The sequence below is a fragment of the Amycolatopsis sp. NPDC028719 genome, assembly GCF_055565395.1.
Genome location: NZ_JBVHUL010000008.1, coordinates 3,872 through 115,922, shown reverse-complemented (window position 1 = coordinate 115,922; position 112,051 = coordinate 3,872). Strand labels below are relative to the sequence as shown.

Annotated in this window: 107 protein-coding genes, 1 tRNA gene and 3 pseudogenes (1 of these 111 only partly in view); 60 read left to right on the top strand and 51 right to left on the bottom strand. The window is 71.0% G+C overall.

Annotated elements, in window-relative coordinates; genetic code table 11:
* From ACZ4TR_RS33360 to ACZ4TR_RS33345, 4 genes are all read left to right on the top strand, one after another.
* Nucleotides 1-971, top strand: partial view of an SDR family NAD(P)-dependent oxidoreductase gene (locus ACZ4TR_RS33360; protein ID WP_465291642.1) — the final stretch only. The gene continues 9,337 nt to the left of window position 1, outside the view; the window shows 971 of its 10,308 coding nt (coding positions 9,338-10,308); its start codon lies beyond the left edge, outside the window; the stop codon is at nt 969-971.
* A 127-nt stretch (nt 972-1,098) separates the two neighbouring features.
* Complete coding sequence (locus ACZ4TR_RS33355; protein ID WP_465291640.1) at nt 1,099-2,025, top strand: ATP-binding cassette domain-containing protein; 927 nt, start codon at nt 1,099-1,101, stop codon at nt 2,023-2,025.
* Nucleotides 2,022-2,849 (top strand): ABC transporter permease, encoded by an 828-nt coding sequence (locus tag ACZ4TR_RS33350; RefSeq protein ID WP_465291638.1) that lies wholly within the window; start codon nt 2,022-2,024, stop codon nt 2,847-2,849. Before ACZ4TR_RS33355 ends, ACZ4TR_RS33350 begins: the two co-directional genes overlap by 4 nt.
* A 128-nt stretch (nt 2,850-2,977) precedes the next feature.
* Entirely contained in the window at nt 2,978-3,556 is a 579-nt protein-coding gene (locus ACZ4TR_RS33345) for a methyltransferase domain-containing protein (protein WP_465291636.1), read from the top strand.
* A gap of 81 nt (nt 3,557-3,637) precedes the next feature.
* On the opposite strand, the gene ACZ4TR_RS33340 is transcribed toward ACZ4TR_RS33345, so the two are convergent.
* Entirely contained in the window at nt 3,638-4,402 is a 765-nt protein-coding gene (locus ACZ4TR_RS33340) for an AfsR/SARP family transcriptional regulator (protein WP_465291634.1), read from the bottom strand.
* A 293-nt stretch (nt 4,403-4,695) separates the two neighbouring features.
* Between ACZ4TR_RS33340 and ACZ4TR_RS33335 the strand changes: the two genes are divergently transcribed.
* On the top strand, nt 4,696-5,313 hold the full coding sequence (locus tag ACZ4TR_RS33335) for a ScbR family autoregulator-binding transcription factor (protein WP_364515346.1): 618 nt from the start codon (nt 4,696-4,698) through the stop codon (nt 5,311-5,313).
* A gap of 60 nt (nt 5,314-5,373) precedes the next feature.
* Here the strand turns inward: ACZ4TR_RS33335 and ACZ4TR_RS33330 are convergent, their stop codons facing one another.
* Nucleotides 5,374-6,003, bottom strand: a complete 630-nt coding sequence (locus tag ACZ4TR_RS33330; protein WP_465291632.1) for a ScbR family autoregulator-binding transcription factor — start codon at nt 6,001-6,003, stop codon at nt 5,374-5,376.
* Between the two features lie 208 nt (nt 6,004-6,211).
* On the opposite strand from ACZ4TR_RS33330, the gene ACZ4TR_RS33325 reads away from it, so the two are divergent.
* Nucleotides 6,212-7,180, top strand: coding sequence for a ScbA/BarX family gamma-butyrolactone biosynthesis protein (locus ACZ4TR_RS33325; protein WP_465291630.1), 969 nt, complete (start codon nt 6,212-6,214; stop codon nt 7,178-7,180).
* Nucleotides 7,177-9,084: an NAD-dependent epimerase/dehydratase family protein gene (locus ACZ4TR_RS33320; protein WP_465291628.1), complete on the top strand. Its 1,908-nt coding sequence runs from the start codon at nt 7,177-7,179 to the stop codon at nt 9,082-9,084. The genes ACZ4TR_RS33325 and ACZ4TR_RS33320 overlap by 4 nt, the downstream gene beginning before the upstream one ends.
* On the opposite strand, the gene ACZ4TR_RS33315 is transcribed toward ACZ4TR_RS33320, so the two are convergent.
* Nucleotides 9,070-9,489: a M15 family metallopeptidase gene (locus tag ACZ4TR_RS33315; RefSeq protein WP_465291626.1), complete on the bottom strand. Its 420-nt coding sequence runs from the start codon at nt 9,487-9,489 to the stop codon at nt 9,070-9,072. The genes ACZ4TR_RS33320 and ACZ4TR_RS33315 overlap by 15 nt on opposite strands.
* Nucleotides 9,490-9,615: 126 nt before the next feature.
* Here ACZ4TR_RS33315 and ACZ4TR_RS33310 point away from each other — a divergent pair, with 126 nt between their 5' ends.
* Together ACZ4TR_RS33310 and ACZ4TR_RS33305 are read left to right on the top strand one after the other, a co-directional pair.
* Complete coding sequence (locus tag ACZ4TR_RS33310; protein ID WP_465291625.1) at nt 9,616-10,275, top strand: response regulator transcription factor; 660 nt, start codon at nt 9,616-9,618, stop codon at nt 10,273-10,275.
* A gap of 16 nt (nt 10,276-10,291) precedes the next feature.
* Nucleotides 10,292-11,371, top strand: coding sequence for a sensor histidine kinase (locus tag ACZ4TR_RS33305; protein ID WP_465291623.1), 1,080 nt, complete (start codon nt 10,292-10,294; stop codon nt 11,369-11,371).
* Here ACZ4TR_RS33305 and ACZ4TR_RS33300 read toward each other — a convergent pair.
* The 6 genes from ACZ4TR_RS33300 to ACZ4TR_RS33275 all read right to left on the bottom strand — a co-directional run bounded on the left by ACZ4TR_RS33300 (nt 11,348) and on the right by ACZ4TR_RS33275 (nt 16,562).
* Entirely contained in the window at nt 11,348-12,460 is a 1,113-nt protein-coding gene (locus ACZ4TR_RS33300) for a UDP-N-acetylglucosamine--N-acetylmuramyl-(pentapeptide) pyrophosphoryl-undecaprenol N-acetylglucosamine transferase (RefSeq protein WP_465291621.1), read from the bottom strand. The genes ACZ4TR_RS33305 and ACZ4TR_RS33300 overlap by 24 nt on opposite strands.
* A 3-nt stretch (nt 12,461-12,463) precedes the next feature.
* On the bottom strand, nt 12,464-12,877 hold the full coding sequence (locus ACZ4TR_RS33295) for a GNAT family N-acetyltransferase (protein ID WP_465291619.1): 414 nt from the start codon (nt 12,875-12,877) through the stop codon (nt 12,464-12,466).
* Nucleotides 12,878-12,893: 16 nt separating this feature from the next.
* The gene (vanX, locus tag ACZ4TR_RS33290) at nt 12,894-13,502 is read right to left on the bottom strand and encodes a D-Ala-D-Ala dipeptidase VanX (protein WP_465291617.1); all 609 of its coding nucleotides are present in this window, start codon (nt 13,500-13,502) and stop codon (nt 12,894-12,896) included.
* Nucleotides 13,499-14,539 carry a D-alanine--(R)-lactate ligase gene (gene vanA / locus ACZ4TR_RS33285; RefSeq protein ID WP_465291616.1) on the bottom strand — a complete coding sequence of 347 codons (1,041 nt, stop codon included), beginning with the start codon at nt 14,537-14,539 and terminating at the stop codon, nt 13,499-13,501. Before vanA ends, vanX begins: the two co-directional genes overlap by 4 nt.
* Complete coding sequence (locus ACZ4TR_RS33280) at nt 14,532-15,551, bottom strand: D-isomer specific 2-hydroxyacid dehydrogenase family protein (protein WP_364515315.1); 1,020 nt, start codon at nt 15,549-15,551, stop codon at nt 14,532-14,534. Before ACZ4TR_RS33280 ends, vanA begins: the two co-directional genes overlap by 8 nt.
* Nucleotides 15,552-15,641: 90 nt before the next feature.
* On the bottom strand, nt 15,642-16,562 hold the full coding sequence (locus ACZ4TR_RS33275) for an alpha/beta hydrolase family protein (RefSeq protein WP_465291614.1): 921 nt from the start codon (nt 16,560-16,562) through the stop codon (nt 15,642-15,644).
* 61 nt (nt 16,563-16,623) lie between these two features.
* Here ACZ4TR_RS33275 and ACZ4TR_RS33270 point away from each other — a divergent pair, with 61 nt between their 5' ends.
* Together ACZ4TR_RS33270 and ACZ4TR_RS33265 are read left to right on the top strand one after the other, a co-directional pair.
* The gene (locus ACZ4TR_RS33270) at nt 16,624-17,148 is read left to right on the top strand and encodes a helix-turn-helix domain-containing protein (RefSeq protein ID WP_465291612.1); all 525 of its coding nucleotides are present in this window, start codon (nt 16,624-16,626) and stop codon (nt 17,146-17,148) included.
* A gap of 65 nt (nt 17,149-17,213) precedes the next feature.
* The gene (locus ACZ4TR_RS33265; RefSeq protein ID WP_465292001.1) at nt 17,214-18,038 is read left to right on the top strand and encodes a DUF72 domain-containing protein; all 825 of its coding nucleotides are present in this window, start codon (nt 17,214-17,216) and stop codon (nt 18,036-18,038) included.
* A gap of 3 nt (nt 18,039-18,041) precedes the next feature.
* Here the strand turns inward: ACZ4TR_RS33265 and ACZ4TR_RS33260 are convergent, their stop codons facing one another.
* Nucleotides 18,042-19,295: an MFS transporter gene (locus ACZ4TR_RS33260; protein WP_465291610.1), complete on the bottom strand. Its 1,254-nt coding sequence runs from the start codon at nt 19,293-19,295 to the stop codon at nt 18,042-18,044.
* 53 nt (nt 19,296-19,348) lie between these two features.
* Between ACZ4TR_RS33260 and ACZ4TR_RS33255 the strand changes: the two genes are divergently transcribed.
* Nucleotides 19,349-20,107 carry an AraC family transcriptional regulator gene (locus ACZ4TR_RS33255; protein ID WP_465291608.1) on the top strand — a complete coding sequence of 253 codons (759 nt, stop codon included), beginning with the start codon at nt 19,349-19,351 and terminating at the stop codon, nt 20,105-20,107.
* Here the strand turns inward: ACZ4TR_RS33255 and ACZ4TR_RS33250 are convergent.
* Nucleotides 20,062-21,006, bottom strand: coding sequence for a pentapeptide repeat-containing protein (locus ACZ4TR_RS33250; protein WP_465291606.1), 945 nt, complete (start codon nt 21,004-21,006; stop codon nt 20,062-20,064). The two genes, ACZ4TR_RS33255 and ACZ4TR_RS33250, sit on opposite strands and share 46 nt — an antisense overlap.
* Before the next feature lie 209 nt (nt 21,007-21,215).
* Nucleotides 21,216-22,151 carry a helix-turn-helix transcriptional regulator gene (locus ACZ4TR_RS33245; protein ID WP_465291604.1) on the bottom strand — a complete coding sequence of 312 codons (936 nt, stop codon included), beginning with the start codon at nt 22,149-22,151 and terminating at the stop codon, nt 21,216-21,218.
* 147 nt (nt 22,152-22,298) lie between these two features.
* Here ACZ4TR_RS33245 and ACZ4TR_RS33240 point away from each other — a divergent pair, with 147 nt between their 5' ends.
* The gene (locus ACZ4TR_RS33240; protein ID WP_465291602.1) at nt 22,299-23,204 is read left to right on the top strand and encodes an oxidoreductase; all 906 of its coding nucleotides are present in this window, start codon (nt 22,299-22,301) and stop codon (nt 23,202-23,204) included.
* A 40-nt stretch (nt 23,205-23,244) separates the two neighbouring features.
* Here the strand turns inward: ACZ4TR_RS33240 and ACZ4TR_RS33235 are convergent, their stop codons facing one another.
* Genes ACZ4TR_RS33235 through ACZ4TR_RS33225 form a run of 3 tightly spaced genes read right to left on the bottom strand, consistent with a single transcriptional unit; the run spans nt 23,245 to nt 25,596 of the window.
* Nucleotides 23,245-24,135 carry a TIGR03619 family F420-dependent LLM class oxidoreductase gene (locus tag ACZ4TR_RS33235; protein WP_465291600.1) on the bottom strand — a complete coding sequence of 297 codons (891 nt, stop codon included), beginning with the start codon at nt 24,133-24,135 and terminating at the stop codon, nt 23,245-23,247.
* Nucleotides 24,136-24,195: 60 nt separating this feature from the next.
* Nucleotides 24,196-24,819, bottom strand: coding sequence for an NADPH-dependent F420 reductase (locus ACZ4TR_RS33230; protein ID WP_465291598.1), 624 nt, complete (start codon nt 24,817-24,819; stop codon nt 24,196-24,198).
* 42 nt (nt 24,820-24,861) lie between these two features.
* On the bottom strand, nt 24,862-25,596 hold the full coding sequence (locus ACZ4TR_RS33225) for an SDR family NAD(P)-dependent oxidoreductase (RefSeq protein ID WP_465291596.1): 735 nt from the start codon (nt 25,594-25,596) through the stop codon (nt 24,862-24,864).
* Between the two features lie 136 nt (nt 25,597-25,732).
* Here ACZ4TR_RS33225 and ACZ4TR_RS33220 point away from each other — a divergent pair, with 136 nt between their 5' ends.
* On the top strand, nt 25,733-26,335 hold the full coding sequence (locus ACZ4TR_RS33220; RefSeq protein ID WP_465291594.1) for a TetR/AcrR family transcriptional regulator: 603 nt from the start codon (nt 25,733-25,735) through the stop codon (nt 26,333-26,335).
* Between the two features lie 13 nt (nt 26,336-26,348).
* On the opposite strand, the gene ACZ4TR_RS33215 is transcribed toward ACZ4TR_RS33220, so the two are convergent.
* The 9 genes from ACZ4TR_RS33215 to ACZ4TR_RS33175 form a co-directional block, all read right to left on the bottom strand.
* The gene (locus tag ACZ4TR_RS33215) at nt 26,349-27,758 is read right to left on the bottom strand and encodes an NADH-quinone oxidoreductase subunit N (protein WP_465291999.1); all 1,410 of its coding nucleotides are present in this window, start codon (nt 27,756-27,758) and stop codon (nt 26,349-26,351) included.
* Nucleotides 27,759-27,771: 13 nt separating this feature from the next.
* Entirely contained in the window at nt 27,772-29,250 is a 1,479-nt protein-coding gene (locus ACZ4TR_RS33210; RefSeq protein ID WP_465291592.1) for a complex I subunit 4 family protein, read from the bottom strand.
* 17 nt (nt 29,251-29,267) lie between these two features.
* A complete protein-coding gene (locus ACZ4TR_RS33205) occupies nt 29,268-31,082 on the bottom strand; it encodes an NADH-quinone oxidoreductase subunit 5 family protein (protein ID WP_465291591.1) in 1,815 nt (604 codons plus the stop codon).
* A gap of 4 nt (nt 31,083-31,086) precedes the next feature.
* The gene (gene nuoK / locus ACZ4TR_RS33200; protein WP_364515274.1) at nt 31,087-31,392 is read right to left on the bottom strand and encodes an NADH-quinone oxidoreductase subunit NuoK; all 306 of its coding nucleotides are present in this window, start codon (nt 31,390-31,392) and stop codon (nt 31,087-31,089) included.
* Nucleotides 31,389-31,952: an NADH-quinone oxidoreductase subunit J gene (locus ACZ4TR_RS33195; RefSeq protein ID WP_465291590.1), complete on the bottom strand. Its 564-nt coding sequence runs from the start codon at nt 31,950-31,952 to the stop codon at nt 31,389-31,391. The genes nuoK and ACZ4TR_RS33195 overlap by 4 nt, the downstream gene beginning before the upstream one ends.
* A gap of 17 nt (nt 31,953-31,969) precedes the next feature.
* A complete protein-coding gene (locus ACZ4TR_RS33190) occupies nt 31,970-32,899 on the bottom strand; it encodes an NADH-quinone oxidoreductase subunit H (protein ID WP_465291588.1) in 930 nt (309 codons plus the stop codon).
* Nucleotides 32,892-33,935, bottom strand: coding sequence for a hypothetical protein (locus ACZ4TR_RS33185; protein WP_465291587.1), 1,044 nt, complete (start codon nt 33,933-33,935; stop codon nt 32,892-32,894). The genes ACZ4TR_RS33190 and ACZ4TR_RS33185 overlap by 8 nt, the downstream gene beginning before the upstream one ends.
* Entirely contained in the window at nt 33,926-34,267 is a 342-nt protein-coding gene (locus ACZ4TR_RS33180; protein ID WP_465291585.1) for an NADH-quinone oxidoreductase subunit A, read from the bottom strand. Before ACZ4TR_RS33180 ends, ACZ4TR_RS33185 begins: the two co-directional genes overlap by 10 nt.
* Before the next feature lie 191 nt (nt 34,268-34,458).
* Nucleotides 34,459-35,511, bottom strand: a complete 1,053-nt coding sequence (locus tag ACZ4TR_RS33175) for a C40 family peptidase (protein WP_465291583.1) — start codon at nt 35,509-35,511, stop codon at nt 34,459-34,461.
* A gap of 580 nt (nt 35,512-36,091) precedes the next feature.
* Here ACZ4TR_RS33175 and ACZ4TR_RS33170 point away from each other — a divergent pair.
* Genes ACZ4TR_RS33170 through ACZ4TR_RS33155 form a run of 4 tightly spaced genes read left to right on the top strand, consistent with a single transcriptional unit; the run spans nt 36,092 to nt 39,813 of the window.
* A complete protein-coding gene (locus ACZ4TR_RS33170; protein WP_364515256.1) occupies nt 36,092-36,373 on the top strand; it encodes a metal-sensitive transcriptional regulator in 282 nt (93 codons plus the stop codon).
* Between the two features lie 26 nt (nt 36,374-36,399).
* Nucleotides 36,400-36,606: a heavy-metal-associated domain-containing protein gene (locus ACZ4TR_RS33165; protein ID WP_465291582.1), complete on the top strand. Its 207-nt coding sequence runs from the start codon at nt 36,400-36,402 to the stop codon at nt 36,604-36,606.
* Nucleotides 36,607-36,636: 30 nt separating this feature from the next.
* Nucleotides 36,637-37,542 carry a hypothetical protein gene (locus ACZ4TR_RS33160; RefSeq protein ID WP_465291580.1) on the top strand — a complete coding sequence of 302 codons (906 nt, stop codon included), beginning with the start codon at nt 36,637-36,639 and terminating at the stop codon, nt 37,540-37,542.
* An 18-nt stretch (nt 37,543-37,560) separates the two neighbouring features.
* On the top strand, nt 37,561-39,813 hold the full coding sequence (locus tag ACZ4TR_RS33155) for a heavy metal translocating P-type ATPase (protein WP_465291578.1): 2,253 nt from the start codon (nt 37,561-37,563) through the stop codon (nt 39,811-39,813).
* Nucleotides 39,814-39,817: 4 nt separating this feature from the next.
* Here the strand turns inward: ACZ4TR_RS33155 and ACZ4TR_RS33150 are convergent, their stop codons facing one another.
* The 5 genes from ACZ4TR_RS33150 to ACZ4TR_RS33130 form a co-directional block, all read right to left on the bottom strand.
* Nucleotides 39,818-40,765: a M56 family metallopeptidase gene (locus ACZ4TR_RS33150; protein ID WP_465291576.1), complete on the bottom strand. Its 948-nt coding sequence runs from the start codon at nt 40,763-40,765 to the stop codon at nt 39,818-39,820.
* A complete protein-coding gene (locus tag ACZ4TR_RS33145) occupies nt 40,762-41,124 on the bottom strand; it encodes a BlaI/MecI/CopY family transcriptional regulator (protein WP_364515238.1) in 363 nt (120 codons plus the stop codon). The genes ACZ4TR_RS33150 and ACZ4TR_RS33145 overlap by 4 nt, the downstream gene beginning before the upstream one ends.
* A gap of 435 nt (nt 41,125-41,559) precedes the next feature.
* Nucleotides 41,560-41,910, bottom strand: a complete 351-nt coding sequence (locus tag ACZ4TR_RS33140) for a hypothetical protein (protein ID WP_364515235.1) — start codon at nt 41,908-41,910, stop codon at nt 41,560-41,562.
* 13 nt (nt 41,911-41,923) lie between these two features.
* Nucleotides 41,924-42,424 carry a TetR/AcrR family transcriptional regulator gene (locus ACZ4TR_RS33135; RefSeq protein ID WP_465291574.1) on the bottom strand — a complete coding sequence of 167 codons (501 nt, stop codon included), beginning with the start codon at nt 42,422-42,424 and terminating at the stop codon, nt 41,924-41,926.
* A gap of 67 nt (nt 42,425-42,491) precedes the next feature.
* On the bottom strand, nt 42,492-43,337 hold the full coding sequence (locus tag ACZ4TR_RS33130; RefSeq protein WP_465291572.1) for a helix-turn-helix transcriptional regulator: 846 nt from the start codon (nt 43,335-43,337) through the stop codon (nt 42,492-42,494).
* Between the two features lie 102 nt (nt 43,338-43,439).
* Here ACZ4TR_RS33130 and ACZ4TR_RS33125 point away from each other — a divergent pair, with 102 nt between their 5' ends.
* Entirely contained in the window at nt 43,440-44,396 is a 957-nt protein-coding gene (locus tag ACZ4TR_RS33125) for an SDR family NAD(P)-dependent oxidoreductase (protein WP_465291570.1), read from the top strand.
* 65 nt (nt 44,397-44,461) lie between these two features.
* On the opposite strand, the gene ACZ4TR_RS33120 is transcribed toward ACZ4TR_RS33125, so the two are convergent.
* The gene (locus ACZ4TR_RS33120) at nt 44,462-44,827 is read right to left on the bottom strand and encodes a hypothetical protein (RefSeq protein WP_465291569.1); all 366 of its coding nucleotides are present in this window, start codon (nt 44,825-44,827) and stop codon (nt 44,462-44,464) included.
* A 588-nt stretch (nt 44,828-45,415) separates the two neighbouring features.
* Between ACZ4TR_RS33120 and ACZ4TR_RS33115 the strand changes: the two genes are divergently transcribed.
* The 3 genes from ACZ4TR_RS33115 (at nt 45,416) to ACZ4TR_RS33105 (ending at nt 48,198) form a co-directional block, all read left to right on the top strand.
* The gene (locus ACZ4TR_RS33115) at nt 45,416-46,024 is read left to right on the top strand and encodes a uracil-DNA glycosylase (RefSeq protein WP_465291567.1); all 609 of its coding nucleotides are present in this window, start codon (nt 45,416-45,418) and stop codon (nt 46,022-46,024) included.
* 355 nt (nt 46,025-46,379) lie between these two features.
* Nucleotides 46,380-47,276: an SDR family oxidoreductase gene (locus ACZ4TR_RS33110; protein WP_465291566.1), complete on the top strand. Its 897-nt coding sequence runs from the start codon at nt 46,380-46,382 to the stop codon at nt 47,274-47,276.
* Between the two features lie 769 nt (nt 47,277-48,045).
* Entirely contained in the window at nt 48,046-48,198 is a 153-nt protein-coding gene (locus ACZ4TR_RS33105) for a hypothetical protein (RefSeq protein WP_465291564.1), read from the top strand.
* A gap of 315 nt (nt 48,199-48,513) precedes the next feature.
* On the opposite strand, the gene ACZ4TR_RS33100 is transcribed toward ACZ4TR_RS33105, so the two are convergent.
* The 6 genes and pseudogenes from ACZ4TR_RS33100 to ACZ4TR_RS33075 form a co-directional block, all read right to left on the bottom strand.
* Nucleotides 48,514-48,945 (bottom strand): hypothetical protein, encoded by a 432-nt coding sequence (locus tag ACZ4TR_RS33100; RefSeq protein ID WP_465291562.1) that lies wholly within the window; start codon nt 48,943-48,945, stop codon nt 48,514-48,516.
* A gap of 190 nt (nt 48,946-49,135) precedes the next feature.
* Nucleotides 49,136-50,266 (bottom strand): zinc-dependent alcohol dehydrogenase, encoded by a 1,131-nt coding sequence (locus ACZ4TR_RS33095; RefSeq protein WP_364515418.1) that lies wholly within the window; start codon nt 50,264-50,266, stop codon nt 49,136-49,138.
* Nucleotides 50,267-50,635: 369 nt separating this feature from the next.
* Nucleotides 50,636-50,992, bottom strand: a pseudogene (locus ACZ4TR_RS33090) (cytochrome ubiquinol oxidase subunit I); the annotation flags it as partial.
* A 254-nt stretch (nt 50,993-51,246) separates the two neighbouring features.
* On the bottom strand, nt 51,247-52,308 hold the full coding sequence (locus ACZ4TR_RS33085) for an alpha/beta hydrolase (RefSeq protein WP_465291560.1): 1,062 nt from the start codon (nt 52,306-52,308) through the stop codon (nt 51,247-51,249).
* A gap of 51 nt (nt 52,309-52,359) precedes the next feature.
* A complete protein-coding gene (locus tag ACZ4TR_RS33080; RefSeq protein ID WP_465291558.1) occupies nt 52,360-53,100 on the bottom strand; it encodes a PP2C family protein-serine/threonine phosphatase in 741 nt (246 codons plus the stop codon).
* 785 nt (nt 53,101-53,885) lie between these two features.
* Nucleotides 53,886-54,119, bottom strand: a complete 234-nt coding sequence (locus ACZ4TR_RS33075) for a hypothetical protein (RefSeq protein WP_465291556.1) — start codon at nt 54,117-54,119, stop codon at nt 53,886-53,888.
* Nucleotides 54,120-54,260: 141 nt separating this feature from the next.
* Here ACZ4TR_RS33075 and ACZ4TR_RS33070 point away from each other — a divergent pair.
* Nucleotides 54,261-57,232, top strand: a pseudogene (locus ACZ4TR_RS33070) (NACHT domain-containing protein).
* Between the two features lie 508 nt (nt 57,233-57,740).
* Here ACZ4TR_RS33070 and ACZ4TR_RS33065 read toward each other — a convergent pair.
* A complete protein-coding gene (locus ACZ4TR_RS33065; protein ID WP_465291555.1) occupies nt 57,741-57,962 on the bottom strand; it encodes a hypothetical protein in 222 nt (73 codons plus the stop codon).
* A gap of 125 nt (nt 57,963-58,087) precedes the next feature.
* Here ACZ4TR_RS33065 and ACZ4TR_RS33060 point away from each other — a divergent pair, with 125 nt between their 5' ends.
* From ACZ4TR_RS33060 to ACZ4TR_RS33040, 5 genes and pseudogenes are all read left to right on the top strand, one after another.
* On the top strand, nt 58,088-58,771 hold the full coding sequence (locus tag ACZ4TR_RS33060) for a class I SAM-dependent methyltransferase (RefSeq protein ID WP_465291553.1): 684 nt from the start codon (nt 58,088-58,090) through the stop codon (nt 58,769-58,771).
* 638 nt (nt 58,772-59,409) lie between these two features.
* Nucleotides 59,410-60,252 carry an AAA family ATPase gene (locus ACZ4TR_RS33055; protein WP_465291551.1) on the top strand — a complete coding sequence of 281 codons (843 nt, stop codon included), beginning with the start codon at nt 59,410-59,412 and terminating at the stop codon, nt 60,250-60,252.
* Between the two features lie 205 nt (nt 60,253-60,457).
* Nucleotides 60,458-60,886, top strand: a complete 429-nt coding sequence (locus ACZ4TR_RS33050; RefSeq protein ID WP_465291549.1) for a hypothetical protein — start codon at nt 60,458-60,460, stop codon at nt 60,884-60,886.
* Between the two features lie 238 nt (nt 60,887-61,124).
* The gene (locus tag ACZ4TR_RS33045) at nt 61,125-61,514 is read left to right on the top strand and encodes a tyrosine-type recombinase/integrase (RefSeq protein WP_465291547.1); all 390 of its coding nucleotides are present in this window, start codon (nt 61,125-61,127) and stop codon (nt 61,512-61,514) included.
* Nucleotides 61,481-62,257 (top strand): annotated as a pseudogene (locus ACZ4TR_RS33040) (tyrosine-type recombinase/integrase); the annotation flags it as partial. The gene ACZ4TR_RS33045 and the pseudogene ACZ4TR_RS33040, both read left to right, overlap by 34 nt.
* A 341-nt stretch (nt 62,258-62,598) precedes the next feature.
* Here ACZ4TR_RS33040 and ACZ4TR_RS33035 read toward each other — a convergent pair.
* Nucleotides 62,599-62,671: transfer RNA gene (locus ACZ4TR_RS33035), tRNA-Ala, on the bottom strand.
* 288 nt (nt 62,672-62,959) lie between these two features.
* Between ACZ4TR_RS33035 and ACZ4TR_RS33030 the strand changes: the two genes are divergently transcribed.
* From ACZ4TR_RS33030 to ACZ4TR_RS32985, 10 genes are all read left to right on the top strand, one after another.
* The gene (locus tag ACZ4TR_RS33030) at nt 62,960-65,146 is read left to right on the top strand and encodes an RICIN domain-containing protein (RefSeq protein ID WP_465291545.1); all 2,187 of its coding nucleotides are present in this window, start codon (nt 62,960-62,962) and stop codon (nt 65,144-65,146) included.
* 150 nt (nt 65,147-65,296) lie between these two features.
* The gene (locus ACZ4TR_RS33025; protein ID WP_465291544.1) at nt 65,297-65,866 is read left to right on the top strand and encodes an HdeD family acid-resistance protein; all 570 of its coding nucleotides are present in this window, start codon (nt 65,297-65,299) and stop codon (nt 65,864-65,866) included.
* A gap of 13 nt (nt 65,867-65,879) precedes the next feature.
* Entirely contained in the window at nt 65,880-66,806 is a 927-nt protein-coding gene (locus tag ACZ4TR_RS33020; RefSeq protein WP_465291542.1) for a ribonuclease Z, read from the top strand.
* Nucleotides 66,807-66,816: 10 nt separating this feature from the next.
* Nucleotides 66,817-68,469, top strand: a complete 1,653-nt coding sequence (locus ACZ4TR_RS33015; RefSeq protein WP_364515150.1) for an FAD-dependent oxidoreductase — start codon at nt 66,817-66,819, stop codon at nt 68,467-68,469.
* Nucleotides 68,466-69,887 carry an ATP-binding protein gene (locus tag ACZ4TR_RS33010; protein WP_465291540.1) on the top strand — a complete coding sequence of 474 codons (1,422 nt, stop codon included), beginning with the start codon at nt 68,466-68,468 and terminating at the stop codon, nt 69,885-69,887. Before ACZ4TR_RS33015 ends, ACZ4TR_RS33010 begins: the two co-directional genes overlap by 4 nt.
* Nucleotides 69,887-71,380 carry a carboxylesterase/lipase family protein gene (locus ACZ4TR_RS33005; protein ID WP_465291538.1) on the top strand — a complete coding sequence of 498 codons (1,494 nt, stop codon included), beginning with the start codon at nt 69,887-69,889 and terminating at the stop codon, nt 71,378-71,380. Before ACZ4TR_RS33010 ends, ACZ4TR_RS33005 begins: the two co-directional genes overlap by 1 nt.
* Nucleotides 71,381-71,461: 81 nt before the next feature.
* Nucleotides 71,462-72,529, top strand: coding sequence for a hypothetical protein (locus tag ACZ4TR_RS33000; RefSeq protein WP_465291537.1), 1,068 nt, complete (start codon nt 71,462-71,464; stop codon nt 72,527-72,529).
* Between the two features lies 1 nt (nt 72,530).
* Nucleotides 72,531-73,646, top strand: coding sequence for a toxic anion resistance protein (locus ACZ4TR_RS32995; RefSeq protein ID WP_465291535.1), 1,116 nt, complete (start codon nt 72,531-72,533; stop codon nt 73,644-73,646).
* Nucleotides 73,643-75,256, top strand: coding sequence for a substrate-binding domain-containing protein (locus ACZ4TR_RS32990; RefSeq protein ID WP_465291533.1), 1,614 nt, complete (start codon nt 73,643-73,645; stop codon nt 75,254-75,256). Before ACZ4TR_RS32995 ends, ACZ4TR_RS32990 begins: the two co-directional genes overlap by 4 nt.
* A complete protein-coding gene (locus ACZ4TR_RS32985; protein ID WP_465291997.1) occupies nt 75,256-75,822 on the top strand; it encodes a hypothetical protein in 567 nt (188 codons plus the stop codon). The genes ACZ4TR_RS32990 and ACZ4TR_RS32985 overlap by 1 nt, the downstream gene beginning before the upstream one ends.
* Before the next feature lie 60 nt (nt 75,823-75,882).
* On the opposite strand, the gene ACZ4TR_RS32980 is transcribed toward ACZ4TR_RS32985, so the two are convergent.
* From ACZ4TR_RS32980 to ACZ4TR_RS32970, 3 genes are all read right to left on the bottom strand, one after another.
* Nucleotides 75,883-76,695 carry a hypothetical protein gene (locus tag ACZ4TR_RS32980; protein WP_465291531.1) on the bottom strand — a complete coding sequence of 271 codons (813 nt, stop codon included), beginning with the start codon at nt 76,693-76,695 and terminating at the stop codon, nt 75,883-75,885.
* A 184-nt stretch (nt 76,696-76,879) separates the two neighbouring features.
* Entirely contained in the window at nt 76,880-77,134 is a 255-nt protein-coding gene (locus ACZ4TR_RS32975; protein ID WP_364515138.1) for a hypothetical protein, read from the bottom strand.
* 371 nt (nt 77,135-77,505) lie between these two features.
* Entirely contained in the window at nt 77,506-78,408 is a 903-nt protein-coding gene (locus tag ACZ4TR_RS32970; RefSeq protein WP_465291529.1) for an ornithine cyclodeaminase family protein, read from the bottom strand.
* A 43-nt stretch (nt 78,409-78,451) separates the two neighbouring features.
* On the opposite strand from ACZ4TR_RS32970, the gene ACZ4TR_RS32965 reads away from it, so the two are divergent.
* From ACZ4TR_RS32965 to ACZ4TR_RS32955, 3 genes are read left to right on the top strand one after another with little or no spacing between them, the layout of a single operon-like run.
* Nucleotides 78,452-79,063: a pentapeptide repeat-containing protein gene (locus tag ACZ4TR_RS32965; RefSeq protein WP_465291527.1), complete on the top strand. Its 612-nt coding sequence runs from the start codon at nt 78,452-78,454 to the stop codon at nt 79,061-79,063.
* Nucleotides 79,064-79,092: 29 nt separating this feature from the next.
* Nucleotides 79,093-79,692, top strand: coding sequence for a sulfite oxidase-like oxidoreductase (locus tag ACZ4TR_RS32960; protein ID WP_465291525.1), 600 nt, complete (start codon nt 79,093-79,095; stop codon nt 79,690-79,692).
* Nucleotides 79,662-80,405: a ferredoxin reductase gene (locus ACZ4TR_RS32955; RefSeq protein ID WP_465291523.1), complete on the top strand. Its 744-nt coding sequence runs from the start codon at nt 79,662-79,664 to the stop codon at nt 80,403-80,405. Before ACZ4TR_RS32960 ends, ACZ4TR_RS32955 begins: the two co-directional genes overlap by 31 nt.
* Before the next feature lie 12 nt (nt 80,406-80,417).
* On the opposite strand, the gene ACZ4TR_RS32950 is transcribed toward ACZ4TR_RS32955, so the two are convergent.
* Nucleotides 80,418-83,033 (bottom strand): helix-turn-helix transcriptional regulator, encoded by a 2,616-nt coding sequence (locus ACZ4TR_RS32950; RefSeq protein ID WP_465291521.1) that lies wholly within the window; start codon nt 83,031-83,033, stop codon nt 80,418-80,420.
* Nucleotides 83,030-84,151, bottom strand: a complete 1,122-nt coding sequence (locus ACZ4TR_RS32945) for a molecular chaperone DnaK (protein WP_465291519.1) — start codon at nt 84,149-84,151, stop codon at nt 83,030-83,032. The genes ACZ4TR_RS32950 and ACZ4TR_RS32945 overlap by 4 nt, the downstream gene beginning before the upstream one ends.
* Before the next feature lie 302 nt (nt 84,152-84,453).
* Between ACZ4TR_RS32945 and ACZ4TR_RS32940 the strand changes: the two genes are divergently transcribed.
* The 3 genes from ACZ4TR_RS32940 (at nt 84,454) to ACZ4TR_RS32930 (ending at nt 88,516) form a co-directional block, all read left to right on the top strand.
* Entirely contained in the window at nt 84,454-85,431 is a 978-nt protein-coding gene (locus tag ACZ4TR_RS32940; RefSeq protein WP_465291517.1) for an IniB N-terminal domain-containing protein, read from the top strand.
* Between the two features lie 101 nt (nt 85,432-85,532).
* On the top strand, nt 85,533-87,317 hold the full coding sequence (locus ACZ4TR_RS32935) for a P-loop NTPase family protein (protein WP_465291515.1): 1,785 nt from the start codon (nt 85,533-85,535) through the stop codon (nt 87,315-87,317).
* Nucleotides 87,314-88,516, top strand: coding sequence for a GTPase (locus ACZ4TR_RS32930; RefSeq protein ID WP_465291514.1), 1,203 nt, complete (start codon nt 87,314-87,316; stop codon nt 88,514-88,516). Before ACZ4TR_RS32935 ends, ACZ4TR_RS32930 begins: the two co-directional genes overlap by 4 nt.
* On the opposite strand, the gene ACZ4TR_RS32925 is transcribed toward ACZ4TR_RS32930, so the two are convergent.
* Complete coding sequence (locus ACZ4TR_RS32925; RefSeq protein WP_465291512.1) at nt 88,513-88,899, bottom strand: RidA family protein; 387 nt, start codon at nt 88,897-88,899, stop codon at nt 88,513-88,515. The genes ACZ4TR_RS32930 and ACZ4TR_RS32925 overlap by 4 nt on opposite strands.
* A 92-nt stretch (nt 88,900-88,991) precedes the next feature.
* Between ACZ4TR_RS32925 and ACZ4TR_RS32920 the strand changes: the two genes are divergently transcribed.
* The 3 genes from ACZ4TR_RS32920 (at nt 88,992) to ACZ4TR_RS32910 (ending at nt 91,578) form a co-directional block, all read left to right on the top strand.
* Nucleotides 88,992-89,354 (top strand): winged helix-turn-helix transcriptional regulator, encoded by a 363-nt coding sequence (locus tag ACZ4TR_RS32920; protein ID WP_364515107.1) that lies wholly within the window; start codon nt 88,992-88,994, stop codon nt 89,352-89,354.
* A gap of 122 nt (nt 89,355-89,476) precedes the next feature.
* The gene (locus tag ACZ4TR_RS32915) at nt 89,477-91,021 is read left to right on the top strand and encodes an acyl-CoA synthetase (RefSeq protein ID WP_465291510.1); all 1,545 of its coding nucleotides are present in this window, start codon (nt 89,477-89,479) and stop codon (nt 91,019-91,021) included.
* The gene (locus ACZ4TR_RS32910) at nt 91,021-91,578 is read left to right on the top strand and encodes a TetR/AcrR family transcriptional regulator (protein WP_465291508.1); all 558 of its coding nucleotides are present in this window, start codon (nt 91,021-91,023) and stop codon (nt 91,576-91,578) included. The genes ACZ4TR_RS32915 and ACZ4TR_RS32910 overlap by 1 nt, the downstream gene beginning before the upstream one ends.
* A gap of 8 nt (nt 91,579-91,586) precedes the next feature.
* Here the strand turns inward: ACZ4TR_RS32910 and ACZ4TR_RS32905 are convergent, their stop codons facing one another.
* Nucleotides 91,587-92,537, bottom strand: a complete 951-nt coding sequence (locus tag ACZ4TR_RS32905) for a helix-turn-helix transcriptional regulator (protein WP_465291506.1) — start codon at nt 92,535-92,537, stop codon at nt 91,587-91,589.
* Between the two features lie 114 nt (nt 92,538-92,651).
* Here ACZ4TR_RS32905 and ACZ4TR_RS32900 point away from each other — a divergent pair, with 114 nt between their 5' ends.
* Nucleotides 92,652-93,614, top strand: a complete 963-nt coding sequence (locus ACZ4TR_RS32900) for an alpha/beta fold hydrolase (protein ID WP_465291504.1) — start codon at nt 92,652-92,654, stop codon at nt 93,612-93,614.
* Between the two features lie 5 nt (nt 93,615-93,619).
* On the opposite strand, the gene ACZ4TR_RS32895 is transcribed toward ACZ4TR_RS32900, so the two are convergent.
* A complete protein-coding gene (locus tag ACZ4TR_RS32895; RefSeq protein ID WP_465291502.1) occupies nt 93,620-94,012 on the bottom strand; it encodes a TIGR03618 family F420-dependent PPOX class oxidoreductase in 393 nt (130 codons plus the stop codon).
* 151 nt (nt 94,013-94,163) lie between these two features.
* Between ACZ4TR_RS32895 and ACZ4TR_RS32890 the strand changes: the two genes are divergently transcribed.
* Entirely contained in the window at nt 94,164-95,369 is a 1,206-nt protein-coding gene (locus tag ACZ4TR_RS32890) for a glycosyl hydrolase family 8 (protein WP_465291501.1), read from the top strand.
* 350 nt (nt 95,370-95,719) lie between these two features.
* Here the strand turns inward: ACZ4TR_RS32890 and ACZ4TR_RS32885 are convergent, their stop codons facing one another.
* Nucleotides 95,720-96,706, bottom strand: a complete 987-nt coding sequence (locus tag ACZ4TR_RS32885; protein ID WP_465291499.1) for a Gfo/Idh/MocA family protein — start codon at nt 96,704-96,706, stop codon at nt 95,720-95,722.
* A gap of 96 nt (nt 96,707-96,802) precedes the next feature.
* Between ACZ4TR_RS32885 and ACZ4TR_RS32880 the strand changes: the two genes are divergently transcribed.
* The 11 genes from ACZ4TR_RS32880 to ACZ4TR_RS32830 all read left to right on the top strand — a co-directional run bounded on the left by ACZ4TR_RS32880 (nt 96,803) and on the right by ACZ4TR_RS32830 (nt 107,400).
* Nucleotides 96,803-97,750 carry an ABC transporter substrate-binding protein gene (locus tag ACZ4TR_RS32880; RefSeq protein WP_465291497.1) on the top strand — a complete coding sequence of 316 codons (948 nt, stop codon included), beginning with the start codon at nt 96,803-96,805 and terminating at the stop codon, nt 97,748-97,750.
* A 1-nt stretch (nt 97,751) separates the two neighbouring features.
* Nucleotides 97,752-98,630: an amino acid ABC transporter permease gene (locus tag ACZ4TR_RS32875; protein ID WP_465291996.1), complete on the top strand. Its 879-nt coding sequence runs from the start codon at nt 97,752-97,754 to the stop codon at nt 98,628-98,630.
* Complete coding sequence (locus ACZ4TR_RS32870) at nt 98,623-99,390, top strand: amino acid ABC transporter ATP-binding protein (RefSeq protein ID WP_364515076.1); 768 nt, start codon at nt 98,623-98,625, stop codon at nt 99,388-99,390. Before ACZ4TR_RS32875 ends, ACZ4TR_RS32870 begins: the two co-directional genes overlap by 8 nt.
* Nucleotides 99,387-101,105 (top strand): aminotransferase class V-fold PLP-dependent enzyme, encoded by a 1,719-nt coding sequence (locus ACZ4TR_RS32865; RefSeq protein ID WP_465291495.1) that lies wholly within the window; start codon nt 99,387-99,389, stop codon nt 101,103-101,105. The genes ACZ4TR_RS32870 and ACZ4TR_RS32865 overlap by 4 nt, the downstream gene beginning before the upstream one ends.
* 44 nt (nt 101,106-101,149) lie before the next feature.
* Nucleotides 101,150-101,527, top strand: a complete 378-nt coding sequence (locus tag ACZ4TR_RS32860) for an effector-associated constant component EACC1 (protein ID WP_465291494.1) — start codon at nt 101,150-101,152, stop codon at nt 101,525-101,527.
* Nucleotides 101,528-101,757: 230 nt separating this feature from the next.
* Nucleotides 101,758-103,308, top strand: a complete 1,551-nt coding sequence (locus tag ACZ4TR_RS32855; RefSeq protein ID WP_465291994.1) for an alpha/beta hydrolase — start codon at nt 101,758-101,760, stop codon at nt 103,306-103,308.
* 157 nt (nt 103,309-103,465) lie between these two features.
* Nucleotides 103,466-104,374, top strand: a complete 909-nt coding sequence (locus ACZ4TR_RS32850; RefSeq protein ID WP_465291492.1) for an ABC transporter ATP-binding protein — start codon at nt 103,466-103,468, stop codon at nt 104,372-104,374.
* On the top strand, nt 104,371-105,102 hold the full coding sequence (locus tag ACZ4TR_RS32845; RefSeq protein ID WP_364528765.1) for an ABC transporter permease: 732 nt from the start codon (nt 104,371-104,373) through the stop codon (nt 105,100-105,102). Before ACZ4TR_RS32850 ends, ACZ4TR_RS32845 begins: the two co-directional genes overlap by 4 nt.
* A gap of 57 nt (nt 105,103-105,159) precedes the next feature.
* Nucleotides 105,160-105,780 carry a hypothetical protein gene (locus ACZ4TR_RS32840; protein ID WP_465291491.1) on the top strand — a complete coding sequence of 207 codons (621 nt, stop codon included), beginning with the start codon at nt 105,160-105,162 and terminating at the stop codon, nt 105,778-105,780.
* Entirely contained in the window at nt 105,777-106,088 is a 312-nt protein-coding gene (locus ACZ4TR_RS32835; protein WP_013223409.1) for a winged helix-turn-helix domain-containing protein, read from the top strand. The genes ACZ4TR_RS32840 and ACZ4TR_RS32835 overlap by 4 nt, the downstream gene beginning before the upstream one ends.
* Nucleotide 106,089: 1 nt before the next feature.
* Entirely contained in the window at nt 106,090-107,400 is a 1,311-nt protein-coding gene (locus tag ACZ4TR_RS32830) for a DNA polymerase IV (protein ID WP_465291489.1), read from the top strand.
* A gap of 58 nt (nt 107,401-107,458) precedes the next feature.
* On the opposite strand, the gene ACZ4TR_RS32825 is transcribed toward ACZ4TR_RS32830, so the two are convergent.
* The 4 genes from ACZ4TR_RS32825 to ACZ4TR_RS32810 all read right to left on the bottom strand — a co-directional run bounded on the left by ACZ4TR_RS32825 (nt 107,459) and on the right by ACZ4TR_RS32810 (nt 111,931).
* Nucleotides 107,459-108,541, bottom strand: coding sequence for a glycoside hydrolase family 88 protein (locus ACZ4TR_RS32825; RefSeq protein ID WP_465291488.1), 1,083 nt, complete (start codon nt 108,539-108,541; stop codon nt 107,459-107,461).
* Nucleotides 108,542-108,675: 134 nt separating this feature from the next.
* Nucleotides 108,676-109,362, bottom strand: a complete 687-nt coding sequence (locus ACZ4TR_RS32820; protein ID WP_465291486.1) for a FadR/GntR family transcriptional regulator — start codon at nt 109,360-109,362, stop codon at nt 108,676-108,678.
* 2 nt (nt 109,363-109,364) lie between these two features.
* The gene (locus ACZ4TR_RS32815; protein ID WP_364528780.1) at nt 109,365-110,396 is read right to left on the bottom strand and encodes an ABC transporter permease; all 1,032 of its coding nucleotides are present in this window, start codon (nt 110,394-110,396) and stop codon (nt 109,365-109,367) included.
* Nucleotides 110,393-111,931, bottom strand: coding sequence for a sugar ABC transporter ATP-binding protein (locus ACZ4TR_RS32810; protein WP_465291484.1), 1,539 nt, complete (start codon nt 111,929-111,931; stop codon nt 110,393-110,395). Before ACZ4TR_RS32810 ends, ACZ4TR_RS32815 begins: the two co-directional genes overlap by 4 nt.
* Between the last annotated feature and the right edge of the window lie 120 nt (nt 111,932-112,051).

Sequence of the window (112,051 nt, the reverse complement as noted above, 5' to 3'; positions counted from 1 at the left end):
CGGCCCTGGTGCTGCACGAGCTGACCCGCGAGCTGGACCTCACCGCCTTCGTGCTGTTCTCCTCGGCCGCCGGCGTCCTCGGCGCGCCGGGGCAGGGCAGCTACGCCGCGGCCAACGCGTTCCTCGACGCCCTCGCCGTCCGGCGCCGGGCCGAAGGGCTCGCCGGCACCTCGCTCGCGTGGGGCCTGTGGGCCGGCGGCATGGGCGAGGCGCTGGAAGACGCGGACGCGCACCGCATCGGCGAGACCGGCATCACCGCACTGTCCACTGAGGACGGCTTGGGGCTGCTGGACTCGACGGCCGGCGCCGCCGACGCGGTGCTGGTGCCGATCGCGCTGGACACCCGCGTGCTGGCTGCGTCGGGAGACGACGACCTGCCCGCGGTGCTGCGCGGACTGGCCGGAACGCCCGGTCGTCGCGCGGCGCAGGACGCGGCCGAGGACACCGAGACACTGGCTCGCAAGCTCGCGGGCCTGCCGGTGGCCAAGCGCGTCGCGACCGTGCTGACCCTGGTGCGCACGCACGCCGCTGCGCTGCTCGGCCACGCCGGGCCGGAGGCGGTGGAACCGGACCGCTCGTTCAACGAGGTCGGCTTCGACTCGTTGTCCGCCACCGGGTTCCGCAACAAGCTCAGCCTGGTCACCGGCATGAAACTGCCGGTGAGCCTGATCTTCGACTACCCGACCCCGCGGATCCTCGCCGAGCACCTGGCCGGCGAACTGGCCCCGGCCGAGGACGAGGTGGCGGTGGTCTCTCCGGGAACCGTTACCGAGCAAGGGGTTCGCGACGCGCTGGCGGGCATCCCGCTGGAGAAGCTGCGCGCCGCCGGGCTCCTGGACGGCCTGCTGGAGCTGGCCGGCGTGCGCCTGCCCGAGGCGGAAGAGGCCGAAGCCGTCGAGGAGGCCACGATCGACGACCTCGACACCGACGCCCTGATCAGCATGGCGATCGGCGGTGGGGACGACGACTAGCCCCGGCGCCACCCCTATCCCGGCCCGACCCGGCCATTATTGCCGCCGCCGAGCGGCGCGTGGCCCACTGGTACGGACAGTTCCCCTGCTTCACAACGATCTTGACCCGAACGAGGAGAGGTAACCGATGGTCACCGGCTACGCAATCGAAGCACGGGGGCTGCGCAAGTCCTATGGCGACGTCAACGTCCTGGAAGGCGTCGACCTCAGTGTCCGGCGCGGCACGATGTTCGCGCTGCTGGGCCCGAACGGCGCCGGGAAGACCACGACGGTCCGGATCCTGAGCACCCTGCTGGACGCCGACGGCGGCACCGTGACCGTCAACGGTCACGACCTCGGCGGGCCCAAGCGGAAGGTGCGGGAGCAGATCGGCCTCACCGGGCAGGACACCGCGGTCGACGAGCTGCTCACCGGCCGCGAAAACCTGCGGATGATGGCCCGCCTGTTCCACCTGGGCGCGGCGGAGGCGAAGACCCGCGCCACCGAGCTGCTCACGCAGTTCGACCTGACCGACGCCGCCGACCGCCAGGTCAAGACCTACTCCGGCGGCATGCGCCGCCGGCTCGACCTGGCGATCAGCCTGATCACCTCGCCGCCGGTGCTGTTCCTCGACGAGCCCACCACCGGCCTCGACCCGCGCAGCCGCTCGGCGATGTGGGACGCGATCCGCGAGCTCCTCGACGGCGGCACCACGATCCTGCTCACCACGCAGTACCTCGAGGAGGCCGACCAGCTGGCCGACCGCATCGCGGTGATCGACAAGGGCCGCGTGGTCGCCGAGGGCACCGCCGCGGAGCTGAAGCGCAAAGTCGGCACCGAGCGCCTCAAGCTCACCTTCGCCACCGCCGCCGAAGCGGAGCGCGCGCACGGCGTCACCGGCGGCGTGCTGATCGACGCCACGGTCAGCGTCCCCATCGACCAGCCCGGCCAGGTCCGGCGGGTGCTCAACCAGGTCGCCGACGCGGGCCTCGAGACCACCGGGCTCGAGCTTTCCGAGCCGACCCTGGACGACGTTTTCCACACCCTTACCGGAACCGCGGGAGAGAAGCGATGACCCAGACCTTGTCCAGGGAGGTCGAGGGGACGCAGCTCCCCGAAACCCCGAGCCGATCCTCCTTCGCGCTCGCGCTGTCCGACTGCCGGGTGCTGATCGGGCGCAACGTCAAGCACATCGCGCGCAACGCGGAGATGCTGATCCAGGCGGTCTCGCTGCCGATCGTGCTCCTGCTGCTGTTCCGCTTCATGTTCGGTGGCGCGATCAACGTCCCGGGCATGGCCTACATCGACTACCTGCTGCCCGGCCTGCTGGCCATCAGCATCGCCTTCAACTCCACGTCCACCGTGGTGGGTGTGGCCGCCGACCTCACCCAGGGCCTGGTGGAGCGGTTCCGGTCGATGCCCATGGCGGGTCCGGCCGTGCTCGTCGGCCACGTCGTCTCCGGCGTGCTGCGCAGCCTGCTCTCGTTCGTGGTCATGGTCGCGGTCGGCTTGGCCGTCGGGTTCCGCCCCGCGGGGGGCGTGCTCGGCTGGCTCGGCGCGATCGGCCTGCTGACGCTGTTCGCGACCGGCGTCTTCTGGCTGGCCACGCTCCTGGGGTCGATCGCCAAGACCGTCGAAGGCGCGGGCGGCCTCGGCATGATCCTCGTCTTCATCCCCTACGCCAGCAGCGCGCTGGTGCCCACGGCGTCGATGCCCTCGGTGCTGCGGGTGGTCGTCGACAACCAGCCGGTGACCGTGCTCATCGACGCCATCCGCGGCCTGATGAACGGCACCGAGCTGGGCTCGACCGGCTGGCTGGCGCTGGCCTGGTGGGTCGTCATCACCGCCGGCGCCGCGTACCTCGCGATCCGGAAGTTCCACCAGCGCGCCCGCGGCTGACCTCCCGCGACGCCGAGCGGCCCGTGCTCCGAGCACGGGCCGCTTTCGCGTGCGCAAGGTCGACTTTAGGTCGGTCCGGCACTCTGCGTAGAGAAGATCCGACCAGACCGTGAAGTGAGGTGGTCCCGATGCCGACCCGCATCGCCGAGAAGCCGGCCGTGACCCTCGACGCCTGGTCCGCTCCGCTGGCCGCGGATCCGGCCGGTGCGGCGGCGTTCCTCGCCGAGGTGGCCGACCGGGTCGCCCGGCGCCCGCGCGTGCTCGTCCCGGGCGGTGGCCCGGTGGCCGACGCGCTCGCGGCCGACGGGTACGCCGTCACCGACGCCGGCTTCGGCAACCTGCCCGGCCAGCGCTTCGATGTCGTCTACGCGGGCTCGGACGTCCTCTCCCGGCTGCTCGTGCAGCGGGAGCAGGTGCGCCTGGTGCGCCGGCTCGCGACGCTGCTGCGCCCCGGCGGCGGCCTGGTCGTCCAGGGGTTCCACCCCGACCCGGCCCGCTGGGCGGCGCACCCGCTCGTCACCGGGCACGACTGCGCCCGCCAGATGCTGTTCCTGGCCGACGCCCGGGTGCCGCTGCGCTACGTGTGGCCCGCGGAGCTGGACCTGATGGCCGAGCTGGCCGACCTCGCGCTCGACAGTCGCTGGGGCGGTTGGTACGGCGAGCCCGCCGCGTGCGGTGAGCCGGTCGTTTCCCTCTACCGAAGCTGACGCGGTGCTGTGAAAAGAGCGACGGCCCGGTCCCCCGCTGGTGGCGGAGGACCGGGCCGCTGGGCCGGACGCGGAGGGGAATCAGACCGCGTCCGACATCTCGCCGACGAGGATGCTGTGGTGCAGCTTCCGCAGCGAGCTGCCGGGTTCGATACCCAGCTGCTGGACGAGGTGGTGCCGGGCGGAGGCGAACGTCTCCAGCGCCTCGGCACGGCGGTTCGACCGCAGCAGAGCCGTCATCAGGTACTCGTAGAACGTTTCGCGCAGCGTGTGCTCCTTCGCCAGCGCGGAAAGCTGCCCGACGACCTCGCGGTGCCGGCCGATCAGCAGCTCCGTCTCCATCAGCAGCTCCAGGCACTCCAGCCGGGTCTCCTCCAGCAGAGCGGCGTAGGCCTGGACGTCGGGGGAGTCGGTGAAACCGCCGAAAGCTTCGCCGCGCCACAGCTTCGCCGCTTCGCGTAGAACGGTCGCGGCTTCCTTGTAGTTGCGGTCCCAGTACAGGGCCCGGCCGCGCTCGTACAGGCGGGTGAAGCGGTCGGCGTCGAGCTCGCCGTCGGTGACGTGCAGTGAATAGCCGCGCGGGCTGGTCACGACCGGGCTGTCGTCCGCGTCGTCACCCGTGCCGCGCAACAGCTTCCGCAGCTGTGACACGTAGACGTACAGCGCGGCGCTCGCCCGGGCCGGCGGGTGCTCTCCCCAGAGCTCGCCGATCAGGTGCTCGGTGGTCGCCACCTGGTTGCGCTTGACCAGCAGCACGGCGAGCAGCGTCTCGATCTTGCGTGCCCGCGGGGCGCTGACGCCGGGCCGCCCGCCGACTTTCAGCTGCCCCAGTATCTCGTAGTCCATTTCCAGTGCCTCCGGAGTCCGCGTGTCGATCGGATCTGCCCGGCCTGGCGCCCCCAGTGTGTCCTCCAGCGCCCATGTGCCCGGTCCCACATCCGCAGCGTACTAAACCGGGGGGTCGGTTTTCAAGACAAAACCGGGAGGTCGGTCGGTTTGTTCTGTGAGTGGTCGCGAAGTACCTTGGCAGACAGCGGTTTTTGGGGTTCCCCTAGTTGTAAACCGGGCGGTTGGTATGTAATCATGATCGGGACGCGCAGGGTCCCTGCGCCGGATGGCTCGAGCTGAGGGGACCGAAGGTGACCAAGCAGGCACGCTCGGAACAGACGCGGCGCCTGCTGCTGGAGGCCGCGGCCGAGCTGCTGCACCAGGACGGCTACGCCGCCACCAGCATGGTGGGCATCGCGCAGGCGGCCGGCGTCACCAAGGGCGGCCTGTACTTCCACTTCTCCTCCAAGGACGAGATCTGCGACGAGGTGCAGATCGCCGCGACGGACGTGCTGCGCGCGCACGTGGCCCGCCAGCTCGCGGTGCCGCGGCCCGCTTTGCGGCGCCTCGCCGAGCTCAGCCGCGCCCTCATGCACTGGCTCGACACCGACCCGAAGGTCGGCGCGAGCTTCCGCATGGCCCGCGAGATGGGCTCCGTGGACGAGCGGTTCGTCGTGTTCTCCCGCACCTGGCTGGCCCAGGTCCACGAGTACGTCGCCGACGCGATCGACGGCGGCGAGCTCGGCGCCGACGTGCCGCTCGAAACCGCGGAACTGCTGGTGGTGGTCACCTGCGTCGGCCTCGAATCCGTGGTTTCCAGCCGGATCGTCGTGCCGGACAGCGACCTCGCCGTGACGCTGGGGAAGCTGTGGCGGCTCATCGAGCTGGCCGAGCGGTCGCCGCGGCCGACGGCGGGCGCGGGAGCCTGACCTCGGGAAAGCCCGAAAAAAGGCGGTCCGGCAGCTGCCCGACCGCCCGTTCCCGCGTGCTCAGGCCGAAGCGGGCTGGTGGATCGTGCCCTCCGCGACGAACCGGTGCAGCCGGCGCGGTGGCACCACGGAGACCAGGATCGTGTTCCACATGAACGTGATCCGCTCCAGCAGGTCCGTCCGCCCGGTGAGCACCTGGGAGCTCAGCTGGATCCCGGTGAACGACGCCTGCACGAACTGCGCGAGGTCGTGCGGGTTGATCTCCTTGCGCAGGTCGCCCGCCGCCTTCGCGGCGAGCAGGCAGCCGTGGATCGTGTCGATCCACCGCTTGTAGGCGTTGGCCGCCGGCGCGATGAACGAACCCTGCTCGATGACGAGCCGGATGCTGGCGCGGACCCGGACGTCGGACTGCAGGCTGGCCGCCATGCCCTGGGTGAGGTCGATGACCGTCTGCAGCCCCGGGTTCTCGATCTCCGCGAGGGGGTCCGAGACCGTGAACTGCTCGTCGATCAGCGCGTCGGCGAGGTCTTCCTTCGACTTGAAGTGGAAATACAGCGCACCCTTCGTGACACCCGCTTCGGTCAGGATGTCCGACAGGCTCGCGCCGAGGAAGCCGACCGCGTCGAACCGGGAGGCCGCCGCCTCGAGGATCGCGTTCCGTGTCTGCTCCGCACGTTCTTGGCGAGCCACGTCCAGCCCCTCTCCCTTGTGGCCGGTCGGTCCACAGTAGACCATTCGGCGGTACCTCATGCGTCAGTACGCCAGTCTACGGCCCGTTGCACGGGAAAGCCACTAAAAAAAACCGCTCGGTTGGTATGGTTTTAGGTGTCCGGTTCGGCTACAAATGAGAGCGGGGGAGTACTGGGGTACTGGGGTAGGACATTCTAGGAGGACCGTCATGGTCGGCACCATCCTTCAGGAATCTGCGCGCGAAATTCCGGAAACCAAGATCATCGACATGTCCGCGCCGCGGGCGGTGGACTTCCAGCAGACGATCCCGCGGAGCCTCGTGCACCGCGCGGCCGTCTCGGAGGTCTTCGTCACCGATCTGAACATCGTCGGCGAAGGCCGGTTCGAGGTCGGCGCGCAGTGGCCGCGCCGGCACAGCTTCTTCGGGCCGCGGACGCCGGTGTTCCACGATCCGATGCTGTACGCGGAGACGATCCGCCAGGCGGCACTGCTGATCGCGCACCGGGCGTACGGCGTACCGCTCAGCCACAGCTTTCTTTCCGATCACAAGGAGTACGCGGTCGAGGAGACCGGACTGGCCACGCTCGGCCGCCCGGTCGACGTGGTGCTGAGGGTCACCGCGCACGAGGTCGAATACCGCGGCAAGAACGTCGGCGGCATGCGGCTGGACTTCGAGTGCTTCCGCGACGGCCGCCGGATCGGCACCGCGTCGGAGCGCTGGCGCTGCGTGTCCTCGGCGGTCTACCGCCGGGTGCGGGGCGACCACTTCGCGGCGACGCCGTTCCAGGCCGCGGTCCTGGCGCCGGTCGCCCCGGCGTCGGTCGGCCGCGACCGGGAAGAGGACGTCCTGCTGGCGGCGACGCCGACGGACGGCACGTGGGCGCTGCGCTTCGACCCGGACCACGCGGTGCTGTTCGACCACCCGGCCGACCACGTGCCGGGCATGGTGCTGATCGAAGGCGCGCGGCAGGCGGCGCTGCTGGCGATCGGCGACCCGTACGCGCTTCCGGCGCGCGCGGAGTTCCGGTTCGACTCGTACGTCGAGTTCGACTCGGAGTGCCTGCTGATGGTCAAGGCGCACGAGCAGGGGCCCGACCGCACGCGGACGGTCCGGGTCGAGGCCCGCCAGAAGGGCACGACGGCCGCGAGCGGCACGCTGGGGATGCGTTTGTCGTGACGGCCGCCGAGCCGGACATCCTGGTCACCGGCGCCACGGGCTTCGTCGGCACGGCGGTGCTGCGCGAGCTGGTCGGGCGGGGAATGGGGCCCCGGATCCGCATCCTCGTCCGCCGGCCGGTGCCGCAGTGGATGACCGACGGCGGAGTGACGACGTGGGCCGGCGACCTCACGGAAGCCGGCGGCCTGGCGGGGCTGTGCACGGGGATCACGACGCTGGTCCACCTGGCCTCCCAGGTGGGCGGCGACGCGGCCCGCTGCACGGAGGTCAACGAGGGCGGAACGGCGAACCTCCTGGCCGAGGCCCACCGAGCGGGCACGGCGAGCGTGCTGTACCTGAGCACGTGCGCGGTGTACCGCGACGGGGTTCACCAGGGCGCGCAGGTGCCAGGAGACGGGCGGGCGCCGTCAGCCCGGAGCGGCCTGGGGGCCGGCTCCGGGTTGGCGGCGAGCGCGGGGGAGGCCCTGCGGGGTACGCCGGGGGCGTTGACCAGTGGGGACGGGTCGGCGGGCGAGTACCGGGGGAGCGGGGGCGGGGTGGCGGCGGAGCAGGGGCCGCCGGCCGGCCGGGACGGTTCGGCGGGGGAGGCTCTGCGGGGCCGGCTGGGGTCGCTGACCAGTGGGGACGGTTCGGCGGCCGAGATCGTGCGGGGCGGGCCCGGCTCGCTGACCAGTGGGGACGGGTCGGCGGCCGAGCGCAAGGGCAGCGGATCTGGGGTTGTGGCAGATCCGGGGCTGCCGACCAGTGGGAGCGGGTCGGCGGGGGAGGTTCTGCAGGGCGGCCCTGCCTCGCCGGCCGGCCGGGGCGAGCGCAACAGGAGCGGGTCTGGGCTGGTGGCGGATGCGGGGCTGCCGACCAGTGGGAGCGGGTCGGCGGGCGAATGCCAGAGGGTCGAGTCCGGGCGGGCGGCGGATCTGGGGCCGCCGGCCACCCGGACCGGCCTGGCAGGCGAGGGCTTGCCCGCCGGGTCCGGGCCCATCCCGGATCCGGCCTCGCCGCCTGCCCGCGGTAGTAAGGGCGGCCATCCGCACCCCGAGCCGGTTACCGGCCCGGCCTCACTTTCCGGCCGGAGCGGTCCGGCAGGTGAGGGCCTTCATGCCGGGTCGCGGCTGGTCGCCGAGCCGGCTTCAGCACCAAGCGCCGGCGACCCGGCGGGTGACTACCCGCACCCGGGCCCGGCCTCGCCGCTCAGCCGCAGCAGGCCGGGAGGCGGCGACCCGCGCGCCGGATCCGAGTTGGCCTCACTGCCCGGCCGGAGCGGCTCGGCAGGCGAGCCCCTTCAACCCGGGTCGGGGCCGATCACGGCGGCCGCACCACCCGCCGCCGGCGCCCCGGCGGGAGACCACCCGCACCCCGGCCTGGTCACCGACCCGGCCTCGCCGACCAGCCGCAGCAGGCTGGCCGGCGAGCGGCTCGTCCTCGCGGCCGGCGGCACGGTACTCCGGCCGCACCTCGTCCACGGCCCCGGCGATCGGCACGTCGTGCCGGCGCTGGTCCGGTGGATCCAAGCCGTCCCGGCTTGGGCGGCCGGCGGCATAGCCCGCACCTCGCTCGTCGCCGTGGCCGATCTCGCGGCCGCGATCGCCGTGCTGGCCCTCGATCCCGGCCTGAGCCGGCCCGGCGAGGTGCTCCACGTCGCCGACCCGCGGCCCGAATCGATCCGGACCCTGGTCACCGCGGTGTGCGAGCTGCTCGGCCTGCCGCTGCCCGCCGCCGACCTGCCGCTGGCCGAGCACCGGGCGCGTACGCGGGCGGCCCTCCCGTCGCTCACCGACCACCAGTACTCCCTGCTCACGCGGGACCACTGGTACGAAAGCAGCCGCATCTGGGAACTGACCGGCGTCACCCCGAGCCCCCGGCTGGCCGAGGCCGCGGACTGGTACCGCGAGTCACTCGGACGCTGACCGCATCCTCGGGTCGTGCGTCGGATCGGGGTACATCGGCGGGCACCCGTGCTCCACGGCCGAAGGACGCAACTCGTAGTGCCAGGGTTCGTTGCGGTAGATCTGGCAGAGCCCGTACCGCGCGCCGTGCGCGGAGAGCCACGCCCGGGCGGCCGCGGGCCCGACGTCGACCGCGTTGCCCGAAACGTGCGCGGACGTGTCGGGAGTGGCCACCCACCGGGCGGCCGCCTCGGGCGATCCGTACTTCACCACCGCCGCCGCGAACAGCTCTGCCTGGTACTCGCGCGAACGCCGGCCACCGTTGACGACGAACTCGATCCCGGCGTCCGTCGCGGCCCGGCGCAGGGCACCGAGCAGCGCGGGATCGAGGTTGGCCACGGCCGGGGAGTCGTCGAACACTTTCACCGGGGAAGGGACGGCACCGGCCGATCGCTGGGAGCACATGCCCGCAGTCAAGGCACCGCGGTGTTGCCGGCCCGTATCCCGGTTTCGATATGCCGGCGATAGGGCCCCGCTCGTAGCATCGGGACCGTGCGTGTGCTGATCGTCGAGGACGAGCCCTACCTGGCGGAAGCCGTCCGCGACGGCCTGCGCCTGGAAGCCATCGCCGCCGACATCGCCGGGGACGGCCACACCGCCCTCGAACTGCTGGACGTCAACGCCTACGACATCGCCGTCCTCGACCGCGACATCCCCGGCCCGTCCGGTGACGAGGTCGCCGGGCGCATCGTCGCCTCCGGCAGCGGCATGCCGATCCTCATGCTCACCGCCGCCGACCGGATCGACGACAAGGCGTCCGGCTTCGAACTCGGCGCCGACGACTACCTCACGAAGCCGTTCGAAATCCGGGAGCTCGTGCTCCGGCTCAGGGCCCTCGACCGCCGGCGCGCCCACAACCGGCCCCCCGTCCGGGAAATCGCGGGCCTGCGCCTGGACCCGTTCCGCCGCGAGGTCTTCCGCGACGGCCGTTACGTCGCGCTCACCCGCAAGCAGTTCGCCGTGCTCGAAGTCCTCGTCGCGGCCGAAGGCGGGGTCGTCAGCGCCGAAGAGCTCCTCGAGCGGGCGTGGGACGAGAACGCCGACCCGTTCACCAACGCCGTGCGCATCACGGTTTCGGCACTGCGCAAGCGGCTCGGGGAACCCTGGGTCATCACGACCGTGGCCGGCGTCGGCTACCGCATCGGCACCTGACGTGGGGGAAGAGACCGTGGACCGGAAGCCGGGGCTGAGCGTCCGCCTCAAGCTCACCCTCAGCTACGCCGGGTTCCTCATGCTCGCCGGGGCCCTGCTGCTCATGACCGTGTGGCTGTTCCTGCGCGGCAACCTGCCCGACGTCGCGGTCATGCCCGGGGGCGTGCTGAACCGCGCCAACCTGATGAGCACCTTCACCTCGGCCGCGGCGGTGGTCGTGGTCTTCCTGCTGGTCTTCGGGCTGCTGGGCGGGTGGATCCTCGCCGGCCGCATGCTCGCCCCGCTGACCCGCATCACCGACGCCGCCCGCAGGGCCACCGAAGGATCGCTGTCCCACCGGATCCTCCTGGACGGCCGCAAGGACGAGTTCCGCGAGCTCGCCGACGCCTTCGACGCGATGCTCACCCGCCTCGAAACCCACGTCGCCGAACAGCGGCGGTTCGCCGCCAACGCCTCGCACGAACTGCGCACACCGCTGGCGATCTCGCAGGCACTGCTCGAGGTCGCCCGCACCGATCCGGCGCAGGTGTCCGGCGAGCTCGTCGACCGCCTCCACGCCGTCAACACCCGCGCCATCGACCTCACCGAAGCGCTGCTCCTGCTCAGCCGGGCCGACCAGCGCTCCTTCACCCGGGAACGCGTCGACCTGTCCCTCGTCGCGGAAGAGGCCACGGAAACGCTCCTTCCCCTGGCGGAAAAGCGTGGCCTCACCATCGAGACGTCCGGCGAGGTCGCCCCCACGCACGGCTCCCACGCGCTCCTGCTGCAGCTGACCACGAACCTCGTGCACAACGCGATCGTCCACAATGGACCCGATCGGGGCGCGGTGTGGGTGACGACCGCCGTCCAGCCCAAAACCGTGGCGCTCACCGTCGAGAACACCGGCGAGACGCTCACCCCGCGGCAGGTTTCCACGCTCGTCGAACCGTTCCAGCGCGGCACCGAGCGCGTCCGCGCCGACCACGCGGGGGTCGGCCTCGGTCTGGCGATCGTCAACAGCATCACCCAGGCGCACGACGGCACGCTCACCCTCGCCCCCCGCCCCGGCGGCGGGCTCAGTGTCACGGTGCGGCTACCACGGTCCTGGCTCCGGTGACCCCCGGCGCGCGGCGATCGCGGTGAGCACGTGCCGGGCCAGGACGACGTCCGCGTCGGCCGCGCCGGCGGCGCGCGCACGAGCCGACATCGCCGCGACCCGCCCGGGATCGGTGAGCACGGGCAGCAGGGTCGTCTCGATCCAGGCCGGGTCGAGGCCGGCGTCGTCGACGAGCAGGCCCCCGCCCGCCGCGACGACCGGTCCGGCGTTCAGCCGCTGCTCACCGCCGCGGTCCGGAAGCGGGACGTACGCGGCGGGCAGGCCGACGGCGGCGAGTTCGGCGCACGTCATCGCCCCCGAGCGGCAGAGCGCGAAGTCGGCCGCGGCGTAGGCGTAGCGCATCTCGTCGACGTACGGGGTGACGACGTAGGGCGGGTCGCCGGCCGGCACGGCGACCGCGTGGCGCGGCCCGGTGATGTGCAGGACCTGCACGCCGGCCGCCCGCAGCGCCGCGGCCGCGCCGGACGCCGCGGCGTTGATCGCCCGCGCGCCCTGCGAACCGCCGGTGACCAGCAGGACCGGCCCGCCGGGGTGCAACCCGAACCGCTGCCGGGCCGCGTCGCGCAGTGCGGGCCGGTCGAGCCCGGCGATCGCCGGCCGCAGCGGGATCCCGATGGCGGTGGCGTGCGCCAGCCGGACCCCCGGCGCGGCGGCGAAGACGTGCGTCGTCATCCGGGCCGCCAGCCGGTTGGCGACGCCGGGCCGGGCGTTCGCCTCGTGGACGACGATCGGCAGGCCCTGCTCGCGGGCGGCGAGGTAGGCCGGCAGGGAAACGTAGCCGCCGAAACCCACCACGGCCTCGGCGCGCACGCGGCGGAGCACCGATCCGGCCGCTCGCACCGAGTCGCGCAGCTTGCCGGGCGTGCGCAGCAGGGCGCGGCCCGGCCGGCGCGGCAACGGCGCCGGCGGGATGAGCTCGAGGGGGTAGCCGCGGGCCGGGATGAGCGTGGTGTCCAGGCCGCGGACGGTGCCGAGGGCGGTGATCTCGGCCGTGGGCACCAGCCGGCGCACCGCGTCGGCGAAGTTCATCGCGGGTTCGATGTGCCCGGCCGAATGGCCACCGGCGACGACGACGCGCGGCGCTGCCACGTCTCAGATCTCCTTGCGGTAGGTGTGCGAGGTCGACGTCCGCCGGTACCCGATGCCCTCGTAGAACGGGTGCGATTCGGGGCGCGCGACGTTCGAGCGGACCACGATCGTGCGCAGCCCCTGCCGTGCTGCCCACTGTTCGGCGGCTTCCACCAGCGCGCGGCCGACGCCCGAGCGGCGGGCCGCCGCGTCGACGACCAGGCCGGTGATCTCGAGGAGTTCCTCCTGGTGCGGGAGCGCCGGCCGCCGCTCGGCACTGACGTAACCGTCGATGCGGGAACCGCCGGCCGCGACCAGGACCCACTGGGTGTCCGAACGCAGGATGGCCGCCAGCCGCCGGGTCACCGCGCCGAGTTCGCCCGGGTAGCCGAGTTCGGCCAGCAGCCCGGTGATCCGCGGGGCGTCGGCGGCGCGCACCGGCCGGATCTCCCGGTCATCCGACGGGGAAGTCAAAGTACGTGTCCGGGTAGGGCTCGTCCCGCAGTGTGTAGTGCCACCATTCGCGGTCGTACCGCCGGAAACCGCAGGCTTCCATGAGGGAACAGAGGTGGTGCCGGTTGCCCGCTTCGGCCGGGGTGATTCCCGGTGCGCCGTGGTGCGAAACCGCGTCCATCAGGTCGTGGCCACCGCCCATGGCCGCGAGTTCGCCGGTGGCCAGGTGGTAGAGCGTCAGGTCGACGGTACTGCCCCGGCTGTGCCCGGACTTGGCGGCCACGTAACCCTTTTCGAACATCTCGGCCCGGTCGATGTTCGGGTGGTGCCGCGGCTTCGTCCGGCCGTCCTCGGGCTCACGCGACCAGCGCAGGAAGCAGTCCACGGCGCGTTGCGGCCGGTAGCCGTCCCACAGGAGCAGGCCGAAGCCCAGGGACTCGGCCTTTTCCCGGGCTCGCTCCAGCGCCACGCACAGAGCGCGCGTGCCGACGACCCGGTTCGCCAGGTAGCCGTCCACCGGCTTGCCGGTGAAGTTGTCCCAGGTGGCGTACTTGGCGTCCCAGCGGATGCCGGGCACGAACTCGTCCACGAAGACGAAGTCGTCCTTCATCGGGCTTTCCCCGTCAAGGCCAGCGAAACCAGCCGGTCGAGCACATCGCCGAGCGGCAACCCCGCGGCCGCCATCATCCTCGGGTAGCGGCTGTAGGAGGTCAGGCCGGGCAGGGTGTTGACCTCGTTGAGGACCACCGTCCCGTCGTCCTTCAGGAACAGGTCCACGCGCGCGAGTCCCCGGCAGCCCAAAGCGCGGTAGACGGCCTTCGCCGTTTCCTGCACCAGCGCGCGCGACTCCGCCGGGATGTCCGCGGGAACGATGAACGTCGAGTTCTCGGAACCGCTTTCCGGGTTGCTTTCCTGGTGGATCTTGAAGAATCCGTGGGAGAGCGCGACCCGGTCCAGCTCGCCCGTGATCAGGTCTTCGTCGTTCCCCAGGACGGAACACCCGATCTCGCTGCCCGCGACCGCCTGCTCGATCAGCACCTTCGGGTCGTACTGCCGCGCGGCCTCCACCGCACCCGGCAGGTCTTCCTCGCGGGACACCTTGCTGACGCCGAACGACGACCCGGAGCGGGCCGGCTTGACGAAGACGGGGTAGGTGAGCCCACCGGGATCGACGGTCTCGCCGGCGGTGACGGTCCGGAACTCCGGCGTCGCGATCCCCGCGCTCGCGGTGACGAGGTAGGTGAGGGACTTGTCCATGCACAGGGCGGAACTCGGGACGTCACAGCCGGCGTAGGGAACGCCGGCCAGTTCGGCTAAACCCTGCATCGCGCCGTCCTCGCCGAGCCGGCCGTGCAGGAGGGGCAGCACGACGTCCAGCCTGATCGTTTCGTACTTCCCTTCGTCCAGGACGAGCAGTCCGTGGACGCTCCGGTCCGGCGACAGCACGACCGGACGGCCGCCGTCGTTCTCCCAGCCCTCACCGGGGCCGTCGCAGAGCTTCCACTCGCCGCTCTTCGTGATCCCGATCCAGAACGGCTCGTACTTGTCCGGGTCGAGGTGCTTCGCGACCTCTCGCGCGGACTTGACGGAGACGGGGTGTTCTTCGGTCGAGCCACCGAAGATGATTCCGACCTTCAACCTATCCATGCCGCTTCCCGCTTTCAAAGGTCAGGCAGTTGACGAGACTGTTTTCGACGGTGTCGCTCAGGGCGTGGTCCGTGTAGTAGGCGATGTGCGGGCTGATCAGCACGTTCGGCATTTCCTGCAGCCGCAGCAGGGATTCGCTCCCGGGGGACCGGTCCCGGCAGTCGGCGTAGAAGATCCCTTCCTCGCCCTCGAGGACGTCCAACGCCGCGCCGCCCAGCTTTCCGCTTTCCAGCGCCCGGACCAGGGCCTCGGTGTCGAGCAGGGAACCGCGTCCGGTGTTGATGACGACGGCGCCCCGGCGCATGCGGTCGATCCTCCGGCGGTCCAGGAGGTGGTGGGTGTCCGCGGTGAGGGGCGTGTGCAGCGTCACGATGTCGCTCTGCGCCAGCAGATCGTCGAGCGTGACGTAGTCGGCGGAGGTCTGCGGACGGCTGTCGTAAGCCAGCGTCTGGCAGCCGAAACCCCGCAGCCGGTCGATGACCGCGGCGCCGATGCGTCCCGTGCCGATCACCCCGACGGTCAGGTCGCGCAGTTCTTTCCCGCGTACCTCGCTCAACCGGTAGTCGTGGACCTCCGCGCGGCGGAGGACGGATTTCGCGTTCCGCGCCGTCATCAGCATCAACATCAGCGTGTAGTCGGCCACGCTGTCGGGGGAATAGGCGACATTGCCCACGGAAATGCCGACGCGGTGGGCGTAGTCCACATCGATGTGGTCGAACCCGATGCTGCGCGTGGAGATGTATTCCACGCCGGCTTCGCTCAGGGCGAGCAGGGTGGGGCCGGTGATCCGGGTCTTGTGGCCGACGCTGACGCACCGGTTGCCGAGCGCCAGTTCGCTGGTGGCTTCGGAAACCGCGGCATCGGTGATGGTCGGCACCACGCCGAAGCGGGGCGCCAGCTCCCGGAACAGGACGGCCTCAGCCGGCTCGCACCCGTAGATCGTGATTCCGGTCGCCGCCGGAGGCAGGGCCGGCGAGCGCACCGCGGTACGTCCTGGTTCGCCGTGAGTCATGCCGGCCAGTCAAACCGGCGCGGTGTTGCCGGCCCGTATGCGGATTCCGATAGGCCGGCAATATGCTACCGACCGGTAACCGCCGCCGGGTCAGCGAAGCCGGTCGGCCAGCCAGCGGGCGACCATGGTGAGCAGCTCGCCGTCCACGGGGTCGCGGAGCAGCCGCCGGTAGGAGAACACGGATGCCGGGCCGTCGGTGCGGCGGAGGAGGTGGGTCAGGCCGGGGGTCCGGTGGGTTTCGGCCCCACCCGGCACCAGGTCCGCGATCACGTCCAGGTCGCCCGGGTCGACCTGGACGTCTTCGGCGCCGGTGACGGCCAGGACGGGAACCGCGATGCGCGCCAGGTCCGGGCGGGGGTCGTAGGCGAGCTGCTCGCGCCACCACCGGGCGTTGATCCGCAGGCCGCCGATGCGGGCGGTGTCGGTGGTGGTGGCGGCCAGCCGGGCCAGCTGCCGGGTGGCGACGCGGCGCAGGACGGGCACCAGGGGGCGAGGCAGCGAGTCCGCCAACCGGGCACCTTGCCAGCGCAGGGCCTGCTCGCCGGGGCGGGCGTAGCCGGCGAGCAGGACCGCGGCGGCGGCGTGGGCGTGGGCGGCCAGCCACATCGCGTGGACCGCGCCTTCGCTGTGCCCGAGCACGCCGACGGCGCCGGGGAGGATTTCCGGGTGGTCACGCAGGGCGTGCAACGCGGCCGCGCCGTCGGCCCGGTTGTCCAGGAACCCCACGGTGTGCCAGTCGCCCGGGGTGGCGCCGACGCCACGGCGGTCGTAGCGCAGCGAGGCGATGCCGTGCCGGGCCAGGGCGGCGGCGAGCGGGCCGCCGAGGTCCAGCCGCACCCGGCCGGCGTTGGAGTCGCGGTCGACCTTCCCGGAACCGGGCAGGCAGAGCACCGCGGGGTGCGGGCCGGGGCCGGCGGGCAGGGTGAGCGTGCCGGCGAGGGCGAGGCCGTCGGCGGCCGGGACCGTCAGCCGGAGTTCCCGCACATCTTCTGTGGTCGTGCCGCGTTCCATCGGACGCACCTCCATTGATATCAGTTTTGATATTAGTATCAGACATGGGAAGATGGTGTCCATGGCCACGCTCGACTTGCTGCTGCACCCCGTCCGCCTCCGCATCCTGCGGACGTTCCTCGACGGCCACCCGGCCACGACGGCCCAGTTGCGCGAGCGCCTCCCGGACGTCCCGCACGCGACGATGTACCGCCACGTCGCGGCCCTCGCGTCGGCGGGCGTGCTCGAGGTGCTGGACGAAAAACGCGTCCGGGGCACGGTCGAACGCACGTACCGCCTGTCGTGGCACCACGCGGAGATCGACCCGGCCGACCGGGCGTCGATGACGACCGAGGACCACCGCAAGACGTTCACCGCGTTCGTGGGCGGTCTCCTGGCCGACTTCGACCGGTACCTGACCCGGGAACCGGCCGACCCCACCGCGGACGGCGTGACGTACCAGCAAGCGGCGCTGTGGCTGACGGACGAGGAGACGGCCGAGCTGCTGGCGACGCTGCGCGAGGCCGTCACCGCCCGGCTGGGCCGGGATCCCGGCCCGGGCCGCAGCCGCCGCATGATCAGCCTGGTGACCATGCCGGCGGAGTGACCGGTAATTTCGTCCACGATCGAGGGGAGCTGACGCCGGTGGCACGTCTTCAGGTCGGCTGCGCGATGTGGACCCACAAGGCGTGGCCCGGGCGGTTTCTGCCGCCGTCGCTGCCGGCCGGCGAGCGCCTGCGCGCCTACGCCGGCTGGTGCACCGCGGTCGAGGGCAACACCACCTTCTACGCGACTCCCGCCCGCGCCACCGTCGAAACCTGGGCGCGGCAGACCGGCCCCGAATTCCGGTTCGTGGTCAAGCTGCCCAAGGTCGTCACGCACGAGCGCCGGTTCGCCGGGGTCGAGGCCGAGATGCGGGCGTTCCTGGACGCGATCGAACCGCTCGGCGAGCGAGCGGTCCTGTGGACCCAGTTGCCCGGTTCGTTCGGCCCGGCGGAGGTCGACGCCCTCGGCCGCTTCCTGCGCCGGCTCCCCGCCGACCGCCGGCGCGCGGTGGAGGTGCGCCACCCCGGCTTCTTCACCGACCCGGGGTCGACGTCGCTGCTGGAGCGGACACTCGCCGACGCGGACGCCGAGTGGGTGCCGTTCGACACCACGGTCTTCTTCGGGAGCCCGCCGGTCAGCGAGGCCGAGCAGGACGCGTGGGCCAAGAAACCCCGGCTGCCCCGGCGGACGCGGGCACTGACCGACCGGCCGATCGTCCGCTACCTGGGCCGTGACTCGATCGAGCAGACGGTCGAGGGGTGGCAGCCGTGGACCGCGGTGGTCGCGGACTGGCTGCGCGAGGGCCGGTCGCCGACGGTTTTCGTGCACACGCCCGACAACGACGAGGCACCGGCGCTGGCCCGCCGCTTCCACGACGAGGTGCGAGCGCTGGTGCCCGGCCTCGAAGTGTTGCCCGAGCCGGAGCCGGTCGAGCCCGCGACCCTGTTCTGACTGTCACGCGTTTCCCTGCGCAGCAGCCGTGTAGTGCCAGAACGGCCGCACCAGGACGGCGCCGGCCAGGACGAGCACCACGCACGTCAGCGCGGTTCCGGACCAGGCCACGGTGAGCGGTAAGGCCGAGGCCATGATCCCGGCGCGGAGGTCGCCGAGGCGCGGACCGCCGGCGACGACGACCGTGTACACGCCCTGCAGCCGGCCGCGCATCCGGTCGGGGACGGCGGTCTGCAGGATCGTCTGCCGGTACACCGCGCTGACGAGGTCGGCCGCACCGGCGACGATCAGCAGGGCGACCGCGAGCCACAGGCTCGGGGCGAGTCCGGCCAGCGCGACGGCACCCGCCCAGACCGCCACCGCCACGGCGAGGGCCACGCCTTGCCGCCGCACCCGGCCGATCCAGCCGCTGGACACCCCGGCGAGGACCGAGCCGATCGCGATCGAGGAGTACAGCACGCCGACTCCGCCGTGCCACCGCGTCTCGGCGGCTTCGGGGAACAGCGCGGTCGGCATGGCCAGCACCATCGCGGCGATGTCCACCAGGAACGACATCAGCAGGACTCGGCGGCCGGCGAGGAAGCGCAAGCCGTCGAGGACCGACCGCAGCCCGGGGCGGCCGACGGGGCCGGCCGCGGGCAGGGCCGGGAGCCGGAAGGTGGCGTAGAGCGCGGCGGTGAACAGCAGCGCGTCGGCGCCGTAGGCGTAGCGAAACCCGTTCGGGAGCTGGAGAAGGACCCCGGCGACCAGTGGTCCCAGCACCTGCCCGACCGTCGAGGCGGTGTAGCTGAGCGAGTTCGCCGCGGGCACCAGGCCGGGCGGGACGAGGGCCGGGACGATGGCGCCGCGGACCGCGGACGACACGGCGAAGCCGCCGGACTGCACGGCGACGAGGGCGAGGAGCAGCGGCACGGACCCGATTCCGGCCAGCGCCTGGGCGAGCAACGCGAGCGTGACCGTCCACGTGAGCGCCGTGGAGGCCAGGTACAGGCGCCGCCGGTCCACGGCGTCGGCGACCGCGCCGCCGTAGAGCCCGAACACGAGGATCGGGACGAGGCCGGCCAGCCCGGCGAGACCGACGTCGAACGACGAATGCGAGAGGTCGTAGATCTGCACCGGCACGGCGACCTCGGTCACCACCGTCCCGACCATCGCGGCGCCTTGGCCGAAGAAGGTCCGGCGGAACACCGGATTCGCCAGCGGCCGCGTGTCGACGGCGACCCGGCGCAGGCGGTTCTTCGGCGAGCTGGTCGTCATGCGCTCACATTCGCAGCCACTGCCGCGTCGCACTTCCGATAATCTGTCGACTTGTGTCAGAAAACCGCCACGAGCACGCGGCCGGGCAGGTCATCGAACGGCACCGGCACGACGAACACCAGCTGGTGTACGTCATCCGGGGCGTGCTCGCGGTCCGGACCGACGGCGGCGCGTGGGTCGCGTGCGCCGACCGAGCCGTCTGGATGCCGGCCGGTACCTGGCACGAGCACCGCGTCTACGGCGCCTCCGACGTCCTCACTCTCATGTTCGCCGTCCGCGACCCGCCGCTGGAAGGGGCCGCGCCCACGGTCATCGCGGTCAGCGCCCTGCTGCGCGAACTGCTCATCGCCGCCACCGAACCCGGCCTCGGCGCCGACGAGGCTTCCCGGCTGCACGCCGTGCTCCGCGACCGCCTCCGCCGCGCCCAGGACCGGCCGCTGACCCTGCCCGAGGCCCGCGACCCCCGGCTGGCCCACGCGTGCCGGCTCGTCACCGACGACCTCAGCCGCCCCCGCACGACGGCCTGGCTGGCCCGCCGCACCGGCACCAGCGAGCGCACGCTGTCCCGGCTGTTCCGGCTCGAGTTCGGGACGACGTACCCGCAGTGGCGCACCACGACCCGCGTGTTCCACGCGATGATCCAGCTCGCGGAGGGCGCCGGCGTCACCCAGACCGCGCACCGCTGCGGCTGGGCGACGCCGAGCGCGTTCGTCGAGACGTTCACCCGCACGATGGGCCGGACGCCCGGAAGTTACCGGGCCACGCTTCAGGCGCCGGGCAGGAGGAGCCCCGGCGGCGGGGCCGGGTACTGATCGAACACCGGTGGCGAGGTGTAGTGATCGGTGTCGACGCCGGAGAGGTCGACTTCGCCGCCGGTGAACCTGGCGCCGCGGAAGGTCACTTCGCCGCCGTCGAAGTCGGCGCCGTCGAACTGGACCCGGCCGCCGCTGAATTCGGCGTTGTCGAACGTCACCTTGGCGCCGGCGAAGTGCGCGCCGCCGAACCAGACTTCGCCGCCGCTCACGTGCATCCCGTCGAACGAGGTCCAGCCGCCGGGGAACCGGGCCAGGCTGAACAGGAGCCGGCCGCCGGTCACCTGGATGTCCGCGAAATCGGCCGAGCGGAGCACGGCGCGGAGGAAGTTGAACTCGTGGCCCTGCCAGCCGACCGGCGCGCCGGGGCGGAGGTGATCGCTGATCACGCTGGTGATCGAAAGGCGCACTTCGGATTCTTCGTCGTGGTACCACGGCGAATCCAGCGCGGGTTCGTACGGGATGCGCAGGTACGCGCAGAGCACGTCGATGCACACCTGGCGTTGCTCGAGCCATTCGTCGGCCAGGCTCGCCAACGCGTAGACCCCGGCGAGCCGGACGGTCGGCTTCTCGTGGCCGATCTGGGCGCACGCGGTGGCGAAGCGCTCGTTCAGGACCTTGACGCGCTCGCGAGCCTCGGCCACCTCGCCGATCCGCTGCTTGCGGTAGGCGACCACCAGCGCCACCACCCCGCCGACACCCGCCACCACCGACAACGCGATCTTGATGACGTTCAGCCTGGTGTCCGGGCTCGGCGCGGCCGGCAGACCCAGCGCCAGCCACAACGACAGCGCCGCGACCGCGAACACGCTCAGGCCGATCAGGACCACCGCGACGATGTGCCGCCTGATCGACCAGAGGCCGGCGGTCTGGCTGCGCTCGGCGGTTGTCGAAGCCACGGCGAGATCCTAGTGTCGCGCGTCCGAGGTTCGCTGACGGTTGCGGGTTCTGGGCGGTGGGTCGTGATGACATGAATGAGTCATTCATGTCGTCGGACGAGGTGAATGGGTCATTCACTGCATCGGCGCAGCCCGGCGGGTCGGCCTTCGTGAACGGGCCGGTGCCAGCCGCTCCCGACGCCGAACGAGGTGCGGCGCGCGACACCAGGTCACCGTTCAGCTTCTCCGTGCCGGTTCGGCGATCCTGCACGGCGGATCGACGGGAATCCGGAAAGCCCGTCGATGGGCCCGGAACGGGACGCGTGCAACGACGCCAGGAGCCGCAGCCGGTCCTCGTCGGCGCTGCCCGGCTCGGCGGTGAACACCAGCATGACCGGTCCGGAGTTGCCGGGCAGCGGGTAGGTGTCCCAGTCCAGGACGATGTCGCCCACCTCGGGCACCCGGAAGGTCTTGGTTCCGCTCACCGACTCGCGGACGTCGTGGCGGGCCCACAACCGGCGGAACTCGGCGCTGCGGATGCTCAGCTCGCCGATGACCGCGGTGGCGCGGGGGTGGGTGGGGTCGGTGGCGACGGCGGCGCGCATCATGCCGATGTAGTCCAGCGCCTGCCGCTCCCAGTCCGGGCAGCTCCGCGCGCCGGTCAGCGTGTCGTCGAACTGCAGCAGGAGCATGTTGAGCCGCTCCGGCGGGTAGGCGGCCGGGTCGCCGAGCAGCGCCTCGGCCATCGGGTTCCAGTCGAGCAGGTCGAGGTGCCTGCCGAGCACGACCGCCGGCGTGTCCGTCACCCGCAGCAGCCGGCGGGTGCGGTCGGGCACCCGCTCCGGCTCGCGGTGCACCGGGGTGGCCACCGGCCGGCGGGCGGCGTGGCCCAGGGTGAACAGGTGCCGGCGTTCCTCGTCGCCGAGGCCGAGCGCGCCGGCGAGCGCCGTGAGGACGTCGTCGGACGGGCGGACGTCGCGGCCCTGCTCGATCCGCTGGTAGTAGTCGGTGCTCAGCCCGGCCAGCAGCGCCATCTCCTCGCGCCGCAGCCCGGTGACCTTGCGCCGGCCGCCCGGCTCCAGGCCGACGTCGTGCGGACGCAACCGGGTGCGCCGGGCGCGCAGGAATTCCCCGAGCTCGCGCGCGTAGGGATGAGGACTGCTCATCCCCTCATTGTGACTCCCGCGCGGAAGCCCGAGGTGGTTCTCGCAGACCCAGGCAACCGAGTCCGACCGAGATCGCCCGGACAGCTCCTAACGTCGTCGGCACAGTGCACCTGCACACCAGGCACCGACCCCCTCCAGGAGCAGCAGATGACCGGATGGACCGCCGACCGCATCCCCGACCAGCGCGGCCGCGTCGCCGTCGTGACCGGCGCGAACTCGGGCCTCGGCCTGGTCACCGCCACCGAACTGGCCCGCCACGGCGCCCACGTCGTCCTCGCCGTCCGCAACACCGCGGCGGGCGAGCAGGCCGCGCGCCGGATCGGCGGCGACACCGAGGTGCGCGAGCTGGACCTGGCTTCCCTCGGCTCGGTACGCGCCTTCGCCGCCAAGCTGGCCGTCGACCACCCGGCGATCGACCTGCTGGTCAACAACGCCGGCGTGGTCCTGCTCGGCCCGCGCCGCACCTCGGCCGACGGCTTCGAGCTGCAGTTCGCCACCAACGCGCTGGGCCACTTCGCCCTGACCGGCCTGCTGCTCGAAAACCTGGCCGCGGCGCGGGACGCCCGGGTGGTCAGCCTCAGCTCGATCACCCACAAGAACGCGCACCTGGACTTCGCCGACCTGATGTCCGAACGGGGCTACCGGGCCACGGCCGCCTACGGCCGGTCGAAGCTCGCCACCACGCTCTTCGGTCTCGAGCTGGACCGCCGCCTGCGCGCCGCCGGATCGCCGATCACCAGCGTGCTGGCCCACCCGGGCCTCACCCGGACCAACCTGACCCCGCGTGCCTGGGAGCACCGCGGCCGGGCCGGGCAGGTGATCGCGCGCATCGGCCTGGTGGCCACCCAGTCCGTGGAAAGAGGTGCGCTGCCGCAGTTGCACGCCGCCACCGCGACCGGCGTGCGGGGCGGCCAGTTCTTCGGCCCGGCCGGGCTGGGGGAGACGCGCGGCCGGGTGACCGAGGCCCGGCTCAGCCGGGACGCGGCCGACCCGGCCATCGGCAGGCGGCTCTGGGCCGCGGCCGAGGAACTGACCGGCGTCAGCTACCCCTGAACGATGTCAGTCCACTCTGGACAGAAGGGTGCTCGGCTGGTCACGGCCTGCCGGTGCGCGCGATCACCTCGCCGGCGAAGTCCAGGGTCTGCTCGAGACTGGGGAACGCCGCGAAGGCATCCACGAACGCCTCGTCGACACCGGCGTCGGCGAAGCGCTTGAGCTTGTCGGCCAGCGAATCGGCGGACGTGCCCGGTTCGAGGTTGATCCGCATGGCCGTCTTCAGCGCGTCGGGATCGCGGCCGGTCTCCTGCGCCGCGCCGCGGGCAACGTCCCACAAGTGGCCGGCGACCTCGTCCGGCAGCCCCTCGAACCCGAGCCAGCCGACGCCGCTGCGCCCGACGCGGCGCATCGCGGCCTCGCTGGCACCGCCGATCCAGATCGGCGGTCCGCCCGCCTGGACGGGGCGCAGGTCGGCGTGCACCGGCGGCAAGGAGAGGAACTCGCTCTCCCAGGACACCGGAGTGGTCGTCCACCACGCGTGCAGGAACGCCAGCAGGTCGTCGAGCAGCTTGCCGCGCCGGTGCCAGTCCGCGCGGCGGGTGATGTCGTACTCGTCCTGCATCCACCCCAGCCCCACGCCGACGTCGAGGCGGCCGTCGCTGAGCACGTCGAGCGTGGTCAGCAGCCGCGCGAGGTGCGCCGGCTCGTAGTAGAACGTGCTGAGCGTGCTGGCGTTGAGCCGCATCCGGCTGGTCGCCGTCGCGGCGACGGTCCACAGCAGCAGCGGATCGAGGTACCGGGTCATCTGCGGCGGGTACGGCTGCTCCGCCCCCGGGTAGACGCTGTGCATTTCGACGGGCGTGACCAGGCGGTCGCCGACCCACAGCGTGTCGTAGCCGAGGTCTTCGAGGCCGCGGCAGTACGCGCTCAGGCCGGCGGCGCCGCTGACCGCGGAGCCGACGACGGGAATGGCGAAACCGAGCTTCATCGCGAGAATCCTTTTCGGACGGACCGGTGCCGGTCGGCGGTGTGTCGAGGGCGGTGCGGCTCAGCCGGGAAGTTCGGTGACGCCGAGGGCGAAGTCCCAGTTCCCCACGCCGTGGCGGGCGAGGCCCATCGTCAGCACGCCCGCTCCTTCCAGCCAGTACGCCATTTCCAGGCCGCCGACGTCGAGCGGGCGCAGCCCGAGGCTCTCGACGAACGCCGCCACGCTCGCCTTCGCCTGCGTGTCGTCGCCGGCGAGGAAGACGGCGGGCCGGCCCTTTTCCAGGACGTGGCGGAAGATCGTGTTGAAGGCCTTCACCACGTTGGCGCTCGCCGGGGCCGCCTTGGCGACCTCCTGCGCGATCGAGGTGCCCTCGCCGTGGGCCAGCCCGTCGGCCGCGGGGGTGAACGGGTTGCTGATTTCGACGATGACCTTGCCCGCGAGGGCGTCGCCGTAGTGGGTCACGACCGGAACGACGCCGGCGTACAAGAGGGCCACGACGACGATGTCCCCGGCCGGGACGGCGCCCCACTCTCCGGTCGTGGCGCCGCCGCCGAGAGCCTGGGCCAGGTCGGCGGCTTTGGCCTGATCGCGGCCCATGACCTCGACGGTGTTGCCGCCCGCCACCGCCAGCGTGCCGATGGTGCGGGCCATGTTCCCGGTGCCGATGATGCTGATGCTGCTCATGAGTTGTCCCGTCTTTGACTTTCGGTCGAAAGGGTTGCCCGCTCAGATCGCCGCGGTGCCGCCGTCGACGGCCAGTTCCATCCCGTTCACGTAGCTCGAGTCGTCCGAGGCGAGGAACAGCGCGACCGACGCGATCTCCTCGGGGCGGCCCATTTCTCCCCGCGGGATCAGGGACTCGAACTGCCGCTTCGTCGCCTCGTCGAACAACTCCTCCTGCTTCGGCGTGGCGACCTGGCCGGGGGTCAGCACGTTCACCCGGATCCGCCGGTCCTTCAGCTCGGACAGCCACACGCGGGCGTAGGCCTGCTGCACGGCCTTGCTCGCCGCATACACGCTCCACTCGGGATAGCCCTTGAGCGAAGCGTTCGACCCGGTCATGAAGATCGAGCCGCCGTCGTTGAACAGCGGCAGCGCTTTCTGCACTGTGAACAGCGTGCCGCGCGCGTTGAGCCCGAAGGCGGCATCGAAGTGCTCCTCGGTGATCTCGCCGAGCCGGCGCTGCTCGCCCGTTCCGGCGCTGGCCCACAGCACGTCGATCGCGCCTTTTTCCCGCTTGACCGTGTCGAACAACCGGTCCAGATCCGCCAAGTCGGCCGCATCGCCCGGCACACCGGTGACGTTCCGGCCGATCTGCTTGACGGCGTCGTCCAGCGCTTCCTGCCGCCGGCCCGAGATGAAGACGTACGCGCCTTCGTCGACGAACAGCTTGGCGCCGGCCAGCGCCATGCCGCTCGTTCCGCCGGTGATCACGGCGACCTTGCCATCGAGCTTTCCCACGAGCACTCCAGTGATTGGACGAATCTTCGACCCGGTGCCGACTATGTACACCGATCGGTGTCCTTAACGTAGCGGACGGCCGGCCGGGCCGCAAGCTATGTACACCGGGCGTTACCCATTGAGCTATGCTCGAGGTATGACGGAGTTGGAGAAGGGCCCTCAAGGCCTGCGTCGCGGCAGGGGCGCGCGCGAGCGCATCCTCAGTGCGTCACTGCGACTGTTCCGTGAGCAAGGCATCAACCAGACCGGCATGGACCAGCTGTGTGCGGAGGCCAAGGTGTCGAAGCGCACGGCCTACCAGCACTTCGCCGGCAAGGACGAACTCGTCGACGAATACCTGCGCCGGTTCGATCCCGGCGTCATGGCGGCGGTGTTCGACCGTCCCGACCTCACGCCTCGCGAACGGCTCCTTGCGGCCTTCGATCTGCCGACGACCGCGACGCAGGACGCCATCACGCCCCTGTGCCCCTTCATCGCGGCGTCCGTCGAAATCCCCGACCCGCACCACCCCGTACGGCAGCGCGCACACGACTACAAACTGGCCGTCGCCGCGCGGCTCGCCGCCACCGCACGCGAAGCCGGCGCCGCCGACCCCGACCAGCTCGGCGAACAACTGGCGCTGCTCCTCGACGGCGCCTCGGCCCGCAACCGGGCCCTCAACACCGAAACCTTCCCCACCGCCGCCGCCATCGCCGCCGTCCTCATCGACAACGCGATTCCGGCGCCTGCCGGGCGATGAGGGTGATTCCGGTTCACATCAGCGCGAGTTCACCGCGGAACGAGGCGAGCAGAAGGCCGGCGAGTGGCCCCGCGACGACCGACGCGGCCGCCGTGACGTAGGCCGTGGTCGCCGACCACCGGTCGACCGTGGGCATTGCTTCGGATTCGGCCGGGCGCAGCGCGCCCACGATCCAGCGCAGGTAGTAGAAGAGGCTGGCCACGGTGTTGACGGCGGCCACGACGACGAGCCAGCCGTACCCGCCGTCGAGCGCGGCGGTGAAGACCGTCAGCTTCCCGGCGAACACCGCGGTCGGCGGGGTGCCGACGAGCCCCAGCAGGCAGACCACGAGGCTGACCGCGAGCCACGGCCGGTGGCGCAGCAGCCCGCGGTAGTCGTCGATCGTCTTCGCGCGGGGGAGCGCGCAGACGACGGCGAAGACGCCGAGGTTCGTCAGCGCGTAGGCGGCCAGGTACAGCAGCAGACTCGGGAGCGCGAGCGAGCCGCGGGTCGCGACGGTGACGGCCATGAGCAGGTAGCCGACCTGGCTGATCGTCGAATACCCGAGCAGCCGGCGCACGTCCTGCTGGACGAACGCGGCCAGGTTGCCGAGCGTCATGGTCGCCGCGGCGACGATCGCCAGCAGGAGCGGCCAGCCGACCGTCGTGCCGGCCATGGTGGCGGAGACGAGCCGGTAGGCGGCGAGCACACCGCCGATCTTGGGCACGGTGGTGAGGAACGCGGCCGCGGGTGGCCGGGTGCCTTCGGTGACGTCCGGCACCCAGAAATGCGCCGGCACCGCGCCCATCTTGAACAGCAGGCCGGCGAGCACGCCGACGAACCCGACGGCGACCGCGGCCGTGGGGGCGGCCCCGAGATCGAGTTCGGCGTACGCGCTCGCGCCGCCGACTCCGAAGAGCACCGTCGCGCCGGCCAGCATCGTGATGCCCAGCAGCGCGCCGAGCAGGTAGAACTTCAGCGCGCCTTCGGTGCCCGGGTCGTCCTTGGCGAACCCGGCGATGGCGTAGAGCGGGACGCTGGCGAGCAGGTAGCCGGCCACGAGCAGCAGCAGGTCGTTCGCGCCGGTCAGCACGATCGTGCCGAGCGCGGCGAGCAGGATCAGGACGTAGAGTTCGCTCTCCCGCGGCGAGGACCGGAACTCCCCGGCGGTGACGCCCAAGGTCAGCAGGACGGCGACCAGGACGATGGCCCGTCCGGCGTTGGTGGCGACGTCGATCGCGTAGGTGCCGCCGAAGACCGTTCGAGGCGAGCCGGACCAGACCGCGATGGTGGCGGCGAGGGCGCCGGCGCACGCGAGGGCGGTCAGCAGCCGGACCGGCCACTGCCGGTGCCGGGGGAGGTAGGACCCGAGCAGCAGCCCGGCGACCGCGGCCAGCGCGAGGATGATCTCGGGCAGCAGCGCCAGCGGGTCCTCGTTCATCATCTCCACGGGCGCGTCACCGGGCCAGGAGATTCAGGACCGACCGCGAAGCCGGTTCGATCACGTCGAGCAGAAACCGCGGGAAGACGCCCACGACGACGGCCAGCACCAGCAGCGGCGTGATCGAGACGCCTTCGGCGACCGTCAGGTCGGCGGCCGGCGTGCCGGACCTGCCGAGGAAGAGCTTCTGGAAGGCACGCAGGAACAACGCGGCGGTCACGAGGATGCCGACGAAGGCGAGCACCGTGGCCACCGGCGCGGCACCGAGCGACCCGGTGAAGATCTGGAACTCGGCGATGAAGCCGGAAAACCCCGGCAGGCCGAGGGACGCGAACGCCGCGGCGGCGGTCAGCCCGGCGAACCGGGGCGCGCTCCCCGCGAGCCCGCCGTAGCGGTCCAGGTCGTAGGTGCCACCGCGCTCGTGAAGGACTCCGGCGAGGAGGAACAACGCGCCGGTGATCAAGCCGTGGCTGACCATCTGCGTGACCGCGCCGGTGACCGCGAGCTGGCGTGCTTCGGCCGCCGAGTCCGCGACGAGACCGGCCGCGCCGATGGCCAGCACGATGTATCCCATGTGGTTGACCGAGGTGTAGGCGACCATGCGTTTGAAGTCACGCTGGCCGAGCGCGACCAGCGCTCCATAAAGGACACTGACGACGCCGACCACGACGAACACCACCGCGTAGCGGCGCCACGTGCCCGGCAGGATCGGCATGGCGATCCGCACGAACCCGTAGGTGCCCATCTTCAGCAGGACCCCGGCCAGGATCGCCGACCCGGCCGCGGGTGCTTCGGTGTGCGCGGGCGGCAGCCACGTGTGGAACGGCACGGTCGGGGTCTTGATCGCGAAGCCGGCGCCGAGAGCCAGCAGCACCAGCCCCGCCGCCCAGCCCTGCCCGGCCAGGGGCGTCTGCCGCGTCAGCTCGACGATGTCGAAGGTGTGCGGCGACGCCGTGACGTACAGCGCGATGAACCCGACGAGCAACGCCAGCGAGCCGACGAACGTGTAGAGGAAGAACTTCAACGCCGCACGAGCGGCGTCTCGGTGACCCCAGCCGGCGATCACGAAGTACATGACCACAATGGACAGATCGAAGAAGACGAAGAACAAGATGAGGTCGAGCGCGACGAACAAGCCGACGCAGACCGTCTCCAAGAACAGGAACAGCACCGCGAACGACCGGATCCGGTCGTCCTGTCGCACCGAATACACCGCGCAGGCCAAGAAGAGAACGGCCGTCAACGCGATCAGCGGGAGGCTCAGGCCGTCGACACCGAGGTGGTAGCCGGAGCTGACGCTGGGAATCCACCGCAGGTCGACCTCGTACGCGTAGCCGTCGCCGCCGGGGTAGCCGATCCACAGCGCGACGACCAGGGCGAGCTCCACAATGGACGCACCGATCCACCACCAGCGGACGAACCCGCCGGCGGCACGCGGCACCGCGAGCAGGACGACGGCCGCCACCACCGGCAGGAACACCACAACGCTGAGCACGCGCTACCTCACGTTCGTCAAAGGACCAGCAACAACACGGCGAGCACCCCCAGCGCGACGGCGGCCTGGGCGTAGTAGTGGTGCAGCTGCCCGGTCTGCGGACGCGGTGCCCACCGGCCGAGCGCGCGTGCGCCACCGGCGACTCCGCGGACGACGGCGTCGATCGACACCTCGACGCGCAGGCTCGCCAGCCGCCCGAGGGCCGCGCCCGTCGCCGCGGCCACGCGCACGCCGCCGTCGACGACCCGGTCGTCGAACCGGGTCAGGCTCACGGCCAGCCAGTCCACCGGCCGTGCCACTGCCACCCGGGCCACGCGCTCCAGGTGCAGCCAGTCGGCGAGGACGCCGATCTCGCGGGACGAGCGCTTCCAGGAGGCCGCGGCCACGACACCGGCCACGGCGATCAGGCCGGACGCGGCCAGTTCGGACCACGTCGGCGCCGGAACCGCCGGACCGCCGACGAGCCGCGAGAACCGTTCGGCCAGGACCGGCAGGCCGCCGATCCCCAGCAGCGCGGCCGCCGCCGCGAGCACCGGCAACGGCCAGAGCAGCAGCCGGTTCAGGCGATCCGGGGCCGCGTCGGCCGGTTTCCACACGATCGCCAGGACCCGGCCGACGTAGGCGCCGCTCACCAACGCGGCGGCCAAGCCGGCGACGTACAACGCTGGTGAATCCGCCAGGGCCGTGGCGAGGACCGCGTCCTTGGTGACCCAGATCGACAGCGGCGGGACCCCGGCCAGGGCGAGCGCTCCGACGGTGAAGACGATGCCGAGGAGCGGGTAACGCCGGGCCGCGCCGTCGAGCCGTCGCAGGTCCTTGGTGCCGAGGCCGACGAGCCAGGCACCGGCCCCGAGGAACAGCAGGCTCTTCGTCGCCGCGTGCGCCACGAGCTGTCCGGTCCCGGCGGCGGGGCCACCCGCACCCGCGGCCAGCACCACGAACCCGAGCTGGGAGCAGGTCGACGCGGCGAGCACCTGCTTGAGATCGCGCTGCACCACCGCGATCACCCCGAGCACCAGCGCGGTGACGACGCCGAGCCAGGCCACCGCGGTGGGCGCCCACGTCGTGGCCGCCAGCAGCGGTTCGAGCCGGATCAGCAGGTAGGCCCCGGCCGCGACCATCGTCGCCGAATGCAGCAGCGCCGAGACCGGGCTCGGGCCGTCCATCGCCCGGGAGAGCCAGAAGCTGAACGGCAGCTGCGCGGACTTCCCGGCGGCCGCCAGCACCACACCGGCGACGACCACGTCCCGCCAGCCGCCGGCCGCGGCCGGCAGGCCGGCCAGGGTGAGACCCGCGACGCCGCCCGCCACCGCGGCCCCGGCCGCGAGGTACAACCCGAGGTCGGCCGCCCGGGTGGTGAGGAACGCGATCGCGCCGGAGTGCACGCGGTGGTCCTCGCGCCACCAGAACCCGATCAGGGCGTACGAGCAGGCGCCCATGACCTCCCACGCCATCAGCAGCACGACGAGGTCCCGGGCCGTGACGGTCACCAGCATCGCCCCGGCGAACACCAGCATCAGGCCGTGAAAGCGGGCGCGGGACTCGGCGGCGCCGAACTCCCCGGCCGCGAACACCAGCACGGCCACCAGAACCACGGCGACGGTGAGCACCATGACCGCCGACAAACCGTCCACGGCGAGCCCGATCCGCAGCCCCGCGAGCAGTGGCGCGGAGACCTCGGGGCGGGTCACCGCGGCGAACACCGCCAGCACGAGGGTCAGGCCCGCGGCTCCGACCCCCACGGCCGGGGCGACGCGGCCGGCCGGGCGCCCGGTGACCAGCAAGGTGGTCCCGGTGACCAGGGGAAGCGCGATCAGCAGCCACACTGTCATCGGCTCAGCCCTTGAGGTCCGCGGCGGAGTCGGTCAGGTCCACGTCGCGGCGGCGGAAGATCGCGGTCGTCACGGCGAAGCCGATCGCCATGTCGACCGCCATCAGCGTCACCGCGACCAGGACGACGACCTGACCGTCCGGGCGCGTGGGCGAGGCGAAGTACCAGAAAGCCGCGCCGCCCACGATGACCGCGTTGGCCATCAGCTCCAGCCCCATCATGACCATCACGATGGACTGCTGGGACAGCGCGCCGTAGAGGCCGACGCTGAACAGCGCCGCGGCCAGCAGCAGGTACTCCTGCAGCGTCATCGGTCCAGGCCTCCTCGCACCGGGTCGTCCGGCCGGTTCGCGCGGAGGCCGTCGCCGTAGCGGTCGTAGCGGCCGCGGTGGGTGGCGAGCACGACGGTGGCGACCATCGTGGCGAACAGGCACAGCCCGAGCACCATCATCACCAGCATCTTCGACCCCATCAGCGCTTCGCCGAGCGCGCGCGTCGGGTCCGCGGGGCGTGGCTGGTCCGACGTCGGCCACGGGATGAGGAAGATGCCGGTGGCGAGCGCGGCGAACACCCCGCCCGCGATGGCCGGCGAGCCCTTCCGGTTGTGCACCATGGTCATCGGCATCAACCCGGCCGGGTTCATCATGTACATGATCATGAAGACGACCATGACGACCATCTCCATGATCATCATGAGGACGACGAGCACGCCGAGGTAGGCCAGGTTCAGCAGCAGGATCGTGCCGGCCGCGAAGAAGAAGGACGCCAGCAGCGCGAACGTCGCGCGGGCCATCGAGTCCACGCGAAACACCGCCACGCCGGTCACGACCGCGCCGGCCGCGCACACCCAGAAGACGATCTGTGTCCACATGAGACAGCTCTCCTTCCTCAGCGGGCCAGGACGACGACGGCGACCACCAGGGCCTGGACGAGGGTCAGCGGGATGAGCACGACCCAGGCGATCTCCTGGTAACGCTCCATCCGCAGCGCGGGAATCCGGCGCTTGACCCACACCAGCAGCGCGAGCACGGCCAGGGTCTTCAGCAGGGACCACAGCCACGCGGGCAGCACCGGGCCGGCACCCCCGCCGAGGAACAACGGCACCGCGAACGCCGCCCCCGAGGTCAGCAGCAGCCACCGGGCGGCCACGAACACGAGCCGGTCCACTCCGGACAGTTCGGCCGCCGCGCCCCCGGCGGCGTCCGCGCCGACCGGCTGGCCGAACGGCCCCCAGAAGGACATGGCCGGCACCGACAGCAGGTAGCCGGCGAACGCGACCGGCATCCACACCACGAACCACACCGGGTCCTGGGCGGCCACGACGTCGGCCACCCGCAGCGAACCGGCCCCGAGCGCCGCGGTGATCAGCGCGAACATGTGCGGCAGCTCGTAGGCGAGGCCCTGCGCGATGAACCGGTAGCCGCCGACCAGGCCGTACGCCGAGTTGGCGCTCCAGCCGACGAGCCACACGGCCGCCCACGCCACGACCTCCATCGCGTTGAACCAGACGATCCCGATCGACAGGTCCGCCACCGCCCACCGCCCGAGCGGCGTCACCAGCGAGGCGAGCACCGCGGCCGGCAGCAGCGCGAGGGCACCGCCACGCGCGAGGAGGACGTCGGCCCCGACCGTGCGGCGGCGTTGCTGGACGAGCAGCCCGCCGGCTTCGCGCAGCGGCAGCGTCACGGCGGCCCGCGGGCCGGGGCCCCCGCTCGCCCGGTCGTGCAGGACGGCGTCCCACGACGCGGTCGCCGCGGCCAAGGCCGCGAGCACGACGGGCAGCAGCAGGCCGCCCCACCACGGGAGTTCGTCAACCATGGGACACCCGCAGGCGCTCGAGGTCGGGATCGAGGCTCGCGACGACCAGCCGGGCCGTCGCGAATTCGGTTCCGGTCAGCAGGCTCGGCAGGGCGTCGAGGATTTCGGCCGGATCTTCAGCGGCGGTCGAGTCCGCGGCGCCTGCGGCCGTTGCCTGGTCGATCCAGTGAGCCAGGCGGTCCAGTGCGTCGAACCCGGCGTGGGCTCCGATCCCGGTCAAGGACCACCGCAGGACCCGCGAGTGACGGACTCGCCTCGCCCAGCGCGCGAACCGCGCTTCGACGTCAGCGCCGGACAGCAGGTCGTCACGCAGACGTGCCGCTGTGACGGCGGCGTACTCCCAGCCCGCGATGGTCAGCAACCTGGCGCAGCTGTCGAGCCGGCGCGCGGCGATCCGGGCCCGGTCGGAGGACAGCGTGTCCCAGAACGGCGCCGGCACGTGCGTCGCGGTCAACACCGCCTCGGCCGTCGCTTCCTGGATGACATCGCCCTGCAGGGTGGTGCGCACGAGCAGGCCCGGCGGCCACGCCGGAAGCACCGGCCCCAGCGGCACGGTCAGGCGGTCGAGCTTCAGGCCGTCGCGGTCGTCGGCCCGGTCTGCCATCGGGATGCCGCCCGGCAGCTCCATGTCGCCCATGTCGTGCCCGTGGTGTCCGCCGTGCTGTGCGTGGTCGTGGTGATCTTCGGTTTTCGCGGTGGCGGGTTCCGGGGTGGACGCCGGGCGTTGGTCGTCCCGCGAGCGCATCCGACGTTCGGCCTCGGACAGCGCGCCCGCGACTTCCGCCGGCGTTTCCAGGCTGACCCGCGCGCGAGGCACCGGGATCTGCTCCCAGACCGCCTCGACGAACGGCGTCATCGCCGGGTCGGCCGGGCCCGTGACGATCAGCAGGTTCGCTTCCGCCGGGTTCAGCGCGGGCCGCCAGCCACGCCGGCGCATCTCCCGCTCGACGGCCAGCCGCACGCCGGTTCCGCCGACCGTGGTGGCGACCAGGGGCCTGACCGGTGTGCGGCTCAGCAGCCAGGTCGTCAGGTCCATCGGAAAACGCCTTCCCGCCAGGCGTACCAGACTCCGGCGAACAGGACGGCGAGGAAGGCGAACATCTCGACGACGGCGGTCGTCCCGACCTCCGCGACGACGAGCGTCCACGGGTACATGAAGACCATCTCCATGTCGAAGGCCAGGAAGACCATCGTGATCGTGTACCACCGGACGTGGTAGCGCGACACCGCGTGCTCGGCCGGTGAACCGCCGGAGAGGAACGGCAGCACGTCCCGGGCCGCCGGTGCGAGCCGGACCAGCCTGGCGATGCCGTACCCGGCGGCGGCCAGCGCGGCGACACCGACGAGCACTACGAGAGCATCTTGCATCGCACCTCCTCGGGCCACGCCGGACCACTGAGCAGCCTAGGGGGGTGAACCGGGCGGGGCACCCCGGAAGCGGATGATACACATACCGGTGGGGGGTAAGTGTATTTCAGACCCGATCCGGCCGGGCTGTCGCGGAAACAAAACGGGGTGGCATCGCAGCCGCGATGCCACCCCGTTCCGGTGCTTCGATGTCAGGCCGTGGGCCGGGTCGCCCCGGCGTACTGGCTCTGCAGCGGGGAAATCTTGACGACGTCACCGCTGGTCGGCGCGTGCACCATCTTCCCGTCGCCGATGTACATGCCGATGTGCGACACCGGCGAGTAGTACGCGACGAGGTCGCCGGGCTGCAGCTGGTCGCGGGACACCGGGGTGCCGTACTGCGCCTGCGCCGCGGAGTTGCGGGGCAGGGAGATGCCGGCCTTGCCGTACGCCCAGAGCATCAGCCCCGAGCAGTCGAACGTGCCCGGTCCGGTGGCGCCCCAGACGTACGGGCTGCCCAGCTTGCTCAGCGCGGCGTTGACCGCGGTCTGGGCGGCGGCCGTCGGCGCCTTGACGTTGGGCGCCTTCCCGCCGGTGTCGCGCTGGACGGCTTTGTCGGCCGCGCTCAGCGTCTTGTCGGCGGCCTTGACCTGGTCGATCTGGGTGTTGAGCGTCTTCTGCTTGGCCTTGATGTCCTCGGTCAGCTTCGCCGCGGCGTCGCGCGCGTCGGTCGCGCGCTTCGCGGCGTCACTGGCCTTCTCGGCGGCAGCGGTGGACTGCCGGACGGCGTCGGTGAGGTTGCCCACCGCGGCGTTCTTGTCCGTCGCGAGCACTTCCAGGGCCGACGACCGGTCCAGGAAGTCCTGCGTGGACGTGCCGGACAGCAGCGCCGAGAGCTTGTTCAGCTGGACGCCGCTGGTGAACGACGCGCCGGCGAACTCGTCGACCTCGGCCTGGTACTTCTTCTGGTTCTCACTCGCCGTGGCGGCCTGGCTCTTCGCCGCGTCGACGTCGCCGGTGGCCTTGTCGAGGTCGGCCTGCTTGGCCTTCAGGTCTTCCTGGGCCTTCAGCAGGTCTTCGTTGAGCTTTTCGGCCTGGGCCGCGAGATCGCGGTACTTGGCCAGTGCGTCCGACCCGGTGGGCGGAGCTTGGAGGAAGGGGACTGGGGCGGCGGTGGCCGTCGGCTCGGCGACGGTGACCACGAAGATCACCGAAACTGCTGCCAGGGCACCTGAAACCACGCGCCTGAGGGAATGCGACTGCACGGTCGCGCGGGTCTCCTTTGCTGGTCGTCCGCCGGCCGGCACCCGGGACGAAGAGGTCGGGGGTCCTCTGCTCGCTGTCCCGTCGCGCATCGGCCGCTTTCGGGCAGCTTCAGCTGCACCAGGTGATGCGCGCGGTGTGCTTCCGGTTTCCGGCTTCCCGACAAAGCCTTGCCCGGCGGAGATCTCGCGTCGCCGTCCGTTCGACAGCAGCCGCCGCGAGATCACGGACAGGCTACGAAAGGGACGTCGGCGGCGTCTACCGTTCGGGGGAAGAAAGTTCGCCCCATTCGCTTTTGTGCTGGTGGGGCGCGGAAATTCGTCCGGCCAATTGATCACTGTCCGCTATGGCGGATAGTACTTTCTGCTATCGCGTATAGTAGACCGACTTCGCGGCGATCGCCGGCGGCCGACGATCGGCCCGGCAAGCACCGCACTCTATCCACAGTGGACGTGCATCGTCCACCGGTGGTCCTTCGCGTGGATTTGGTCCCCCTTTCGCCGTCGACGGTCACCATCGCCGCGGGCCTGCTTGAGACGCACGCCACTTGATACCGGTACCCCCTAGGGGTACCTTGAAGACGTGAACGGATACAGCCACGACAAGGACGCCCTGCTGCAGCGCATGCGACGCGTCGAGGGGCAAGTCCACGGCATCGCCAAGATGATCGACGACGACAAGTACTGCATCGACGTGCTGACGCAGGTCTCGGCCGCGACGAAGGCCCTCGAGGCTGTCGCGCTGGGGTTGCTCGACGACCACCTGCGGCACTGCGTCGCCGAGGCGGCCGCGGAAGGCGGCGATGTCGCGGCCACGAAGGTCGCCGAAGCGAGCGCGGCCATCGCGCGCCTCGTCAAGTCCTGACCCGCATCTCACGGAGGAGAACCGTCATGAGCCAGCGCACTTACACCGTCACCGGCATGACCTGCTCGCACTGCGTCGCCTCGGTCGGCGAGGAGGTCGGCGCGATCGACGGCGTCACCGACGTCGCGGTCGACCTGCCCACCGGGGCCGTCACCGTCACCAGTGCCGAGCCGATCGACGAAGCGCGGGTCCGCGCCGCCGTCGAGGAGGCCGGTTACACCCTCGCCGGCTGAACCGGCGACCCGAAACCGAGGGAAAATGCCATGAACACCACAGCACGGCTGGCCGTGTTCGGGGGAGCGCTCGCCCTGCTCGCCGCCGGCGGGTTCGTCGTCGGGAAGACGGCCGGCCCGGTCTCGGCCAGCGAGAACGCCGGCCACGAAGCGGCCATGCCGGACCACGAGGGCATGGCCGCGGCGGACGACCTGCCGGGCGGGCTCGCCTCGAGCAAGGACGGCTACACCTTCGTCCTCGCCGATCCGACGCCGGAACCCGGGCGGTTCTCGTTCACGATCACCGGGCCGGACGGCAAGCCGGTCACCGCCTACGACGTCGAGCACGAGAAGAAGCTGCACCTGATCGTGGTCCGCCGGGACACGGCGGGCTTTCAGCACGTGCACCCGGAACTGGCGCCGGACGGCACCTGGAGCGTCCCGCTGACCCTGCCCGCCGCCGGCTCGTACCGGGCGTTCGCCGACTTCGCGCCCACCGGCGGGAAGCCGATGACGCTCGGCGCCGACCTCTCGGTCGCCGGGGACTACCAGCCCGCGGCCTACGCGCCCAGCCGCACGGCGCACGTCGACGGCTACACCGTCGAGCTCGCCGGCGACCTGACGGCGGGGAAGACCTCGCCGCTCACGCTGACCGCCAGCCGTGCCGGCGTCCCGGTCACCGACCTGCAGCCCTACCTCGGCGCCTACGGGCACCTGGTCGCGCTGCGCGGCGGCGACCTCGCCTACTTGCACGTCCACCCGGACGGCGAACCGGGCGACGGCAGGACGGCCGCCGGACCGCAGGTGAAGTTCGCCGCCGAAGTCCCCAGCGCGGGCACCTACCGGCTGTTCCTCGACTTCAAGCACGGTGGCGTCGTGCGGACCGCCGAGTTCACCCTGACGACCGCCGGAACGCCCGCGCCGGCGCCGGCGCCCGCCGACGGCCACGGCCACTGAGCGCGAAAGGAGACGATCATGACCAGTACCACGGCCGAATCCGGCCCGGTGACCGAGATCGAACTCGCGATCGGTGGCATGACCTGCGCGTCCTGCGCCAACCGCATCGAGCGCAAGCTCAACAAGCTCGACGGCATCACCGCGTCGGTCAACTACGCCACGGAGAAAGCGCGCGTCCACGCTCCCGAAGGCGTCGACCCGGCCACGCTGGTGGCCACGGTCGAAGCCGCCGGGTACCACGCGACGCTGCCCCAGCCGGAAAAGCCCCGGCACGAGGAAGCCGAAGACGATCCCACCAGGCCGTTGCGGCAGCGGCTGATCACCAGCACGGCGCTCGCGGTCCCGGTGATCCTCCTGGCCATGGTGCCCGCGCTGCAGTTCACCTCCTGGCAGTGGATCTCGCTGACGCTGGCGGCGCCGGTCGTGACGTGGGGCGCGTGGCCGTTCCACCGGGCGGCGTGGACGAACCTCCGCCACGGCGCGGCCACGATGGACACGCTCGTGTCGATGGGCGTGCTCGCGGCGTTCGCGTGGTCCTTGTGGGCGCTGCTGTTCGGCACCGCGGGGACGCCGGGGATGGTGCACCCGTTCGAGCTGACGATCGCGCCGTCCGACGGCGCGGGCAACATCTACCTTGAGGTCGCCGCGGGCGTCACGACGTTCATCCTCGCGGGCCGCTACTTCGAGGCGCGGTCCAAGCGCCGCGCCGGCGCCGCGCTGCGGGCACTGCTGGAGCTGGGCGCGAAGGAAGTCGCCGTGCTGCGCGACGGCGCCGAGGTCCGCATCCCGGTGTCGGAGCTGGCGGTGGGCGACCGGTTCGTCGTGCGGCCGGGCGAGAAGATCGCCACCGACGGCGTGGTCGAAGACGGCCGGTCCGCGGTCGACGCGTCGATGCTCACCGGCGAGTCGGTGCCGGTGGAGGTCGGCGAGGGCGACGCGGTGACCGGGGCGACGGTCAACGCGGGTGGCCGGCTGGTCGTGCGGGCCACCCGCGTCGGCGCGGACACGCAGCTGGCGCGGATGGCGAAGCTGGTCGAGGACGCCCAGAGCGGCAAAGCCGAGGTCCAGCGCCTGGCCGACCGGGTCTCCGGGGTGTTCGTGCCGATCGTCATCGGCCTGGCGGTCGCGACGCTCGGGTTCTGGCTCGGCACGGACGTCGGCACGGCGGCGGCGTTCACCGCGGCGGTCGCCGTGCTGATCATCGCTTGCCCGTGCGCGCTGGGGCTGGCCACGCCGACGGCACTGCTCGTCGGGACCGGCCGCGGCGCCCAGCTGGGGGTGCTGATCAAGGGGCCGGAAGTGCTGGAGTCGACCCGCCGTGTCGACACCGTCGTGCTGGACAAGACCGGCACGGTCACCGCCGGCCGGATGACCCTGGTTGGCGTCCACGTCGCCGAGGGTGTCGACGAGGCGGAGCTGCTGCGGCTGGCCGGTGCCCTGGAGGACGCGTCCGAGCACCCGATCGCCGCGGCCATCGCCCGCGGCGCCCGGGACCGTGTCGAGCTGCCCGCCGTCGAGGACTTCACGAACGTGGAGGGACTCGGTGTGCAGGGCATCGTCGATGGTCACGCGGTGCTGGTCGGCCGCACGGCGTTGCTGGAGGACTGGAGCCGGCCGCTGCCCGACGAGCTGGCCGCGGCCAAGGTGGCGGCCGAAGAGCGCGGGCACACGGCGGTGGCGGTGGCGTGGGACGGCGCGGCTCGCGGGGTGCTGGTGGTCGCCGACACCGTCAAGCCGACCTCGGCCGAGGCGATCGCGCAGCTGCGTGAGCTTGGGCTGACTCCGGTGCTGCTGACCGGGGACACCACGGCGGTCGCGCGGGCGGTGGCGGCGGAGGTCGGCATCGACGAGGTGATCGCCGAGGTGCTGCCGTCGGACAAGCTCGACGTCGTCAAGCAGCTGCAGGACGAGGGCAAGGTCGTCGCGATGGTCGGCGACGGCGTGAACGACGCGCCGGCGCTGGCCCAGGCCGATCTGGGGCTGGCGATGGGCACGGGCACGGACGTCGCGATCGAGGCGAGCGACATCACGCTGGTGCGCGGCGACCTGCGCGCGGTGGCCGACGCGATCCGGCTGTCGCGGCGGACGCTGCGGACGATCAAGGGCAACCTGTTCTGGGCGTTCGCCTACAACCTGGCGGCGCTGCCGCTGGCCGCGGCGGGGTTGCTGAACCCGATGATCGCGGGCGCGGCGATGGCGTTCAGTTCGGTGTTCGTGGTCGGCAACAGCCTGCGCCTGCGCGGGTTCACCTCCCGCTCGTCCCCGGCCTGACCGCTCAGGGACAGACGAGGGGACTGACGCCCACGACCAGGGCCACGGCGATCGCCGACGGCGCGAGGAAAGCGGCGAAGCCACCGGCCACGGCCTTGAGCGCGGTCGCCGGCCGCCGCCCTGCCGACGACGACGCGGTGTCGAGCCGGTGCAGCCGGATGGCCGTGTCGCCACCCGCCATCGGGAGGGCGCGCCGCGGCCCGTCCACCGCCTGGATCGACAGAAGCGCCGAACGCAGCGGCTCGCGTCCGCAGTGCGCGGCCGCCGCCTGATCGGCGGACAGCTCCACGAGCGGCCGGACGGCCGCGGGGAGGTCGCGCATCAGCGGCACGAAGCGCACCGTCCGGCCCAGCACCACCGAACAGCCGGTGAGCAGGTGGTGGTGGACCCGCACGTGGGCTCGCTCGTGCGCCAGCACGGCGCTCAGCTCCCGCGCCGTCAGCCGGGACGCGAGGCCGTCGCTGGCGACCACCAGCGCCCGCCGGCCACCGAGGCTGTACGCGAGGGGCCGGTCGTCCGGCAGCCACAGCGTGGGAATCGGCCGGGTGTCGCGGGTGCCGGCGAGCCGCAGCGCGGTCAGGTGGTGCCGGCGCAGGACGGTGCGCCGGCGCCGCCGGGCGAGCGAGGTCACCGCCAGCCGCCCGGCCGCGGCGACCGGAACGGCGCCGGAGACGCCGCCGACGACCGGGACGAGCGCGGGGAAGTCGTCGTGGCCGACCGCCGACCAGCAGTCGTGGAGCAGCTGGACGATCGCGCCGGCGGGACCGTGGCCGGGGAGAACCAGAAGCAGCACTGCGGCGACCGTCGCGGTGACCACGCCCGCGGCGGTCGCCGGCCACCAGGCGATCGCCGTACCGGGATCGGTTCTCGCCGAGACCAGCCGGCTCAGCAGCCGCGGCGACCACCAGCCGACCGCGATGCCGCCGAGCAGCAACGCCGCCGCGAGGATCATCGCTTCCGCGGCTTCCGGCGCAGCGCCCGGCGGAGGACGTCCGACTCTTCCTCCGTGACGGTGCTGACGAAGTGCAGCAGGACCGACTCGCGGTCGTCGACGGAGTCGAGCACCGCCCGCAGGCTCCGCGCGGTGGCTTCGGCGCGCGTAGTGACGGCGCGGTAGTGGTAGGCGCGGTTCTCCAGGTCGCGGACGACCCAGCCCTTCCGGTGCAGGTTGTCCAGGACGGTCATGACGGTGGTGTAGGCCAGGTCGCGGTGCTGGTTGAGCTCGTCGAGCACCTGACGGACCCGCAGGGGCTCCGCCGTGCTCCAGAGCACGTCCATCACCGACGCTTCGAGCTCGCCCAGACCCAGCATGACACCTCCGGTGGGCAAGGATACGTCCCGCGGCGGTGAGCGGCCTGCCCATCGCCGGGACGGTGCCGACCCGCCCCGGCGACTCGCGCTCAGCTCCCCGCATTTCGGCGATCTCCGCCTGCTGGGCGTCGATGATGTTCTGGTCACATCGTCGGTGTTGTGGCCAGCGACCGCCGACGAGCTGGTGTCCGGTGTGGACGGAGAGTCGTCGCCGCTGCAGGCGCGCGCGGTCACGGCGAAGACCTCCGCCGATCAGCCGGCGACCGGTTACGCCCGTCCACTCCGGCCCTGGAGAACGGTCGAAGTCCGTCTCAGCGCCGCGCGAACCGGTGCAGGGCGTCAAGCGCGGCCGGGGCGAGGGTGTCCGGGTGATCGGCGTCGGCGGCCAGCGACACCATGACCGTGGCGAGGTGGGAGAGCATCGGCTTGCCTCTTTCAGCGCAGAGCGTCTTCGACCAGCGCGACCGTCGCGCGCGGGTCGTCGACTTGGAGGACGAGGCGGGCGTAGCGCTCGTCGGCGAGTTCGATCACGACGGCCTTCGACGGATCCTTGATGTCCCAGAACACCTTTTCGCCGTCGAGGTGGAACGTGCCCGCCGTGATCACGCCGGGCAGGTGGGCGCCCGGCGCGCGGATCCCCTTGGGGTCGGCGGCGATGCCGGGGTCCGCGGTCGCACCCCGGACGTTGGCCAGCGGGATGGTGAGGCTGCTCTTGAAGGCCCAGAGCTTGTCGAGACCTTCGATCACGACAACGAGGTCGTCGCCGTCGATGTGGACCAGTGCCATGGCTTTTCCTTTGTCAGTCGGGAGAATCGAAGCGTTGGGTGAGCGCGGTGCCGACACCGTCGGGGTTGCCGCGCAGGAGGATGCCCAGTGCGGCCGCCGTGAGGCCGGCGGCCAGGGCGGCAGGGACGTCGAGCGCGTCGGCGATCGCCTGGTCGATGGCGGTCAACGCCGTGGCCACCTCGGCGGCCACCTCCTCGTCGGCCGGTGCCCGTTCGACCGCCGCGAGCAGCAGCAGGCCGAGGTCGGCCGACGTGACGAGCTGGAGCGCGGTCGCGGCATCCGGTGCCGCGGCGAGCGCTTCGGCCAAGGGGAGGATGTCGTCGGCGAGGTGGCGGCGCAGGGCGACCAGGTAGAGACCGCGCTTGCTGCCGAACGTCTTGTACAGGCTGTTGCGGTGCACGCCGAGGTGGGTGACGAGGTCGTCGACGGACACCCCGTCGTACGCGCGGCCACCGAACAACTTCACGGCGGCCCGCACCACTTCGTCTTCGTCGAACGCCCGTTGCCTGCCCATGCCACGACGTTAGCCTTTTGAGGAACGATCAGTCAAGAACGACCGTTCCTTAAAAGTGGATCCGTGGTCAGGGCCGCAGCGACTGGGTGCCGAGAACGGCGGCGAGTGCCAGGCGGTCGGCGTCCTCGGTGCCGGGCTCGGCGGTGTAGACGCTGATGCGCAGGTCGTCGAGGGCGACGAGCAGCGTGTCGCAGTCGAGGGTGATGGTGCCGACCGCCGGGTGGTCGATGGTCTTGCGCCGCGAGGGGTCGGGCAGGGGCGGCGGGGCTTCGGCGTCCCACAGTTCGGCGAACCGCGGGCTGCCGGCGGCCAGGTCGGCGACCAGGCGCCGCAGCGCGCGGTCGGCGGGGTAGCGCGACGCGGTCAGGCGCAGGTCGGCCACGAGCCGGGCTTCGTGTTCGGCTTGCTCCCCCGGGGTGTGCACGACCCTCGACGGCAGCCGGGCGACGTTGCGCCACACGGCGTTGCGTTCCAGCCCGCGCCAGGTGGTCGTGTCGCCCATGAGCGCGTCGTAGGGCGCGTTGGCCAGCACGAGCGTCCAGCTGGCGTCGTAGACGACCACCGGCGTGTGCGACAGCCGGTCGAGCAGCCGCTGCACGCTCGGGGTGACCCGCGACGGCACGACGTCCGGGCCGGGCGCGGCGTGCCCGGCCAGCCGGTAGAGCAGGTCACGGTCGGTGTCGGCCAGGCGCAGCGCGCGGGCCAGCGACTCGACGACCTGCGTCGACGGCGCGGTCGCCCGTCCCTGCTCGAGACGGGTCAGGTAGTCGGCCGAGATGCCGGCGAGCGCGGCCAGTTCTTCGCGGCGCAACCCGCTGGCCCGGCGCCGCCGGCCCGCCGGGACACCGACGGTTTCGGGGGCCACCCGGTCGCGCCAGCGGCGCACCGTCCGGCCGAACTCCCACGCTTCCACGGGGTCCATTCTGGACGAGCCCGCACCGGTTGTCCTGGTCCTGGCAGTCCTACGAAAACCGGACGACTGGCTGCGGTCGCGCCGTTCTCGCAGGCTGGAGCCATGACCGAACCCGGAACCGTCCTCATCACCGGCCCCACGCGCAACCTGGGCCGGCACGCCGTGCTGGCCATGGCCGGCCGCCCGGACGGGCAGCGGCCCGACCTGCTGCTCGTCGGCCGCGCCGGGCGCGACCTGACCGCGGTCGCCGACGAGGCTCGTGCCCTCGGGGCGCGCGTGCACACGATCGGCTGCGACCTGGCGAGCCTGGCCGACGTCCGGGCCGCCGCGGTCACCGCCCGCGGCGTGATCGCCGGCGGCGCGGTCCGTCCGCTGCGCGCGCTGGTCGCCAACGCCGGCACCATGTCGGCCGACACCCGGCGGGCCTCGGCCGACGGCTACGAGCTGACGTTCGCCGTCAACCACCTCGCCCACGCGCAGCTCATCGGCGACCTGCTCGGCTCGTTCACCGCCCCGGCCCGCGTCGTGCTGATCGGCTCGAACACCTACCAAGCCAACTTCTGGCGCAAGCTGCTGCACGTGCCGGAGGCGAAGTGGGCCGACCCCGTCGAGCTCGCCCGCCCGGCCGGTGGCGAGCAGGCCCCGGGCATGGAGGCCTCCGGCGTCGCGTACTCCAACGCCAAGCTCGCGATCCTCTATTACGCCCACGAGCTGCAGCGTCAGGCCGGCGCGGGCATCAACGTGTCGGTGTTCGAGCCGGGCTGGATGCCCGGCACCGCGCTGGGCCGCGGCGCTCCCGCGGCGTTGCAGGCGATGAGCCGCGCCCTGGGCCGGATGCCCGGCGTCTCGACGCCGCGGCGCTCGGGGCCGCTGCTGGCCGCGATGGCCCTCGACGAGCGGTGGGCGAACCTGCGTGACGGCGCGTTCGTGCTGAAGACCAAGCTGACGGAGGTCCAGCCGGTCGCCCACGACCGCAACCGCGAGCGGCGCCTGTGGGAGGCGACCGCCGAGCTGCTGGAACGAGCGGGCGCGTCGCGTACTCCAGGCACAGAGAAATGACGGGACGAGACCGGCCTGCGTAACGCCTTGCTCACCTTGTCGGCCGGGGTCTGCTGGGCCGCCGCTTACTCGTCCCCGCGCGAGTTTTGCATGGAGCGGGTGCTGTCCGCGGAGTTCCGGTCTTCCTGCCGGCGCCGGTTTCGTTCCTGACGTTCCCGCTCCCGCCGGTCGTACGTTGCATTCCGGACGGTCTCTTCATCCTCCAAGCTCGACCCGAGCGCACCGGCGACGATCCCGACGGAACTGCACAGCCACACCAGGTTCGCCGTGACCGAACGCGCCTGTGCCGAAGCGGCGAGCCGGAGCCGGCGGCGAACGCACCGGCGGACCAGTTGCTTGACGACGTCACACTGGCGTTCGCCGTCTGCCAGCCCGAGATCATCATGATGGCCCGCGCCGGTTGTCCCCCTCTTCGCCACGGTGAGGGTCACCCGCCGACCGAGCCGGGGAGCAGCGAGAACACCGACGCCGGACCGGGCTAAGGGGACTCGAACTCCTGACCCTCACTGCCAGTGAGGTGGGCATGGCCTCCTGACCTGCGGTTTTGGTAAACCCGCAGGTCGGCTGGGGCAGTATGGGGCAGTTGGGTGCGCTTCGGCGCCGTTCGCCGCAGTCCTGAGAGCGGGTTTGCCCCAGCTGTGCCCCGGTGAAATCAGTGGGAGAATCGCCGGCCCGTCTCGGATGTCCTGCGCCGGACTCGCCATATTCCAGACGTTTCCCGGCTCGGCGAGACCGAGGACGGCCTGGTGCCCGCCCGGTGCGGCTGAGCACAAGACATGACTCCGGCGATCGTGCTCACGCAGAGCTTCTGCGCGGCAAGCGTGGCCAGGCCGCCGCGCATTGTCTGGTGCGGACGGCATTGTGGAGGGGTAAGGCAGGCTCTGTGCACCCCAGGTCTTCGGTCTCGTCAACCGAAGTCGGCGGTGGTGGGCAAGCCGTGCTGGACTGGGGCTGTGTCCTTGACCGAGCTCGACCGGGTCGGCGCCCGGATCGTTTCCTGTGTCCGCTGCCCTCGCCTGGTGGCCTGGCGAACGGATGTCGCAGCCCAGGCACCCGACCGCTATTCCGGGCAGGCGTACTGGGCCCGGCCCGTCCCGGGTTTCGGGGACCCGGCAGCCAGGATCTTCGTGCTCGGGCTGGCGACGGCCGCGCACGGGGGAAACCGCACCGGACGGGCGTTCACCGGGAACCCCACGGCGAGTCTGCTGGTGCGGGCCCTGCACCGGGCGGGGCTCGCCGACCGGCCGGTGTCCGACCACGCCGGTGATGGGCTGCGGCTGCACCGGACGTGGCTGGCCTCGGCCGTCCGCTGCGCCCCACCGGTCAACCGGCCGACGCCGGCCGAGCGCGACAACTGCCTGCCATACCTCTCGGCCGAAGTGGCTGCCCTCGACGATCTGCGCGTGCTCGTCTGCCTCGGTGGGTTCGCCTGGCGGGCCGCGCTGCACTGGGCGGGGGTTCGGCCGAAGCCGGCGTTCGCCCACGGCGGAGAACACCGGCTGGGCAGTGGGCTGGTGCTGCTGGGCAGCTATCACCCGAGTCCGCGCAATGTGCACACCGGCCTGCTCACCGAGTCGATGCTCGACGAAGTGTTCGCGCAGGCGTGCGAGCTCGCCGGCCTGACATGAGCCCCGGTGCCGGCTTTCGCTCCCGCCTGGCCACGCGATCCTGGGTAGCCCGTCAAAAGGCCTTGCCGAGCGCGTCCGGCCGCGCTGGCCGCGTCCTCATGCCGGGTGGCCCGCGCCGCGGTCGTCGCCCGCGAGGCCGACGACCTGGCAGGCAGGCTGATCGCGACACCGAGCAGACGGTCCGGGTGGTCCTGGCCCGCCGCCGTCCCGGTGACGCCGTTCTCGGGGAGGCGACGGTAACCGCGGGCGCCGCGTGATCGATGCGTCGCCACCGGCGGCCACCGGAAATCTTGGCGGCGGCGTGGACGTCGCCGAATCGGGTACAGGCCACCAGGAAGACCTTGAGGAGGCGGGTATGACCGAAGACCAGCACAGCCGGGAGACCGCGGAGCGGCACCCGAGCCCGGAGGAGCAGCAGGGCCATGAGCAGCCGCACCCCGGCTCGGGCGAGGCCATGGACCCGGCACCGGACCACGGTGAGGAGTCCTATCGCGGCAGCGGCCGGCTGGAGGGTCGCCGGGCGGTGATCACCGGTGGGGACTCCGGGATCGGCCGGGCGGTGGCGATCGCGTTCGCCCGGGAGGGCGCGGATCTGGTGCTGTCCTACCTGGAGGAGGAGCAGGACGACGCCGAGCGCACGGCGGAGCTGGTGCGCGAGGCGGGCCGGCGGGTGGTGCTGGTGCCCGGCGACATTCGCGACGAGCAGCACTGCACGCACGTCATCGACACGGCGGTTGCCGAACTTGGGGGCATCGACCTGCTGGTGAACAACGCCGCTTACCAGATGGCACAGGAAGAAGGCCTGCTCGCGATCTCCACCGAGCAGTTCGACCGGGTGCTGAAGACCAACCTGTATGCGATGTTCTGGTTGTGCAAGGCGGCCGTGCCGCACATGCCCCGGGGGTCGGCGATCATCACCACGTCGTCGATCCAGGCGTCCCAGCCGTCGCCGGAGCTGCTGGACTACGCCACGACCAAGGGGGGAATCGTGACCTTCACCAAGGGGCTGGCCCAGGACCTGGCGGACAAGGGGATCCGGGTGAACTCGGTGGCACCGGGTCCGGTGTGGACGCCGCTGATCCCGGCCACCATGCCGAAGGAGAAGGTGGACTCGTTCGGCGAGCAGACGCCGATGGGCCGGGCCGGGCAACCGGCCGAGCTGGCTCCGGCGTTCGTGTTCTTCGCTTCCCAGGAGTCCAGCTATGTCACCGGCGAGGTCCTCGGTGTCACGGGCGGGCAGCCGCTGACCTGACCGGGTTCCGGCGACGGAGAACCGCTTCCGCTCGGCGAAGGCTGGGGGAGACCTGCGAGCGGAAGCGGTGGCTGAAGGGTCGGTACGGGGGTCGCCTCTCGGCGAGTGGCACGACCCGGCTCCGGGGTGAACCGGTGGTCCGGGAAGGCGGAAGGGGTGAGGCCCGGGGGACTCCGCCGTACCGACACCCTCTACAACGCCCGCCGCGGCACGGTGTTCCCCGCCGACGACGCCGGCGGGCGTGACGTTCGTCGCTCACAGATCCCGGCGGTGTTCGACGAGCCAGGCGGTGACATTGTGCAGTTTCACGTTGCCGTGCTGGGAGGCACCGACGAGGATCCGGAACGGCCGGTTCGAGGCCGCCACGCGCCGCGCCTGGACCGGTGCGCCAGACGGTCCTGCCAACAGGACGTGCGGACCATGACCCGGTCGAGGAGGGTGCCCTCGCCGGAGACCACCCTGGTGACGTAAAGGGTGTCCCGGCCGCATCCCCTCACCCGGAATGGGGCTGGTGTCCGGGCTGACCAACACCCGGTTCGGCATACGACGTCCTTCTGGCGAAGTCGAGTCCGACAGGCGGCGGTGATGATCGCCAGATCGTGCCGCCACGGGATGTGCCGTACGGCCAGGACCGTTTCGGCGTACCGGCGGGAGGATTTCCGCTTCGTCGCGGTCGGTGGGTATACGGAAGTCGAAAGTGGTGAAGGCGTGGCTGGGCGCTCCCGAAATATTCGAGGCGAAGCAGGCAGCGGAGGAAGGATTCGTAACCATGGCTGACAAGGACACCAAAGAAATCAACCCCGACGCGCCGGTGTCGCCCGGCACGGCGCCCGTGCCGCAGCTGGACGTCGACATGGCGCAGTTCATGCGAGAAGACCCGCCGTTGCCACGGCCGGGAGCCGCGCCGGAGCCGCCGGATTGACTGCTCAGCGGGCCGACGTGCGTGGCCGGAAGTTCTTTTCGCTCTCGACTCCGCCGTCGCGGCCGTGGCTGACGCGTCGTTTCTTCGCTGCCTGCCGGCCGGCCGGCACGGCGTCCACCCGGTGCGGCGAGGTGTTGGAGGCGCGGACGCCGCCCTCGACCCCGCTCGATCAGGGCATGGACCGGCCCGAGCACGCTGGGGAGCGGCCACCGCGAAGGTTCGAACAGTTCGCCGGTTCGGAACGACAGGAGCGGCTCGAACTCGACCGGGACATTCCGGCGCGGCCGAGGGGCACGGCCCGCGCCGGAAACGTCGTCACCGCGGGCCGGATCCCTTCCCGGCCTTCGCCCTGTTCGCCGTCCGGCGCACCAGCTTCCGGACGGCCGAGAAGGCCAGACCGCCGGCCAGCACCCACGGGCCCGCCACGATGATCGGGTCGAGCAGCTGGTGCTTGACGTCCGCGCGGTTCTTCCCGAGCCGCGAGGAGATCCCGTGCCGGCGGAACTCGCTCAGCACGCCGGTCTCGGTGATCGGGTTGTCCGGGCGTAGCGTGCCGAACGAGTGCAGGTGGTTTTCCCACGCGTCCACCCGGTCGGCGGCCAGCAGCAGGAGCCAGTGCGCGGCTCGTCCTTCGCTGTACTTCCGGTAGGACAGCTTGCGCAGCGCGCCGGAAATGCCCCTCGGCGGGCACGAGGTCCCGAAGACCGGGGTGAGGAACTTGTGCTCGATCGACCGTCCCGCGGCCACTTCTCCGGCTGCCGTTCGGGGAACTCCCAGTGGGCACCCGAGCGGTCATCCTGCCATTGCAGCTTGGGCACCGACGGCCGGTCCTTCGGGTCCAGGTCGGCGCCCCAGCCGGGGATCCGGGCACGCAGCTCGTCGCTCGACTCGGCGATCGGCGGCCGCTCCGAGGTGTAGGTCATGGTCGTTGCCCTTCTCAGACGACGATGAGCGGCTTGATGCAGCCGTCCAGCTTGGCGGAGAACATGTGGTAGCCCTCGGCGATGTGCTCGAGGGGGATGCGGTGGGTGACGATGTCGCTGGGCTTGAGGTAGCCGTTGCGGATGTGCTCGAACAGCCGTGGCCACTGCCGCTTGACGGGGCACTGGTTCATCCGCAGCGTCAGCCCCTTGTTGAGCGCGTCGCCGAACTTGACGGCGCTGAACATCGGGCCGTAGGCACCCATCACCGAGATGGTGCCGCCCTTGCGGACGCCGTCGATGGCCCAGTTGAGCGCGACCGGCGACCCGCCCTGCAGCTTGAGCTTGGCCGAGGTGACGTGCTGGGTGAAGTTGCCGTCGGCCTCGGCGCCGACCGCGTCGATCGCGACGTCGGCGCCGAGGTGGTCGGTGATCTTCTTCAGGTGCACCACGATGTCGTCGTATTCGGCGAAGTTGTAGGTCTCGGCGTGGGCGAAGGTGCGGGCCTTCTCCAGCCGGTATTCGAGGTGGTCGATGACGATGACCCGGCCCGCGCCCATCAGCCAGGCCGACTTCGCCGCGAAGAGCCCGACCGGGCCGGCGCCGAAGACCACGACGACGTCGCCTTCCACGATGTCGCCGAGCTGTGCGCCGAAGTACCCGGTGGCGAGGGCGTCGGTGAGCAGGACGGCGTCCTCGTCGTCCAGCCAGTCCGGGATCACCGAAGGGCCGACGTCGGCGAACGGGACGCGGACGAACTCCGCCTGGCCTCCGTCGTAGCCGCCGGTGGTGTGGGAGTAGCCGTAGATGCCGCCGACGGCGGTGGCGTTGGGGTTGACGTTGTGGCAGTTCGAAAACAGGCCGCGCGCGCAGAACCAGCACGTCCCGCAGTAGACGTTGAACGGCACCATGACCCGGTCGCCGCGCCGGAGGTTCCGCACGCCGGAGCCCACTTCTTCGACCACGCCGATGAACTCGTGGCCGAAGGTCATGCCGACCCGGGTGTCCGGCATCATCCCGTGGTAGAGGTGCAGGTCGGAGCCGCAGATCGCGGCCGTCGTGACCCGCACGATCGCGTCACCGGGGTGTTCGATCGGCGGAACGTCCTTCTCTTCGACACGGATCTTGTACGGTCCGCGATACACCATGGCACGCACGGCGCCTCCTCCGGCAGATCGGTTCGGCGGGAGCCCGGGACGAGCCGGTCGTCGCGACGGCGGGTCATCCGGGCCGAGCGGGCGGAATACCCCGGTCCTTGTCCGGTAACCGTGCCCTGCCCCGCCCGGGCCCGCGGACTTCGGAGGCACGGCTCGCCGGTGGGCGTTTGTTTCACGGCCGGGGTCGCCGACGCGTCCACAGCCTCCGGTCGTGGCGTTCGCCGGCCGCGGCGGCGCAGCGGTGGCACATGGCCAGTCGTTCGTCAGTGGTGTCGGCGAGCCGGCGTGCGTCCAGCCACTCAGGGCCGCCCGCGCCGCTGGTCGTAGTGCGGCAACGGCAGGTCCGGCACGGCTCTCCTTTCACCGGCCCCGAGGATCTTCGGTCTCGCCTTGGTCGTCGGGTTGGGTGGCGCCCGCGGCGACCTCGAACGGGGATGCGGCGTCCTTCGGGTGCCCCTTCGTGATGTGCGCTTCGGCGCGCATCCGCTCGATCATGTGCGGGTAGTGCAGCTCGAACGCGGGCCGTTCGGAACGGATCCGCGGCAGCTCGAGGAAGTTGTGCCGCGGCGGCGGGCTGGTCGTCGCCCATTCGAGGGAGTTGCCGAAGCCCCACGGGTCGTCGGCGTCGATGGGTTCGCCGTAGCGGTAGGTCTTCACGACGTTCCAGATGAACGGCAGTACCGACAGGCCGAGCAGGAACGCGCCGATCGTGGACACCCCGAGCCGCTTGGCGATACACCCGTTTTCCCGGGTTGTTTCGCGCGCGCCGGGTAGCCGGGTCACGGTCTGATGCCCGGCGGTTGAACGCGGCTCCTGGCCACGCACGCGCGAGGCTTGGTCGTGCTCGAGGTGGTGCCGCGCCGTTCGGCAAACAGCACCCGGGCGGTCCCGAACCGCCGTACCGGAAGGGGAACACGATGGACCCGCGGTTGCGCGCTGACACCGAACGCAAGCTGGACCGCGCGCCCTGGTCAGGTGGGCTGTCCCGAGGCCGGGCGGGTGGTATCGCGGAGCCAGCCGAGGAGCGTTGCGTAGACAGCATCGTCTCGGAGCAGGCCGAAGTGGTTCATCCCGCCGAGCCAGGCGATGTCGGCCTCTTCCGGCAGCTCACCGGCGTTCACCGGCGTCACGAGGAGGTCGCCGAACAGCCGGCCCCATGTGCTTCCCCGCGTGCGCGACAGCGTCGCGGACACGAACAGGCGGCGGACACCCGCCGGAGGGACGGGCTCCGGTGGGCGTTCGGCCCCGGGGTCGCCGGCCCACTGCCGATGGTGCAGGTAGCCGTGCGCGAGGTCTTGGATCCCGTCGCTGCGCAGCGCGAGCAGCCAGGTGAGGGGAGCGGTCACGGGTGATTTGCCGAGCAGGTCCACGAACTGGGCGACGCGTCGTTCGAGGGGCGCGCCGCTGTGCGGCGTGCCGAGGCAGACCAGCCGGGTCACCCGGGAGAGCCAGGGCGAGTTTCGTTCTTGTGCTCGGTACAGCGCGCTTCGAGCGACCAGGCCGCCCATGGAGTGTCCGATGAGGACGACATCGGTGACCGGTACCGGCCACGCCTCGATCAGCCGGGACAGCAGGGCGGCGAGGTCGCGCCCGTTCTCGGAGACGTGGTGGCCGGTGTTGTACCGCACGTGGACCGGAGTGACGCCCAGGTCGTCGGCGAGCCGAGACCCGAAGTCGGCCCCCGGTCCGGAGCCGCGGAACCAGCTGCGTTCGGTTTCGACCAGCCCGTGCACGAAAACGGCCAAGCTGCCGGTCGCTCCGGGGAAGACGGTGGCGAGCGACCGGGAGTCCACGCCGACCGGCTGCCGGTCGGACCGGACGGTCATCTCGTCGCCCGCGCCGTGGCCGGACGCGGGCAGACGGGCTCCGAACAGCCCGTGGGTGATGCCGGTCATCCGGTGGCCGGCGGCGGACTCGACAACCGAACTGGTCCAGTAGTCGCGGGCGAGGAGGGCGGGAAGCCGGGGGATCGCCGCCGCCGCGGCTGCCCATCCGGTCAGCCGGCTCAACGCCCGATCTGGTGTTTTCGGCATCTGCTTCCCTCGTGCGTCGTCGCCGCAGGACCGGCCGACCTCGGGAAGTGGTTACCCTCCGTGCAGCCCGCTACGCGGTGCCGCGGCGGCCGGCGGGGTGATCTGCGGCGCACCCCTCGGGGAGCTCCGGGGAAGCGGCGGCTGCTCAGGGGGTGACGCGGGATGGGCGGGTCCAGCGCGCGAGCAGGACCGTGGCGTCGTCCTGCAGCGTGCCGTTCTGGTGGTGGAGGACGGCTTTGGCGAGCCGGGGGCGGTCTCGGGCGGTGGGTTGCCCGCCGCGGCCTCGCGGCGCAGGAAGTCCAGGAGCCGTGGTTCGCCGAAGAATTCCCCGGTGCTGTCGCGGGCCTCGGTGATGCCGTCGGTGTAGAGGAGCAGCCAGTCCTCCGTTTCCAGGAACTCCTCGCCGACTTCGAGGTCGCCCAAGCCGAGGCCGAGCGGGAGGCAGCGGCCGGCGGCCAAGGGCTTCACGATTTTCCCGCCGTGCATGACGAGGGGATGGGGATGGCCGGCGTTGAGGTAGCGCAACCGTCCCGTGGTGAGGTCGAGTTCGACGAGCACGGCGGTCGCGAACGCGGCGTCGCCGAACTGGCCGCTGATGGTTTCGTCGATCAGCCGGGCTTGCTCGAACAGGCCGTGGCCGGCCCGGCGGGCGCTGCGGTAGGCGGACAACGCGGTGGCCGCGATCAGGCCGCTGCGCAGGTCGTGACCGACCGCGTCCAGCACCAAGAGGCTCGCGGTGGTTTCGGACAGCGCGTAGTCGAAGGCGTCGCCGCTGACTTTTCGTGACCCCATTTCGCCACTGTCGGCGCGGTGCCCCAGTTTTGCCCAGCTACTCGCCGGTAGCTGAACATCTTCTGCGAAACTCAAAGTTCGCCTATATGAAAACCGTCCTACCAGGATCTTCGGATCCGGCGGGCGGTGTTTCGTCACGGTGGAGCTAAGGGGACTCGAACCCCTGACCCCCTCACTGCCAGTGAGGGTCGATCATGGCTCTGACCTGCGGCGATAGAGAATCGCCTAGTAAAAGGATCCGCTTGATCGCCGTTGCTAGCAACTATGTGTTGTTCAGTGCAGTTGTAACAGGGGGTTTGCCCCAGCTGTGCCCCAGTGAAATCAGTGAGAGGACTGCGCCGCAGGCGTGTCGAACATCTGGGGCATTCGGCAAGCGACGTGGGCTTGGAGCCGGTCGATCAGGACCGCCCAGCCGGTGTCGTGCAGCCGGACCAGCGTAACGAGCGACTTTGGCTAGTGAACCCGTCTCGAGCCAAGGTGCCGCTGAGGTTGGCTCGCCAAGACGCACGCTATGCGGCATGTGAGTGCGTTTCATGGCAACGCTCGCCGGTGCTGAGTCCGGACTCGGAAGCGCGTAGCAGCTCCAGGTCAGGGTGACATCCGCGCCGATCAGAGCGCAGCGACGAGGGGTAGTACCCGACCACCCGTACCCGCGACCCGGCGCTGGCTACCGTGTGCTGCGCGGACCCACCCTACTGAGCGAACAGGTCGACCGCCTGCACGACTACGTCCAGCGCAGGCTGGCTGCCAAGGCGGTCGCGCCGGCCTGAATACCCCCGCCGGTCCTAGACGCTTGGGGTCGAGCCCGCGTTGACACCGACATGTTTGTTGCGCGCCGACGCCAGCCGGTGGCGCCGCGCAAAGCCGGGCGCGGGCCCGTCGCGGCGCCGGTCGCGGATCCGCGGATTGTGCTTCAGCCATTCCAAGAACCGGTCGGTGCGCTCACCGCGGCAGCTGCGGAATTCCGAGTATGGGACGGGGGTGATATCGGTGGCGAGGTGGCCGGACTTGCTCAGCACGTGCTGCCATCCGTCGAAGTCCAGCCGCAGGTGGTGCTTCGAGCCGGACTTGTCGCGGCTGGGTGATGATCAGGACGATCTTGAGCACGCGTGCGCAACATCGGCTCGTCCTCCGTCGACTGATGGGGTGGAGGTGGAGTGATGCCGAAGGCTTTGAGCTACGCGGACGCTGTGCAGGTGTTGGATGGCGGAGCATCGAACAAGGTGGTGACCGCGCTTGATCATCTCGCCGGTGGTGCACTGCTCGCGCTGTCCGCCACCGGGTCGGCGCTTGCGCTGAGCCTCTTCGACGCCAAGTCCGAGTTCTTCCGACTGACCAACGAACTGGTGTCCAGGCTCGCTACGCGTCTGCGCGACACTGGTCGGACGGAACGTGGTGAGCAACTGTCCGCCGCGCACAGCGCCATCGTGGTGGCGGCCTTCTTCGACGCCATGGCGACGGTCCGTCTGCCGTTCGCTCTCGCCGATCTTGCGCTCACCCCGTCGGACCGGCTCACGTGGCGCTGTTGCGGACTCCCGCTCCCGTGCTTGCGCCACATCGGCCATATGAGCAGTCGCTCAAAGCCCTTGCAGGTTTCTACGATCACACGGCCCGCGAGGTGCTGGGATTTCTCACCGGGCTGGCGGTGTGGGACCGCTTGGACGACCGCAACCGGCGGGCTGTCGAGGAAGCGATGCTCGGTGAAGTCACTGTCAAGGCGGTCACGAAGTACGAGGACATGTTCCGCCGCCTGGCCACGGATTTTCCCGAGGTAGGCTTTTGGGCCAACCTTGTCGACCACCAGGCGACTAGGTCCGAGATCCGTCGGCTGCGGACCGGGCTGGCGGGTGTCACGGAGCTGCTGGCGGAGAGCGCATCCGGGCGCACTCCCGACGACCGGCGGCGGAAGCTGGCTCGGTTTCATGAGGCCGTGCTGCAACGACCGCTACTGCCAACGACGCCGGATGGCGTCCGGTTGCCCACCGTCGCCGAGGCGTACGTCAACCCCTACTTCCGTGTCGCCGCAGACGTGGCGCACGAGCACATCGCCGACGAGGAGTGGTGGCACCAGCAGCCCGTTCGCACCGACCTGCGGGAGTTCCTCGTCGGGCACCTGACTTCGCCCGCGGCCACCGAGGCGCCGCTGCTGGTGCTCGGCCAGCCCGGGGCGGGCAAGTCGATGCTGACGAAGGTGCTCGCCGCACGTCTCCCAGCCAGTGACTTTGTCGTCGTACAGGTGCCGCTGCGCGAGGTGGCTGCGGACAGCGACGTGCAGACTCAAATCGAACAGGGCCTCCGCATCGCGACCGGGGAGCAGCTGCCCTGGCGTGACTTCGTCGGCTCGGCGGGCGACGCGGTGCCTGTAGTCGTACTCGACGGATTCGACGAACTCCTTCAGGCAACCAACATCAGCCAGTCCGACTATCTCAACCGCATCGCCCGGTTCCAGCAGCGCGAAGCCGATCTTCAGCATCCGGTCGTCGTGGTAGTCACCAGCCGCGTGTCGGTGGCCGACCGCGCCCGACCGGCCGACGGCATGGTCAGCCTGCTGGTCGAACCATTCGACGACATGCAGATTGAGCAGTGGCTGGGCCCATGGCGCCGCCTCAACGACACCGACCTCACCATCGACGTCTTGCGCTCACACGCCGACCTGGCCCGTCAGCCGCTGCTGCTCCTGCTCCTTGCGATCTACGACCGCACGGAGTGTCCGCTCAAGGAGCGTGGGGACACTTTCGGGCAGATCCAGCTCTACGAGGGGCTGCTGGCCGGATTCGCCAGGCGGGAGGTGCTCAAGCAGCACGCCGACGAGTCCGACGACGAGGTGGCGCGACTGGTCGAGCGGGAACTGCTCAGGCTTTCGGTCGCGGCGTTCGCGATGTTCAACCGCGGCCAGCAGTGGGTCACCGCGGACGGACTCGACGCCGATCTCGCCGCGCTACCGGTGGGCGAGGTGAGCGCCAGGGTGGTCATCAGCAGCTTCTACTTCATCCACACCGCTCAGGCGCTCACGGAGGACAACCTCCGGCTGCGGACCTACGAGTTCATGCACCCGACATTCGGCGAGTACCTCATCGCCAGGCTCACCGTGCGGGAGCTGTCGGCTCTCGCCGAAGGGCGCCGCGACAACGACGATTTCCTCCACGCGTTGCTGTCGTTCGCGCCCCTCACGACGCGGAAGACGGTGCTGATCTTCATCGGCAAGATCGTGATGGAACTACCGGCGCGATGCCTGCGACCGATGCACGACACGCTCCTGTCGCTCTTCCACACCGCTCTGCTACCGAGAACCTCATCGCTGCACAACTACCAGCCGGTCGGCGCGACTGTGCCCACGCGGTGTGCCGCATACTCGGTGAATTTGTGCGTGCTGATGGTCACGGGACCGTCCCTCGAGGTAACGACGGATCAGCTTTTCCCTGGCGTCGAGCATCCGGTCGGGGAATGGGCGAGGACCGCGACACTCTGGATCTCCCAACTGGGCACCGAGGGACGGCACGGACTTGTGGAGGCGCTCAAGCTGTCCCGGCTCTGGGAGGACGGCAGGAGAGTTGTGCGGATAACGAATAGGTTCGACGACCTCGGCGTCCGAGGGCAGGAGGTGGACCCCTACTGGTCTTACCGGATTCTTCTTGGCGACCAGTTGCGTGGCGAGGACAGCTACCACGGCTGGATTCGTCTCAGCTACGACACGCTTGCGTCGGAACTCGAGTTCCTGTGCAGTGTTGAGGGCGACACCGCGGCCCACGCGCTGGCACCATTCGCGGACGGCTACGGAACCATGATCACGACGTTCTGGGGCTTCGGCGAAGCGCGTCCCATCTCGGCCGCGCACGCACTGATCACACTTTGGCTCAAAGCCGGGAGCGAAGCCGGCGTCGAAGAGCTGGCAGCCGCTTATCACACCTGTCTGCGCTACGCCGTGCACGGCTTCGCACCCGACGACAGGGACACGCGACGGAGGTTCCGCATCCTCTTCCTGCACCAGCTCCAGACTCTGCGCAGCCGATTGCCACCATCGGCCTTGGATCGCACGGTGCGAGAGATGATGCGCACCGATGGTCCTGAGGCCAAGGAGAAGGAAGATCTGCTGGCTTTGACGAGGAAGATGTGCCCTCATCTGTTGCCCTGACCGAGAGCAGGTGCCCACGCCCCCGACATGGAGTCTCGTCCAGCAGCACCGGTCAGACAAAACCGATCATCCGCAGAAGGGGACGTTTGAGCAATGGTGTGAGTCGGGCAAGCGCTGTAGCGGGAGGCACATCGCGGCCGCTTGTCAGAAACCTGTGACTTGTTCGGATGGCTGGATGGAAGATCACGGGATCTGATTGTCGGCTTCGGGGGCGCGTTGAGGGTGATGCTGGGACGGCCTTATCTGGGATCTGGTGGTGCGGAGGTCGTCATGGCGTGGGTCGAGCAGACGGGTCAGGTTTCGTGGCGGGTCAGGTTCCGCCGTGCGGATCGGACTGTGGGGTCGGTGCCGGGGTTCGGGAGTCGTCGGAGTGCGGAGGCGCATGCCGTTGACGTGGAGTCTGATCAGCGTCGTCGGGTGTGGATTGACCCGGCCTCCGCGTCGGCGGACAGCACCGCCGGCACCCGGCCCGAGGGTGCGAACACGCGCAGCATCTCCGCTTGCCTGGTCAACAGCGCCCGATCCGGACTGAGCTTGAGCACCGCCGGCGTTCCGTCCGGCCATCGACAGCGCAGACGACCGAGGACGCACCACTCTCGAACAGTTCGCCGAGCACGAGGCCCCACCGGGAGGCCGACCGCGCGGCGAGGGCGGGAACCTCGTTGAGCCATCCTTTGGTGTCGGGGCCGAATCGACTCAGCAGCCGTGCGCCGGCTTCTTCGATGTCCACCCCGGCAGTTTCGCACCCGATCCGCCGGTGGCCTGAGCCGTTCCGGATGGGTGTGGGATGGTCGAAGGGTGGCGAGGAGTGCGGGGGAGTTCGACAGCTGGTACGCGGATCGGGTCGAGTCCCCGGTGGCCGACGAGCTGGTGCGGCGGATGCTGGGGCTCCCACCGGCTCTGCAGTCCACCAGCCTGCTGGGCGGAGCCGGGCTCGATGAGGTCGTGGCGGCGCTTGACCTGTGTGCTGATCACGTTCTGGTGGATCTGGCGTGCGGTCGCGGCGGGTACGGGCTGGAGATCGCGCGACGCAGTGGTTGCCGGGTGGTCGGGATCGACTTCTCGGCGGTCGCGATCGAGCAGGCGCGGCGCCGGGCGCGGACGGCTCGAGCTGACTTCCGGGTCGGTGAGCTGACCGCCACGGGGCTGAGCGCAGCGTCCGCCGACGCGGTGCTTGTCGTTGATTCCCTCCAGTTCGCCGAGCCACTGTCGGAAGCATTGGGGGAGTGTCGTCGAGTTCTTGTTCCCGGCGGGCGCGTGGTCGTCACGTGCTGGGAAGCCGTCGACGCGGACGACGAGCGGTTGTCGCCGCTACTGCGGCGGCTGGATCTGGCCCGGCAGTTGCCGCGTGCCGGCTTCGTGGATGTCGAGGTGGTCGACAAACCGGGGTGGCGTCTGGCCGAGCAAGCGCTGTGGGAGGAGGCCTTGACGATCGAGGCCGGCGATGACGCGGCGATGCGGTCGATGCAGGAGGAGGCACAACGAGTGCTGGCGACCTTCGACGGATTACGCCGCGTCCTGGCCACGGCGCGCACCTGAGTCGGCCCAGGCGTCGCTGATGTAGTCAGCTCGTATTGAGAACACCCGCTCAGCGGCATGAGAGTGCATTTGCCGCGGCCCGACCTTCCCGTGTCGGTGTAGCACTCGGTGGCTGATCCACGACTAGTCCGTGCAGGATGGTCGTGTCGTGTGGGGTGGAGGGGGTTGTGTGGCTGGTCGTAGGCGGGGTCGGTGGCTGGCTGCTGCTGGGGGTGCAGCAGCAGGCGGCGTCGCGATGTGGGCGGTGTTGCGATTCGGGTTGCTTGCCTGGCTGAGTGATCGCAACAGCAGTGTTCGGCCGGTGGTGGAGGGGTTGAGCTGGGTCGCGGGTATCGGCGGCCTGTTGGTCGGGGTGGCGGCATTGGTGGTGGCGGTGCGGCAGGGACGCGACACCGCTGCCGTGGCCCCTGCCCTGCCCCTGCCCCTGCCCCTGCGGCGCCTGCAGGGGCGCAGACGGCGGCGAATCAGGGCGTGAACATCGCTGGTGGTGTGTCGGGCGGTCCTGGTTCGGGGCCGACGGTGGGAGTCAACTTCGGGCAGGTGGGTGGTGTACCGCCGGACCCTCCGCCGCCGGCGCGGGGGTAGCCCATCCCGCGCCGGGAACACCGGGGACCGGGCCGGTGTCGGTCGAAGGTGGCGTGCGCAGCGGCAGCGGTCCTGCGGTGGGCGTTGTGTACGGCGACGTGGTGGTCGGCGGTCCGGGTGTTCCAGTGATGGAGTCGCTCCGGCCGGTGCTGGGGGTGGGACGTGTCCCGGCGGAGCCGGGGGTGTTCGTGGGCAGAACCCGGGAGCTGGCGCGGCTGGAATCGGTGGTGGCTGGCTCGGGTGGCCGTGCGGTGGTGGTGGCGGTGCACGGGTTGGGTGGGGTCGGCAAGAGCACCCTGGCCGCCCGGTTCGCCGAGCTGCACACTGACCGGTTCTCCCCGGTGTGGTGGATAACAGCGGATTCACCGACGGCGATCGAGGCGGGAGTGGCGGAGTTGGCCGTCGCGCTGACGGCGGAGGCGGCGGTGTTGCCGCTGGAGCAGCGGGTGGAGCTGGGTGTGCGGTGGCTGGCCACCCACGAGGGCTGGCTGCTGGTGCTGGACAACGTCACCAGCCCCCAGCACGTGGCGGCCTTGCTGAGCCGGGTGCGGACCGGCACGGTGGTGATCACCAGCCGTCAGCGCTCGGGATGGCGGGCCGCGGAAACGGTGCCGCTGGATGTGCTCACCGAGGACGAGGCCGTAGCGTTGCTGGCTGGGATCGTGCGGTCGGAGTGGCCGGAGGCGGACCTGGCCGGCGCGGACCGGCTGTGCGGCGAGCTGGGATGGCTGCCGCTGGCGGTCGAGCAGGCGGCCGCGTACCTGGCCCAAACCCGTACCAGCCCGGCCGCTTACCTCGAGATGCTGGCCCGGTTCCCGGCCAGGACGTTCACCGCGACGGCGGAGGGTGGGAATGGCATTATTTTCCGGATTCAACATTTCCAGGCACTATATTAAGGCGAATGATGATGTTGTGAAATTGTGGTCTTCTGTGCGTCAAGAGTTGTTCGATGCGTGCCCCGACGCCTTTTATTCTTGGCGAGATCGGTATGGGTGGTATGCGGACGGTAGTGTCTCTGCCATTCTGGCGGGAATTAGCGCATATGGTGCACGGGTTCTCTATCTTTGTGACTACTTTCTGACTGGATCCAGGTATAGTTTTATGCAGTCTCGCATCTTCGATATCGACGATGTTGACATCGGTGACGAAGACAATGAATTGCTTTGCTTGAAAATCGTTCAAGCCCCACTGCCTTGGTTTCCCGCTGGTCCCTGGTGGAAGGTTCATGTTAGCGGGGAGGAAGATTCATGGTTGATTCGCGAAGTGGGGTTGCGAGCGAAGGCTGCCGAGTCGACGTTGCGCTGGCTGCTCATGTTGCCGTATCTGGAAATGGAGGCCGATCACAATCTATCGGAATTTATTCCCGCTCCGGATGCGATGTGCTTGTCGCTGATCGAAGGTCGACGTGAGAAAACGGGTCGCGCGGAAGCCATGCTGAGATTGCGCCGCGCCAAAATGCCGACCCTGGTCCGTCTTTTCCTTCGTCGTTGGGTGCTCCGTGAAATCAGCGTTTTACCCGCTTCGACATGAATGCTAGTGTCAACTTGCTGGAATCCAGTTAGCCTATTTCGTGGCGAAATCATTCCCCGTCTAATGCTGTATGGTTTCAAGTCTCGCAACGGGACGACGGAGAACAAGAAGTTATCTCGTATCAACGGTCGTCTGCGTCCGCTCATCGGCCTGAAAGTGCGTACCGGGACCGGTCGTCCCGGTCTGTGCATCTGGAGCCCGCCGGCGCCTGCACCGTCGTTGGGGGTAGACCCTGGAGATGTCTGTGCCGGGGAACTCCACTGTTGGGGCCAACGCCTCGTTGGTCCATCCAGGTGTGGAGGTCGTTGTGGCGTGGGTGGAGCAGTGCGGAAACAGGTCGTGGCGCGTGAGATATCGGCGGCAAGGTTTCGGTGTTCGTTCGGTGTCCGGATTTGGCTCGCGGCGTGATGCTGAGGTCTACGCCGCGGGACTGGAGGTGGATCGGCGTCGGCGGGTGTGGATCGATCCGGCCGACAGCGCAGTCACGGTGGCCGAGTGGACAGGGCGGTGGTTCCGGTCGCTGGATCTGGATCCGCGGACGATCGAGAGCTATCGGAGTCGGTTGCGGTGTCACATCCTGCCGAAGTTCGGGACATGCCGTTGGGTGCGATTACGGCGCTGGGTGTGACCGAGTCGGTTCGGGAGCTGGAGCGAGCCGGATTCGCCCCGTCGACGGTGAGCTCGCAGCTGAACCTGTTGTCGATGCTGCTGACCGATGCGGCCGACGAGCGGCTGATCCCGTTCAATCCAGTGCGTCGGCGGAGGCGTCGTGGCCGGCGGTCGCGGCGGACGGTGGGGGAGCGGGTCTGGGCGACGCCGGAGCAGGTGGTGCGGATCGCTGCGCAGGCCGGTGTTCTCGGTGGCCCGATCGCGCGGCTGCTGGTGATCACCGCGGCGTGGACCGGCTGCCGATGGGGTGAGCTGGCCGGTCTACATCGGGACAATGTCGATCTGAGGCGCGGCTTGCTGGTGATTGATCCGCTGGTGGGTGCGCTGCACGAGTCGGGGTCGATGCGGTGGCTGGGTCCGCCGAAGACCCGGGCCTCGGCCCGGACGATCGCGCTGCCGCCGTTCCTGGTCGCGTTGCTGCGCGAGCATCTCGCTCGGCACCGGTATGAGTTCGTGTTCACGACGCCGAGCGGGACGTGGTTGTGGCGTTCGACGTTCCTGCGGCGGGTGTTCCGTCCCGCGGTCGACGGCAGCGACGCGTCCGGGACGAAGGCGGGCTGCGCGGCGGTGCGGCCGGGGTTGACTTTCCATGGGTTGCGGCACAGTCACAAGACCTGGCTGATCGCCGGCGGCGCACCGGAGATCGCGCAGGCCCGCCGGCTCGGTCACCACCTGGACAATCGGGTCATCGAGACCTACTCCCACGTCGCGCCGGAGGTTGATCAGCGGCTGCTCGACGATCTCGAGCGCCGCTGGCACACGGCGACACCACTACCGCCGACACCGTCACCGAGTGTGGTCGACAGTGGGCGGGTGGCGCCGGTGGTCCCCCTCTTCGCCACGGTGGGGGTCACCCGCCAGGCGAGCGGGGGAGCAGCAGGAACACCGCACCGACGTCGGATCAGCGGTGGGGTGGTGCTCCAGTTCTGCCCCACCAGGAGCACAAGATCTCGCGGAACAACGATCACTGAAGATCGAACTCGGAATGCAGAAAACCCCTCCGACCAGCCCGGAAGGCTGAAACGAAGGGGTTCGTTGCGATGTGGAGCTAAGGGGACTCGAACCCCTGACCCCCTCACTGCCAGTGAGGTGCGCTACCAGCTGCGCCATAGCCCCGAAGCGAAGGTGTACTCCGCATCTCGTGTGTCCATACGTTACACGACCCTCGGACGGCCTTCGCAGAGGGGTCGCTCTTCGGAGCCGTCCCGCTCATCGGAGCGTTGACCAGCAGTTTTACACCTTATTTTTAGTCGTGTATTGACTCTCGGCTGTGGCCGCCGTTACATTTTCGGCGGTTGTGACGCCGAGGTCCCCGCCCGTTACGCCGCGTCTACCCCCAGACCGGGCATGCCTCTGCCGTTTCCTGCTCTACGGACGCCGCGAACCGCGGCAGAGGAGGTTTCGATGAAGACGAGACGGCGGGTGATGGTGCTGCTCTCCGCGGCATCCGCCCTGGTCGCGGGCATGGTGACCACGAGCCAGGCGCAAGCCGCGGTCACTCCGGACGGCTGGTACACCGTCGCCGCCGTCAACAGTGGCAAGTGCGTCGATGCCCGGGCCGCCGGGACCGCCGATGGCACCGTCGTGCAGCAGTACTCCTGCAACCAGACCGCTTCGCAGCAGTGGCAGTTCCAGCCCACCAGCGACGGCTACTTCCGGGTGAACGCCCGCGGCAACCCCGCCGCGGCCTGGGACGTCACCGGCGTCTCCACCGCCGATGGTGGCCTCGTGCAGCTCTGGTCCTACTCGAACGGCGCCAACCAGCAGTGGCAGGCCGTCGACGAGGGCAACGGCCGCTACCACTTCGTCAGCCGCAACAGCGGGAAGTGCCTCGACGTTCCGGGAGCCTCCGTCGCCGACTCCGTGCAGCTTCAGCAGTACGCCTGCAACGGCACCACGGCCCAGTCCTTCATCCTGAACCCCGTGAACACGACGCAGCCCGGTCAGCCGGACTTCGGCCCGAACGTGGTGATCTTCGACCCGTCGATGTCGAGCTCCAGCATCCAGAGCCGGCTCAACAGCATCTTCGGCCAGCAGGAACGCAACCAGTTCGGCAGCCAGCGCTACGCCGTGATGTTCAAGCCCGGCACGTACTCCAACGACGTCAACGTCGGCTTCTACACGCAGGTGCTGGGCCTCGGCCTGAGCCCCGACGCCGTGACGATCAACGGCGCCGTGCACGTCGAGGCCGACTGGTTCCCGCCGCAGAACGCGACGCAGAACTTCTGGCGCGGCGCCGAGAACCTGTCCGTGAACCCGAACGGGGGCACCGACCGCTGGGCCGTGAGCCAGGCCGCGCCGTACCGCCGCATGCACGTCCGCGGCAACCTGCAGCTCGACGACGGCGGCTGGGCCAGCGGCGGCTGGATCTCCGACACGAAGGTCGACGGCCAGGTCCGCTCCGGCTCGCAGCAGCAGTGGATCTCTCGCAACTCACAGTTCGGCAGCTGGTCCGGCTCGAACTGGAACATGGTCTTCGCGGGCGTCCAGGGCGCCCCGGCGAACACCTTCCCGTCGCCGCCCTACACCACGGTCGGCCAGACGCCGGTCGTGCGCGAGAAGCCGTTCCTCTACATCGACAACGCCGGCAACTACCAGGTCTTCGTCCCCGGCGTGAAGACCAACGCGTCCGGCACGAGCTGGGCGAACGGCACCGCGCCGGGCAGCTCGCTCCCGATCGACCAGTTCTACATCGCCAAGCCCGGCGCCACCGCCGCGGACATGAACGCCGCGCTCGCCGCGGGCAAGAACCTGCTGGTCACGCCGGGTGTCTACCACCTCAGCCAGCCGCTGCACGTCACCCGGCCGGACACCGTCGTGCTCGGGCTCGGCATCGCCACGCTGGTGCCGGACAACGGCGTCACCGCGATGAACGTCGACGACGTCGACGGCGTCAAGGTCGCCGGCCTGCTGATCGACGCCGGCACGACCAACTCGAACACCCTCATGCAGGTCGGCCCGGCCGGCTCGGCCGCCGACCACACGGCGAACCCGACGTCGCTGCACGACGTGTTCTTCCGGATCGGCGGCCCGGCCGTCGGCAAGGCGACGAACAGCCTGGTGGTCAACAGCAACAACGTCATCGGCGACCACATGTGGATCTGGCGCGCCGACCACGCCGACAACGGCAACAATGTCGGCTGGGGCACGAACACCGCCGACACCGGGCTCACGGTCAACGGCAACAACGTGACGATGTACGGCCTGTTCGTCGAGCACTACCAGAAGACCCAGGTCGTCTGGAACGGCAACGGCGGCCGGACGTACTTCTTCCAAAACGAAATGCCCTACGACGTCCCGAACCAGGCCGGCTGGATGAACGGGTCGACCAAGGGCTACTCCGCCTACAAGGTGGGCCCGAGCGTCACCAGCCACGAGGCGTGGGGGCTGGGCAGCTACTGCTTCTTCAGCACCAACCCCTCGGTCGCCAGCGCCCACGCCTTCGAGGCGCCGAACACCCCGGGCGTGCGGTTCCACGACATGGTGACCGTGTCGCTCAACTACCAGGGCACGATCACGCACGTCATCAACACCACGGGTGACACGACCCCGACCGGCACCAAGCCGGTCAACCTGGTCAGCTACCCCTGAGCAACCGGCGTGCGCCGTGGTGGCGGCCGCGGCGCACGCCGGTCCTTCAAGTCCACAATGGCCGGTGCATGCCCCGAACGGGTGTTCGGAGGCGCGAACAGCGGGTAACCGTCGCGATACTGAGGTCCCCAACGATCCCGGGAGCGGCAGATGACCTCCTTCGCAGCGTTCTCCGTCGTCGAACCCCGCCGGGCATGGTCGATCGCCGCCGTCCGCGGCGTCTTCGCCGTGCTGTTCGGGCTCTTCGCGCTGATCTGGCCGGGCGCCACCGTGCTCGTGCTGGCGATCCTCTACGGCGTGTACGCGATCGTCGACGGCATCGGCGGCCTGATGCAGGCCTTCCGCCCGGGCGACGCCGGCCACCGCGCCGCCTACGGAATCCTCGGCGCGCTCGGCATCATCGCCGGGGTCCTCGTCCTGGTCTGGCCCGGCATCACGGTTCTGCTCCTGGCCCTGCTGGTCGGCCTGTGGGCGATCGTCACCGGCATCGCGGAGATCGCCGCCGCGATCCGGCTGCGCAAGCAGATCCGGGGTGAAGCCTTCCTCATCGCGGCGGGGGCGCTCTCGGTGATCGCGGGCGTCCTCATCGTGATCAACCCGATCGCCGGCGCGTTCGGCATCGCGCTGCTCGTCGGCATCTACGCGCTGCTCTACGGGATCATGCTGCTGGTGCTGGCCTTCCGGCTGCGCAAACTGGGGGACACCACCCCCGCGGCTTGAGTAGCGTGCGGGAGTGTCGACCCGCGAACTGGTGGTGCTGGGCACCGCGAGCCAGGTGCCCACGCGCCACCGCAACCAGAACGGCTACCTCCTGCGCTGGGACGGCGAGGGCATCCTCTTCGACCCCGGCGAAGGCACCCAGCGCCAGATGCTGCGGGCCGGCGTCGCCGCCACGGACATCACGCGCCTCTGCGTCACGCACTTCCACGGCGACCACAGCCTGGGGCTGTCCGGGGTGATCCAGCGGCTCTCGCTGGACAAGGTGCCGCACCCGGTCCACGCCCACTTCCCGGCGTCCGGTGCGCACTACTTCGAGCGGCTGCGGCACGCGACGGCGTTCTACGAGACGGCCGACCTGCGCGAACACCCGATCGCCGAAGACGGCCCGATCGCCACCGGGGAGGTGACCATCGAGGCCCGGCGGCTGAGCCACCCCGTCGAGGCGTTCGGCTACCGGCTGGTCGAGCCGGACGGCCGCACCATGCTGCCCGAGCGGCTGCGCGAGCACGGCATCGAAGGCCCGGACGTCGGCAAGCTCCAGCGGGCAGGCCGACTCGGGAACACCCGCCTTGAAGACGTCAGCACCCCCAGGCCCGGCCAGCGGTTCGCGTTCGTCATGGACACCCGCCTGTGCGACGGCGTGTACGCGCTGGCCGAGGGCGCCGACATGCTCGTGATCGAGTCGACGTTCCTCGCCGAGGACACCCGCCTCGCCCGTGACTTCGGGCACCTGACCGCCCAGCAGGCGGCCCGCGTCGCGGCCGAGTCCGGTGTCCGGCAGCTCGTGCTGACCCACTTCTCCCAGCGCTACCCCGATCCCGCGCGCTTCCTGGACGAAGCGAAAGCCGAGTTCGACGGCGAGATCGTGGTGGCCGAGGACCTGGAGCGGGTCCAGGTCCCGAAACGGCGGTCCTCCCCAGCCGGCCATCCGGCGCCGTAGGCTGCATCTCGTGAGCCAGCCGATCCTGATGACCGTCGACGACGATCCCGCCGTGTCCCGCTCGGTCGCCCGTGACCTGCGGCGCCGCTACGGGAAGGACTACCGCGTCATCCGCGCCGACTCCGGCGCGGACGCCCTCGACGCACTGCGTGAGATCAAGCTGCGCGGCGACGCCGTCGCGGCGATCCTCGCCGACTACCGGATGCCGCAGATGGACGGGATCGCCTTCCTCGAGAAGGCGATGGACCTGTTCCCGCACGCCCGCCGCGCCCTGCTGACCGCCTACGCCGACACCGACGCCGCGATCCAGGCGATCAACGTCGTCGACGTCGACCACTACCTGCTCAAGCCGTGGGACCCGCCGGAGGAGAAGCTCTACCCGGTGATCGACGCGCTGGTCGAGACCTGGAAGGCGGTCGGCGACAAGCCCGTCGAAGAGGTCAAGCTCATCGGCCACCGGTACAACTCGCCGTCGTTCCACCTCCGGGACTTCCTCGCGCGCAACGCCGTCCCGTACCGCTGGTACTCGGTCGAGGACGACGAAGGACGGCGGATCCTGCAGGCCGCGGACGCCGCCGAGGCCGACATCCCGGTGATCGTCACCCCCGACGGCACCGTGCTCAAGCAGCCCACCGGCGGGGAGATCGCGGACGCGGTCGGTTTGTCGACCCGGCCGGCGCAGGAGTTCTACGACCTCGTCGTGATCGGCGGCGGTCCCGCCGGGCTCGGCGCGGCGGTCTACGGCGCGTCCGAGGGCCTGCGCACGGTCCTCGTCGAGAAGAAGGCCACCGGCGGCCAGGCCGGCACCAGCTCGCGCATCGAGAACTACCTCGGCTTCCCCGACGGCGTCTCCGGCGCGCAGCTGACCGACCGGGCGCGGCGCCAGGCGCAGAAGTTCGGCGCCGAGGTGCTGACCGCGCGCGACGTCGTCGGCCTCGAAGCCCGCGGCTCGTCGCGGGTCGTCACCTTCGGCGACGGCAGCGAGATCGCCGCGCACTCGGTGATCCTCGCCAGCGGCGTCACCTACCGGGCCCTGCAGGCCGAGGGCATCGAGGAGCTGACCGGCCGCGGCGTCTACTACGGCTCGGCCGCGACCGAGGCGCCCGAGTGCAAGGGCGAGCACGTCTACATCGTCGGCGGCGCGAACTCCGCCGGGCAGGCCGCGGTGTTCTTCTCCCGGCACGCCAGCGACGTCACGATCCTGGTGCGCGGCGCGTCGCTGGAGGCGTCGATGTCGCACTACCTGATCGAGCAGATCGCCGGCATCGAGAACATCCACGTCCGGACGCACACGACGGTCAAGCAGGCCCACGGCGACGAGCACCTCGAGCGGCTGACGCTGTGCGAGAACGGCGTCACCGAAACGGTCGAGAGCGGCCACCTGTTCATCTTCATCGGCGCGGCCCCGCGCACCGACTGGCTCGGCGAGGACATCCAGCGCGACGACCACGGCTTCGTCTGCACCGGCCCGGACCTGCTGGCGGCGGGCCAGCGCCCGAGGGGCTGGACGCTCGACCGTGATCCGCACTACCTCGAGTCGTCGATCCCCGGCGTGTTCGTGGCCGGTGACGTGCGGTCCCAGTCGGTCAAGCGGGTGGCGTCCGCGGTCGGCGAGGGCGCGATGGCCGTGACGCTGGTACACCGGTACCTGGAGGAACAATGAGCGCACTGCCGCGGGAAGAGCTTCGCGGGCTCTTCCTTTTCGAACACCTTTCCGAAGACCAGCTCGACTGGATCACCGACAACGCCGTGCTCGAGGAGTACGAAGGCGACTCGACCGTCATCAGCGAGGGCGACGAGGCGACCTGCTTCTACGTCCTGCTCAGCGGTGCGATCCGGATGACGCGGCTGGTCAGCGGCACCGAGGTGGAGACCAACCGGTCCGACCAGCGCGGCGCCTACTTCGGCGCGACGCAGTTCTTCGTGCACCAGGAGAGCGAGCACACTTACAACGCCACGGTGCGCGCGCTGTCCGACGTCACGTTCCTGACGCTGCCGTCGAAGGAGTTCTCCTTCGAGTTCCGCCGGTGGTTCCCGATGGCGACGCACCTGCTGGAGGGCATGTACCTCGGCTGGCGCAACAGCGACACCGTGATCGGCTCGCGCCGCCGGCTCCTCGCCCTGGGTGAGCTGTCGGCCGGCCTGACGCACGAGCTGAACAACCCGGCCGCGGCCGCCGTCCGGGCGACGTCCGCCCTGCGCGAACGCGTCGCCGGGATGCGGCACAAGCTCGCCTTCCTCGCCAAGAAGGACATCGAGCCGGAGCTGCTCTACCAGCTCATCGACGTCCAGGAACGCCTGGTCAAGCAGGTCGCGCAGGCCGAGAAGCTGTCCGCGATGCAGCAGGCCGACCGCGAAGACGAGATCACCGGCTGGTTCGAGGACCGCGGCATCGACCAGGGCTGGGACCTCGCCGACATCTACGTCCGCGCCGGCCTGACCACGGCCGACCTCGACAACGTCCTCGAGCAGGTCGGCGACACCTTCATCGACGGCGCCGTCCGCTGGCTCGCCTACGCGCTCGAGACCGAGATGCTGATGGGCGAGATCGAGGACTCCACCACGCGCATCTCCGCGCTGGTCGGCAAGGCCAAGCAGTACTCCCAGATGGACCGGGCGCCGCACCAGTGGGTCGACGTCCACGACGGTATCGACTCGACGCTCGTCATGCTCGCGGGCAAGATCGGCGACGGCGTCCGCGTGGTCAAGGAGTACGACCGCAGCCTGCCGAAGATCCCGGCGTACCCGGCCGAGCTGAACCAGGTCTGGACGAACGTCATCGACAACGCCCTCGGCGCGATGCAGGGCGAAGGCACGCTGACGCTGCGCACCTGGGGCCAGAACGACCAGGTCCGCGTCGAGGTCGGCGACACCGGCCCGGGCATCCCGGCGGACATCAAGCAGCGGATCTTCGAGCCGTTCTTCACCACGAAGCCGGTCGGCGAGGGCACCGGGCTGGGCCTGGACATCTCGTGGAAGATCGTCGTCGAACGCCACCAGGGTGACCTGCGCGTCGAGTCCGAGCCGGGGAACACCCGGTTCGAGATCTGCCTGCCGACGGTCGAGCAGGCCTCGCTCTGATGGCTGCCGTCCCGACGGTCACGACCGAGCTCGGGGCGCTGGTGGGGCTGGCGGGCGACGGCGTCCGCCGGTGGCGGGGGATCCCGTACGCCCGCCCGCCGGTCGGCGAGCTGCGGTGGAAGGCGCCCCAGCCGCCCTCGCTCTCGGGCGGTGTCCACGTGGCGGCGGAGTACGGGCCGCACGCGATGCAGGCGCCCGACCCGATGAACCCGTCCGCCGCGTGCGACGAGGACTGCCTGTACCTCAACGTCTGCACGCCGGAAGGGCCGGCTCCCGACGGCGGCTGGCCGGTGTTGTTCTGGCTGCACGGCGGCGGGTACCGCGTCGGCCACGGCGAGCAGCTCGGGGACGGCGACGAGTTCGCGCGCGCCGGGATCGTCGTCGTCACGATCAACTACCGTCTCGGTTCGCTCGGTTTCCTGCACCTCGCCGGGATCTTCGGGGAGGCCGAAGCGGACGCCGGGGTGTGCGGCCTGCTCGACCAGATCGAGGCCCTGAAGTGGGTGCGCCGCAACATCTCCGCGTTCGGTGGTGACCCGGCGCGCATCACCGTCTACGGCGTCTCCGCGGGCGCGAAGAGCGTCGGCAACCTGATGGGCAGCCCGCTGGGCACGGGCCTGTTCGCGCAGGCGATCAGCAGCAGCGGCGGCGCGGACCACGTCGCGACGCCGGAGGCCGGCACCGCGCTGGCCCGGCGGCTGCTCGACGAGGTCGGCTGCCACGACGTCGAGGCGCTGCGCGCGGTGCCGGCCAAGGAGTTCGTCGAAGCGCAGGAACGGATCCTGAGCGGGCTCCAGGCGTTGTGGCTCTGGCGCCCGACCCTGCACCCCCGTGTGCTGCCGGAGGTCCCGATCGGGCCGATCCGCCGGGGGAGCGCGGCCGGGATCCCGCTCCTGGTCGGCTGCAACAGCAACGAAGGCAGCACGTACGCGCTGATGCTCGGCGACGACATCGCGACCGCTCCCGCGAGCGAAGTCCTTTCGGGAATCCTCGGCGACGAAGGCGCTTCGCGCCTCCTCGATACGTACCTTCGCCGCGTCCCCGACCTCAAGTCCGCGAAGATCGCCGCGATGGGCGACGAACGCTACGGCATCCCGACGCAGCGCCTCGCCGACGCGCAGTCCGCGCACGCGCCGGTCTACCGCTACCGCATCGACATCGCCGCACCCGGCGTGCCCGAGCAGCTCGACGGCGGCCACGGCACCGAGACGACGATGGCGTGGAAGACCCCGCTGCCGCTGTTCGCCGAGGCGACCGACGTGAACCCGGCCCGCGAGCGCGCGGCGTTGCTGATCCACCGCTGCTGGGTGCGGTTCGTGCACGACGGCGTCGCGGACGCGGACGGCCCGGAATGGCCGCCGTACGGCCCCGAACTGCGCCCGGTGCTGGTTTTCCGGGAAGACACCGATCTGGTGCTCGACCCACGGCCGGACGAGCGAAAGGCCTGGGGCGACACGGAATGGGCGTCCGGGACCTGGTTCCCGGTGACCTGAGACCGTTCCTTCATCCGCCGTTCACTTCGAACCGGCTCCCTCCCGCGTCCAATGGGCGAAGGCGGCTGAGGGGAGTGGCTCGTGAAACGCCGGGTGTCGATCGGACTGGCCGTGGTGCTGCTGCTCGCGGTCGTGGGGGTGATCGTCTGGGACCGCGACTCCGGGCCGGGTCTTACGACCGTCCGCGGCGTGATCGGCTCCGAGAAGCAGGCGTTCTTCACCGACCAGCGCGTCGTCGGCGCCTTCGCGCGGCACGGCCTGAAGGTGGAGGTCGACACGGCCGGCTCGCGGCAGATCGCGACCACCGTCGACCTCGGGAAGTACGCGTTCGCGTTCCCGTCTTCCTCGCCCGCGGCGCAGAAGATCCAGCGCGACCGCAAGGTGACGACGGTGTACACGCCGTTCCAGTCGCCGATGGCGATCGCGTCCTTCGAGCCGGTCATCGCGCTGCTGAAGGCGAACGGCGTGGTGCGCAAGGGCGCCGGCGACTACGACGTCCTCGACATCGCGAAGTACCTCGATCTGGCGAAGGCCGGCACGCGGTGGGACCAGCTGCCCGGCAACACCGCCTACCCGGCGCGCAAGAACGTCCTGGTCACCACGACCGACCCGCGCGAGTCGAACTCCGCGGCGATGTACCTGTCGATCGTCTCCTTCGTGGCCAACGGGAACACCGTCGTCAGCACACCGGATCAAGAGGCGAAGGTGCTGCCGTCGGTGGCGAAGCTGTTCCTCGACCAGGGGTACACGCAGAACAGCACCGAGGGGCCGTTCGAGGACTACCTGTCGGCAGGCATGGGGAAGACGCCGCTGTCCCTGATCTACGAGTCGCAGTTCGTCGACCGGGTGGTGCGCGGCGACGGCTCGATCCGGCCGGACATGCGCCTGGTCTACACCGCGCCGACGGTGTATTCGAAGCACACGCTCGTCCCGCTGTCGGGTGACGGCGACCAGGTGGGGCAGCTCCTCGCGACCGATCCCGAGCTGGGCAAGCTCGCCGCGACCTTCGGGTTCCGCACCACCGACCCGCGGCTGTTCGCCGACGTCGCCGCGCCGGCCCACGTGCCGGCCGACCTCGTGGACGCCGTCGAGCCGCCGTCGTTCGAAACCCTCGAACGGCTGCTCGACGCCGTCGGCAAGCAGTACTGACATGGCCGGATTCACGCCTGTGACGGCGATTTCCCCCGAGCGCGCCGCCGGGCTCATCACCCTCGGGGACGACACGCGCGCGGAAATCACCGCTCGTGCCGACGGATTCGCCACGCGACTGGAAGCACTCGACGTCCGTTCGCCCGAGTTCACCGATCTCCTCGACGAGCTCTTGGCGGTCGGTGAAGCCGACATGCGCGCTGCGGCCGGCGTCGCCGGGGCGATGCTGGACCGCTCCCTGCGCGGCATGGCTTCTCCTCAGGACGGCGTCACGACGAGCCTCGCCGGGCTGCGCCGGACCGTCGCGGAGCTGGACCCGGCCAAGCTGCCGCTGACCGGGCGGAAGCTGCTCGGGATGTTCCCGGTGGCGGGCGCCGCGAAGCGGGCTCTCGACCGGTACCACGCCGCGAACGAGCCGGTGAACGCCCTGGTCGTCGACCTGCGCACGCGCCAGGACCGGTTGCGACGGGACAACTCCGCGATCAAGGGCGAGCGAGAGCGGCTGTGGAGGGTGTTGGGGAAGCTCGCCGAAGCGGCGGCGTTCGCCGAAGCCGTCGACGGTGCCATCGAGCGGCAGGCTTCCGTCTTCGACCTGACCGACCCGCTGCGGGCGCGGGCATTGCGCGGCGACGTCCTGTACCCGATCCGGCAGCGGCACCAGGACCTGCTCACCCAGCTCGCGGTGAGCGCGCAGGGGTACCTCGCGCTGGACCTGGTGCGCCGCACCAACGACGAGCTCATCCGCGGTGTCGAGCGGGCGGTGTCGACGACGGTGTCCGCACTGCGCGTCGCCCTGCTCGTGTCGGCTGCTCTCGCGGGTCAGCGGGACGTCCTGGACGAGGTGGCGGCACTGCGGTCGACGACCGACGGGCTGATCCGCGCCAACTCCGAGCTGCTGGAAACGCAGTCCGCGGAGATCCGCCGGGCGAGCGCCGACCCGGCCGTCGCGACCGAGACCATCCGCGCGTCGTTCGACCGGATCTACGCCTCGATCGACGCGATCGACGGCTTCCGCGCGGACGCCGTCCGCACCATGGCGACCACCGTCGAGTCGCTGTCCGGGGAGATCCGCCGCGCCGAAGGCCACCTGCGGCGTTCGCACGAGGGGGAGTCATGAGGAAGAGGCTGGGAGCGCTCGCTCTCTGTGCTTTGGTGCTGGCCGGGTGTTCCGAGCCGTCGTCCGCGCCGCTGGGCGAGCCGGAGCCGGGAACTTTGCGGATCCTCGCCGGCAGTGAGCTGGCGGACCTGCAGCCGGTGCTCGACGAAGCCGCCGAGGCGACGGGTGTCCGGGTCAAGTTCACCTTCACCGGGACCCTCGAAGGTGCCGAAGCGCTGGCGAACGGCAGTGTCGACGGGAAGTACGACGCCGTGTGGTTCTCCTCGAACCGTTATCCCGCCGGCATTCCCGAAGCGGCGAAGCGGCTCGGGAACCAGGTCAAGATCATGCGCTCGCCGGTGGTGCTGGGGCTGGCGTCTTCCGTCGTGCAGCGGCTCGGCTGGGCGGGGAAGCCGGTCAGCTGGGGCGAGATCGCGGCGCAGGCCGGGAAGAAGGCGTTCAGCTATGGGATGACCGACCCATCGGCGTCGAACTCCGGGTTCTCGGCGCTGGTCGGGGTGGCTTCGGCCTTGGCCGGTGCGGGTAATGCGATCGACGCCCGGCAGATCGCTTCGGTGACGCCGCAGCTGACGCAGTTCTTCAGCGCTCAGGCGCTTTCGGCCGGTTCGTCGGGCTGGTTGTCGGACGCGTACACGCGGCGCGCGACCGGCCAGGACCCGGGGCGGAAGGTCGACGGGCTGATCAACTACGAGTCCGTGCTGCTGTCGGCGAACGCGTCCGGGAAGCTGCCCGAGCCGCTGACGCTCGTCTACCCGAGCGACGGCGTCGTCACGGCCGACTACCCGCTCACGCTGCTGACGGATGCCGGAGCCGACGCGCGTTCGGCGCACCAGCGGCTGTCGGACCACCTGCGGACTCCCGGCGTCCAGACGCGGATCATGGACACGACGCAGCGGCGGCCGGTGGTCCCGGGTGTCGGGCTGGGGCCGCAGTTCGCGGCGCACGACCTCGTCGAGCTGCCGTTCCCGGCGACGCAGCAGGCGGTGGACGCGCTGCTCCAGGCCTACTTCGACAAGATCCGGCGGCCGTCGCGGACGCTGTACGTGCTCGACACGTCGGGTTCGATGAAGGGCGACCGCATCGACTCGCTGCGGACCGCGCTGGTCGGGCTGACGGGTGCCGACACGTCGCTGGCCGGCCGGTTCCGGCGGTTCCGGAGCCGGGAAGAGGTCACGATGCTGCCGTTCAACACGAGTCCTTCGCGGGCTTCGACGTTCACGGTGCCGGAACAGGACCCGTCCGCTGAACTGGCGCGCATCAAGGCGTTCGCCGAGGGTCTCTCGGCCGGGGGCGGGACGGCGATCTACGACAGCCTCTCGGAGGCCTATCGGGTGCTGGAGCCCCTGGCGGGACGCGATCCCGACCGGTTCACGTCGATCGTCCTGATGACCGACGGCGAGAACGCGAACGGGTCGTCGCTGCCGGACTTCCGGGCCTCCTTCGGCTCGTTGCCGCCGGCGATGAAGCAGGTGCCGGTGTTCACGGTGCTGTTCGGCGAGGGATCGAGCGACGAGCTGACGCAGGTCGCCACGATGACCGGGGGCAAGGTGTTCGACGCGCGGAAGGTGCAGTTGGCCGGCGTGTTCCAGGAGATCCGCGGGTACCAATGATGCTGTTGCGCTACTTGGGGTCGACCAAGAACCTGCTCGGCTGCGTCGGTGGGCTTCTCGGCGTGGGGCTGTACCTGACCGGGGTGGTCGGGGGGTTCTGGCCGTTCGTGGTGGCGGCGTTGTACCTGGCCGGGGCTTTGCTGGCGCCTGCCGAGAAGGTGCGGTTGGTGCCGGATACTTCGGCCGAGCTGCGTTCTTCGTTGGAGACGCTGGTGCGACGGGTCTCTTCGCAGGCGTCACGGATGCCTGCGTTTACTGTGGACACCGTGGGCCGGATCGCTGCGATCTTGCGGGATCTGCTTGCGCAGCCCGCGCGGCTCGCGGCCGATCCCGACCTGCGGCACGCCGTCGGACGCCTGGTGCGCACGGACCTGCCGCTGTCGCTGGAAACCTACCTGAACCTGCCGTGGTGGTTCGCGGCCCGGCGGGCCGGTGCGGGCTCGGAACTGGTGGCACAGCTGGATTTGCTCGAGACGGAGGCGCATCGGGTGGCCGAGCGGTTCTACTCGTCCGAGGTCGACCGGCAGGCCGATCACACGCGGTACCTGCGGGACCGGGACGGGTGAGCGCGCGGCTCCACCCTTGTGGGTGGTGACGTTCGAACGCGCGTTCGAGTAGCTTCGATCTCATGGACGCGAACCGAGTTTCGGCAAAGTCAGGGTCACCGCTGCGGTGGTCAACCAGCTCAGCAGATCGGCGAGAGGAATGCGGGAAAGCCGTTCCGGCCACTCGTCGGCGACGGTGTGCAGCACGAGTTCGTCGTGCCGCGGTTCCACCTCGGTCAGCTTTGTCCCCGGCGGAAGTTCCGGCAGGGGAAGCACGATGGGCTGAAAGCGTTTCGGGGGGCGGAAGGTGCGCTGTCCGATGTGGAGAGTCCGGGGCACGAGCACGACGGCGTCATCCTCCACCCGGGCTTCGAGGGTCAGGTGGCCCCAGTGCGGCTTCTTGGCCCAATGGATCTGGAGCAGCCCGCTGTCCGCCGGGGCGGCCACGATCCCGGGCCGGACCTTCGCCACCCGTTCGCGCAGCACGTCCGCGGACACGGCGATCCGCAGCTCGACGCGGGCCGGCTTGGCGGCCGGCGTGGGCAGCGAGCGGAGACGGACGTCTTCGGCGAGCACGGTGACCCGGCGCAGCGGGATGCTCCCGCCTTCGGGTTCGGGCCAGTCAACGTCCTCGGCGACGATCCGGACGTCGCCGACGCGGCCGGTGGCCAGGCGGAGGCTGTCGGCCGGGTAGTCGAGCTCGGTGAGGGTCAGGCCGACGTCGCGGCCGTCGACCTTGGCCGTCAGCCTGCGTCCGACGAGCTGCTCGGTGACGGTGCGCGCCAAGGCGGCCGGCGTGACCGGGACGTTCGGCAGCAAGGAACGCCCGGCCGCGGCCAGCCCGGCCAGCTCGGGCCAGGGCGACCAGCCGTCGAACCACCTGCCGTCGCTCATCCGTCCAGTGTCGCCGAAAGCCGGGTGGTCCGCCGAGGGCAGGTCCCGCGAAAGCGGCGATTCTCACGCGGCGGCGGTGCCGCCACGTACGCGCCGGATCAGCACCGGGGTGGCGTGCCGCCTGCCGTCACCGGAGGGGGCGATGACGACAGGCGGCAGTTCGGAGGGCGGTGTCGCCCGCCGGTCACCGGCCCGCGAAGCGCGCGATCATGCCGGTGACGACCAGCCAGAACACCGCGGCCAAGCCGAAGTCGAGGATGACCTGCAGGCTGCCGTTGTCCACGTTGAACAGTCCCGGCCAGAACAACGCGAGAGGAACCGCCAGCGACTTGATGAAGATGAAGAAGGCATTGCCGGCGTTGGCACCGGCGAGCACCATGATCATGTAAAGGACTTCGATCCCCGCGAAGATCGCGCCGATCGCCGTGATGACCCGCACGGCCGTGTTCCGTCTGGTGGTGGTTCGCCAAGGAGACATGTCCGGAAAATTCCCGGATTGGGTGACCGATCAAACGCTTCAACCCCAGATTGCGCCGTTCGGCGGCTCCGGTTGCTCTCCGCCGCACGTCCCGCACCCTCCGTCGCACCCCGCGATGCCCATCCAGTCACGCGCGATGCCCACTCAGTCACGCGCGATGCCCGCCCAATCACGCGCGATGCCCGCCCAATCACGCGAGTTCCGGCCTCAATCACGCGAGTTCGGTCCGTGATCACGCGGGTTCCGGGTGGACGCCACGATCGTTCGTCGTCCTCGTGCCCCGTCGGACGCGTGTCGTCCATCCAGGCACGTGTGTCGTCCGTCCGCGTCCGTCACCGCGGTCCGGCGTCGCCCAGCATCCGCGCGATGGCCCAGTCCTGCACCGCGAGCCCGACGGACTTGAACACCGTCCGCCCACTCGCCGCCGGCGGCGTGCGCAACGCCTCGCCGAGCTCGACCAGAGAGGAGCGTTCCAGCACCCCACTGTCCACCGCATGGATCACCTCGCCGGCTTCCTCGAGCGCGGCCTCGACCTGATCCACCACTACACAGGCCGCCGAACCGAGCAACTCGGCGGGAAGCTCTCGCATGGAAGGCAGATAAGACCCGATCGCATTGACGTGCACCCGCTCAGGCAGGTCGGCCACCTCGAAGAGAGAAGTCGAAGACGAAGTAGCACAGCAAACGATCTCCGCATCGGAGACGGCGTCGGCAGCCGAAGCGGCGACCCGCGTCACGATCTCCGGGAACTCGGCACGCAGACGGTCCGCGAAGCCGTGAGCACGCGACGGATTCCGTCCGAACACCGCCAGCCGGCTCACCGGCCGCACCGCCGCCATCGCCCGCACCTGGTCGGCGGCCTGCGCCCCGGTGCCCAGGAGCGCCAAGCGGCCGGCGGAGGGCGGCGCGAGCAGGTCCGTCGCGACGCCGGACGCCGCGCCCGTGCGCAGCGTCGTCACCTCGATCGCGTCGGCGACCACCTGGCCCGCGGCGGTGTTCCACACCAGTGTCCCGAGGATCATCGGTGTCCGGCCGGCGACCAGGCTGAGCGTCTTCACGACCGTCGTCGACGTCGGCGTGTGGCACGCGCTCATCACCAGCGTCGTGCCGCCGCCGAAGGACAACCGTTGCGGCACCACGAAACGGCCGGCGGCGAGGTCGAGGAAAGCCTCTCGCACCGCGTCGACGGCGGCGGTCATCGGCACGGCCGCCCGGACGGCGTGAGCATCGAGCATGCGCGGACCCTTCGGCGTCGGGAACTGCCGCTAGCCTGACCGGGTGTCCGATGCCACGCAAGATCCGCCCGTCGAGGAACAGCGGTTCGTCCGCGACGACTGGTACGGGGAGGAGATCACCGGCCGGCACTACGTGCGGTGCGAGTTCCACGAAGTAGACTTCTCCGAGGCCCAGACGCGGAACTCGGTCTTCACCGACTGCGTGTTCGGCAACGTGCGCTTCAACGCGTCCCGGCACACGGACTCGGCGTTCACCGGCTGCTCCTTCAAACGGTGCAACTTCTTCGACGCCGAGTTCACCGGGTGCAAGCTCGTCGGCGCGACGTTCAGCGAGTGCGACCTGCGTCCGCTGCGGGTCACCGGCGGCGACTGGTCGTTCGCCGGGCTGGCGGGCGCCGACCTGCGCTCGGTCGCCTTCCACGGGGTGCGCATGCGCGAGGCCGACCTCACCGGGGCCAACTGCGCCGACGCCGTGTTCGCCGACGTCGACCTTTCGGCGGCGAGCCTGCACGCCGTCAAGCTGCCACGCGCCGACCTGCGGGGCAGCGACCTGTCGGCGCTCGACCCGGTGAACGCCGAGCTGGCCGGCGCGATCGTGTCACCCGAACAGGCTGCGGTGCTCGTCACGTCGCTCGGGCTGCGCGTCCGGGCGTAGGCTCGGGCCGACCGGGAAGGAGGGCCACGATGGGCGTCGTGACACCGGGGTTCCGCGGCCGGGACCGCAGCGGCAACCCGCGCCTGCCACCCGGGCAGTACCTGGCCGAGGACTTCCCCGTGCTGTCGGCCGGCCCGACCCCGCGCGTGCGCACGGAGACGTGGGAGTTCACGGTCACCACCGAGACCGGCGAGAAACACGCGTGGAGCTGGGCCGAGCTGATGGCGCTGCCCAGCGAGAAGCCCACCGTGGACATCCACTGCGTCACCCAGTGGTCCAAACTGGACACCCACTGGCGCGGCGTCTCGGTGGACACCCTGATCGGCGGGCTCGACACGGCCGCCGACTACGTCATGGTCCACGCCTACGGCGGCTACACCACGAACCTGCCGCTCGCCGACCTGCTCGACGGCCAGGCCTGGATCGCCTACGAGTACGGCGGCAAGCCGCTCACCCCCGAACACGGCGGCCCGGCGCGGCTGCTGGTGCCGCACCTGTACTTCTGGAAGTCCGCGAAGTGGGTGCGCGGGCTCGAGCTGAAGACCCGGGACGAGCCCGGTTTCTGGGAGAACGTCGGCTACCACGACTACGGGGATCCATGGCGCGAACAGCGGTATCAGGGCGACTAGCCTGGCGGGTCGCCCGCCTGGCCGAATTCCGCGACGAGACGCCGACAGCGCGCACGCTCGTCTTCGACCTGCCCGGCTGGCCAGGTCACCTCGCGGGGCAGCACGTCGACGTCCGCCTCACGGCGGCCGACGGCTACCGCGCGCAGCGCAGCTATTCGCTCGCCGCGCCCGCCGACGGCGACCGGGTGGAGCTGACGGTCCAGCGCGTCGCCGACGGCGAGGTGTCCGAGCACCTCGCCGGCCCGTACGCGATCGGCGACCCGGTGGAGATCCGCGGCCCGGTCGGCGGCTGGTTCGTCTGGCGCCCGGCGGACCCGGCCCCGGTCCTGCTGATCGCGGGTGGCTCGGGCATCGTGCCGCTGATGGCGATGATCCGCGCCCGCCGGGCAGCGGGCGTCCGCACGCCGTTCAAACTGATCTATTCGTTGCGCACCCCGGCGGAGCTGTACTACGCCGACGAACTGCGCACGCCGGTACCAGGCCTGGACATCACGTACGTGTACACGCGCGAGCTGCCGGAAGGCCGCCCGGGAATCCCCCGGCGCATCGACGTGCCCACGCTCAACACGGCGGGCTGGCCGGCCGAGTTCGGCGCAGCGTGCTTCATTTGCGGCCCCACCGGTTTCGTCGAGACGGCGGCGGACATCCTGGTCGCCTTGGGCCACGACCCGCACCGCATCCGCACGGAAAGGTTCGGCCCCAGCCGCGACTGACCCGGCAGCTTTCTACGGGGCGTCCGGGCGGGAAAGCAGCTCCCTCAACGTCGCGAGCAACTCCCGGCGGTCCGCCGCTCCCAGCTTTCCCCTGATCCGGGCCATGTGGTGCTCCACCGTCTTCCCGGAAATGAACAGCTTCGAACCCGCCTGCTTGTACGTCAGCCCCTCGACGATCAGGCGGGCCACTTCGAGCTCTCGCTCACTCAAGGCCGCCAAGCCCGTTCCGGCCGCCGCCGGCTCCGAGGTTCCCGGCTCGCGGCGGGCCGCCGTTCCCTGGAACTGGCGGGCCGCCTCCAGCAGCTGGACCATCGCCTTGCGGTCGGACGTGCGGATCGCCGCCTGGCCGGCCAGGCGGGCCGCGTCCCAGCGCAGGCCCAGGTCGTGCATCTCGGCCGCCGCCGCCGCGATCGTGTCCGGGTCGAACGTTCCGCTCAGGACCGACAGCCAGCAGCGGGCCGCCGTGGCCAGCGCGCTCGGGTGACGGCCGCAGTGGGCGTGCGTCGCCAACGTCGCCAGGTGCGCCTTCGCCGCGTCCGCGTCCTCCAGGGTGATCGCCGCGTGGAGCTCGTGCCACACCAGCGATACCGTCCACAGTGGAGGCTCGCCGAGACGCGCCAGCAGTGCGTGGGCTCGTTCGAGCTGACCCGAGATCTTCGCGAACGCGCCCGTGCGGGCCGCCGCGATCGCCAGCTCGCCCAGCGGCAACAGGGTGAACAGGTCCGTCTGCTGCCGCATCGACGCCTGGTACGCGCGGTGCCACGACCGCTGCAACCCCACCAGATCGCTGGCCCGGCGCGCCAAGCCGAGCTCCAGCGTCGCGAAGAACAGCTCGTCGCGGGCCTCCAGCGTGCGGCCGGCGACGGCGTCGCGGTGTTCGGCCGCCGTCGCGAGGTCGCCCGCCGTCATCGCGACCCAGCCCAGCAGCAGGCGGTGCCGCACCGACAGCAGGTCGCCGCCGATTCCGCCGTCCAGCGCCCGGGTCAGGACCGGCTCCGCCAGCGCCAGCTCGCCCGTGTGGAGCGCGGCGAGCGCCGCCAGCGCCGCCGGGCTGTCCGGCAGCAGCGTGCCGCCCAGCGCCGGCTCGAGCATCGCCGCCGCGCCGAGCAGGGTCGACAACGTCTCCGTCGCGCAGCCGGACACCGAATCGGCGATGCCGCGGGCCATCCGGGTGGCCGCGCCGGCGAACAACGTCGGGGCGACGCCGGGCGCCGGGGCGTCGAGGAGCCGCCGGGCGCCGTCGACGTCGCCGGTGCCGACCAGCGCGATCGCGGCGAACGCGTCGGCGCCCGCCCAGGTGCCCGCGCCGAGGAGCCTGGTGCCGGTGGGGAATCCGGTGCTGCCCGGGAGCCCGGCGCCCGCGGGAAGCCCCGACCCCGAGTGGTGCCCGGCGCTGCCGGAAAGTCCGGCGCCCGCACGGTCCGGGGCGCCGCCAGGGTGCCCGGCGCCGGCGAGCCCGGTCGCGCCGGGGACTTCGGTACCCGCCGGCTGGCCGGCCCCACCGGGGAGGCCGAAAGTCTCCGCGCTGCGCGAAGCCCAGTGGTACAGCTCCGCACTACGCGCCAGCTCGCCCCGATGCGCCAGCACCGTGGCCGCGATCGCCGCGCCGGCCGCGCGAGTCTCGGGGTCGGCCGCGCCGAGCATTCCGTCGCCGAGGCGCAGGGCCGTGTCGAGGTCGCCCGACAACGCCGTCGCGCGGGCCCAGCCTGCCGTGACCGCCGGGGACCGGTCGCCCGCTTCCGCCGCGGCCTCGAACAGCCGGGTCGCCAGCCGTGCGTCGGCCGGGAGGGCTTCCGCTGCCGCCGCGGCGAACGCCGCCGCCGCGGACGCGCCGGAACTGCCCGTGCCCAGCAGCGAGCGCGCCAGGTCGAGCACCGGCAGGCCGTTCGCCAGCTGCAGCTCGACGAGCCGCTGCACCGTCGTCAGCCGGCGCGCGGGCGGCCCGAAGTCCCGGACCGCGGCCGCGGCCAGCGGCAGCAGCGCGTCGTCCGGGCCGAGCAGTCCGGTCGCGCGGGCGGCGTCGACGATCGCCGGCAGCTGGTCGGGGGTGCGGTCGAGCAACGCGCACAGCAGGTCGAGGTTGCGCCCCGCCCCGGCTTCGGCCGCGATCAGGTAGCGCAGGACGTCGTCGTCGAGCTCGTCCAGCTCCGGCCGGAAGTCCTCCATCCGCCCGAGCAGCTCCCGCTCGGCCAGCCGTGGCACCCCGCCGCTGCGCGCGTGCAGCTCGGCCGCCGCCGCGGGCTCGGCGGGCGATCCCGTCACCGCCGAGATCATCCGCGCGATGTCCTCGACGCCCAGGGGGCCGAGCTGCAGCAGCGTCCAGCTGGACGCCACCGCGGCCGGCCGGTGCGCGACGACGATGGGCCCGTCCGCACCGGTCAGCAGCTCTTCGAGCTGGTCGGCACCGAGCCGGTCGGCGTCGTCGACCAGCAGGGCCTCGACGCCGGCCGCGCGGTAGCAGCGGTCGAGCGCGGCGAGCAGCACGCTCTTGCCGTACCCGCCGGGCGCGACGACGGCCAGCCGCAGCGGCGCGGCCGGGTCGGCCGTGACCTGGTCCAGCAGCTGCCGCGCCGCCGGGTGCACCGGGACGGTGCGAGACGGGGAAGCCTGCGAAAGCAGAGTGTTCAACAGTGACCTTCACCGGAAGGGGCGCAGTGGCTCGGGGCGGGGGAGGAGGAGTCGGGGCCGGCGGTGGCTTCGCGGGCGGTGACGGTGATGACGACGGCCGAGATGGCCGCGGCGAGCACGAGGACCGCGGCGGCGAGGGGGCGGCGCCGCCGGAACAGGTTCATCGGGCTGCTCTTTTCGGGCAGCTCGAACGGCGTGATGTCGACCGGCGGCCGGGGCGGGCGCTCGCCGAGGTCACCGAGCGTGTCCACCTGGGGGAGCAGGGTGGTCTCGACGGCGGGGGGTTCGTGCGGGGCGCCCCGGTGGTCCACGCGCAGCGCCGCGACGGCCGCCGCACCGAGGGCGGTGGTCGCCGGCGGAACCGGTCCCGCGAACACCGGGCACGGCGGCCGGGCCGGCAGCGCGTGCGGCGGGACGTCGCCGCAGAACACCACGCCGGCGAGTCCCTTGGGGGACGTCGACGCCGCGCTCGCGAGGGCGAACAGCGTGCTGAGCGCCGCGGCCGGGGCCACGCCTTCGGCGCTCGCGGCCGGCTGCCAGCCGCTCGCGCCGGTCGCCGTGGCCAGCGTGACGTTCACGCCGTCGGCGCCGAACTCGCAGACCCCGGCCGCGGTGGCGCCGGGTCCGGGGACGGGCAGGTGCGCGCCGAGCGCGGCGATCGAGCCGGGAACCAGCGTGACCGCGGTGAACCCGGCGTCGGCCAGGGCGCGGCGCAGCACGTCACGGCGGTAGCCGCCCCAGTCGCCGGGGTGGGTCAGCACCAGGTGCTGCGGGGCGCCGCCGAACTGGTTCGCGGCGTGCTCGGCGATGCTTTCGACGAGCACGGTGGTCAGCGTCTCGGGCGGGAACGCCTCGCCTTCGACGAGCATCGGGACGTCGTCGCCGATCCGCCGGTGGAAGCCGGTGAGCAGCCGGGACGGGACCCGGGTGCCCGCCTGCGCGGCCGCGTCGCCGGTGAGCAGGTACCCCTCGTCGTCCAGGAACAGCGCGGACGCGGCGGCCGGGGTCCGGTCACCCAGCCAGAGCGGTTCGGGTTCGCCCCAGCCGGGGCCGAGACGGCGGCAGGTCGCGGCGTGGGTCCGCCCTTGTGCCACGTCGATCCCGAGGACGTAGGGCAACGGCGCTTCCTCCTCACCTCGCGGGGGCCGATCGGGGGCACCGAATCCCCCTAGGGCTCGGGGCATCCTCACCCAGACGGGTTAGTCAATCAAGGGTCTGGAGGGATTTAACCCAACTGAGCGCGTCTCGGATGAGCCCCTAACTCCCTAACGATGACATATCGATCCCCTATCGGCTGACTGACCCGCAACTCGGAGTGATCCCCGATGTGCGTGGGGGGACCGGCTCCCTAGCTTGATGACGGAGCAGCGGTCCTTGCGGCCGATGCCGTCCCCCGAATCACCGGATCAGGAGAAACCCCATGGACTCCGTGCAGACGTTGCACGATTTCGCGCTGAACCTGCTCAACGACCCGACCGCCCTCGCGGCGTTCGGGACGGACCCGCAGGGCGCCCTCGCTGCCGCCGGTCTCGGCGACGTCAGCGCCGCCGACGTGCACGAGGTCATCCCGCTGGTGCTCGACTTCGTCCCGGTCGACAGCCTCCCGGCCGTCGGTGCCCTGCCCGTCGTCGGCGACCTGTCCTCGGTCGGCACCGACGCCCCCGGCATCCAGGGTGCGATCGACCAGCTCACCGCCCTCACCGCGGGCCTCGGCCTGCCGGCCGTCCCGGAGCTGCCGGGTGTCGGCGACCTCGGCGGCTCGCTGCCGGGCGTGGGCGACCTCGGCCTGCCGGCGGTGGGCGGCCTCGGCCACCCGCTCTCCAGCGTGACCGACATCACCAACAACGCCGCCAGCGTCACCACGATCGCGAGCGACGTCACCAACTCGTTCGGCCTCGGCGGCGACCTCGCGCAGAGCATCGACGCGGGCTCGGTCGGCGGTCTCGGCAACGCCGTCACCGGCGCGGTCACGGGTGCGGTCGACGGCCACAACGTGGTCGGCGAGGTCGGCCACACGGTCACCAACGCGGTCTCCACCGTCGGCACCGGCGACTTCGCCGGTGCGGTCACCGGCACCGCCGCCGGCGACGTCACCAGCCACGTCGGTGACCTCGGCAGCACGCTGAAGCACGTCGGCGACCTCGACGTCAAGCACGTCGGCGGCGACCTGACCAGCGCTGTCCAGAACACCGTCGGCGACATCACCCACAACACCGTCACCACGGTGACGGGCGCGGTCGGCGTCGACCACAACGCGGTCGGCGACATCGCCAGCAACAACGGTGTCGACGCGGTGCACGACGTCGTTTCGGGCGTCACTGACAACCTCAGCCACAACGCGCTGGGCAACATCCACGTCGGCGACCTCGGCCACAACGACATCCACCTCGGGCACTGATCCCCGAACCGGTCACCGGTGCCCGTCCCGCGGTCTGGGTGCAGCCGCGGGACGGGCACCCGGTGTGCGCACGGGGAGTAAACCGGGGACACTCGTCCGCTGTGACCGCACCGGCTTGGCTCGAAGTGCTCAACGAGACGTTGGACGCGTGCCGCACGCACGGCCGCGCCGATCTCGCCGAGCGCCTCCGCAGACGTCGTGACGCCCCCGAGGGGCAGATCCGGCTCGGCGTGCTCGGATTCCCCAAACAGGGCAAGGGATACCTGCTCAACGCGGTGCTGAACGCGCCCGTGTGCGCGGTCGGCGACGCCCCGACCCCCGAAGTCCCCACCGAAATCGGCTACGCCCCCGAGCCCGCCGCCACCCTGGTCGGCCGCTCCCTCGAACGGACTCCCGTCGCGGTCGACCGGCTCACCGGTGAGCTCGGCGCCCGGCCCGCCGGCACGCTCAGCCGCGTCGAGGTCGGCGTGCCGCGCGAACTCCTTTCCGCCGGGCTCGTCCTCGTGGACACCCCGCCGGTCGGCGACCCGCGGTCGCCGCGCACCGCCGCCGCGCTCGACCTGCTCGCCGACGCGGACGCCGTGATCCTCGTCTCCGACGCGACCGCGCCGCTCAGCGCCGCCGAGCTCGCGCTGGCCCGGCACGTCCGCACCTGGTGCCCGCACGTCGTGCTGGCGCTCACCAAGATCGACGCTTCCCCCGGGTGGCGCGCGGTGGCCGAACGCGACCGCGGGATGCTCGCCGAAGCGGGGATCGACGCGCCCGTGCTGCCGGTTTCGGCCGTCGTGCGCCAAGCCGCCGCGAAGACCGGGGACGCCGAGCTGAACACGCGGTCGGGCTTTCCCGAGCTGCTCACGTGGATCGCCGAGCAGGCCGCGCGGCCGCCGGAGCAGTCGCGCGCCCTGCTCGCCGCCGTCGGCGTGCGTGCCGCGGCGGCGGAGCTCGTGGAGTCGCTGCGCGACCGCGTTGATACCGCCGCCCAAGACGCCGGGCTCGGGCAGGCCGCGTTGCTGCAGCGTGCGCAACGCCGTGCCGACGACCTGCGGCGGCAGAACACCCGGTGGCAGAACCTGCTTTCCGACGAGATCACCGACCTGCTCGGTGACGTCGAGTACGACCTGCGCGAGCGGACGCGCAAGATCGTCAACACCATCGACCAGACCTTCGACGAGGGCGACCCGGCCAAGGTGTGGGACGAGTTCGCGTCGTGGCTGGACGAGACCCTGGCCGATGCCGTCGAAACGAACTACGCGTGGCTGGCCGAGCGGGCGCAGTGGACCGCGCAGGCGGTCGCGGCGTGCTTCGGCGCCCAGTACGACCGCGCGCTGCCCGAACTGCCGCTCGACGGTTCGGGTATCGACCGCCTCGACGACGTCCGGCGCCCGAAGATCGAGAAGTTCAAGATCGGCCAGCAGGCCTTCACCGGCCTGCGCGGCTCGTACGGCGGGGTGCTGATGTTCGGCCTGGTCACCAGCCTGCCGTGGCTGGGCCTGCCGCTGATCAACCCGGTGTCGCTCAGCGCCGGCGCGGCGTTCGCGGTGAAGACCATCCGCGACGAGGGCGGGATGCGGCTGCAGCGGCGCCAGGCCGTCGCCAAGCAGGCCGCGCAACGCCACGTCGACGACGTCTTCCTGCGCTACAGCAAGGAGTTCCGCGACGGGATCCGCATCGTCCAGCGGCGGCTGCGCGACCACTTCACCGGACTGGCCGAGGACCTGGCGGACGAGCTGACGCGCGAGCGCGAGATGATCGTGGCCGGCACCGCCGAGCGCGAGCGCAAGACCGGGCACATCCGCCGGGAGATCGACCGCCTGGCCGGGCTGCACCAGCGCGCGGGCGAGCTCGGCACGATCGCCGGGCGGAAGCCGAAGGAGCTTTCGGCGTGACGCAGGATGTCCGCGACCTGCTGCACGCCGCGGCGGGCCTCTACCGCGACGACCCGCGTGCTTCGGCGGTCCTGCACGACTGCTTGAACCGGCTGGAGCAGCCGCTGCGCGTCGGGTTCACCGGGGCGCCGTCGTCGGGCAAGACGACGCTCGCCGCCGCGCTGGGCGAATGGCCGACGCGCGCGCTGCGCGACCTCGTCCTGCTGGACGATCCCGGCCCGGCCGACGACCTCCCGGACGCGACGGTCCGGCTCGTGCGCCACCTCGAACCGGACGAGCTCTCGGCGGCTCACCCGCCGGGTGGCTCGGCGTTCGCGCGGCAGAGCGCGGTCAACTCGGTCCTGGTGCTGTCGCGGGCCGACGAGGTCGGCGCGGGCCGCATCGACGCGTTGCTGACCGCGAAGCAGCTCGCGCGCCGCGCTTGGCGCGAAGACCCGCTGTGCACGGGTTTCCTGGGCGTCATCGCCGTCGCCGGGCAGCTGGCCTACGGCGGCCGGTCCCTGCGCGACGACGAGTTCGACCTCCTGGCGGCCTTCGCCGCAGTGCCGCGCGAAGAGCTGGAACGGCACGTGCTTTCGGTGGATTCGTTCACGGATCCCGCGTTCCCCGGCCCGATCCCGGTCGAGACGCGGCGGTCGCTGGTCGTGCGGTTCGGGATGTTCGGCGTCCGCCTGGCGCTGACGCTGATCCGCACGGGCTGCGACGACCGCGTCAAGCTGTCGGCGGAGCTGCTTCGCCGCAGCGGTCTCGGCGAACTGCGGGACACCCTCGCCGGGTGCTTCGTGGCGCGGGCCGAGGCGTTGAAGGCCCGCACGGCGATCATCCGGCTGGAGGCGCTGCTGGCGGCGCAGCCCCGCCCGGGCGGCGACCGGCTGGTGTCCCGGGTGGAGCGGTTCGCGGCGGCCGCGCACGACTTCCGCGAGCTGCGCCTGATCGCCGACATCCGCGGCGGCCGCACGGCGCTGTCCGGCGAGCCGGCGGAGGAGGCGGTCAGGTTGCTGGGCGCCCAGGGCACGTCCCCGGCCGACCGCCTGAACCTGGAGCCGGACGCGGACCCGGGCGACATCTACGACGCGGGCCTGGACGCGCTGCGGCGCTGGCGGCACGAGGCGGAACGGCCGGACCGGCCCCACGCCGAGCGCACCGCGGCCCACGTCGTGGTGCGCTCGACCGAGGGTCTGCTGTCGCTGTTCGCCTAGAGCACCGCGGTGACTTCGACCTCGACGAGGTGCTCGGGGACGTCGAGCGCGGCCACGCCGATGAGGCTGGCGGGCGGCTTCGCGGTGGTCCCCAGCTTCGCGCTGCCCCGGGCGATCCCGTCGAGGAGCGCGGGCATCTTGTCCGGCGTCCAGTCGACGACGTAGCAGGTCAGTTTCACGACGTCGTCGAACGAACCGCCGGCCGCGCCCAGGGCCGCGCCGACGTTGACGTAGCACTGCTCGACCTGCGCGGCGAGGTCGTTTTCCGTGTCCCAGGCGACCTGCCCGGCGACGAACACCAGTTTCGTCCCGGACGCGATCGCCACCTGGTGGTAGACGTCGATCTCGGGCAGCTCGCGGGGATTCACCAGGGTGACAGCCACTTTTCCTCCGTGGTCTCTTGTGGTTACCCAGGAACCGTAGGAGAGTGCTGGGCGGTACGGAAGAAGGCACTTTTCGGTGACGGGGGAACCAGATGGTGACCAAGCAGGACGCGGACCTTTCGCGGGCGGATTCCCTCGCGCGGGAGATCTTCTCGGACGTCGCCAACAAGTGGGCGTTGCTGATCATCGAGACCATCGGCGACGGCACCCTCCGCTTCAGCGAAGTGCGGGACGCGGTCGAGGGCATCAGCCACAAGATGCTCACCCAGAACCTGCGCATGCTGGAGCGCAACGGGCTCATCGAGCGCGAGGTGCACCCGACCGTGCCGCCGCGGGTCGAGTACACCCTCACCGAACCGGGGCAGGGGCTGCGCGCGACCGTCGACGCGATGTGCGGCTGGACGCAGCGGTACCTCGGGGACATCGAGACCGCCCGCCGCCGGTTCGGCGCCTGACGCGGCAAGAACAAACGGGCGGACCGGGCGTTCCGGTCATCGTTGTCCGGTATTGACGCCCGGCGGGCCGCGCCGCACCATAGAGCGGTCTATGGTCCAGCGCCGGCCGAAGGAGCCCCGCCATGCCCGAAGACGTCCGCCCCCGGGTCCGGCTGTTCGGCGAGCTCCTGGCCCACTGGGCGCGCGAACGATCCGGTGACACCGCGCTGATCTTCGGCGACCGGTCCTGGACCTGGGCGGAGTTCGACGAGCGGGTCCGCCGGCTGTCGGGTGCGCTCGCGGGCGCCGGGGTCACCCGCGGTGACCGGGTCGCCTTCGTCGACAAGAACCACCCCGCCTGCCTGGAGACGACCTTCGCGGCGGCCGGCGTCGGTGCCGCGAACGCGGTGGTCAACTGGCGGCTTTCCGGCGACGAACTGGCGTACGTCCTCGCGGACGCGGGCGCGAAGGTGGTCTTCGTCGGCGCCGAGCTCGTGCCCGCCCTCGACGCGGTCCGCGACCGGCTGCCGGCGCTGGAACGCGTGATCGTCGTCGGCGGGGACCACGACGAGTACGAGCCGTTCCTGACGGGCGCCGGGCCGTACACCGGGTCCGGGCTCGACGAAGACGACGGTGTCCTGATCATGTACACCAGCGGTACCACCGGCTTCCCGAAGGGCGCGGTGCTCACGCACCGCAGCGTCATCGCCCACGGCCTCGCCGCCGGCACCGCGTTCCCGATCGGCCCGGGCGACGTCAACCTCGTCGCGATGCCGCTGTTCCACGTCGGCGGCAGCTGCTACGCCGTTTCCGGTTTCCTCTACGGCGAGCCGTCCTACCTGACCCGCGAGCCGGACGCGGCGTCGCTGTTCGCGGCGCTGCGGGCCGGGATCACGCACGCCTTCCTGGTACCCGCCGTGGTCGCCGGGATCGCGCAGGCCGGCGAGGCCGCGCTCAAGGCGTTCTCCCGGCTGAAGTACCTCTGCTACGGCGCTTCGCCGATGCCGCTCCCGTTGCTGCGCACGGTGCTCGCCGCCTGGCCGGACGTCAAGTTCGCGCAGGTCTACGGCATGACCGAGCTGTCCGGCGCGGTCACCGCGCTCGATCCGGAGGCGCACCGGGACGCCTCGCGCCCCGAGCGGCTGGCGTCGGCGGGCACCGCACTGTCCGGTGTGGACATCCGGATCGTCGACCCGGTGACCCTCGAAGACAGCGCCACCGGCGAGGTCTGGATCCGCACCGAGCAGCGGATGGCCGGCTACCTCGGCAAGCCGGAGGCGACCGCGGAGACCATCGTGGACGGCTGGGTGCGCACCGGCGACGTCGGCCGTCTCGACGACGGCGGGTTCCTCTTCCTCGAGGACCGCGTCAAGGACATGATCATCACCGGCGGTGAGAACGTCTACTCGCCCGAGGTCGAGCGCGTCGTCGCGGAGTTCCCCGGCGTGGCCGAGGTCGCCGTGATCGGCGTGCCGGACGACCGGTGGGGCGAGCAGGTCAAGGCCGTCGTCGCCGGTGACCAGCTCGACGCCGACAAGCTGATGGAGTTCTGCCGCGAGCGCCTGGCCCACTACAAGTGCCCGCGCAGCGTCGACGTCGTGGAAGCGTTGCCGCGCAACGCGACCGGCAAGATCCTCAAGCGCTCGCTGCGCGAACCGTACTGGCGGGACCGGGACCGGAACGTCTGATGCCCCCGGTCAGGCGGCAGGCGTACTTCGCGGCCGCGCTGGACGTGCTGGCGGAACACGGGTTCACCGAGCTGAACGTCGGCCGGCTGTGCCGCGACCTCGGCGTGACGAGCGGATCGTTCTACCACCACTTCGGCGGCTGGCCGGGCTTCGTGGAGCAGCTCCTGGACCACTGGGAGAACCGGCAGGTGCTCATCCTGCGCGAACGCAACTTCGGCAGCGGCGGCCCGTCGGCGGACTTCGCCGCGCTGATGGACCTGACGCTCGGGCTGCCGCACGAAGCCGAGGCCGCCATCCGCGCGTGGGCGGCGAACGACGAAACCGTGCGGGCGGCGCAGAAACGCGTCGACTCCGCGCGGCTGCGGACGGTCGGCCGGGCGGTCAAGGGCATCGTCGGCGACCGCGACCTCGCGCGGACGCTGACGTCCCTGGGCATGGCGATGCTGGTGGGGCACCAGCAGCTGGCGTCGGCGGGGGAGCACAGCGAGCTGGCGACCCTGCTGGCGGAGTACACGCGGCTGGTGCACGCCCGCGCGGGCCGGCGTACAGCCCTCTGAAGGCCGTCTCAGCCGTACCGCTCGACGAGTGCGGCGCCGATCGAGGCCAGGCGGTCTCGCACACCCGCGGGGCCGGTCACCTCCAGCCATTCGACCAGCCCGGCGAGCTCGCCGGCGAGCGCGTACTCGTTGTAGCCGCGGATCACGACCTCGATGCGGCCGTCGGTCGTGGAGCCGCCGATCTCGAGCCGGTCGCCGAGCACCATCCGGAGCCGGGCCATCCCGCTGACCGTGCAGGTCGCCTGGATCTCGAGGGGCGTCCGCCGGCGGTCGACCTCGTCGGCGATTTCGCGCCAGCTCTCGGCGAGGTCGAATCCGCCGGGCCGGTGCACGGGATCGCCGGTCGGGTCGGCGGACGAAACGCGGTCGATCCGGAAGGTCCGCCGGCCCGCTTCGGTGTCGCAGACCAGGTACCACAACGGGCCTTTGGCGACGATGCCCAGCGGGTGGACGGTTCTCCCGGTTTCGGCGCCGGTGCTGTCGACGTAGCCGAGCCGCACCTGGACACCGTGGATCACCGCGTCCTGCAGCTCGTCGAGGAAGCGAGGCGGCGGCCGGTGCTCGATCCGGCCCGAGCCCCACCGTTGCGGGTCCGTGACCAGTGACGCCGCCGCTGCCTCGGCCGGCCCCCGGAAAGGCTCCGGCAGGGCCCGCACGAGCTTGCGCAGCGCCGCCTTCACGGCCGGCGTCGCGGCCGAGGCCGGGCCGGCGACCAGGAACAGGGCGCGCGCCTCGCCCGCGGTCAGCCCGGACAGGTCGGTGCGCGCGCCGCCCACGAGGCGCCAGCCGCCGCCCCGGCCCTGGATCGAGTAGACGGGCACGCCGGCCATGGCCAGGGCGTCGAAGTCACGGCGGGCGGTGCGCTCGGACACCTCCAGCTCCCGCGCGACGTCGGCTGCCGTCAGCTGTTCGCGCTGTTGCAGCAGCAGAAGGACGGCCATCAGCCGGTCGGCTCGCACACCGCCCACACTCCCACAGGAAACCGGTCACGGGATGACCTGTTTCGGTCGGCACGATGGCGACCTGACCACATCGGCCGTCGCGGACGCGCCGAACGACAGAGAGGAAACGCCATGGTCGATCCGACCGACTTCCCGGCACCCACCCTTGTCTCCGTCAACGGCGTGGAACTCGAGGTCTTCGAAGCGGGCCGGGAGAACGCGGGAAAGCCCATCGTGCTCTGTCACGGCTGGCCGGAGCACGCCTTTTCCTGGCGCCACCAAGTACCGGCCCTGGCCGCGGCGGGCTACCACGTGATCGTCCCGAACCAGCGGGGCTACGGCAACTCGTCGCGTCCCGCCGAAGTGACGGACTACGACATCGAGCACCTGTCGGGTGACCTCGTCGCACTCCTCGATCACTACGGCTACGAGGACGCCACCTTCGCCGGCCACGACTGGGGCGCCTTCGTCGTCTGGGGCCTGACCCTGCTGCACCCGAAGCGGGTGAACGGCGTGGTGGCGCTGAGCCTGCCCTACCAGGAGCGCGGAGAGACGCCCTGGATCGAATCCATGGAGGCCGTACTCGGCGCGGACTTCTACTTCGTCCACTTCAACCGGCAGCCGGGCGTCGCGGACGCCGTGCTCGACCGGCACCCGGCCCGGTTCCTGCGCAACCTGTTCCGGAAGAACCAGCCCCCGGAACCGCCTCGGCCGGGGATGGCGATGATCGAGCTCGCCCGGGCGGAGACACCCCTCGGCGAGCCCGTCATGAGCGACCGCGAACTGGCCGTCTTCGTCTCCGCCTTCGAGTCGACGGGCTTCACGAGCAGCATCAACTGGTACCGGAACCTCGACCGCAACTGGCGCCTGCTGGCCGACGTGGACCCGGTCGTCCGGCAGCCCGCGCTCATGGTCTACGGCGACCGTGACCCGGTCCTGAGGTCGGAACGGCTCGAAGAGTTCGTGCCCGACGTGGAAGTGGCGAGCCTGGACTGCGGTCACTGGATCCAGCAGGAAAAGCCGGCCGAGACGAACCAGGTGATCTTGCGGTGGCTGGACCGGCGGGCTGCTGTCCCAGGCGTGTCCAAGGGTTAGGGGAGTCAGGCGTTGCCGAGGATGCGGCTCACCGCGATCTCCAGGACCACCCGCTGCGGGTTCGGCTTGGGCTGCCGGTAGCGTGCGGCGTAGCGGTTTTCCGCGTCCCGCACCGAGTCCGGGTCGTCGCGCAGGATCGCGCGTCCCTCCAAAGTGGACCACTTCGGGCCTTCGAGCTGGCAGACCGCGACGGGCACGCCCTCGGTGCCCGAGGCCCGGATCATCTTGGCCTTGACGGACGTGCCGAAGGTGATCACGCGCGCGAGCCCGGTCTCGAAGTCCACGGTCACGCCGACCGCGACGACGTGCGGGGTGCCGTCCGGCCGGACCGTCGTCAGGGTGGCCAGGCGGCGCTCGGTCCAGAAGGCGCGGAAGTCCGCGCCGCGGTCGATCATCATGGTCGCCACGCTAGTCCGTCCGGGTGGCCGGACGGTCGTGAGGCCACTCACGGTTATTGTAAGGAAAGTTTCCTAACGGCCTTGACCTGGTCTTGAACCGTCTGTCACGCTCTGAACCGCCATCGCCGCAGCCAACGATGTCGGAGGATTCATGAAGAAGATCGTCCGGGCGGTGGTGGCCACGGCCGCCCTGGCCGCCGGGCTGCTGAGCGTGCCCACCACCGCGTCCGCGGCCGGTACCCCGTACGTGCCGGGGACGCTGCGGCCGTCCGTCTCGCAGGCCACACAGGACCAGGCGCTCCAGAAGTACTACGACTTCTGGAAGAAGAACTTCCTGACGACCAAGTGCGGCAGCGGCACCTACGCGGTGCTGTCCAAGGACGCCGACCACTCCTTCGTCGCCGAGGGCGAGGGGTACGGCATGACGATCTCGGCGATGATGGCCGAGAAGGACCCGCAGGCCCGCGCGATCGTCGACGGGATCCTGAAGTTCGTGAAGGCGCACCCGTCGGTCAACAACAAGGACCTGCACGCGGCCGAGCAGGATTCGAACTGCAAGAGCGTCAACGGCAGCGACTCTGCCACCGACGGCGACCTCGAAATCGCGTACGGCCTGCTGATCGCGGACCGGAAGTGGGGCAGCACCGGCTCGGTGAACTACAAGGCCGAGGCCGTCCGGATCATCAACGCGATCAAGAGGTCCGAGGTCAACGGCACCACGAAGTTCACGCTGCTGGGTGACTGGGGCAACGACGCGGAGTACAAGAACAGCTCGCGTTCGTCCGACTGGATGCCCGGGCACCTGCGGGCGTTCGCCGCGGCGACCGGCGACAGCTTCTGGACGTCGGTCCGCACCCGCTCGGAGACGGCGGTGAGCCAGCTCCAGTCGTCGTACGCGCCGAACACGGGTTTGCTGCCGGACTTCGTCGTCAACACGAATTCGACGCCGAAGCCGGCGCCGGCGGAGTTCCTCGAGGGCCCGTACGACGGCAAGTACAGCTGGAACGCCTGCCGCGACCCGTGGCGCCTGGGCGCGGACGCGATCTCTTTCCCCGGAAGCGCGGCCGGGGCGCAGGTCCGCAAGATGAACGCGTGGATCAAGTCCGCGACGGGTGGTGACCCGGCGAAGATCCAGAGCGGCTACTCGCTGTCGGGCACGAAGACCGAGAGCGGTCAGCACCCGTGCTTCACCGCCCCGTTCGCGGTGGCGGCGATGACGGACGCGGGCAGCCAGGCGTGGCTCGACAAGCTGTGGACGGCGGTCTCGTCGTGGACCCCGGACTCGACGGACTACTACGGGACCGGCATCACGGTCCAGGTACTGCTGATCCTGTCCGGCAACTACGTGGCGGCGTAGGGGGCGCAAGTCCGTGAATGTCGCATTGAGGGACTTCAAGTCCCTCAATGCGACATTCACGGCTTTGGACCCCCCCGCCGAAATGGGGCGCGGGTGAGGCGCCATGACCGGTAGCCCGCGCGGTGTCGAGGAGCTGACCCGCGCCCTCGACGCGGGCCGCCGGTCGCGGCTCTTCGAGCGCCCCAGAACTGTCGGTGGCTTGCGCTAGCGTGGAGAACGGGGGCTGCTCAGTCGAATCCGCGATCGATCGAGTCTGGGCAAGGTCTCGCCGCTGACCGCCCCTGCGTCGGAAAGCCGCGCGCTTGGCGGGGCCTCGACCTGCTCGGCTTCGCCCTCGCCGACGTGCGGGCTCAGCTGGGTTCGCGCAGCGGCAGTCCTGCGGCGCGGTAGATCTCGTCGATCACGGTCATCGTCTCGATCGCGTCGGCCGGGGAGGTCTTCACGGGTTCGCCTCGCAGAGCCGCCGCCGCGAACGCGTCCAGCTGATACGCATACGTTGCCCGGCGGGGGAACTTCTCCGTGCGCCGCTCGCCGCCGATGCGGACCGAGAACCGGTGGTACGCCTGCGGCATCAGCGGGTTGACCACGCTGATCGACCCGCGCGACCCGATCACCTTCGCGCTGATCTTCAGCAGCGACGACGACCACATCGAGCACTCCACCCGGCCCGTGTGGCCCGACGGGAACTTCAGCTCCGCGGTCATGGCCCGGTCGACGCGGGACGAACGCAGTTTCGCGGAAGCCGAAACCACCGAAGGGGTCTCGCCGCCGCCGAACGTCCGGGCCATGTGGACCGCGTAGCAGCCCGCGTCCATCGTCGCGCCGCCCGCCAATGCGTAGTCGTAGCGGATGTCCGAGAACTTCGGCAGCGGGAAGCTCAACGCCGTCTCGACGCGCTCGAGCGTCCCCAGCTCACCCGACGCCACGAGCTCCTCCACCCGCAGCGCCAGCGGGTGGTAGCGGTAGTGGAACGCCTCCATCACGACGCGGCCGGAAGCCTCGGCCACCCGGGCGATCTCGCGCGCCTCCGCCGCGTTGGCCGTGAACGGCTTCTCGCACAGCACGTGCTTGCCCGCCTCCAGCGCCGCCCGGGTCCACCGGCCGTGGAGGCCGTTCGGCAGCGGGTTGTAGACCGCGTCGACGTCCGGATCGGCGAGCAGCGCTTCGTAGGACGAGTGCGTCCGCGGGATGCCGTGCCGGGTCGCAAACGTTTGCGCGCGCTCGAGGGAACGCGCCGCGATCGCCACGACGTCCACTTCGGAGCTGGAAGAAGCGGGCTTGACCAGGGCAGCGGGGGCGATGCGGGCCGCCCCGAGGATGCCGATCCGCAGGCTCATGCGCGCAAGCTAGCACCGGCTCGGATTTCAACAGGGAGTTGACCTCTTCAACAACGAGTTGTACCGTTCCCGCCAGCCGAACAGTGGAGGTCCGTTATGTCCCGTTCCCGTGCCGCACAGGCAGTGCTGCTCGCGAGCCTGGCCGTCCTGGTGACGGCCTGTGGTGGTGGTCCGGACGGCGCCGGCGGGACGTCGCAGGCCGCCGGCGCGCCCGCGTCCGGGATCCCGGACACCGCGGCCATCGTCCAGGGCGTGCAGAAGGACGCCCAGCTCAACGCCGCCCTGCCGGACAACGTCAAGCAGGCGGGCCTGCACCTGGCGTCGAACCTGCAGTCCGCGCCCAACAACTTCTACGCCGCCGACGGCAAGACCCCGATCGGCTACGAGGTCGACCTCGCCAAGGCGATCGCCGCCAAGCTCGGCGTCACCGTGTCCCACCAGGACATGGCGTTCGGCTCGCTCATCACCAGCCTCCAGTCCGGCCGCATCGACCTGACCATGGCCGGCATGAACGACACCAAGGCCCGCCAGGCGCAGATCGACTTCGTCGACTACTTCACCTCGGGCATCACGATCATGATCCGCAAGGGCAACCCGGACGGCATCACCGGACCGGACGCGCTCTGCGGCAAGAACGTCGCCGTCGTGCAGGGCACCAGCCACCAGAAGTTCGCCGAGGCGCAGAGCACCAAGTGCACGCAGGCCGGCAAGCCCGCGGTCACCGTCACCGCGACCGACAGCGACAACCAGAACCAGAACCAGCTGCGCACCGGCCGCGTCGCGGCGATCCTCAACGACCTGCCCAGCGCCGTCTACATCTCCCGGACCGCCGGCGACGGCAAGTTCTTCGAGGTCGTCCCCGGCGAGCCGATCGAGGGCGGCCCGTACGGCATCGGCGTCAACAAGCAGAACCAGCCCCTGCGCGACGCCGTCCAGAAGGCGCTGCAGGCCCTGATCACCGACGGCACCTACGGCAAGATCCTGCAGGCCTGGGGCGTCGAGCAGGGCGCGATCAAGGAGGCCGCGGTCAATGGTGGATCGTGAGGTGGCGGCTCCTGAACCGCTGCCGATCGTCCGGCTGAGGCACTGGGGACGCTGGGTCGCCGCCGCGATCATCCTGGCCCTGCTGGTGCTGCTGGGCATCGCCCTCGGCAACGCGCAGATCGCGTGGAGCCAGGTCCCGGACTTCGTCTTCTTCAAGGTGATGGCGACCGGCCTGCTCAACACGGTCGTGCTGGCCGTGCTGTCGCAGGGCGTCGCGATCGTGCTGGGCGTCGTCGTCGCCCTGCTGCGGCGCAGCGCCAACCCGGTCGCCCGGTGGTTCGCCGCCGGTTACATCTGGATCTTCCGCGGCCTGCCGGTGCTGTTGCAGATCCTCCTCTGGTACAACCTGGCGCTCGTCTTCCCGGTCATCGACATCCCGTTCCTGGTCCACGAGCAGACGAACGTGCTGATCAGCGCGTTCACCGCCGCGTTCCTCGGCCTGGCGCTCAACGAGAGCGCGTACATGGCCGAGATCGTCCGGGCCGGGCTGAACAGCGTCGACAGCGGGCAGACCGAAGCGGCGAAGTCGATCGGCATGACGCCGGCCGCGACGCTGCGCCGGGTCGTGCTGCCGCAGGCGATGCGCGTGATCATCCCGCCGACCGGCAACGACTTCATCAACATGCTCAAGGGCACCTCGATGGCGTCGGTGATCGGCGTGACCGAGCTGATCCACGCGGCCAACAACATCTCGTCGAACAACCTGCTGGTCATGGAGACGCTGCTGGCCGCGGCCGTCTGGTACATGGTCGTGGTGACCGTCGCCGGGGTCGGCCAGCACTACCTGGAACGTTCGTTCGGGCAGGCCGACCGGGGGCCGCTCGCCCGCGCCGGAAAAGCCCTGCGCGGCGTACCGCTGGTGAGGAGTGCCCGTGTCTGAGCCGCTGCTGCGCGCCGTCGGCGTCAAGAAGTCCTACGGGCACACCGAAGTCCTCGGCGGCATCGACCTCGAAGTCCACAAGGGACAGGTCGTCTGCCTGCTCGGCCCGTCCGGCGCCGGGAAGAGCACGTTCCTGCGCTGCATCAACCACCTCGAGACGATCGACGCCGGCCAGATCTGGGTCGACGGCGAGGCGATCGGCTTCCGGCAGCGCGGCGGCAAGCTGTACGAGCTGCGCGAACGCGACGTCGCCCGCCAGCGCCGGGACATCGGCATGGTGTTCCAGCGGTTCAACCTGTTCGCGCACCGGACGGCGCTGGAGAACGTCGTCGAGGGGCCGATCCGGGTGCTCGGCCTCAAGCCGGACGAAGCCCGCAAGCAGGGGCTGGAGCTGCTGGACCGCGTCGGCCTCGGGCACCGCGGCGACGCCTACCCGGCGCAGCTGTCCGGCGGGCAGCAGCAGCGCGTCGCGATCGCGCGGTCGCTGGCGATGAAACCGAAGCTGATGCTGTTCGACGAGCCGACGTCGGCGCTGGACCCCGAGCTGGTCGGGGAGGTGCTGGAAGTGATGAGTACGTTGGCGGGGGAGGGGATGACGATGGTCGTCGTGACGCACGAGATGAGCTTCGCCGCGGAAGCCGCCGACGAGGTGGTGTTCCTGGCCGACGGCGCGGTCGTCGAGACCGGGCCGCCGTCGGAGGTGCTGAGCGCGCCGAAGCACGAGCGCACCCGGCAGTTCCTGGCGAGGATCCTCGCGTGACGCGGATTTCGCCCCGGTACCTGCTCCAGTTCGACGAGCCCGCCGGCTACCTCGACTTCGCCCGGTTCGGCCCGCCGTCGCACGCGGTGCTCGACACGACGGCCGCCCTGCTCGACCAGGCCACCACGGCCGGTCCGTCCACTGTGGACGAGCTGATGCGGCAGGAGATCCGCGCCAAGGCGGCCGCCGCGCGGCTGTCCGGCTCGGACACCGACCACACCGTCCTGCTGCCCAACACCAGCCTCGGGTTGTTCCAGGCCGCGTTCCACAGCAGCGGTGACGTCCTGGTGTCGGCCGCCGAGTTCCCCGCCAACACCTACCCGTGGGCACGGGCCGAACAGGCCGGCCGGCTGCGCGTACGGCGTCTGACCGGCGGTTACGTGACGCCTTCGCGGGTCGCCGAGGCCCTGACCCCGGAGATCACGACGGTCACCGTCAGCGCGGTCGACTTCCGCACCGGCTTCCGCGCCGACCTCGCGGCGCTGCGCGACGTCGTCGGCGACCGGCTGCTGGTCGTCGACGGCATCCAGGGCTTCGGCGTGGTCGAGGAACCGTGGGAGGTCGCCGATGTCCTGGTCGTCGGCGGGCAGAAGTGGCTGCGCGCGGGCTGGGGCACCGGCTTCGCGGTGCTGTCCGACCGCGCCTTGGAGCGGATGGATCCGGTGCTGTCGGGCTGGACCGGCGCCCGCGACCCGGGCCTGTTCGACGACGAGATCCACCCGCCCGACGCCACCGCCCAGGCCTGGTCGATTTCGAACCTCAGCCCGATCACGTCCGGCGCGTTCGCCGAAGCCCTGGAACTGGTCGAGGACGCGGGCGTCGGCGCCATCGCGGCGCGGATCGCCGAGCGGATCGCATCCTTCGAGGAGGTGCTGGCGTCCTGCGGCGCCGAGGTCGTGTCGGCTACCGAACGGCGCGCGGGAATCCTGGCGTTCACGCTGCCCGGCCACCCGGCCGAGCAGGTCGGCGCGGCGCTGGCCACCGCCGGGATCGCGGCGACCGTGCGGCCCGAGCACGTCCGGTTGTCACCGCACGCGTCGACTCCGGCGGCGGCCGCGGACCTGCTGCGTGAGGCGTTGGAGACGCTGACCAAGCCGCGGGAACCGCTGGCCGTCCCGGCGGCCGGCGCGACCACGCACGAGGTGCTGACCGCGCTGGTGCCGGCGATCCCGGGGCTCGCCGCGATGCTCGGGCCGGGCAACGAGGTGCTGCTGCACGACCTCAGCCGGCTGCCGGACTCGATCGTCGCGATCGCGGGCGACCTCACCGGCCGCAGCGTCGGCGGGCCGATGACCGACCTGCTGCTCGGCCTGGTCCGCCGCGGCACGACCCAGGACCTGACGAACTACCGCACGCACGGCCCGGACGGCCGCGCGATCCGTTCGTCGACGCTGTTCCTGCGCGACGCGGACGGGGTCGCGGTCGGCTGCCTGTGCGTCAACAGCGTGGACGCGTCGGCATCGGCGGGCGGCAACGGCGAGCCGGAGACTTTCCCACCGGACGTCGACAGCCTGCAGCGGTTCCTCGTCGACCGCGCGGTGACCAAGGCCGGGATCCCGGTGGACCTCATGAAGAAGCGGCACAAGGCGGCGGTGGTCCGGGAGCTCGACGAAGCCGGTTATTTCCTCATCAAGGACGCGGTCGACCACCTGGCCGGGCGCCTCGACGTCACGCGCTACACGATCTACAACTACCTCAACGAGATCCGTGCCTGATCGGGGCCTTGCCCACGCTCGTTCCGGAGCGCACCATGGCGCGCATGACCGAACCGGACACGCGGCGGGCGGTGCTTCGCCTCGAAGCGGCGGACGCCGACGCGGAGGAGCTCGACCGGCTCGCCCGGCGCCTGCGTGCGGAGCTGGGTGAGCTCGACGTCGAGCTGCGGTCGGTACCGGGTGAGCTGCCGGACGGCGCGAAGGCGGCCGACCCGGTGACGGTCGGCTCGCTGCTGGTGGCGTTCAGCGCGGCGGGCGGCGTGTTCCCCGGCCTGGTCGAGACGCTGCGCGAGTGGCTGGGCCGCCAAGCGGGCCGCCACAAGATCACGATGACGATCGACGGCGACACGGTCGAGCTGGAGCGGGCGACCTCGGCCGAGCGGCAGCAGCTGATCGAGGCGTTCGTCCAGCGGCACGGCTGATCGGCCACGGACCGGCCGCACCGTCCACACCGGACGGTGCCGGTCCGGCCGGGCGGCACCGCCGGTCCGGCGTATCCGATTTCCGCCTTTCGTAGGGCATTCGCGGTCACCCTCCCCGTTTGCGGTCCCCGGAGGCCGCCGGCGGGTCTAGGGTTCAGCCGCTCGAAGCCGTAGCCGAAAGGGAGAAAACAGTGAGACGTGCCATTTCTTCCGTGGTGACCGTCGCCGCGGTGGTCGCCGCCGCGGTGGCGTCCGCGCTCGTGGCCGTGCCGGTCGCGTCCGCGGCGCCCGCACCGGCGGCCGGGACGATCGCCTGGGGGCCGTGTACCGATCCCACGCTCGTCACCGCCGGCGCCGAATGCGGGTACCTGGGGGTGCCGCTCGACTACTCGAAGCCCCGCGGCGAGCAGGTCCAGCTCGCCGTCAGCCGCGTCAAGCACAAGGTCGCCGACGCGCAGTACCAGGGCGTCATGCTGACCAACCCGGGTGGCCCCGGCGGCTCCGGCCTGCTGCTGGCGACGCGCGGTCCGCGCGTCCCGAACCACGCCGGCGACGCCTACGACTGGATCGGCTTCGACCCGCGCGGCGTCGGCGCGAGCAAGCCCGCGCTGAGCTGCGACCCGAACTACATGGACTACGACCGGCCGCAGTACGTGCCCTTGACCCCGCAGCTCGAGCGGACCTGGCTCGGCCGCGCCAAGGGCTACGCCGACGCGTGCGCGAAGAACAACTCGAAGGCCCTGCTGGAGAACATGAAGACGACCGACACGGTCAAGGACATGGACTCCCTCCGGAAGGCGCTCGGCCAGAAGCAGCTGAACTTCTACGGCTACTCCTACGGCACCTACCTCGGCCAGGTGTACGGCTCGCTGTACCCGCAGAACGTGCGCCGGATGGTGCTCGACTCGACGGTCGACCCGCGCGGTGTCTGGTACGGCGACAACCTGAACCAGGACGTCGCGTTCGACAAGAACATCCTCATCTGGTTCGGCTGGCTCGCCCAGCACGACGACGTCTACCACCTCGGCAAGACGCAGTCCGCGGTGCAGCGCGTGGTCAACGAGCAGCTGCTCAAGGCGCAGTTCAACCCGGCGGGCGGCGTGATCGGCCCGGACGAGATCCTCGACGTCATCCAGCAGGCGTCGTACTACCAGCTGCGCTGGACGCTGCTGGGCGACGCGCTTTCGCGGTTCGTCAACCAGGGCGACTGGCAGAACTGGCAGTCGCTGTTCGAGGCGTTCGGCGGCCGCGGTGACGACAACGGCTACGCGGTCTACCTGGCCGTCCAGTGCTCCGACGTGCAGTGGCCGCAGAGCTGGAACCAGTGGAAGATCGACAACTGGAAGACGTTCGCCAAGGCGCCGTACTTCACCTGGCAGAACGCCTGGTTCAACGCGCCGTGCCTGTACTGGCCGGCGAAGGCGGGCAAACCGGCGAAGATCGACGGGCGCGGCGTGCAGAGCGTGCTGATGATCGACGAGACCCTCGACGCGGCGACGCCGTACGAGGGCAGCCTCGAGGTCCGCAGCCGCTTCCCGGGCGCGTCGCTGATCGCCGAGCCGGGCGGCACGAGCCACGCGATCACCCCGCGCGGCAACGCGTGCGTCGACGACAAGATCGCGGACTACCTGGCGACGGGCGCCCTCCCGGCCCGCAAGCCGGGCCGCACGGCCGACGTCGAGTGCGCCCCGCTACCCCAGCCGACGCCCCCGGCGCCGACGGCGGCGAAGGCCGGCTTGAGTGCCACCCAGGGCCTGGTTGCCGGGCGGTTCACCGGCTGACCTGCGAAAATCCGTAACGGACGGGGTGCCGGGCGTGCTGCCCGGCACCCCGTTCTTCATGTTTTCAGCGCCGTGGGCTTTGAAGAGGCGGGGACTTTGTGTTACAAAGTTCGCAGCGACTTTGCGTTGCAAAGTCCACGAACGAAAGGAGAGCGCCATGACTGGGGGACCGGCGTTCGCGCTCCACGGCCTGACCAAACGGTTCGGGCCCGTCACCGCCGTCGGCGGGGTGTCCGTCGAGGTCGCGCGGGGTGAGGTCGTCGCGCTGCTCGGGCCGAACGGCGCGGGCAAGTCGACCACCGTCGACATGCTGCTGGGCCTGACCAAGCCGGACGCGGGGGAGGTCACCGTCGCCGGGGGCAGCCCGCGCGAGGCCGTCGACCGCGGGCTTCTCGGCGCCATGATGCAGAACGGCGCGCTGCTCGGGGACGCCACCGTCGGCGAGATCGTCGACCTCGTCGTCTCCACGCACGCGAAGCCGCTGCCCGCCGCCGAGGTGATCGCCCGGGCAGGCCTCGAAAAACTCGTCAAGCGCCGCTGCGGCAAGCTCTCGGGCGGGGAACGCCAGCGCGTCCGGTTCGCGCTCGCCCTGGCCGGCAACCCGGACCTGCTCGTCCTCGACGAGCCCACCGCCGCGATGGACGTCGACGGCAGGCGGGCGTTCTGGGCGGCCATCCGCGAGTTCGCCGCCACCGGCCGGACCGTGCTGTTCGCGACGCACTACCTCGCCGAGGCCGAGGACTACGCCGACCGCGTCGTGCTGCTGCGGCACGGCACCGTCGTCGCCGACGGCCCGGTCGCCGAGGTCCGGGCCGCAGTGTCCGGACGGGTGCTCAAGGCCGTCGTGCCGGACGCCACCGAGACCGACCTGGCGCGGCTGCCCGGCGTCACGACCGTCCAGCTGCGCGCCGGCCGCGCGGAGCTCGCCTGCGCCGACTCCGACGCCGCGATCCGCGCGTTGCTGGCGAAGTACCCGCACGCCGCCGATATCGAAATCACCGCGCTGGGCCTCGAAGAGGCCTTCCTGGCGCTCACCGCCGACGAGACCGAAGGGGCGGCCGCGTGAACACCACCTACCTGAGCCTGGAGATCAAGCGGATCGTCCGGAGCCCGCAGTTCACGATCTTCACCATCGGCATGCCGGTGGCCATGTTCCTGCTGTTCGGGTCGATCTTCGGCAAGCTCGTCGCGCCGAACGGCCTGCCCGCGGACGTCCAGACGATGATCAACCTCGCCGCGTACGGCGCCAGCGGCGGCGCCCTGTTCACCGGTACCCGCGTCGCGCAGGAACGCACCGACGGCTGGCAGCGCCAGCTGCGCCTGACGCCGATGCGCGGCCCCGGCTACCTCGTCGTCAAGGTCATCTCGGCGATGGCGGTCGCGCTGCCGGTGCTCGTGGTGGTGTTCGTCGCGGGCTTGGCGATGGGCGTGCAGATGAGCGCCGCGCAGTGGGGCCTGGTGCTGGTGTCGCTGTGGCTCGGCGTGCTCCCGTTCGCGGTGCTCGGCCTGGCCATCGGCCTGTTCGGCAAGGGCGACACGGTCGGCGCGGTCACCGGCGCGCTGATGATGCCGCTGGGCATGCTCGGCGGCCTGTGGATCCCGCTCTACGTCCTCCCGGACTGGATGGCGACGCTCGCGCACTTCTTCCCGACGTACTGGCTCGGCCGGCTCGGCCTCGAACCCCTGGCCCACGCCGGCGGGCTGGGGCTCGCGGTGCTGGTGCTCGCCGGGTGGCTGGTCGTGCCCGCGCTGGTGGTCGTGCGCCGGTTCCGGCTGGACACGGCCAGGCTGTGAATGCGTGTTAACTTCCGTGCAGCGATGCGGGGTCTGCACGGCAGGAGGGCGGGACAGGTGGACGACGAGCCGATGTCGGCGGAGGAGTCGCTGAACCTGATCGCCCAGCAGAACCGGCGGACCCGCCGGGAACTGGGCGGAGGCCCCGCGCGCATGCTCGCCGCGTGGGCCTTCGCCTGGATCGTGGGCTGGGGCTTCACGTACTTCGCGACGCGGACCGCGAGCGTGCCCGGCTGGCTCGGCGGGGTGGTCGTCGCGGTGCTGTTCGTCGCCGCGATGGTCTACACCGGCGTGGTCAGCGCGCGGGCCGGGCGCGGCATCCGCGGCCCGTCCAAGACCGTCGGCGCGATGTACGGCTACAGCTGGGCGCTCTCGTCCGTCGGGCTGACCGTGATCGACATCCGGATCACGCAGTTCGGCTCGCTGTCCTCCGACCAGGTGTCGCTGCTGTGGTCCGGGACCTGGCTGCTGCTGACCGGCGTGCTCTACCTCACCGGCGGGATGCTCTGGCAGGACAAGCTGATGTACGGCCTCGGCGCGTGGATGATCGTCTCCGCCGGGCTCAGCGTGCTGGTCGGCTTCCCGGCCAACTTCCTGGTGCTGGCGATCTGCGGCGGCGGCGGGTTCCTGCTCGGCGCGATCGTCTACTTCGCGCGCGAGAAGTCCGGGCGCCGATGAGCGAACTGCCCCAGCTCGACCCGGTCATCCACGCCCAGGCGCGGCTGCGGGTCACGGTCGCGCTCGCCGGGCTGCACACCGGCGACCAGATCACCTTCCCGCGCCTGCAGCAGCTCCTGGACATGACCGCCGGCAACCTCTCGACGCACCTGCGCAAGCTCGAAGACGCCGAGTACGTCGAGATCACCAAAGCCTACGAGCACCGCACGCCGGTCACCCTGGTCCGGCTGACCGCGGCCGGGCGCGCGGCGTTCGAGAGCTACACCAAGGCGCTGCACCAGCTGCTGGACGCCACCGGCGGGGACTGACGTGGCCCGCTGGGTCATCCACCTCGACCTGGACGCCTTCTACGCGTCGGCCGAGCAGCTCACCCGCCCGACGCTGGCGGGACGTCCCGTGCTCGTCGGCGGTACCGGGCCACGCGGCGTCGTCGCGGGCGCCAGCTACGAGTCCCGGGTGTTCGGCATCAAGTCGGCGATGCCGATGGCCCAGGCGCGGCGGCTGCTCCCGGCCAACGGCGTGATCGTACCGCCGCGGTTCCGCGTCTACGAGCGGCTCAGCCAGGAGGTCTTCGCCGTCGTCACGGCGGTGGCGCCGGTGCTGGAGAAAATCTCCCTGGACGAAGCGTTCGCCGAACCGCCTTCGCTCGTGGGTGCTTCGCTGGAAGAGGTGACTTCTTTCTGCGCTTCGCTGCGGTCACGGATCCGTGAGGAGACGGGCCTGGTGGCGTCGATCGGCGCGGGCAACGGCAAGCAGATCGCCAAGATCGCCTCCGACGAAGCCAAGCCGGACGGCCTGCTCGTGGTGCCGCAGGGGACCGAACGCGAGTTCCTCGCGCCGCTGCCGGTGCGCGCGCTGTGGGGGATCGGCCCGGTCGCCGAGGGGAAGCTGCGGTTCATCGGCGTCCAGACGCTCGGGCAGCTGGCGGCACTGTCCGAACAGGACGCGGTGGCCACGCTGGGCGGCGTCGTCGGCCGCGACCTGCGGCGGCTCGCGACCGGGTTCGACGACCGTCCGGTGGCCGACCGCGGCGAGACGAAGCAGGTCAGCGCCGAGACGACGTTCGACACCGACATCAAGGACCTGGCGACGCTGCGCGCGGAGGTGCGGCGGATCGCGGTGGGCGCGCACCGACGGCTGGTCAAGGCCGAGCGCGTGGCCCGCACGGTGGTGATCAAGCTGCGGCACACGGACATGCACACGGTGACCCGCTCGGAGACGATCTCGGCGCCCACGGACGACCTGGCCGAGCTGGCGGCGGTGGCGGAGCGGCTCCTGCTCGACCCGGCGGAGTTCGGCGGGATCCGCCTGGCCGGCGTCGCCTACAGCGGGCTGTCGGTGCCCCACCAGGACGCGCTGTTCTCCCTCGCCGTCCCGGAAACCCCGGCGTCGACGGTGGTCACCGCGGCCGCCCCGGCACCGGCCGCCGCCCCGTCGGAGTGGCGGCAGGGCGACGACGTGGTGCACGAGGAGTTCGGCACGGGCTGGGTCCAGGGCGCGGGCCACGGCCGCGTGACGGTCCGCTTCGAGCACCGCACTTCCGGCCCCGGCGCGGCCCGCACGTTCCCCCAGGACGACCCGGCCCTGACCCGCGGCGACCCCGGCGACTGCCTGAAGTGAAGCGCGCCACATTGGGTGCGTCTCACGCACCCAACGCCACATTGGGGCGCTTGGGGGGCTACTCGGCGGAGCAGCCCTGGAGCTTGGCGACTTCCTGGCCCGCCAGGAGGAACGCGCCGACGCCGTAGGCGGCGGTGTCGTCCGGACGAGCCGTCGCCGGGCGGTCGCCGACCGGCTGGACGTAGCCGACCAGACCGGAAGGCTGCAGGGCCTTCGTCGACAGCGCCGTCCACGCCTTGTCCACCACCGGGCGGAACCGTGACGCGGGAAGGACGCCCGCGCTGATGCCCCAGCCGATGCCGTACGTGAAGAACGCCGTGCCGCTCGTCTCCGGGCCGCCGTGGTCGAACGGGTTCAGCAGGTCGGAGTTCCAGAAGCCGTCACGACGCTGCAGCAGGGACAAGGAGAAGGCCATCTTCTTGTAGACCCGCAGGTATTCCGCGCGGTGCGGGTCGTCCGCGGGCAGGGCCTGCAGCACCTTCGTCAACGCCGCCAGGGCCCAGCCGTTGCCGCGCGACCAGAACACGCCCGAGCCGGTGAACCGCGCGTCGCGGTTCCACAGGCCGGCGAACTCGTTGAACAGCTTGTGTTCCGACGTCCGGAACAGCTGGTCCATCGCGTCCACATAGGACGGATCGTGGTCGATCACGCTCATCCGCGCGAACGACGGCATCGCCATGTTCAGCGCGTCGACGTAGTTCCAGTAGTCGCGGTGCCCGGCCTGCACCGACGCGACCTCGTCGCGGATTCGCGTGCGGATCGAATCGAGCGAGATCTCCGGGTGGAAGTACGTGTACAGGTCCAGGTACGCCTCGCCGGCGGCCTGGTTGTCGGGGAAGAACGGCCGCTTCGGGTCGAGCGGCAGCTGGTAGCCGTTGGCCTGGGCCCACGGGTACGTCTTGTGGTTGGACTGGCCGGTGGTCCGGACCAGCGCCAGGTTGCCGACGTGGAACGTCGCGTTCTGCCAGTCCGGGGCGTCCAGGTTCGTCCCGTTGGTCACCCAGTAGTTGCCCGCGGCGACCATCTGGTCGGAAACAGCGCACTCGGCGGGGGCCGCGAGAGCCGCCGGCGCTGTGAACAGCCCGCCGGCCACCGCCGCGGCCGCGAGCACGCCGAAACCACGAATACCCGGGAAACGCATGGAAGCGTCCTCCTCCACGATCAGTTGCGGGGGTCCGGGTGGCGGAGCCCCCGGCCGGGGCGAAGCCCCCTAATGTTTCAGCACGTCATGGCGGCGGTCATCCGCAGCGAGTGAAGCGCTTCCCGCTGGGCGTGTCAAGGTGCCGGTGAGCGGTACGGCGCAACGGTTTCCAGCAACCGGCGCGACGCGGACTCGGCCCCGTCGGCGTTCTTCGCCAGCACCAGCGTGAGCACGCGGGAGTGCGCGACGAGCGTGTTGCCCTCGGGCAGTTCCATCGGCTCGCCGTGCGCCCGCAGCGCCGCCACGACCGGGACCTGCAGCTGCGCGATCAACGCGTTGCCGGACGCGCGGATCAGCGCCGCGTGGAACCGGCAGTCGGCCTCCCGGAACGCCGCGGTGTCGGCGCGCTCGACGGCGTCCGCCATCAGCTCGTAGGCCGCGGCCATCACCGAAAGCTCGTCGGGACGCCGGTGCTGCGCGGCCATCCGCGCGGCCTGCGGCTCGATCGTCAGCCGTAGTTCCAGCAGCTCGCGCAGGTGCTCGCGGCCGTCGGGACCGTTGACGCGCCACGCGATGACGTCCGGGTCGATCGCGTCCCAGGCCGCGGGCGGCAGCGTCCACGTGCCGACCCGCGGGCGCGCCGTGACCATGCCCTTGGACTCCAGCACGCGCAGCGCCTCGCGGACCACCGTCCGGGACGCGGAGAACCGCCGGCCGAGCTCCTCGGGGACGAGCGGCTGCCCGTCCCCGAGGACTCCTTCGACGATGAGCCTGCCCAGTTCGTCCACTATCCGGGCGTGGAGGTTCCGCGGCGCGCCCACCGCTACTCGGGCAGGCCGACGCGGCGCTCTCCGCTGCGCAGCTGCTGCAGCACGACCGCGATCACGAGCAGGGCGCCGTGGGCGACGTTCTGCCAGAACGGGTTGATGCCCAGCCCGGACATGCCGTTGTCGAGCACGCCCAGGATGATCACCGCGAGCACCGTGGAGATGATCGACCCGCGGCCGCCCTTGAGCATCGTGCCGCCGAGCGCCGCGCCGGTGACGGCCTGCAGCTCCAGGCCTTCGGACCCGGACACCGGCTGGCCGGAGCCGGTGCGCGCGGTGATCAGCACGCCCGCGACCGCCGCGACCACGCCGGCCAGCGCGTACACGCCGATGATGTACCGGTTGATGTTGATGCCGGCCAGCCGCGCGGCGGTGTCGTTGCCGCCGATGGCGTAGACGTTGCGGCCGATGTCGGTGTACTTCAGCAGGAAGTGCAGCAGCGCCGCGACGATGAGGAACACCCACACCAGCGCCGGCAGGCCCGCGATCGCGCCCTTGGCCAGGAAGATGAACAGGTCGTCGCCGCCGGTGTAGCCCTGCGACTTGCCGTCCGAGATGACCTGCGCGACACCCTTGTAGGTGGCGAGCATGGCCAGCGTCGCGACCACCGGGTTGACCCGGCCGAAGATGATGATCATGCCGTTGATCAGGCCGCACAGGATGCCGATGCCGACCGCGGCGAGGATCCCGACCTCGGCGTTGCCGGTCGAGGTGAACACCATCGCCGAGACGACCGAGGCGAGCCCGGCCATCGAGCCGACCGAGATGTCCAGCGCGCCCAGGATGATCACCAGGGTCTGGACCAGGGCCAGCAGCCCCATGATGGTGATCGCGCTGCCGATCAGCAGCAGGTTGTTGGTGCGGAAGAAGTTTTCGTTCAGCACCGACAGCAGGATCACCAGCGCGATGAGCGTGATGATCAGGCTGGAGTTCTGCACGCCGATGCCGGTGAGCACGCGGCGGAACACGGACGGCTGCTGCGGCGCTCCGGGATCTTGAGTGGCTTTCTCCTGCGTGGGCGTACTCATGCGCCGATCTCCTGCTGCTCTTCTACGGCTGGTTCGGTTTCGGGGATGGCGAGGGTCAGCACGGCTTCCTCGGTCGCTTCTTCGCGGCTGATCTCGCCGGCCAGGCGCCCGGCGCGCATCACGAGGATGCGGTCGGCCAGCGTCAGCACCTCGGGCAGGTCGGACGAGATGACCAGCAGCGCGATGCCTTCCGCGGCGAGGCCGTCGATGATCCGGTAGATCTCCGCTTTCGCGCCGACGTCGACGCCACGGGTCGGCTCGTCGAGGATCAGCAGCTTCGGCCGCCGCGCGAGCCAGCGCGCGAGGACGGCCTTCTGCTGGTTGCCGCCGGACAGCTTGCGGACTTCCTGCTCCATCGACGGCGTCCGCACGCGAAGCTCGCGTACGTACTCCTCGACGAGCGCGCGTTCCTTCGCGCGCTTCACGACGCGGAAGCGGCGAAGGCGGTCCAGCACCGAGATGGAGATGTTGTCGCGGACGGACCGCTGCATGAGCAACGCGTCCGTCTTGCGCTCTTCGGGCGCGAAGCCGATGCCTGCTTTGACGGCGTCACCCGGGTTGTGCGCGCGCAGCCGTTTCCCGTCGAGCTCGACGGTGCCCGACCGGATCGGCAGGTCGGCGACGATCGCCCGGGCCAGCTCGGAGCGTCCGGCGCCGACCAGCCCGGCCAGGCAGACGACCTCGCCCGCCCGGACCTCCAGGGAGATGCCGGTGACGTCGTCGGTCGTGACGTCGTCGAGCTTCAGCACGACGTTGCCGGTCTCCTGGGTGACGCGGCGTTCGAGCGCCGAGAGGTCGCGGCCGATCATCATCCGGACCAGGCTCGGCTCGTCGGTCTCCGCGGCTTGCTGGACGCCGACGAGCTTGCCGTCGCGCAGCACCGCGACGCGGTCGGCGAGCCGGAAGATCTCCTTCATCCGGTGCGAGACGTAGACGACGGCGACCCCGTTGTCGCGCAGCCGCCCGATCAGCCGGAACAGCGCGTCCACCTCGTGCTCGGACAGCGACGACGTCGGCTCGTCGAAGGCGATCACCTTCGGCGGGGTGGCCGCGGTGAGCACGCGCAGGATCTCGACGATCTGGCGCTGGGCGGCCGACAGCGCGACCCCGAGCGTCGCCGGGTTGAGCACGCCTTCGAAGCCGTACTCGGCGAGCGCGTCCTGCGTGGCCTTCAGGAGCGTGCGGCGGTTGAAGACCCGCGCCTTGGCGGGGAGTTCGCCGACGAAGACGTTCTCCGCCACCGAAACGTGCGGGATGATCTCGGGTTCCTGGTAGATCACGCGGACCCCGGCGGCCATCGCCGCGCGCGGGGTGTCGAAGGTGATCTCGGTGCCGTCCAGGAGGAGCCGGCCGTCGTCGGGGCCCTGGTCGCCGGAGAGGACGCGCAGCAGCGTCGACTTCCCGGCGCCGTTCTCGCCCATCAGCGCGAGCACCTCACCGGAGCGGATCTCCAGCGAGACGTCGTCGAGGGCGGTGACCCCGGAGAAGCGCTTGCCGATGCCCTCGACGGCGAGTGCGGGAGCAGAGCTGGACATGGTCGCCTTCCGTACGGCGGTCGTGGGGGGGGTGGGTGGTGGGGGAGCAAACCAAAAACCACAAAAGGAAGGGGGGGGGGGGAGGGGAGGTGGGCTGTCTTTGTGTGTTCTTTCTTGCGG

Excerpts from the sequence above, each read along its gene's own strand:
- ACZ4TR_RS33355 (WP_465291640.1), top strand. The coding sequence starts at position 1,099 with ATGGTCACCGGCTACGCAATCGAAGCACGGGGGCTGCGCAAGTCCTAT.
- ACZ4TR_RS33350 (WP_465291638.1), top strand. The coding sequence starts at position 2,022 with ATGACCCAGACCTTGTCCAGGGAGGTCGAGGGGACGCAGCTCCCCGAA.
- ACZ4TR_RS33345 (WP_465291636.1), top strand. The coding sequence starts at position 2,978 with ATGCCGACCCGCATCGCCGAGAAGCCGGCCGTGACCCTCGACGCCTGG.
- ACZ4TR_RS33340 (WP_465291634.1), bottom strand. The coding sequence starts at position 4,402 with ATGGACTACGAGATACTGGGGCAGCTGAAAGTCGGCGGGCGGCCCGGC.
- ACZ4TR_RS33325 (WP_465291630.1), top strand. The coding sequence starts at position 6,212 with ATGGTCGGCACCATCCTTCAGGAATCTGCGCGCGAAATTCCGGAAACC.
- vanX (WP_465291617.1), bottom strand. The coding sequence starts at position 13,502 with ATGAAGGACGACTTCGTCTTCGTGGACGAGTTCGTGCCCGGCATCCGC.
- vanA (WP_465291616.1), bottom strand. The coding sequence starts at position 14,539 with ATGGATAGGTTGAAGGTCGGAATCATCTTCGGTGGCTCGACCGAAGAA.
- ACZ4TR_RS33280 (WP_364515315.1), bottom strand. The coding sequence starts at position 15,551 with ATGACTCACGGCGAACCAGGACGTACCGCGGTGCGCTCGCCGGCCCTG.
- ACZ4TR_RS33275 (WP_465291614.1), bottom strand. The coding sequence starts at position 16,562 with ATGGAACGCGGCACGACCACAGAAGATGTGCGGGAACTCCGGCTGACG.
- ACZ4TR_RS33270 (WP_465291612.1), top strand. The coding sequence starts at position 16,624 with ATGGCCACGCTCGACTTGCTGCTGCACCCCGTCCGCCTCCGCATCCTG.
- ACZ4TR_RS33265 (WP_465292001.1), top strand. The coding sequence starts at position 17,214 with ATGTGGACCCACAAGGCGTGGCCCGGGCGGTTTCTGCCGCCGTCGCTG.
- ACZ4TR_RS33260 (WP_465291610.1), bottom strand. The coding sequence starts at position 19,295 with ATGACGACCAGCTCGCCGAAGAACCGCCTGCGCCGGGTCGCCGTCGAC.
- ACZ4TR_RS33245 (WP_465291604.1), bottom strand. The coding sequence starts at position 22,151 with ATGAGCAGTCCTCATCCCTACGCGCGCGAGCTCGGGGAATTCCTGCGC.
- ACZ4TR_RS33240 (WP_465291602.1), top strand. The coding sequence starts at position 22,299 with ATGACCGGATGGACCGCCGACCGCATCCCCGACCAGCGCGGCCGCGTC.
- ACZ4TR_RS33235 (WP_465291600.1), bottom strand. The coding sequence starts at position 24,135 with ATGAAGCTCGGTTTCGCCATTCCCGTCGTCGGCTCCGCGGTCAGCGGC.
- ACZ4TR_RS33230 (WP_465291598.1), bottom strand. The coding sequence starts at position 24,819 with ATGAGCAGCATCAGCATCATCGGCACCGGGAACATGGCCCGCACCATC.
- ACZ4TR_RS33220 (WP_465291594.1), top strand. The coding sequence starts at position 25,733 with ATGACGGAGTTGGAGAAGGGCCCTCAAGGCCTGCGTCGCGGCAGGGGC.
- ACZ4TR_RS33215 (WP_465291999.1), bottom strand. The coding sequence starts at position 27,758 with ATGATGAACGAGGACCCGCTGGCGCTGCTGCCCGAGATCATCCTCGCG.
- ACZ4TR_RS33205 (WP_465291591.1), bottom strand. The coding sequence starts at position 31,082 with ATGACAGTGTGGCTGCTGATCGCGCTTCCCCTGGTCACCGGGACCACC.
- nuoK (WP_364515274.1), bottom strand. The coding sequence starts at position 31,392 with ATGACGCTGCAGGAGTACCTGCTGCTGGCCGCGGCGCTGTTCAGCGTC.
- ACZ4TR_RS33195 (WP_465291590.1), bottom strand. The coding sequence starts at position 31,952 with ATGTGGACACAGATCGTCTTCTGGGTGTGCGCGGCCGGCGCGGTCGTG.
- ACZ4TR_RS33190 (WP_465291588.1), bottom strand. The coding sequence starts at position 32,899 with ATGGTTGACGAACTCCCGTGGTGGGGCGGCCTGCTGCTGCCCGTCGTG.
- ACZ4TR_RS33185 (WP_465291587.1), bottom strand. The coding sequence starts at position 33,935 with ATGGACCTGACGACCTGGCTGCTGAGCCGCACACCGGTCAGGCCCCTG.
- ACZ4TR_RS33180 (WP_465291585.1), bottom strand. The coding sequence starts at position 34,267 with ATGCAAGATGCTCTCGTAGTGCTCGTCGGTGTCGCCGCGCTGGCCGCC.
- ACZ4TR_RS33165 (WP_465291582.1), top strand. The coding sequence starts at position 36,400 with ATGAGCCAGCGCACTTACACCGTCACCGGCATGACCTGCTCGCACTGC.
- ACZ4TR_RS33160 (WP_465291580.1), top strand. The coding sequence starts at position 36,637 with ATGAACACCACAGCACGGCTGGCCGTGTTCGGGGGAGCGCTCGCCCTG.
- ACZ4TR_RS33155 (WP_465291578.1), top strand. The coding sequence starts at position 37,561 with ATGACCAGTACCACGGCCGAATCCGGCCCGGTGACCGAGATCGAACTC.
- ACZ4TR_RS33150 (WP_465291576.1), bottom strand. The coding sequence starts at position 40,765 with ATGATCCTCGCGGCGGCGTTGCTGCTCGGCGGCATCGCGGTCGGCTGG.
- ACZ4TR_RS33145 (WP_364515238.1), bottom strand. The coding sequence starts at position 41,124 with ATGCTGGGTCTGGGCGAGCTCGAAGCGTCGGTGATGGACGTGCTCTGG.
- ACZ4TR_RS33140 (WP_364515235.1), bottom strand. The coding sequence starts at position 41,910 with ATGGCACTGGTCCACATCGACGGCGACGACCTCGTTGTCGTGATCGAA.
- ACZ4TR_RS33135 (WP_465291574.1), bottom strand. The coding sequence starts at position 42,424 with ATGGGCAGGCAACGGGCGTTCGACGAAGACGAAGTGGTGCGGGCCGCC.
- ACZ4TR_RS33125 (WP_465291570.1), top strand. The coding sequence starts at position 43,440 with ATGACCGAACCCGGAACCGTCCTCATCACCGGCCCCACGCGCAACCTG.
- ACZ4TR_RS33110 (WP_465291566.1), top strand. The coding sequence starts at position 46,380 with ATGACCGAAGACCAGCACAGCCGGGAGACCGCGGAGCGGCACCCGAGC.
- ACZ4TR_RS33105 (WP_465291564.1), top strand. The coding sequence starts at position 48,046 with ATGGCTGACAAGGACACCAAAGAAATCAACCCCGACGCGCCGGTGTCG.
- ACZ4TR_RS33095 (WP_364515418.1), bottom strand. The coding sequence starts at position 50,266 with ATGGTGTATCGCGGACCGTACAAGATCCGTGTCGAAGAGAAGGACGTT.
- ACZ4TR_RS33085 (WP_465291560.1), bottom strand. The coding sequence starts at position 52,308 with ATGCCGAAAACACCAGATCGGGCGTTGAGCCGGCTGACCGGATGGGCA.
- ACZ4TR_RS33080 (WP_465291558.1), bottom strand. The coding sequence starts at position 53,100 with ATGGGGTCACGAAAAGTCAGCGGCGACGCCTTCGACTACGCGCTGTCC.
- ACZ4TR_RS33050 (WP_465291549.1), top strand. The coding sequence starts at position 60,458 with ATGCAGTCTCGCATCTTCGATATCGACGATGTTGACATCGGTGACGAA.
- ACZ4TR_RS33045 (WP_465291547.1), top strand. The coding sequence starts at position 61,125 with ATGTCTGTGCCGGGGAACTCCACTGTTGGGGCCAACGCCTCGTTGGTC.
- ACZ4TR_RS33030 (WP_465291545.1), top strand. The coding sequence starts at position 62,960 with ATGAAGACGAGACGGCGGGTGATGGTGCTGCTCTCCGCGGCATCCGCC.
- ACZ4TR_RS33025 (WP_465291544.1), top strand. The coding sequence starts at position 65,297 with ATGACCTCCTTCGCAGCGTTCTCCGTCGTCGAACCCCGCCGGGCATGG.
- ACZ4TR_RS33010 (WP_465291540.1), top strand. The coding sequence starts at position 68,466 with ATGAGCGCACTGCCGCGGGAAGAGCTTCGCGGGCTCTTCCTTTTCGAA.
- ACZ4TR_RS33005 (WP_465291538.1), top strand. The coding sequence starts at position 69,887 with ATGGCTGCCGTCCCGACGGTCACGACCGAGCTCGGGGCGCTGGTGGGG.
- ACZ4TR_RS32995 (WP_465291535.1), top strand. The coding sequence starts at position 72,531 with ATGGCCGGATTCACGCCTGTGACGGCGATTTCCCCCGAGCGCGCCGCC.
- ACZ4TR_RS32990 (WP_465291533.1), top strand. The coding sequence starts at position 73,643 with ATGAGGAAGAGGCTGGGAGCGCTCGCTCTCTGTGCTTTGGTGCTGGCC.
- ACZ4TR_RS32985 (WP_465291997.1), top strand. The coding sequence starts at position 75,256 with ATGCTGTTGCGCTACTTGGGGTCGACCAAGAACCTGCTCGGCTGCGTC.
- ACZ4TR_RS32980 (WP_465291531.1), bottom strand. The coding sequence starts at position 76,695 with ATGAGCGACGGCAGGTGGTTCGACGGCTGGTCGCCCTGGCCCGAGCTG.
- ACZ4TR_RS32970 (WP_465291529.1), bottom strand. The coding sequence starts at position 78,408 with ATGCTCGATGCTCACGCCGTCCGGGCGGCCGTGCCGATGACCGCCGCC.
- ACZ4TR_RS32960 (WP_465291525.1), top strand. The coding sequence starts at position 79,093 with ATGGGCGTCGTGACACCGGGGTTCCGCGGCCGGGACCGCAGCGGCAAC.
- ACZ4TR_RS32955 (WP_465291523.1), top strand. The coding sequence starts at position 79,662 with ATGGCGCGAACAGCGGTATCAGGGCGACTAGCCTGGCGGGTCGCCCGC.
- ACZ4TR_RS32940 (WP_465291517.1), top strand. The coding sequence starts at position 84,454 with ATGGACTCCGTGCAGACGTTGCACGATTTCGCGCTGAACCTGCTCAAC.
- ACZ4TR_RS32920 (WP_364515107.1), top strand. The coding sequence starts at position 88,992 with ATGGTGACCAAGCAGGACGCGGACCTTTCGCGGGCGGATTCCCTCGCG.
- ACZ4TR_RS32915 (WP_465291510.1), top strand. The coding sequence starts at position 89,477 with ATGCCCGAAGACGTCCGCCCCCGGGTCCGGCTGTTCGGCGAGCTCCTG.
- ACZ4TR_RS32910 (WP_465291508.1), top strand. The coding sequence starts at position 91,021 with ATGCCCCCGGTCAGGCGGCAGGCGTACTTCGCGGCCGCGCTGGACGTG.
- ACZ4TR_RS32900 (WP_465291504.1), top strand. The coding sequence starts at position 92,652 with ATGGTCGATCCGACCGACTTCCCGGCACCCACCCTTGTCTCCGTCAAC.
- ACZ4TR_RS32895 (WP_465291502.1), bottom strand. The coding sequence starts at position 94,012 with ATGATGATCGACCGCGGCGCGGACTTCCGCGCCTTCTGGACCGAGCGC.
- ACZ4TR_RS32890 (WP_465291501.1), top strand. The coding sequence starts at position 94,164 with ATGAAGAAGATCGTCCGGGCGGTGGTGGCCACGGCCGCCCTGGCCGCC.
- ACZ4TR_RS32885 (WP_465291499.1), bottom strand. The coding sequence starts at position 96,706 with ATGAGCCTGCGGATCGGCATCCTCGGGGCGGCCCGCATCGCCCCCGCT.
- ACZ4TR_RS32880 (WP_465291497.1), top strand. The coding sequence starts at position 96,803 with ATGTCCCGTTCCCGTGCCGCACAGGCAGTGCTGCTCGCGAGCCTGGCC.
- ACZ4TR_RS32860 (WP_465291494.1), top strand. The coding sequence starts at position 101,150 with ATGACCGAACCGGACACGCGGCGGGCGGTGCTTCGCCTCGAAGCGGCG.
- ACZ4TR_RS32850 (WP_465291492.1), top strand. The coding sequence starts at position 103,466 with ATGACTGGGGGACCGGCGTTCGCGCTCCACGGCCTGACCAAACGGTTC.
- ACZ4TR_RS32835 (WP_013223409.1), top strand. The coding sequence starts at position 105,777 with ATGAGCGAACTGCCCCAGCTCGACCCGGTCATCCACGCCCAGGCGCGG.
- ACZ4TR_RS32825 (WP_465291488.1), bottom strand. The coding sequence starts at position 108,541 with ATGCGTTTCCCGGGTATTCGTGGTTTCGGCGTGCTCGCGGCCGCGGCG.
- ACZ4TR_RS32815 (WP_364528780.1), bottom strand. The coding sequence starts at position 110,396 with ATGAGTACGCCCACGCAGGAGAAAGCCACTCAAGATCCCGGAGCGCCG.
- ACZ4TR_RS32810 (WP_465291484.1), bottom strand. The coding sequence starts at position 111,931 with ATGTCCAGCTCTGCTCCCGCACTCGCCGTCGAGGGCATCGGCAAGCGC.